The following is a 111367-nucleotide window of genomic DNA, read 5'->3' as shown; positions in this document are numbered from 1 at the left end:
TCCCCTATGCCAAGCGGCTTCTGGCCGCCCTGGACGAGACGATGCTCCTCCTGGCCGACTCGGCCTTCGACGGCAACGAGTTCCTTGATGCCGTCCACCCGAGCGGGGCACGGTTCCTGGTGCGCTCCGGGGCCCGCCGCGTCCCCACCCCCGCCGAGCACCTGGGCGACGGCTCCTACATCGCCTGCATCGGCTACGGCGTCCTGCGGGTGCTACTGCCGGTGCGCGTGATCGAGGCGACCCTCACCGTCACCCTGGCCGATGGCACCGTCCGCACCGAGCAGTGGCGGCTGATCACCAACCTGCTGGACCCCGTCCGCTACCCGGCGGCCGAACTCGTCGATCTCTATCACCGCAGGTGGGAAGCGGAAACCGCGTACTTCTCGATCAAGGCGACCATGCTCGACGGCCGTGTCCTGCGCTCCCGCAGCATCGACGGCCTCGACCAAGAGGTCTACGCCCTGCTCACCACCTACCAGGCCCTGACACGCGCCGGCAGCGACGCTCTCACGGGCCACCCGGAGATCCCCCACCAGCGGATCAGCTTCACCGTCACGCTCACCGCTGCCGCCGATACCGTCACCGCCGCCCGCGGGATCTTCCCCGAGACAGTCGTCGGCCTGGTCGGCGCGATCGGCCGGGCCGCCCTGGACGACCTCCTACCCGCCCACCGCCGTCAACGCGTCAAGGCCCGCACCCGCAAGAACCCCACCAGCAAGTACGGACCCAACGCCGGACAGCACCCCCAGCAAGCCCAGAACTACACCGTCCGCGCCGACATCGGATTCTTCGAGCACGGCCTCAGCAGCCGCTCACGGCGCTAACGCAACGGTGTTGAGCTCTACGCCTCGAAGGCCCGGTCGAGTGCGTTCCCGACGTCTCCTGCAGCAGCCACCCGCGCTCCGCCAGGCGCCTGGCTATGTGCCAAAGCAAATCACTGTGGCGGAGTGAGCCTCCTGCCCCTGGGCTTTCGGTCGGATGAATGCCCGCCGCCCATTGGACGTCTCGGTCCACAGCCTATTCACTGCATTGTTTCTACACGAGCAACCGTTCGACACACACGTGCCCTTCCCCGACTCCCGCCGTCACCCCTCCAGGGCGTGGTCCGTCGGTTACACCCGCCGGAGGGGTGCGGTCGCGCGACCGTACCGGACCAGGGCGGAACACAGCGCACCGAGGCTCAGCACGCAGAGCACCGTCCGGAGGATGTTCACCGGAACCCAGACCGACTTGAAGTCATCGATCACCTCCGGGAGGTCCCTGGCGGTCGCAGGGTCCCCGAGGGCCGCGAGCTCCGCGTTGAGCGGGAGGTTGATCGCAACGGTGATCACCAGAACCGCCGTGTAACAGCAGGCCGCCGCGACCAGCGGCAGGGCCACCGCACGCCACTTCCTCCGGAAGGCCAGTACCGCCGAGGCGACCGTGGAGGCCAGTGACGCGAGGAAGACCAGGCCGAACAGCGCGCTGCCGTCGATCACGGCGTTGAAGCGCTGCATGGCCGCCGCGTACGCGCGGTCGTCCAGCTCCGCCAGGCCCGGCATGACGGAGATGTCGTACGCGAAGAAGAGCCCGGCCATCAGGCCGGTGCAGAGGGCAGACACTCCCAGGAGCGGCCCTGCGGCCCGGTCACGGCCCGGCGGGGGCGCGGGCCGGCGGCCGGGGGGTGCCCACGGGGTCGAGACGTGGGGAGGGTTGTGACTCACGTTGCCGTCCTAACGGTTGGGTGGACTCTCCCGGCTGCCGACGGGCGATACGCGGCCGAGACGCACCATCCGTACTTCTCGAAGGACCATCCCAGCATCCGGCGGGATGTGCGGTCCATGTTCCACACGCTCGCGCACATACGCGGTCGTCACCGGACGGAGGTCGGGACGGTTGCCAGACACTCCTCCAGGAAGGCCAGCGCGCGCAAGTGGTAGAGGGGAGCGGCCAGTCCGAGACTGAGGTTGTGGCCCGCCTCCGGGACGCGTTCGACGACGGGCGGGCGCGTCCGGGTGAAGCAGGCGGCCATGGCGGCCATTTCGTCCCGGTCCAGACGCCACCAGCCCTCGTGCTCCCCGAAGGTGAGCCGCACGGGGCAGCGCACACGGGCCGCGACGGCCGGGAACCGCGCCGGCCAGTGGGCCGTCTCGGCCTCCTCGGCGGCCGGGACATCGCGGAGCAGGGCGCGGCTGGCGTGGAAGGTGCTTCCCGGATAGAGCCGCAGCGGGCCCCAGTTGAGTTGGCCCGCTCCGCCGTTCAAGGTGTCCGGGAAGTGGGCGGCGGCCGGGGAGTAGTGCCAGCCGCAGCCGTTGAGGTCCAGTCCGAGCAGGCGTTCCGCCGGGGTCTCGCCCCACTGCTCACCCGCGAGGTACAGGGCGGTCTTGCCGCCGTCGGAGTGCCCGACGAGGAAGAACCCGGCCCCGACCGGGTGCTGGTCGGCGTAGTCGGCCATGGCCCGGCGCAGCAGGAGGGCCTGATCGGCCAGCGGCAGCCCGAGCGGCAGGGACGAGCGGGAGAGGCCGTAGCCGGGCCGTTCCACCGCCAGGACGGTGTGGCCGAGGGAGGACGCCAGGGCGAGCAGAGAGGTGTGCGGCGCGACCGGCCCGGCGAAGTAGCCGGGGGACATCGCCCGGCCGTGGACGGCGACCAGCACGGCCCGGGGGCTGCCGGTGACGGGAGCGGCCCGCCAGGCACCGAGCCGGTGGCGGCCGCGTCCGAGCACGATCCGCTCCACGCCGTCGGTGGGCACGCTCGACACCGGTGGCGCGCTCACGCGGGTGCTGCTTCCGCCTCGGCGACGGGACCGGTCGGCGGCTCGGCGGCGCGCGCGGTCGCCGGGACCGGAGCGGAGGTGTCTACGCGGCAGGCGTCGAACTCCCGCAGCCATGACTCCACGCTGGGCGCACGCAGGAGCGCCGTACCGACGAGCAGGGCGGCGTAGCCCTCGGCCAGCAGTCCGGCCGCGACGGCCGGACTGCTCACTGCGCTGGCGCTGACCGGGCAGAGGGTGCCCGCGGCCCGAACGGCGGGCAGCAGCGCACGGCTGCGGTCGAGGTCTCCCGCGTCGCGCTCCCCCGTGGTGATGTCCTTGTTGTTGACGGCGATCACGCAGAGGTGCGGGTGGGGAAGCCCGACCGCCTCCTCGGCGCGGGTGATCTCCACGAAGGGGGTGAGCCCGCGCGCGTGGCACTCCCGGGCAAGTCCGTGAAGGGACTCGCGCGGCAGCAGCGCCGCAGTCAGCAGCACCGCCGAGGCGCCCGCCTCGGCGGCGGCGGCTATCTGGTCGTGGCGCGTGACGAAGTCCTTGAGCAGCACCGGGACATCGACCCGGGCGGTGACCTCCCGCAGCATGCCGGCCGATCCGCCGAACCACCGGCCGGTCACGACGGACACGCACGGGGCACCGGCCCGCTCGTAGGCGGCGGCCAGGTCGCCGGGGGCCCTGCCCCGCAGGAGGTCGCCGCCGTGCGCATCGCGGGCTTTCACTTCCATGATCAGGGGGCGCTCCGCGCTGAGGAGTGCGGAGAGGAAGGGCAGCGTCATGTCGGGTTCCCTCGGGGGGTGGGTGCGGACGGGGCGGGAGGGGCGGCCGCCCGGATCGGGGTGTGGGTCGCGCCGTCCCGCCGGGCATGGGGCAGTACGTCCGTCCCGGTCCAGGCACGGTCCAGAGCGGCGACCCGGTGGGCGCAGAGCAGGCCGTCGTCCCCCCGGGCGGCGCTGTCCACGTCCACGCCCCGGAAGCCGGGGTGCGCCCCGAGGGCCGGGCCGCGTACCGCGTCGGCCGCGGTCAGGCCCCCCGCCAGCAGGAAGGGCAGCCTGAGGGCGGGCAGCAGCGGCTCCAGCACCTCGGGCGGGAGGTGCCGGCCGGTGCTGCCGACGCCCCCGTCGCGGGTCGCGGCGTCCACGAGCAACAGGTCGGTGCCCGCCCGCGCGTAGGCGCCGAGGAAAGGGCGTTCGGCGCAGTGCCCGTCGAGGACGTGCACGGCCTTGACGACGACCGCGCCGGGCAGCGCGGAGTGCAGGGCTGCCACGGTCCGGGGCGGCTGGTAGGCGTGGAGCTGGATCCAGCGGATACGGGCGGCCCGGGCCACCCGCGCGACCCGATCGGCGTCGTGCAGGAAAGTGACGAGGACGGGTTCGGCCCGGCCACTGCCGCGGACGGCGTCGGCCAGCTCCGGCAGGGCGGCGGCGGCCAGGTCGTGGGCGCCGCCGTCGACGCCGTACCAGAGGCCGACCAGATCGGCCCGCGCGGCGACGGCGACGGCCTCCCGGGGGTGGGTCGCCCCGCACACCTTCAGCAGCGGCCGGGGCGCGGACGGCGGGGCGCCGCTCATCCCCCCAGCCCAAGGGTCGAGGCCACCCGGTTGTACTGGATGTCGTTGGTGCCCGAGTAGAGGGTGCCGGCGACGGCGGCGCGCAGGTCCTTCTCCAGTCCGACCTCGGTGAGGTAGCCGGCGCCGCCGAACACGCGGATCGCCGAGAGGCTGGTGGACAGCGCGGCCTCGCTGGCGAGGATCTTGGTGATGGCGAGGTCGGCGGTGATGTCCTCGCCCGCGGTGAGCTGCTCGGCGGTGTCGTACAGCCACTTGGCGGCGGTGTCGGTACGGATCTTCATGTCGACCACGCGGTGCGAGACCGCCTGGTAGTCGCCGATGGGGTGGCCGAACGCGCGGCGCTCCCTCGCGTACGCGATCGCGCGGTCCAGCCGGTGGCGCATCTCCCCCAGTCCGACGGAGAACCCGAAGAGGATCTCGCGCTTCATCACGTGGTCGAGGACGAGGAGCCCGCCCCCGACCCGGCCGAGGACGCGGTCGGCCGGCACCCGGCAGCCGTCGAGGTGCAGAGTGGACAACGGTGCGGTACGCAGGCCCATCTTGGCGGTCGGCTCCCCCACGAAGAGGCCGGGCGTGCCGCGTTCGACGAGGAAGGCGGTCGTGCCGAGGGGGCCGCCGTCGGGGTGGGTGCGGGCATAGACGACGAAGACGTCGGCGATCGGGCCGTTGCTGACGAACGCCTTGCCTCCGGTGAGCACGAAGTCCTCGTCGTCACGCTCGGCGCGGGTGGCCATCGCCATCGCGTCCGAGCCGCTGTCGGGTTCGGTGACGGCGTGGGCGCCGATCAGTTCTCCGGAGCAGATGCCCGGCAGGAAGCGCTCCCGCTGGGCGTCGGTGCCGAAGGCGGCGAGCGGCACTCCGGTGCTGGCCATCGAGGTCGTCACGCAGAAGCTGAGGCCGGTCTCACGGCAGGTCTCGCCGAGTGTCTCCAGGACGTGGAGGGTGGTGGTGAGGGACTGTCCGGCGCCGCCCCATCGCTCGGGGAAGGGCAGCCCAAGCACTCCGCTGCGGCACACCTGTTGCCAGCGGGCCGGGTCGAAGGCGGCCTGTGCGTCGGCTTCGATGTGTCCTTCGCTCAGGGCCTTGCCCCACTGGGCCATGCCGGCGCACAGTGCCTGCTGATCTGCGTTGCGGTGTCTCACTGCGGAGCCTTCCGTACGGGCCGTGCGGGTGACCACGGTCGGTTGCGGACGGGTGGGTGTGCCGGTGACCGGCTGCCCGGACCGCTGTCCGGGCCGGTTCTTCCGGACGCGGCCTAGTAGGCCGACGAGACGTGCTCGTCGAGCTGATGAACCTCGTCGCCCCGGAGGGCGGGGGCGAAGACGCAGACCAGGCGCAGGTCCTCATGGGGCGAGGCGACCAGGAAGTGCGGGTCGTGGTTGTCCAGCGCATACAGGACGCCCGGCGTGAGCGGGTGGCTGGTGCCGTCGAGCTCCACCACCTCCCCGGAGCCCTCGATGCAGTAGCAGGTCTCCAGGTGGTTGCGGTATTCCAGCCGGGACTTGGTCCCGGCCCGCACGGTGGTGTCGGTGATGCTGTAGCCCAGCCCGTCGGCGGCCAGGATGAAGCGGCGGCTGAGGCCGTTGCCCCACTCGACGGTCTTGACGTTCTCAAGGTTCCGGATGATCACGTTCTCCTCCTCGGGGACGTGGGACGGCGGTGCAAGGGCGGCCGAGTGCGGCGGTGAAGGAGCGGTAGGCGTTCACCGGGTCTGCCCCGGTTTCGCGGGCCCGCTCCAGGGCCGACACTCCGGCGGAACCGACGATCGCCGCGTCCGCGCCGCTCAGCGCGACGGAGGCGAGATCCTCGGCGGTCGATACCCCGAAGCCGACGGCTATCGGGGAGGCTGTCAGGTCGCGAAGGGCGCCGACGAACGGGGCGAGCCCGGCGTGACCGCCGGGGGGAGTGCCGCCGCCGCTGCGTCCGTAGCGGGCGACCACATAGAGGTAGCCGGTCGCGTGGGCGGCCGCCTCGGCCACGGTGGCCGGGGGGCTCGCCGGGTAGCAGGTGGTGACCTCGGGCAGTCCGGCCTCGCGCAGGGCCTCGTGGTGGGCGGCGCGGGCCCGGGGCGGAAGGCCGTGGACGAGCAGGGCGTCGGCTCCGCTGTCCGCCACGGCGCGCGCGTAGGCGGCGGGCGGCGACGTGCGCAGGCTGTGGCTCCAATCGGCGAGCAGGGCGATGCGCAGCCGCTTCAGGGAGGGTCGCACGGCCTCGACGAAGGCCAGTGTCTCGGCGAGGGCCACCCCTTCGGCCAGTGCCCGGTCGGCGGAGCGCCGTACGACGGGCCCGTCGGTGGGCGAGTCCGGGAAGGGGACGGCCAGTTCCAGGCAGTCCACGCCCGACTCGTCCAGCATGGCGACGCAGTCGGCGAGCACGGGCAGGGGCGGGTCTCCCGCGTTCAGGAAGACGGCGAGTCCCAGTTCGTCGCGGGTGCGGGCCTCGGTGAAGAAGTCAGCCAACGCGGCTCCCTCCTCGCAAGCGGGAAGCGGTGAGACGCTCCAGCAGTCCGAGCGCGGCTCCGTCGTCGAGCGCGGCGCCCGCTTCGCCGACCGCCGTGGCCCAGTCGTCACGGTGGCCGGAGGCGACGGCGAGCGCCGCGGCGTTGAGGCTGAGGGTGGCGCGCAGCGGCGCGCTTGTCCGGCCCGCCAGGACGGCCCGGAAGTGGTCGGCCGCTTCGTCCCGGGACACCGGGGCGAGGTCGCCGAGGGTGCCGTCCGCGGGGACCAACTCACCCGCCGGGAGCGTCCGCGTGTCGCCGCCCGGGAGGTGGACGGTGTTGTCGGTGAAGCTGAGCAGTTCGTCGGCGCCCACCGGGTTGGTGGTCAGCCAGGTCACCGGGCCACCGGGCCGGGCGGCGAGGGTACGGAGCGGGGGCGGGGGCTGTGTCGCGGACACCCCGGTGACCTGCGCGGCCACCGGTACGGCGGCCAGGAAGGGGCCGAGGGTGTTGAGAAAGCGCCCGAAGACCCGCATGGGGGTCGGGACCGCGAGCAGCGCGAGCCGGGCGAGCTGGCCGGGGTAGACGAACGGGCCGGCGAAGGCGATGCCGTGGGTGGCCAAGTGGTCGGCGGTGTGGTCGAGCGAGGACGTGAGGGGGACGCCGAGCCGGTCCAGGAGGTCGATCGAGCCCGTCCGGCCGGTGTGGGCGCGCGAGCCGGACTTGACGACGCGGGCCCCGGTGGCGGCGGCCAGGAGGGCGGACGCCGTGGAGATGTTGACGGTCGAGGGGCCACCCCCGGTGCCCACCACGTTGACGGTGCCCGGCCAGGGCGCGGACGGTGGGGCCGGGCGGCGCCGGTCCAGCGAGTCGACGAGCGCGAGCAGGCTCGGGCCGTCGGGGAGCGCCGCGGTGAGCGAGGCCAGCAGGGCCAGGGCGTCGGCGCGTTCCAGCGCTCTGTCGGCCAGCGCCTGCCACAGGGCGTCCCAGTGGTCCGCGTCGGCAGGGGCCCGCCGGTCGACGAGCGGGACGAGGGCGGGGTGCACGGCTCAGCCGCCTGTCACGGGGGCGCCCTGGCAGCGGGCGACGTAGGCGTCGATGGCGTTGACGCTGCGGAAGTTGTCCGGGTCGAGGTCGGTGTCGCCGACGGCGAGCTGGAAGTGGTGCTCCACCCAGGCGATCAGCTTGAGGACGCCGAGGCTGTCGATGACGCCGTCGCCCAGGAGGTCCTGGTCGGGCGGCAGCTGCGTGGCGGTGAGGTCGGGCAGGAACTCCCGGACGATGTACTCGCTGATCTGTTCGGCGTTGCTCACAGGGCGCTCCTTGACGGTGTGTTCGTGCTGGGGATGGTCGTTGGCGGGGTGTACAGGTGCGGTGGCCGCTGCCCGAGGCGGCGAGGGCTCCCGGCGTGACGGAAGGCCGGCGTGGTGCTCCACGCGGCCGTCAGGACCGCGTACCGGCGGGCGCGGCGGGGCTCACCCCGGCCAGTGCCCGGCGGTCCACCTTTCCGGTGCCGGTACGGGGCAGGGGCTCGCGTACGGGGACGACAGTGCCCGGCACGGAACCGCGCGGGAGCCGGGCGGTGCAGTGCCGCTTGAGGTCGAGGCTGGTGGCGGTGGAGTCGCGCTCCAGCCGGACCACGGCGACCAGGCGGCGGCCCTCGACCGGGTCGGGCTGCGTGGTCACCCCGGCTTCCAGCACGTCGGGGTGGTCGAGCATCACGAGCTCGACCTCGGCGGTGTTCACAGCGACTCCCCGGATCTTCACCTGGTGGTCCAGGCGTCCGACGAGCCGCAGGACGCCGTCGGCGTCGGCCTCGACCAGATCGCCGGTGCGGAACCAGCGCGTCCGTTCGCCGTCGGCGGTGAACTTCTGCTCCGTGCGCCGCCGGTCCGGGTAGCCCGTGCTCTGGAAGGGCGTGGAGACCTCCAGTTCACCCCGCCCGGGGCCGGTGACGATCCGGCCCTCGGAGTCCCGGAGCCGGATGCGTACGCCGGGGAGCGGGCTGCCCAGCGGCACCGGGGAGGGCAGCGGACGCCTCCGGTCGATCTCGTGGATCAGGCTGTCGTTGGTCTCGGTGCAGCCGTAGATGTTGTGGAGCCGCGCGCCGGGGGCGAGAGCCACGAGGTCGGCGAGGGTCTGCTCGGGCATCACGTCCCCGGTGAAGACCGCGTGGCGGATCGTCTCCACCGGGGCGCCGCCATCGGCCAGGGCGGCGGCGGAGACCAGCGCGTAGAAGAGCGGCACCGCTTGGACCACCTCGATCCGATGGGTGCGCAGCAGGCCGAGCAGGCGGGGGCCTCTGACCGCGACCGCCGGGTCCACCAGCACCACCTGGCCTCCGTGGGCGAGGGTGGTCCACACATCGAGCAGGCACAGGTCGAAGTTGAGCGGGGCGTAGTTGAGGACGGGCGTGCCGGGTCCGATGCCGAAGGCGCCGGCGGCCCAGTGGGTGAAGGCGTCCACCCCGTCGTGGGGCAGGGGCACGGCCTTGGGCGTTCCGGTGGAGCCGGAGGTGGTCAGGATGAAGCCGGTGCCCGGCGGGACGGCCTGCCTCCGGTCGTCCCCGGGCTGCGAGGCCAGGGCCGTGACGGTGTCCCCGGCCAGGGTGTACCGGCAGCCCGCTTCCGCGGTCACCGCGGCGAGGTGATCCGGCGGCAGCGAGCGCGAGGGCAGCAGGACGGGGCGGCCCGAGGCGAGGCAGGCCAGAACGGTGGCTACCGTCCGGGGCGACTTGGCGTCGAGGACCGCGAGGGGTGCGCTCGCGGGGACGTGTTCCTCCAGCCGGGCGCGGGCGGCGGCGGTCTCCTCGGCCAACTCGCGGTAGGTGGTGGCGGTGCCGTTCCACCAGAGGGCCGGCGCGTCGGGGGTCTTCTCGGCCCAGCGCAGGACTGCCTGCGCCGTCTCGCCGTGACGGCCGCTCATCGGTACTCCCCCTCTTCGGGTCCCAGGCGGGCCCAGCCGCCCTTGACGGCGGCGGCGCCCTGGGAGCGGACGGTGAACAGGACGGTGTCGCCGGAAGCCGGTGGGGTGAGTTCCAGCACCGTCTCGGTGCCGGGGAGCACCGGGCGGGCGAAGCGGACGCCGAGCGCTCGGATCCGGTCGGCGTGCCCGTCGGCGTACCGGTCGGCGATCTCCTCGACCGCCATGGAGACCAGCGCCATCCCGTGGGCGATGGCGTCGGGGAATCCCGCTGCCCGGGCGGCCGTTGGATCGAGGTGGACGGGGTTGAGGTCCCCGGCAGCCTCGCCGTAGCGGGCGATCCACTCCCGGTCGATCGTGACGGGGCGGCTCACCGGGGTGGCCTGCACATCCTGGCGCGGCGCGGCCGCCGGGGTCAGGGTGCCGTGCGGCTCGCCGGTCCGGATGCCCGCCAGCAGGATGTGGGCCGTCAGGTCGGCGAGCGCGGTCCCGTCCGTCCGGTCGGTGAGGCGGGTACGCAGGGCGAGGCGGGATCCCTTGGGTTCGGTGCGCGCCGCGAGCACCTCGGCGCGGGCGCCGACCTCTGTCCCCGGCCGGAGCGGCGCGTGCAGGACGATCTCCTGCGCGAGGTGGACCAGGGAGTACGGTCCGTGCCCGGCGGCCAGCGCGTCGACGGTGCGTTCGGCCAGCGGGTGGGTGAGGACGAAGGCCGTCAGGGGGCCGGCGTCGGGGCGGGCGGGTGTTCCCCGGCCGAGGGCCTCGCGGGTCACGGTGCGGTAGTGACGGGCCGCCGCGGGGTCGAACGGCGGGGCGGCGGGGGCGAGAAGGGGTCCGGGGAGGGTCATGCGGGGGTCACCACCAGGCTGCTGTTGTGGCCGCCGAATCCGAAGGAGTTGGACAGCACCGGGCCGGGGGTGACGGGCCGCGGGCTTCCGTGGACCACGTCGATCTCCATCTCGGGTTCCGCTCGTGTGTGGTTGGCGGTGGGCGGCACCGTGCCCGCGTTCATCGACAGGACGGAGACCACGAGTTCGACCGCGCCGGCCGCTCCGATGAGGTGGCCGAGGACGCCCTTGCTCGCCGTCACCGGCGGCCCGTACGGCCCGAATACCTTGGCCAGCGCCGCCGCCTCGGCGCGGTCGTTGTGCACGGTGGCCGTGCCGTGGGCATTGACGTGGGCGATGTCGGCGGGCGTCAGCCCAGCGTCGGTCAGGGCGCCGGTCATGGCGTCGGCGGCGATGGCGCCGCCGGGGTTCGGGGCGGACAGGTGGTGGGCGTCGGAGGTGGCTGAGTAACCGGCGACGTGGCCGTGGACACGGGCGCCGCGAGCCCGGGCGTCCTCCGCCCGCTCCAGGACCACGAAGGCCGCTCCCTCCCCCATGACGAAGCCGTCCCGGCTCTCGTCGAAGGGGCGGCACGCGGTCGCGGCGTCGCTGCGGGTGGAGGCGGCGTTGAGGTTGCCGAAACCTGCGAGGGTGATCGGGGTGAGGGTCGCCTCGCAGCCCCCGGCGATCACGAGGTCCGCGCGGTGGTCCCGCAGCATCGCGGCGCCCAGGCCGATGGCGTCGGCCCCGCTGGCGCACGTGGTGCTCACTGTCAGGGCCGGTCCGTGCCAGCCCAGTTGGAGAGCGATCTGCGCGGCGGCGGCGTTCGGCATCGTCATCAGCGGCATCATCGGACGGACGCCCTTTGGGCCGCGGGCCGCGTAGTTGACGGACTCGACGTCGCTGGTGGTGCGCCCGCCGACGGCGTTGCCGACCACGATGGCACAGCGGGCGCCGGGAGCCTGCGGAGCCCCGGCGTCGGCGTGCGCGGCCAGGGCGGCGGCGAGCCCGTACCGGGCGAAAGGGTCGAGCCGCTGGGCGGCCTTGCTCGCCAGCACCTGCTGCCAGGGGTGGTCCCGGGCTCCGTCGGTGAGACCGCGTACCCGGCAGCCGACGCGGATGCGGTGGTGCGCGGTGTCGAAGTGCGTGAGGTCGGCGGCGAGGGAACGGCCGGCCAGGACGGCCGTCCACAGCTCCTCGGTCGTGCAGCCGGCCGGGGTGACGACGCCCATTCCGCTGATGGCCACGGCCGATCGGGCGGGACGTCCCGCCGGAGTACGCATGGTCTGTTCTCTCCTTCCCGCTCCGGCGGCCTCGGGCCGGCCAGAGCAAGCACGGCCTGTTTCCTCGCCGCCCTGCCGGACGAAAGGAACGGAAGACGGGCCTTCTCCCCGAGCCCGGCTTCTCTCCCGGATACGGCGCGGTCGCCCGCCGGGTCCGTCAGGGCTCGTCGGCTCCGGTCAGGCGGTCAGGCGGTCAGGCGGTCAGCAGACCGCACTCCCCGGCGGCCTTGAGGAAGGCCTCGGCCGCGAGGTCGATGTCCGTGTCCGTGTGCCGGGCGGTGACGGCGATGCGCAGCCGCGCCAGGTCGCGGGGAACGGCGGGGGTGACCACTGGCAGGCCGATGACGCCCAGCCGGCGGGCGGCGGTCGCCAGGTCGTAGGCGGCCTCGTCGCCGCCGACGATGAGCGGGACGACCGCGGTCTCGCTGCCGCCGGTGCGCATCCCGCCCGCCGTCACCAGCTCCCGGAAGCGCGCGCCGTGGCGCTGGACGCGGGCAACGAGTTCGGGCTCGGCGCGCAGCACCCGCAGTGCCTCCAGGGCGGCGGCGGCCGACGCGGGGGCGAGCGCGGCGGAGAAGAGGAACGGCCGGGCGGCGTAGCGCAGGTGGCCGATGAGTTCGGTGGACCCGGCGACCCAACCCCCCACGGAGGGGATGGCCTTGGAGAGGGTGCCGAGTTTGACGTCCACCCGCACCTCGTTGCCGAAGTGCTCCTCGATCCCCAGGCCGGTGGGGCCGATCACGCCGAGAGCGTGGGCTTCGTCGGCCATCAGTAGCGCCTCATGGGCATCGCACACCTCGCGCAGCCGGGGCAGCGGGGCGATGTCGCCGTCCATCGAGTAGACGCTGTCGACGATCACCAGCCGGACCCCGCCGGGCGCGGCGGCCTCCAGGCGCCGCGCGAGGTGCTCGGTGTCGTTGTGCCGGAAGCGGACCACCGTGGCGCCGCTGAGCTTGCAGCCGTCCACGATGCTGGCGTGGGCGTACTTGTCGACGAAAACGGTGTCGCCCGGGGCCACGAGGGCGCCGATCGTCCCGACGTTGGCGGCGTAGCCGGAGCCGAAGACGATGGCCCGCTCCCGCCCGGCGATCTCGGCCACCTCGGCCTCCAGCTCCTCGTGGAGCGGGATGGAGCCCGCCAGCGCGCGCACCCCGTGGTTGCCGGTGCCGTAGCGGGCCGCGGCGCGCTGGGCCGCGGACACCACGCGCTCGTCCCCGGAGAGGCCGAGGTAGCTGTAGCCGGACATCATCAGCAGGCGCCGGCCGTCCAGGTCGACGTAGGCCGTGCCGCGCTCGGTCGTGTAGGGGACGAAGCTGTTGCGGCGCTCGGCGTCCCACTCCAGCGCGGCCACGCGCCGCCGGGTCACGTCGAGCTTGTCTGCGAGTCTCCCCCACCCTGCGGAAGCCATCGGCCGTCCTCCCCTTTATGGCGTCCATTGCGCACCGGCGCAGCGGATCTGGCGTGCCTCGAATTCAACTTCCGCCACGCAATCGGGGCGCAACACGGGAGCAAGATCAAGTAGGCGACAGGAGATTGGCGCATAATGGCCCATCCAATTCGCGACGCATTAGCTTTCGCAAATCTAGCTTTGACAGATACTTGTTTCGAATGAGAATGCTGTTTACTCAGACCTGGGGAAGATTTGACAAGCATCCTTCATTCCGACTCGCGCCTCTACGCGCGTCCACAGTCCGCCACTGGGGCGTGCGGGCTCGGCCCAGGACCCTGTACGCACGCACGACACCGCACGCAGCACGCTCAGCAAGTCGGCTTCCGTCGGCCAGCCGGCGAGGAAGTCGTCAACCTCACGGGGGAGTAAAAGCCGTGCTCATCAGACTTGTCGGCCTTGTGTCCATCGAACACGACAGAGAGGCCCCACGGGTTCTCGCCAGCCACCAGGCTCAGATCGCGCTCGCCCGGCTCTGCGTCGAGCGTCCCACCGGCACCTCCCGGGAGCAGCTCGCCGACGCCATCTGGCCGGACGGCCCGCCGAGCACCTGGGCCTCGGCCCTCCGCAGCGTCGTCAGCCGTCTGCGGGCCTTCCTGGCCACGGAGTCGCCCACGTCCGAGCCGCAACTGATCGCCCGCGGGGGGCGCTATCTGCTGCAGCTTCCGGAGGGCGCCCAAGTGGACGTGGAGCGCGGCGAGAGCGCCGCCATCAGCGCGGCGGCGGCGTACCGCGACGGCGACCACAGCACCGCGCAGCGGCTCGCCACCACGTCCGTGTCCCTGCTGCGGGGCCCCTTCCTCGCCTCCCACGAGGGCGAGTGGGTCGACTCGGTCCGCGCCCGCCTGAGGGAGGTGCGCGTCTCCGCACTGGAGACGGCCAGCAGCTCCTCCGCCGCGCTGGGCGACACGCACCACGCCCTGCGCTACGCGGAGGAGGCGGTGCGCCAGGCGCCGTTCCGTGAGAGCGCCTACCGGTGTCAGATGACCGCGCATCGTCTGGCAGGCAACAGGGCCGAAGCGCTGCGGATATACCAGCACTTGCGCACGGTGCTCGCCGAAGAGCTCGGTATCGACCCGAGCCCCGAGAGCGAAGCCGCGTATCTGGGTCTGCTGGCCAGTGCCAGTCCCTGTACTGTGCCCGCCCGATCACCGCACCGGACGGTGTCGTCACATCCACTGAACTGACACCGGGGAGCCGCGGGACTGCGGGCGCCGGTCTCGGCTCCCGCCCGCGGCCCCTGCTCCCCGGCCGCCTGCGGACACACGCACTCCTCCCGGACTCCCCTGCTTCCGGCCCTCTTCCTCCCAGGGCCGGCCACGTGCCCTCCGGCGCCCCACGCGGGCCGACGGTGCCGGCAGGCAATTCGGCAGGTGACACCGCGCGACCGCACCCCTGCGCGGCACCCACGGCGTCCGGGAGGGGCACACCCTCGTGCCCCTCCCGGACTCGTCACCGCGGGCCCGCCTCACATGACGGAGACGCCGCTGTCGATGCTGACCACCTGACCCGTCATGCAGTCCTGGTCGAGGAAGAGCGACACACTGCGGGCGACCTCCTCCACCGTGACGAACCGCGGCACCGGCGCCTTGCTGGCCATGTCCTCCACGACCCGCTCCGGGAGGTCCTGGGTCATACCCGTGATCATGAACCCCGGCGAGAGAGCGTTCACTGTCACCCCGCGTCGCCCGCACTCGGCGGCCAGCGTCCGGGTCATACCGATGACCCCGGCCTTGGACGCGGAGTACGCCGTCTGCCCCGCGGTGGCGATCAGGCCCGAGGGCGAGACGACGTTGACGATCCGGCCCCAGCGCCGGCGCAGCATGTGCGGCAGCGCGACCCGGCAGGTGTGGAACGTGCCCAGCAGGTTGGTCCGGATGACCTCGTGCCAGTCGTCCGGGGACTGCATCGCCATGAGGGCGTCCCGGCGGATCGCCCCGTTGTTGACCACGACGTCGATCGGCCCGAGGGCCTCCTCGACGCGGCCGTACAGCTCCTTGACCTCCTCCCAGGACCCCACGTCCGCGCCGACGACCACGGAGTCGTGCGTCAGCTTCGCGCGCACGGCCTCGGCCTGTGAGGCCGCGCTGCGGTAGTGCACGGCCACTCGGCAGCCCAGCGCGTCCAGCTCCACCGCGAGCGCCTGCCCGAGCCCGCCGGAAGCGCCGGTGACCAACGCCACCGGCGCGGCGGGGCGCTGCCCGGCTCCTTGTACGCTCACGCGGCACCTCCCCAACGCATCAGCACCGAACCCCAGGTCATCCCCGCGCCGAACCCCGCGAACAGCACGAGTTCCCCGGGGCGGATCCGCCCGGCGTCCAGCGCCTCGGCGAGGGCCAGCGGGATGGAGGCCGAGGCGGTGTTGCCGTACCGCTCCAAGTTGGTCACCAGGGCCTCCGGCCGCAATCCGGTGTGCTGGAGTACGGAGTTGATGATGCGGATGTTCGCCTGGTGCGGGACGACGTGGTCCACCTCGGCGGGCGTGACCTTGGCGCTCTCCAGGGTCTCCCGCACCGTGCGGACCGTGAAGCGGACCGCGTTCAAGTAGATCTCGTTGCCCTTGATCTGCGCGTAGTGGAGCCCCTGCGCGACCGTCTCCGGAGTGGTGGGCATCCGGCTGCCGCCGGCCGGCACCTTCAGTGCGTCGGCGCAGGAGCCGTCCGCGCCCAGGTTCCACGCCAGTACCGGGTCCCCCGGTCCCGGCACGAGCACCACCGCGGCCGCTCCGTCCCCCACCAGAATGGACAGATCGCGGTCGGCCGGGTTGGCGGTCAGCGTGTGCGTGTCCGAGCCGATCAGCAGGATCGGCCGGCGGTCCATGCGCAGGATGCCCATGGCCGCGACCAGGCCGTACACGAAGCCCGCGCACTCGGAGTTGACGTCCATGGCCCCGCCGCCGATGCCCAGCTCGTGGTGGACGAAGGCGGAGGTCGCGGGCGAGGGCTGCTCGGGTGTGGCTGTGGCCACGATCAGATGGGCTATGTCGGCACCGGTCAGACCGGCCTTCTCCAGCGCCGCGCGGCCCGCCTCGACAGCCAGCGAGGCGGTGGTCTGGCCGGGGTCGACCGCCCGCCGCTCGCGGATGCCGCAGCGGCTGACGACCCAGTGCTCGTCGACCCCGAAGCGGTCCGCCAGTTCGGCGCTGGTGATGACGCGTTCGGGCACGGCCTTGCCCCACCCCGAAATGTCGAATCCACTCATGTGACGTACTGTCAGCGCTCGGCCGGCTGAGGAACGAGCTCCATCAGCTTCTTGTGCACGTCCTGCATGGTGGTGGTGTCGTCCAGGTCCGCGAAGAGCGACTCGTCGGCGGGGATGTCGGGGTGCTCGTTCTGGAAGTTGTAGAGCCACTCCATCAGGTCCAGCGAGTCCACATCCGCGATGTGCTGGATCGGCGCGTCGGGGGTCACCTCGGTGGCCCCCGAGACTGCGGCGAGCTGCTGCGCGAGTTCCTCGACGGTCGGCAGTGCCATGGTTGTTCCTCTCTGAACGCGACGGACGGTCCTGTCCGCATGGAAGCCGCTCCTCGCAATCCAGCCGCAACAGGGCGGTCACACCGTGGTGTTGCGGTCGGATTGCGCTGATTCGCTTGGCTCACCCCCAGCACGGTTCAGGCGGCCGGACGGCGCGAGAGCGCCTCGACGGCCGAAGCTGCGAAGAGAGGGCGAGGATGGCGACCATTGCCTCCCACACCGGGGAGCCGGAGGTGGACGCGGTCCGCCACCACTACGAGGTGGAAAACGAGTTCTACCGTCTGCTGCTGGGCCCCAGCATGATGTACAGCGGGGGCTACTGGGAGCAGGGCGAGGGCCTGGTCGAGGCTCTGGACGTGGCGCAGGAACGCAAGCTCGACGTGTTCGCCGATCTGGCGCGGGCGGCTGGACGCAACCGCGTGCTCGACATCGGATGCGGCTGGGGCACCCTCGCCCACCGCCTCACCACGAAGCACGGCGTACGGGAGGCCGTGGGCCTCACCCTGAGCCGTACCCAGGCCACCTATGTGGCGGGACTCGGCAACCCGGCCATCACCACCCGGGTCGAGAGCTGGTCGGAGCACCGCGCCCCCGGCGCCTACGACGCCGCGTTCTGCGTCAACGCCCTGGAGCACTTCGTCCCCTCCAGCCTCCCCCCGAAGGAGCGGACCAAGCGCTACCGCTTCTTCTTCCAGCAGGTGCACGAGGCGCTGGTCCCGGACGGCCGGTTCGTCCTGCACACGATGACCGCCGAGGCCCAACCCATCGGGCGGAAGATCCTGGCGGACCTGAAGTTCCTCCAACGCTCCGAGTTCACCGGGATGCACATCCCGCACCTGCACGAGCTGGCGGCGGCGACCGAGGGCCTGTTCGAGGTCGTGGAGCTGGTCAACGAGCGCGAGGCGTTCGCCCGCGCCTGCCGCGCCTGGCTGGCCCGGCTCGCCGAGCGGCGCGACGAGGCGGTCGCGCTGGAGAGCGAGGAGGTGGTCGCCCGCTTCGAGCGCTACCTGGACATCTTCGCGTACACACTGGAGGACCGCTTCTTCAACAACTTCCGGCTCACGCTGGCCCGCAAGGGGTGAGGGGCGTGGCAGAGGCACCCATGGACCCCGCACGCGACTTGCGAGTGGCGGTGATCGGCAGCGGCTTCTCGGGACTCGGGACCGCGATCCGGCTCCAGCGGCAGGGCATCGAGAACTTTCTCGTCTTCGAGCGGGCCGACGAGGTCGGCGGCACCTGGCGGGACAACACCTACCCCGGCTGCGCCTGCGACGTGATGTCGCACCTGTACTCCTTCTCCTTCGCGCCGAACCCCCACTGGAAGAGCACCTTCGGCAAGCAGCGCGAGCTGTTCGACTACCTGCGCGACTGTGCCGACCAGTTCGGCGTGCGCTCCCGCATCCGCTTCCGGCACGAACTCACCGAGGCGCGCTGGGACGACCTGCACAAGCGCTGGCTGCTGACCACGACCGGCGGGAACTACACGGCCCAGGTGCTGGTCACCGGCACCGGCTACCTCAGCGAGCCGGCCATCCCCGACATCCCTGGCCTGGCCGGCTTCGAGGGCGAGGTCTTCCACTCCGCGCGCTGGCGCCACGACCTGGACCTCACCGGCCGCCGGGTCGCCGTGATCGGCACCGGCGCCTCCGCCATCCAGTTCGTGCCCGCCATCCAGCAGGAGGTCGGCCACCTGGACCTCTACCAGCGCACCCCGCCCTGGATCGGGCCCAAGAACGACAAGGTCAACAGCGCCCTGCAGACCCGCCTGCTGACGTCCGTGCCCGGCTATCAGCGCTTCCGGCGGAACTTCAACATGTGGGGCCGGGAGATCCTCGCCTTCGTCATGGCGCGCCCCGCGCTCGCCGCGAAGATGCAGAAGATGGCCTCCGACCACCTCAAGAAGAGCGTGCCGGACGAGCGGCTGCGGGCGGCGCTCACGCCCGACTACATCATGGCCTGCAAGCGCCTGCTCTTCTCCAACACGTACTACCCGGCGATCCAGCAGCCCAACGTGGAACTGGTCACCGACGGCATCGCCAAGGTCACGGCCGACGCCGTGGTCACCGCCGACGGCCGGGAACGGCCGGTGGACACGATCATCCTCGGGACGGGCTTCGAGGCCGTACGGCGCCCGATCGCGGAAAGGCTCTTCGGGCGCGACGGCGTCAGCCTCAAGGAGGCGTGGAGCGAGGGCATGAACGCCCACCGCGGGACCTGCGTGACCGGCTTCCCCAACCTCTTCATGCTGCTCGGGCCCAACACGACCCTGGGACACTCCTCCCAGGTGATCATGATCGAGGCGCAGATCACCTATCTGCTCGACGCCCTGCGGACGATGGACCGCCGCGGGCTGGCCAGCGTGGAAGTGCTCCCCGATGCCCAGCGGACCTACAACGAACAGCTCGAACGACGGCTCAGCGGCACCGTGTGGAACGCGGGCAACTGCCGGAGCTGGTACCTCGACGAGCACGGGCGCAACCCGTCCATCTGGCCCACGTACACCTGGCGCTTCCGCCGGGCCGCCAGGCGCTTCGACCCCGCCGAACACGTTCTGAGCACCACGGAGGACTTGCGCGCCCCCGTGCCCGCCGCGTCCTGACGACCACGTACCCGCGACCGACGAGACACGGAGTTTCCCCGATGAACCTGCACACTCCCTCCCGCAGAGCGGTCCTCGGCACAGTGGGAGCCGCCGCCACTGTGATCGGCTGGAACGCCACCACCGGGAGCTGGGCATGGGCCGCCGACAGCGCCCGCCGTCCCGGCGACCAAGTCGTGCCCGTCCCCGACCTCGACGGCACCCTCACCACCGACACCTCCCAGTTCGACTCCTACGCCCACGACTTCGGCCGCCTCGTGACCGGCACGGTGCCGTGGGCGGTGCTCACCCCCGGATCGGTCCAGGACATCGCCAAGATGATCGGCTACGCCAGGACGAACGGGCTCAAGCTCGCCGTCAACGGCCGCGGTGGCACCGGCGGGGACCTGGAGTCCCACTCCTGCTACGGTCAGGCCGCCGTCTCCGGGGGCATCTCGGTGAACGCCCGGGGCATGGCGCGCATCCTGTCCACCGGCTCCGACTCCGTCACCGTGGAGACGGGCGCGACCTGGGCGGAGATCACCGACCACCTGCTCCCCCGGGGCCGTACGCTGCCCGCCCTGCCCGACTACCTGCGGCTCTCCGTCGGCGGCACCATCAGCGTCGGCGGCATCGGCCTGACCATGGGCACCGAGGGCCTGGTCGCAGACAACGTGCGGTCGATGGTGGTGGTGACCGGCACCGGCGAGGTGGTCACCACCTCGCCGAGCCGTCGGCCCGAGCTGTTCCGCACCGCGCTGGCGGGCGGCGGACAGGTCGGCGTCATCGTCCAGGTGACCCTGCGGACCGTGCGCGCCGCCGAACGGGCCACCGTCTTCAGCCTGTTCTACAACGATGTCGCCTCCTTCATGGAGGACTCCGAGATCCTGCTGGCGGACCACCGCTTCCAGATGCAGGGCGGCGAGATGGTCCGGCGCCCGGACGACTCGGGCTGGCGCTACAAGATCGAGGCGGTCGCCACGTACTCCGGCGGCCAGGTCCCGGACCGCGCCCAGTTGCTGCGGGGACTGCGGGACGTACGCGCCGACGCGCACATCGATGACTTCGCGCTGCGCGACTACCTCTTCCGCGTGGACGGCTTCGAGGCGTACCTGAAGGACGCCGGCCACTGGTACCAGCCCAAGCCCTGGCTGAGCCTTTTCCTGCCGCGTTCCTCGGCCGCGCGCTTCCTGCGCCTGGCGGAGGCCGAGCTGACGCCGGACGGGCTGGGCGCGGGGGCGCTGCTCAGCTACCCCTACCTCACCTCCAACGTCACCGCCCCCATGGCCGTGCAGCCGACGGAGCGGGTGGGCTACCTCTTCGACCTGCTGCGCTTCCCGCACCCCGGAACCGGGGCCGACGACATCTCCCGCATGGTGCAGCAGAACCGCTGGCTGTACGACCGGGCGGTGGAGATGGGCGGCAAGCGGTACCTCGTCGGCGCGGTGCCCGGGCTGACCAACGCCGACTGGCGCCGCCATTTCGGCCCGGCGTACCGGGCGCTGAGCGAGGCGAAGCGGCGCTTCGACCCCGGCAACGTCCTCACCCCCGGCCAGGGTTTCTTCGACTGACCCACCGCGGCCCCGGGCCGCTCCACGAGAACGGCCCGGCCCCGTCGATTCCGTGAGGAGGAGTGCAGTTGAAGACCTATGACCTCGTCGACGAGACGTTGCTCGCCGCCGGCCAGGACACGGTCTGGGAGTCCCTCGTGGGGGAACTCGCAGGCGCCGCCCGGTGGTGGGTGCCGGACAACACGTTCGAGCCGGTGAACGGCGCCCCGGACCGGGTGGGCGCGCTCACCCGGGTCACCGTTCACACCAAGGGCGTGGACAAGGGCGGCAAGAAGATCCGGTTCACCGCGCGCACGACCGCCGTGGAGCCGGGCAGGCGTCTCGCCCTCGAGTACGTGGAGGGGGCCTTCCGCGGCACGGCGGAGTTCACCCTCGCCCCGCTGGACGACGGCGGCACTCGGCTGGCGATGCGTTTCCGGGCCCGGCCGCACGGCGGACTCGCCGTCCTGGCCCGGCTCGTGGACATCGGCGCGCAGCACACCCGCGCCACCCGGGCGGCGTTCGGCCGGCTCGGTCGCCTGCTGCCCGCCGCGCCGATCCCGGCTGCTTCCGCCGCCCCGCTCCCCGAGGTCTCCCGGTGACCGCGCCCGCCCCCGGTGAGACGTACCTCGGTACCGAGGACGGGGCCCGGCTGGCGGTCTCCGTCCTGGACCCGCTCGAGCGGGGCGACGAGGACCGGCCCCCGGTGGTGCTCGCCCACGGCTGGGGCGGTAGCCGCCGGATCTGGAGCCCGGTGACCGACCGGCTGCTGCGGCGCGGCTTCCCGGTGGTCGCCTATGACCTGCGGGGCCACGGCGCCTCCACGGTGGGCGCCCACGGGGTGACCGCAGCCGCGATGAGCGCTGACCTTGCGGCGGTCGTCCGGTACGCGGGAGGCGCGCCGCTCGTCGTCGGCCACTCCGGCGGCGGATTCGCGGCGCTCGCCCTGGCGGCCGCGCCCGAGCCCGATGCCCGCCCGGTGGGTCTGGTCCTGGTCGCCTCGGCGGCGCACGACCAGGACACCCCCGAGAACGAAGCGCGGATGATGGAGGCGCTGCTCTTCTCCTGGGCCCTGCGCCGCCCCACTGTGGGCCGGGCCCTGCTGCGGCAGATGACGGGCGCGGCGCTGGCCCCCCGGCTGCGCGAGGTCAATCGGCAGTTGTTCGCCGCGACCGCGCCGGAGGTGCGGGCGGCTTGCTTCCGCTCCTCCCGGGGCATGGACCTGCGGGCCGCTCTCGCCGACGCGCGGCTGCCCGCCGCGGTCCTGGCGGGCGAGGCCGACCGGGTCATCCGGCCCGAACTGGGCCGGGAGCTGGCGTCGGCCCTCCCGGACGCCGTGTTCACGTCGATCCCGCGTGCCGGGCACGTCCTGCCTCTGGAGCACCCGGAGGCCGTGGCCGAGGCCGTCGCCCGGATCGCCGAACGGGCCGTGGAGCGGGCCCGCACCACCTGGGGCGCCGAGGAGACGGGCACCCTGTGAGCAGGGTCCTCCCCGGCCCGTGCACTGTCCGGGACACCGTCCGGTGCACCGCCGGGGCCGTCCCAGCGCCGGGTGACGAGGAGGGCCCGGTGCGGATCCGTACGGGGGTCGTGGCGCCCCGTACGCCGGGCCTCACCCCCCTTCCCGTACGGGCCGACGCGCCGCTCCGCGAGCGAGGCGTCGTGCCGTTCGCCGTACGGACGGACGTGCCGTGATCGAGCGGCTGGTGCCTGTGGGGGTCGCCTGGGCGGAGGCGTTCGACGACACACTCCTCCGGCCTGCGGACCCCCGGGAACTCGCCCTGGTCCGGGGCCGTCCGGAGCGGGTCGTCCGGCAGTTCGCCGCCGCACGCACCTGTGCCCACCGCTGCCTGGACGCCCTCGGCGCACCGCCCGGCCCGCTGCTGCGCACGGCGGACGGCGCTCCGGCGTGGCCGACGGGGTTCGTCGGCAGCGTCACCCACTGCGCGGGGTACCGGGGCGCGGTGGCGGCGCGCGCCGACGCCTGGGGGGCGCTGGGCGTGGACGCCGAACCCGCCCTCCCGCTGCCGCCCGGTGTCCTGGGGCTGGTCGCCTCGCAGCGCGAGCGGCGGATGGTGGCCCGGCTCACCGGGAAGCATCCCCGTCTGCCCTGGGACCGGCTGCTGTTCAGCGCCAAGGAATCCGTCTACAAGGCGTGGCACCCGGCCACCCGCCGGTGGATCGGCACGGCCGCCATCGAGGTCACGTTTACCGCCGGAGGTCTGCTGACCGCCGAGGTCCACCCCGACCGCACGCCGCCGCCTCCGGTGCGGCGACGGTCGGAGAACGGCCAGGCGACCGGGCCCGGCGCCGGGGCGCCGGGACACGGCGGCGTCGCGGCGCGCTACATGGGCCGCTGGTGCGTGGACAGGGGACTGCTGCTCACCGCCGTGGCGGTGCCCGCCCGGACTCCCCCGACGGTTCCGGCGCGGTGCGCCGGGCCGCAGGTCAGCGTCTGAGGATGACCGTCCGGTCGTCGGAGCCGGTGGCCATGGCCTCGCCGGCCCGCTTGCCCCGGCGGAACTCCTGCGGGCTGACGCCGCGTTCCCGCTTGAACGCGGCGCTCAGGGCGAACGGGCCCGAGTACCCCACCCGCTGGGCGATACCGGCGACGGACAGCTCGGGGTCTCGCAGCAGCTCGGAGGCGAGCGTCAGCCGCCACCCGGTGAGATAGGACATCGGTGGCTCACCGACGAGCTCTGTGAAGTGACGTGCCAGCACCGCCCGGGAGGTCCCGACGGAGGAGGCGAGCGATGCGACCGTCCACGGCTCGCTGGGCCGCTCGTGCAGCAGCCGCAGAGCCCGCCCCACCACCGGGTCGCTCTGGGCCCGGAACCAGAGCGGCGCGCCGGTGCCCGGCTCCATGAGCCAGGAGCGGAGGACGTTGATGAGCAGCAGGTCGAGCAGCCGGTCGAGGACCACCTCCTGGCCGATGTCCTCCTTGTCCACCTCGGCGGCCAGCATGCCGATCAGCGGGGCCCGCGCGGCGGAAGCGGGCTGGACCAGCAGGGCCGGCAGGCCGGCGAGCAGCCTGCGCCCGACCTCGTTGGGCGCCTGATAGGTGCCGCTGAGCATCACGGCCGACCCCGTGCGGTGTGGCTCCCCCCAGGTGCGTACGCCCAGGGACATCGCTTCGGTGACGTCCTCCCCGTCAATGGTGTGGCAGCGCTGCTCGGGGTCGACGGTGATGCCCGGGCGTGTCGCCGGGTCGTCGACGAGCGTGTACGGTTCGGGGCCGCGCAGGACCGCCACGTCCCCCGCCGCCAGCCGCACCGGGTCGCAGCCCTCGCGGAGCACCCACGCCGAGCCGTGCATCATAGTGACCAGCGACAGGGGCGCGCGGTCCTCGATGCGCAGTCCCCACGGGGGGTTGAACACCGATTTCAGGAGGAAGGCACCCCGCGCCTTGGGGCTCCCCAGCAGGCCGCTGAGCGTATCCACAACCGTCACCTCGCACCGTTTCGCTGTCGTTTCTCGCGGCGCGCGCCTCGGCCCCGGCCGTTCCCCTCCCGGGAGGAGGCGCGACCGTGAGTCCGGCCTATCGAGAGGACCGGACCCACGATGGTTCTCGTGTGTCAACGCGCCCGGGTGATCGTCCGCCGCCGGGCCGCGTCTCCCAGCAGGGCGAGGGCGGCCAGGCACGCGACCGTACGGACCGCGTTGGCCCTGCGCCAGGGTCGCTCGTAGGCGGCTCTCGCCGCCGCCAGGTCGGCCGCTGACGTGCCCGAGGCGTCGCGCAGCCTGCGGTTCAGGGGCAGGTTGACGCAGATCGTCACCACGACGCTGAGGCCGTACAGCACCGCGGCCGAACGAGCCTCCCGGGCGGCGGCGCTCCCGTCCGCGCGGTCGAGTCGGCGTGCGGCGACACCGGTGGCCAGGAACACACCCAGGAAGAGTGCCCCGAAGGGGGCGTTGCCGTCCAGGGCTTCATTGGCCCGGCGCATCGCGGCGACGAACCTCTCGTCCCCCCGCCGCGCGAGGGCGGGCATCACACCGACGTCGAACCCGAGGTAGAGGCCAGCCATCAAGCCGGTGCCGATGGTGGCAGCGACAAGGACGGGGTCCGGTGGCGTGGCGGCCGCCGGGATGGCGCGGGAAGGGCGCATGGTGTTCCCCTGGTCGGATCGACGGGCGGCGGACGCGGCACCGCCGGTGCGGCCGCCGGCCACCCGGAGGCCCTGCGGCAGGCCGTTCACCGGGGGTCCAGGATTCCGGTGAGCGAGCGGCGGTAGGCACCTTGCAGCAGGGTGCGTCCCATCAGGCGCACCGGCGCGGGCATCAGCCCGTCCGGCTGCGGGAGTCCGTCAAGCAGCCACGGGGGCAGGACCCGCTTGACGCGGAGGGGCGCCGCCGCGAGAACACGGCGTTCCAGGGCGGCGAACACGTCGGCCGGTACGCGGGCGAAGACCGGGAAGGTCAGCTTCTCCTCCTCGTGCAGGTGCCGGTGGAGGACGGTGTCGAAGGTGTCGACGGGGCAGCCGATCAGCTCGGCGTTTCCTCCCTCCAACGCCCTGGTCACGCGGAGCATCGAGTCGTCGAGGGCCACATGGTCCTGGACCATGCGATGGGACCCGGCCGCGATCTCCGGTACGTGCTCGATCAGACCCGGCCAGAGGATCTGGTCCTCGGTGCGGTGGTGCCAGTCGACGATGGCTCTGAGCTGCCGCCACCATTCCGCGGCCCGGGGAAGACCGGCGGAGGTCAGAAGCGGCGCCGCAGCCACCAGCCGCCGGGAGTCGCGTCTCAGCGCGAGGTGCGTCTGCGCAAATCCGCGAAGATGGCGGGGCAGCGTGTCCACGCCCCTGCCTCCCCACAGCAGCCCGTCCATGGCGTCCCTCTCTTCTCTGAGCTTCCCCCGGCGTCGTCGCCGAGGGCGCATGGCTTGATCGGCCTGTGGCGATACACGGCCAGTGCGGTGATCCGCCGTCCGGGGCGCCCGGTTCAGGCGGATCACCACTGTCGGACACCGGTGATCAGGCGTCCCAGACCCCGGTGGCCGCGGCCTCCTTGGCGTAGTCCGAGAAGTCCTTGGGCTCTCGCCCGAGCGCTTCCCGGACGCCGTGCACCACGCTGGCGTTGCGGCCGTCGACGATGAGGGTGAAGAGGTCCGCGAACTCCTCCGGCTCGCCGAGCTCTCGCAGCGCCGCGCGGTAGTCGTCGGCACTGACCGGCACGTAGGTGATGGTCCGGCCAGTGGCCGCCGACAGCTCCCGGACCACGTCGTGGAAACTCAGCAGCCGCGGACCGGACAGTTCGTAGGTCTTGCCGACGTGACGGGCGTCGGTCAGTGCGGCGACCACGACGTCGGCGATGTCGTCGGCGTCCACGAACGGCTCGACGGCGTCCCCGGTGGGCAGCGCCAGTTCACCCGAGCGGACCGGATCGAGGAAGAAACTCTCGCTGAAGTTCTGGTTGAACCAGTTGGCCCGGACGACGGTCCAGTCGCAGCCGGACGCCTTGAGGGCGTCCTCACTGGCGACGGCGCCCTCCTCGCCCCGGCCGGACAGCAGCACCAGGCGGCGGACACCCCGCGCGACAGCGAAGGCGGCTAACCGCTCCACGGTCTCCTTGGCCCCGGGGAACGCGAGGTCCGGGTAGTAGGTCACGTAGGCGGCGGAGACCCCGTCCAGCGCGGCCTCCCAGGTGCTCTCGTCCTCCCAGACGAAGGGGATCTCGCTGCTGCGGGAGCCGACCCGCGCGGGGCGGCCGAGCGCTTGGAGGCGGTCGACAACCCGTCGTCCGGTCTTGCCGGTGCCGCCTATGACAAGGATGGGTGCGGTGTTCTGCGCTTGAGTGCTCATGACCTTCATTCAAGTCTCCACGCGGCAGACGGTACATAGCCCTCAGACTCAGATGCATACGCGATCGTCTCGATCTGCGGGTGGGACACGTACGTCTGGAACACCCCACGGGGTTCACTGGGCGAGGGCCACGGCCATGAGGACGAAGGCGGCGACGGCGAACAGGGTCCGCACTCCGTGCAGGGTGTTCCACCGCCCCTCGAACGCCCCCCGGGCGGCCCGCTCGTCGCCCCGGTGACGGGAATTCTCCAGCGCGTTGTTCAGGGGGACGTTGCCGCCCGCGGTGATCAGATGACCCACCAGCGCGCAACCGGCGGCAGCCCCCACGAGGGCCGTCTCGCTTCCGTCGCGCGCCTCCGGCACCACGAAGAACGAGGCGGCGGGGAAGGCCAGTGAGCCGAGGAAGAGCAGCAGGAACACCGGCCCGGGAACCCTTCGGTTCACCGTCCGCATGACGAGGGTGAACGAAGCGTCGTCCACCTCTCTCAGGGAGGGCATGACACCCGACTGGAAGGCGAGCATGTATCCGGCGTACAGCCCGGTGCAGACGAGGGCGAGGACCTCAAGATCTTCCGACATGCAGATCATCATCGTCGCTTCTGCCCCGTCTTCGCAGGGCTTGTTCCGGACTTGACGGAGCGGGGCGCCGAGCCCGGAAGGAGGGCCCTCTTCGGCGTCCGGCGGCGGTACGGCGAGGGCCCGACGGGGGTACGGCGCGTCGTTCAAGCGCAGCTCGACCGTGGTCCGTGTCGGTGCGCCGGGCGGCTGACGGCGGAGCGGACGAGCGCGGCGAAGTTCGAGGTGTCTTCCAGGTACCCGACCTCGATCCGCACCAGCAACCGGTCGTAGATCGCGGCCGAATCCTCTTCGCCATCCGAGGGACCGACATCCATGTGCAGTCGCAACGACTTTCCTCAGTCGACCTACGCGTCGACGAACCCTGAGCATGGAGAACGTGGCGTAGGCACGGCGCTCGTCCGCCTCACCGCGTCGTGCCCATAGCGTGCCCTTCAGGGCGGACAACCACGGTCAACAAAGGTGCCACCAGGCCCTCACTCCTGCCGCAGCACAACGAATCCACCCAGGTCAGCAGCCATACCGCCACGCAAGCGCCGTCGCTTCCCAAGCTGAGAGCGCGAGTTCGATTCTCGTCACCCGCTCCACTGCTTAGGCCCAGGTTCAGAGACCTGGGCCTTGTTGTTGTGGGTGATGATCACTCGCCGCGTGCCACATTCGTGCCAAACCGCTGCTGGGCGGCCTCGGCCCGAGCCTTTGCACTGTGGCGTCGAGGCCAGCGGCGACGCGGCCTTCTCGGAGGACTGCCCGGCCCGCACCATCGTGTCCTTCAGGGTGGCACCCGACCGCGTGGAGTGGTGCAGTCGCCGACCGAGCAGGCCAGCGCCGGGCCCGGGGTACAGACTCCGCGACGGGGTGCAAGGTCATCGCGCCGAGCCGCGGTGAGTCCTCGCAGGGATAGCGGTCGATCATGTAGGCCATCCATACTCTCTCCCTGCCGCTGCCGTCGCAGTCGAGGCAGCGTCGCTTCGATGTAGCACGGGTGGGACCGCTTGCTGATCGACCCGGTGCCGGGCCCCGAGGACCGGAGAACTTCACCGGCCTCACCCCCCTCACGCGGGCCGTCTGGAAAGTGCCGGCGAAAGCCCGCCCCATCGCCCCGGCAGGCTCCACGCTTCCCCGACTCGCGGCGAAGCTCCCGCACACGTTCGCGCTGATCGACCCGGGACACGGCGCCGAGGGCGTCACGCGTCAGCTCGAAGAGCAGATCAGCCACTTGGAGCCCGAGTCGATCGACCTCCTGAACGTGGGCGGTGACCTGCTGGCACGAGGCGACGAGCCGACACTGAAGAGCCCGCTCACGGACGCCCTCACACTGGCGGCATGCGGCCATGTGAACGCGTCCATCCGGCTGCTGATCGCGGGACCGGGCCTGGACGGGGAACTGCCAGCCGACGACCTGCGCGGCGTACTCGGCCCACTCGTCCACACCCTCACGGCCAAGGGCGTGGAACCGGTCGGCTCGGTCCTGGAGTGGCACCCCTCCGAGGCCACCGGAATGCTCGCGGCTACGGCCCGCGGAGTACGCGGCACCTGCGAGGTCCGGGACGCGGGGCTTCCCATCCCCTCACCGACGAGGGCCCAGCGATCCACGAAGTCGACCTGGATGAAGCCCTGAGCCGCAGCCAGTTGGCCCGCGCGATCATGACGACGGCCACCCTGGACGAGGTCGAGGCCCTCAGCCGCGAAATATGCGGCTTCTCGGAGATCGACTACGAGCGCAACAAGGCGCTGTGGCTCAGGGAGCAGCCGGCGGCGAAGCTGGACGCCGAGGCAGTACTGTCCCGACTCGAATCCATACCGCCTCCTACCGCAAGAGATCCGGGATGCCAACCTGGCAGATCTCCAGTAGCACGCGCGCCTGACGGTCGACGCAGCGCGAGGCCGAGCCCCGGCACCGCGTGGCGCGGTGGCCGGGGGCGGGCGGACATCGGGCAGGGACACGCCGCACCGCGCCGAACCGGAACCTGACGCACTGGTCACCCGCGCCGACCGACTTGTGCAGAACGTCAAGGTGCGTCCCGCGGGTTTGTACACATACGGCTCATGACGAGGCTTCGGGAGTATCCCTACTCTGACCCATACGTCAGGCGCTCCTGAACTCACGGGCCACTGACGGCAGTTGAGAATCCTCCGGACCGTGAAGACGGGATGTCAGGAAGCTTGCACGGCGGCTGTCCGGCCCCTTACGTCCCACGATCCGACGCCACGACGCAGCACATCGGTCGCGCCTGCCCGCCCGGAATCCACCGGACGCCGGCGGGCAGGCCCCGATCCTCGAAAGGCCCTGCAATGACACTGCAAATGGACGGCACAGCAGTCCTGATCCTTCTGGTCGCGACGGCGGCGGCGGTGGCCGTATACCGCCTCAGGGACCAGGCCGCGACGGGCGGCGGCCCGCATGCACGCGATCTCGTGGGCGCGATCTGCGTCTGGGGGACGGTGGTCGCCGCGTTGGTGGCCCTGTTCGCGTTCTCGCCCCCGGCGTCGACGGACGGCGACTCACGGGCGCCGACACAGACCACGTCCTCCGCCCCGTGAGTTCCGCGGGCCCGCTCGCCGGGCAACCACTGGTTCGTACGCGGCGGTGGCACCCGAGGCGGCCGCTCGTCAACGGGGCCGCTGGTCTCCGGGCTCGCCCCGTTCCGAACGACGGTACGCGTCATGGCCACCCGTGGGCAGCACGGTTTCTTGTGCGCTGATGGCATAGCCGTCTGACCTAAGCAGCGGGCTTCCCGTGGAACCCACGCAGCGGCTCACAGGTGGTCCGCGTCCCCAGTGAGTGTCTGACTGCGTGACAACGCTGGCGAACAGCGGCGGACAAGCGTGGACGTCTGCGGACCGTTGCAGCAGATGAGAGCTACATCAGCCCAAGGCACCGCCCCCACCCAAGTTGCTTCGGGACGAAGAGGTCAAAATTGGAGCTTTTTCGCACGAGCCTTGCAGGCTGCGACGGTCGCGCTTCGAACGCTCGGCGCGGACACGTCATCCCCCGCCGGCCAGGTCAGGCCAGTTTCTTCAGCTGCGCGTCGACGATGTCCTGGGGGATGGTCGGGGGCTGGATGGGGTTGAGGGACAGGAACGTGGCGATGGTGGAGTCCTGTCGGACGACCAGAACGGTGACGGGGATGCTGGGTCCTCCGCTGACGATGACCTGGGTGGCGTCGAAAGCGAGTGTCTCGTCGCCGTGACCGGGAACAGACCGGGGCTGGGAACCGGAGTAGCCCAGTCCAGCACCTGGGTGGGCGGCGGACGGGCGCATCTCGGCGGTGGCGCACTTCGGCAGCGCGGTGCGCAGTTCCCTCATCACCGTGCGGGCGTCGGCAAGGGTGTAGGACGTCAGGCCGACACTCGCGTGCTGTCCGAGATCGTCGGAGGTGGACACGACGTCCTGGCTGACCTTCGCCGTGAAGTCGTGCAAGCTGCCCAACTGTGCGGCCGCGTAGACGGGCCGGCAAGGGGCCGGTGTGACGGCGCGGTAGGTCGTGAGCATGTCGTGGTCCACCGGTCGGCCCTGACCTCTGACGGTTTTGACGGTGTAACCGGAGACGTCCTGGGTGGTCAACGCCAGACGGTCGAGGCTCTTTTGATCGAGTCCGTTCCCGGCCGCGGACACAGTGGACCCGGCAGTCGCAGGCGTTCCACCTCCGCCTGCGTCGTCCCCGCCGTCCGTGCCGCACGCGCCGGTCAGTGCCAGCACTGACACGACACCCGCCGCCGTGACGATGCGTCTTCCGACCGCAGAAGTTTTCATCATTCGCCCGCCCCCCTGGTGCCCCGACTGGAGCAACCGCACCCCAAGCCCCGGCTCAGTGCCGAGGCTGATGTTCACGGGAGCCTAGCCTCGAGCAGCCGCCCTGGCGGCCTTGATTTTGGCGCGCGCGAGCGCTTCGCTCCCCTGGCGGCGCCGCCGGCAGGCCGCTATGGGCTGATTTGCCCATGCTCGAGCCCGTAGTGTGGGGTCCATGACGCGGTTGATCGTCGCAGTAGGAGGAGGGGGCGACGCAGTCGCCGCCGCGATGCTTGACGCCGCCCTGTACGGCGACGGCGACCGCCGGGCGGTGATCCTCACGTACGCATGGGACCGCCTGCTGATCGACCCGGTGCCGGGGCCTCGAGGGCCCGAGAACTTCACCGGCCTCGAACCCCTCACCTCGACCGTCTGGAGGGTGCCGGCGCAGGCCCGGCCGATCGCCCCGGCGAGCTCCACGCTCCCCCGGCTCGCGGCTGAGCTTCCCCACACGTTCGCGCTGATCGACCCGCGGCACGGGGCCGAGGGGATCACGCGTCAACTGGAGGAGCTGGTCCGCCGCTTGGAGCCGGAGGCGGTCGATCTTCTGGACGTGGGCGGCGACGTGCTGGCGCGGGGCGACGAACCGACTCTGCAGAGTCCGCTGGCGGACGCCCTCACTCTCGCAGCGTGCTGCCAGGTGAACGCGCCCTTGCGGTTGCTGGTCGCAGGGCCCGGCCTGGACGGGGAACTGCCTCTGGATGATCTGCGCGGGCTGCTCGGCCCGGTCGTCCACACGTTCACGGCCGAGGATGTGGAGCCGGTCGGCTCGGTCCTGGAGTGGCACCCCTCCGAGGCGGCCGGGATGCTCGCGGCGACGGCCCGCGGCGTGCGCGGCACCTGCGAGGTCCGGGATGCCGGCCCTCCCGTCCCCCTCACCGACGAGGGCCCGGCGGTCCACGAAGTCGACCCGGACGAGGCACTGAGCCGCAACCAGCTGGCCCGCGCCCTCATGACCACGGCCACCTTGGACGAAGTCGAGGCACTGAGCCGTGGGGTGTGCGGCTTCTCGGAGATCGACCGCGAGCGGGACGAGGCGCTGCGGCTGGAGGAGCAGGCGGTGGTGGAGCTGGACGCCGGGGCTTTGCTGCCCCGACTCGACCGGTTCGAGGCCGAGGCACGAAGCCGCGGCATCACCCACACCACGTTCCGCCGGCTCACGGAGGCGCTGAGCTTGAGCGGCACTCAGCGTGAGGCGCTGCGGCACTTGCTGATCAGCAGCAGACCGGAGCAGTACGCCGCTCCCCTGTGGCGCATCCAGCCGTGAGGGTGAGTGACGACTTCCCCAGAGCGGTGGACGTCGCCGACAAGGCCCTGGCGTCGGTCGGCGCCACCCGCCCAGTCCTGCCGAGCGAGCCGGAAAAAGTTTCCGGCTCGCGGCAACCCTTTGCTGAGCCTGTGACCACAAGGGACTGGATCCGGCCAGTCGCGTGGCCCGGATCCGGCTTTCCTCTGGTGAACGGCTCGCAAGGAGAACACCCCCCTCATGAACCACCCCACGAACGGCGGGCGCCGCGGGCGTCATCGTCGTCGCTGGACCGCCACCGGTCTGCTGCTCGGCGTGCCCGCCGTCGTCGTGCCGTACCTCCTGTTCGCGCAGGAGGACTCGCAGGCCGCGACCATCGACGCCCATGCCTACTACCTGCTGGTCTCCGTGCGCAGCGGCAAGGTGCTGGACGTCAACGGCTTCTCCACGGCCGACGGCACCCGTATCCAGCAGTGGACCGACCAGCACACCGCCAACCAGCAGTGGAAGCTGAAGCCCACGGGGGACGGCTACTACGAGCTGGTGAACCGCAACAGCGGCAAAGTGCTGGGCATAGCGGGTGGTTCGACCGCCCGGGGCGCCGCCGCCGAGCAGCAGAGCGACTCCTCCTCCACCGCCCAGGAGTGGCGGATCGACGAGGTGGACGGTTCCGGCGCCGTCACCTTCACCTCCCGCCGGAGCGGTCAGGTCCTGGACGTTTCCGGGGGCTCAAAGGCCGACGGCGCGGCGGTCGTCCAGTATCCGCGCAGCGGCAGCACCGACCAGCAGTGGAAGCTGGTGAAGACGGAGCAAGCGCAGGCCCAGGTGGCCGGGACCGGCGGGGCGCGGACCACGGCCGCGGCCGGACCGTACAGGTGGAAGAACGCCCAGGTGGTGGGCGGCGGTTACGTCACGGGGCTGGTGTTCAACCCGCGGGAGAAGGGCCTGCTGTACGCGCGCACCGACATGGGCGGCGCCTACCGTTGGGACACCGGGGCCGAGCAGTGGATCCCGCTGACCGACTGGATCGGCGAGAAGGACTGGAACCTGCTGGGCATCGACTCGGTGGCCACCGACCCCGTCGACCCCAAGCGGCTCTACCTCGGGGCGGGCACCTACACCAACGAGTGGGCGGGCAACGGCGCGATCCTGCGCTCCACCGACCGGGGCCGCACCTTCCAGCGCACCGATCTGCCCTTCAAGCTGGGCGGCAACGAGGACGGCCGCGGGGCGGGCGAGCGGCTCGTGATCGACCCCGCGCACCACGGCACCCTGCTCCTCGGCACCCGCAAGAACGGCCTGTGGCGCAGCACCGACTACGGCAAGACCTGGCGCCAGGTCTCCTCGTTCCCCGTCAAGGACGGGGCGAGCAGCGGCGCCGGCATCTCCTTCGTGACGTACGGGCCGGCCGGCAGCGAGACGGTCTACGTCGGCGTCGCCGACAGGTCCGCCTCCCTGTACCGCTCCACCGACGGCGGCAGCACCTGGCAGGCCGTCTCCGGGCAGCCCACCGGCCAGCTGCCGCAGCACGGTGTGCTCTCCGGTGACGGCTCGCTGTACCTGACGTACACCGACAACCTCGGGCCCAACGGCGTGACGGCGGGCTCGGTGTGGAAGTACACGCCGGACAGCGGGGCATGGAAGAACATCTCCCCGTCCCAGGGCACCTACGGGTTCTCCGGTCTGGCCGTCGACCCGCGCAAGCCGTCCACGGTGATGGTCACCACGCTCGGCCGCTGGTGGCCCGAGGACGAGATCTACCGGAGCACCGACGGCGGCAAGACCTGGAAGGCCCTGGCCGGCAAGTCCGTGCGCAAAGCCTCCGCCGCTCCTTACGTCGGCACCCACACCGGGCACTGGATGACCGCCCTGGCCATCGATCCCTTCGACTCGGGGCATGTGCTGTACGGCACCGGCAACGGCATCTGGCGCAGCAAGGACGCCAACGCGTCCGACAGCGGCGGCACCAGCCACTGGACCGCGGGCGCCCGAGGGCTGGAGGAGACCGCGCTGATGGACGCGATCGCCCCGCCCGGTGGCGCCACCGTCATCACCGCCATGGGCGACCAGGGCGGCTTCCGGCACGACTCCCTGGCGAAGGTGCCCTCCGGCCGGCTGAAGAACCCGATGATGACCAACAGCAGCGACATCGATTTCGCCCAGGCCAGGCCCTCGATGATGGTCCGCGTCGGCCGTGGCGGCGCGCAGGACGGCGCCTACTCCACCGACGGGGGCAGCAGCTGGACCGGCTTCAAGGCGGAGCCGGTCGGCAGCGCCGACAGCGGTCATGTCGCGCTCGCGGCGGACGGCTCCAGCATCGTCTGGACCGAGGCCGGGCAGGCCCCGTACCGCTCGACCGACAAGGGGGCGAGCTGGTCGAAGGTCAGCGGCCTGGGCACCGGTGCGGTGGTCGTCGCCGACCGCTCCTCGGCCAGGACGTTCTACTCGCTGTCCGGCGGCACCCTCTACGCCAGCACCGACGGCGGCGCGACCTTCACCGCCCGCGCCGGCAACCTGCCCGCCGGCCGGCTGGTGGCCGTGCCCGGCGTCGCCGGGGACCTGTGGATCGCCGGCGACGGCAAGGGGCTGCTGCACTCCACCGACGGCGGCCGCACCTTCACCACGCTCAGGTCGGTGCAGTCCGCCTCCGCCCTCGGCTTCGGCAAGGCCAAGCCGGGCACCTCCTACCAGGCCCTGTACCTGATCGGCACCGTCAAGGACGTCACCGGGGTCTTCCGCTCCACCGACAAGGGCGCCACCTGGCTCCGCGTCAACGACAAGGCCCACCAGTGGGGCGCCATCGGCGGCGTCGGCGTCATCACCGGTGACCCCGACACGTACGGCCGCGTCTACGTCGGCACCAACGGACGCGGCCTGCAGTACGGCGACCCGTCCTGATCCCTCGCCTGAGCGGGGCCGCGGGCGACACGGCCTGCGGCCCCGCCCGTGGGTGGCGGGAACCTCGCGCGTTCCCGCCACCGGGCGCCTACGCCGACGGCCCCCGTCCCCGCCGGACCAGGTCCCAGGCGTGCGCGAACAGTTCGGGCAGCGTGCGGGTGGGGAGCGGGAGCGGGTTCTCCAGCCGGCCGTTGTAGGAGCGTTTCACCCCGAGCAGTTCGGCCTTCCAGGCCTCCATGGGCGGGTAGGGCTTCCTGGCGTCGATCCACTCGCCCGGCAGGAACAGCCGGCGGCCCGCCCGGGCGCGTCTGTCCTGGACGGCCAGGCCTCGCTCGAGCAGTACGGCGGCGGCCTTCTCGTGCCGGGCGGCCGTCCAGCCGTTCCAGGTGCGCACGGCGCGGTCGGACGGCGCGCGCAGGGTCAGCAACTGCAGGTAGAGCGCTGCCGCGTCCTCGTCGACGCCGAGTCCGGTGACGGCCTCGGCCAGCACGCCGGGCGCGGAGAGCACCGGGTTCGTCTCGTACGACCCCGGTGGCAGCGGCGCGTTCTCAATCCGTTCGACGATGCGCGCGCAGGCCGGGCCACGCAGCCACTCGACGAACTCCGGCTCGGGGTCGTAGCGGGAGTCCGCCCGGGCCGCGCGCAGCGTCCGGGAGCGCTCGTCGTCGCCGTAGAACGCCGGGCGGAAGTACAGCTTGGGCGGGAACCGCTCGCCCCGGCGGTCGACGGCGCCGTCCACCACCACGGTCAGACCGTCGTCGAGGGTCGCGGCGTCCAGCGGCTCCGGACCGGTGTAGGGCCGCGCGCCGAACCGGTCGCGCACATCGGCGGCCGTACGCCCCACCGCGCGGCTGAGGTTGCCGGCGTCCAGCAGCAGGCCCGGGTGGTCCAGGCGCTTCAGCAGCGCCCTCACCAGGCCGGGTGCTCCGGCGCGGACCGGGTCACCGGCGGGGAACTCCGTGTAGACGCGGAAGAGGTTCGGGACGACGGTGCGCAGGGTGTCCTCGAAATCGGCCAGGTCCCAGCCGCCGGCGGTCGGGAAGGGGCTGAAGTCGCTGTTCCGGATCCAGGTGTCGAGGTGGGAGCCGACTCCGCGGATCGAGGCGGGATCGGTGAAGACCGCGCAGAAGCGGCCCGCCGACAGCCGGGGCAGCTGCAGGTCCAATGCCGCGTCGAAGGTGCGCTGCGGGACCAGGGTCCACCGGCCGTACCGCTCCCGCCACGCCTGCGCGATCCGCTCCGCCACCGCGCGCATGCCGTGCGGCTCCCACAGCTCGGCGGGGTCGTCGGGCAGTACGTCCGCCACCAGTTCGAGGCGGTCGAGCGAGGTCATCCGGCCGGCCTCGCGGACGCCGTCCTCGATCTCGGCCACCTTGACCCGGTAGAGCTTGCGCTCGGTGTCGTCGAGGCGGGGGAGACGGCTCAGGGTGAGCATGCCCGCCAGCGCGAAGGACGCCGCCGCCCGGCCCAGTCCGGTGCCCTCCCTCAGCACGGCGACCGCGTCGAGGTCCCAGGGCACCGGCCCGCGCTCCCGGACGAGGCCGACCAGCCGGCGCACCTGCTCGGCGCTGCCCCATCCCCGCCGCGGGACGTCCGTCACCTCCTCGATCGCCCCCAGGCTCGGCGGATCGCCCTGCCCCGCCCGCAGGTCGACGAATCTGCGCAGTCCGCCGGCCGTCCAGCCGACCACGACGGCCGCCCCGCGCTCGTCCCGGACGGCCGCGGGGGCGCCTGCGGCGGGCCGCACCAGACCGGTGCGTATCCGGGCCCGCGGGTCGGCGAAGGGGCTGTCCGCCCAGATCTCCAGCAGGGTGAGCAGACGGCGGCGCCGCTCGTCGCGGGTGGGCTGCACGGCGGCGCGCAACGCCACCGCGCCGATACGCCCGATGAACCGTGCCCAGGACCCCTCCCCTGCCTTGCCCGGGCCCTCGTCCGGCGGGGCCGGATCCCATGTCCCGGCCAGATAACGGGCCGTCCGCTCGATGCCGGCCAGCGCGCCCTTGCCGCTCCAGTACCCCGAGCCGTCGACGAGCCCGTCCAGCGCGGCCGCCACCCCGTGATCGTCCGGGGCCGCCACCTCGGCCCGCGCCGTCACCAGCCCACCGGACGTCATCCCGTCTCCCGCCACCTCGTCGGAACGCCGCATGGGGACATGGTGGTCCACGGGTCTGACAGTGAGCGGACGAGAGGTTCGGCTTCTGGGTCAAGCAGGTCGAGCGGCTTCACGGACGCCACGGAGGTGGTCCGGCCGTGGCCTGAGGGGGCAGCGGCGCCGCCGGACGGACAGCGGTGAAGTCCAGGGATTCGTAGCGGCCGGCGGAGAGCAGCAGCAGCCACTCGTCACAGCCCTGCCACGGTGCGAGGTCGCCGGCCCCGCCGCGCACCACCCGTGGTCCGTCCCCGGTGCGGGGGCGTGCGTCCACCGGCGCGTCCCTGTAGTGCGGGATCCACACGTCCGCGCAGAGCTCGTTGGCCGATCCCATCGCCGCCAGCCCGAAGGCGTTCTCGGCCGCGGCAGTGCGCTCCTCGTCGGCGAAGTCGTCGATCACCTGGTCCTCGTCCGGCCGCCCGTCCCCGCGGAAGGTGAGGGTGGTGGTCCCGGCCCGGGCCGCGTACTCCCACTCCGCCTCACTGGGCAGCCGGAAGGGCGACGCCTCCAGCAGGTCGTCCAGGTCGTCCTCCAACCGGGCCGTGTGCGACGGCGAGTCGGCGAAGCTGTCCTCGTACTCGGGCAGCCAGTGCCGTACCTGGGCGACCGTGAGGGGATGCCGCGCGAGCAGGAACGGCTCGACCCGTACCTCTCGCACGGGCCGGGCTTGGCCGGCCGCGGCGAAGAACCCCTCGAGGTCGTCATCGGCGCCGCCGGCCCGCTCGATGGCGCGCACCGCGTCCAGTTCCGCGTCGGACAGGCCCATCCGGAACGTCCCGCCGGGGACGGCCCGGAAGACCACACCGGAGGGGGTGTGCCGCCAACCCGGCCGGCCGGCCACGGTCTCCTGGGCCCACATGGCATCAAAGGCCGGCATGTCGCGCGTCGGCGGAGCACCGCGCTCCTGCCGCGTGCCGCCCGGGCCCGGGGTCATCGGGTGGCCGCCTTGCTCTGGACGTGGGCGACGTAGCGGACGGTGAAGAGCATCGGGAGGGCGAAGCCGGCGATCTGGACCAGCGTGGCCAGGGCCGAGTGGGCGTGCCCGGTGTGGGCGACGAGGACCAGGGCTACGGCGGTCGCCGTGAAGGCGGCGGTCCACACGGCGGTGATGACGGTGTTGGTCCGGATGAAGGGCTTCAGCCCCCAGATCTCGCGGGGGGTGGTGCGCTTGGCGATGCCGAGGGTGAACGGCTTGCCGATGGCCAGTGAGACGCCGGCGATGACCGCCAGGGTGGCCGAGGACAGGGCCGCGGAGTAGTCGTGGACGCCCGAGCCGGGGTCGGCGAAGGCGAGGGCGGCCAGGGCGGCGAAGAACGCGGCGGAGCCGAGCTCGATGATCAGTGCGTCGAATCCGGCACCGGCCTGCCGCTGCTGGACGATCACGGCCACCGCGACCACCAGGGCGGCCAGCGCCGCCCACTGCCAGTGGGACGAGGGCAGCACGGCGAAGATGATCCACGGGAGGAACGTGCGCAGATACGACATCGAGGTCTCCGCTTCCGGTTTCAGTTGTGACATGTCAAAAGTAGAATGTCACTTATGACATGTCAACAGTGGAAGGTACGGTGGAGACATGAGCCTTCGACACGCGCTGCTCGGGCTGCTCTCCGAGCGTCCCGCAAGCGGCTACGACCTGCTGAAACTCTTCGAGACGTCGCTGGCCTCGGCCTGGCCGGCGACCCAGAGCCAGATCTACACCGAGCTGACCAAGCTGGCCGGCTCCGGGCTCGTCACGGTGTCGGCCGAGGGCCCGAGAGGCCGCAAGGAGTACGCCCTCACCGACGAGGGACTCGCCGAGCTGCGGCACTGGCTGACCGAGGTCAAACCGCAGCGCACCACCCGCAGCGACGTCCTTCTGCGGGTGTTCTTCCTCGGGGTGCTGACGCCCGAGCAGGCGCGCGGCTACCTCACCGAGCTCATCGAGCTGTCCGACCAGGGCTACGAGAGCCTGCGCCGGGTGGAGGAGTCCGTCGACTGGGGTGACGACAACCTGTCGGTCTACGGCCGGATCGCCCTCGAGTACGGGCTGCGGTTCAACGCCATGCGCCGCGAGTGGGCGCAGTGGGCGGCCGGCCAGATCACCTGAGGGGCGCGGGTCGGACAGGTGCGGCGCGCGGGGGTCTGCCCCTGCCCGGGATGAAGTCCGGCCGGCGCCGGCGCCGGCCGGCGGGTGAGCCGGGCCGGTTCCGCCGTACGAGGGCTCCCTGCGCGGCGGCCGGACGGCGGAGACCGTTTCGCCGGTGCCGGGGCCCGTGGGCCCGTGGCCTGGGGGCCCGTGTTGCCGGGACGGCGGCGTGGGGGGGCGATGAGCCGGGATGTCGTGCGGGCGTCCGCGGGGCTCGTCCCTGAGGTTCTGGCTGGGGCGGTGGCCGGGCGCGGCGGGGCCGACGAGGCGGCGAGGCCGGGCGCGGCGGGGCCGTCGTGGGGGCGGGGCCGGGCGCGGCGGGGGCCGCGAACCGTCCAGGGTCTGTCTCGCCGGTCAGTGTGGTGGCGAGCCGCCGTTCGCGTGGATGCGCCGCGCGGGCGGGCGCGCAGCTCGCCGTGAGCTACGAGACAGACCCGGGGGCGGTCAGGCTCTGATCAGCCGGGCGACCCGCTGCCCGTACTCGGCGGCCTGCTCGTGCCCCGTCTTCATCGACTCCTCGGCCAGGCCCCGCAGCGATGCCATCTCCGGATTCCAGAACGCGTGGGTCAGCTCCGCCTCGGCGATGTGCAGGTCGAGGCCGAAGACGTCGGCGAGGATCCGGCGCAGGTAGGGCGTGGCGTGGTCCCAGCCCTCCTTCGGGGTGCCGGGCCCGTAGCCACCGCCCCGGCTCAGCACCAGGACCGCCGGCTTGCCCTTGAGCGGCCAGTCACCGTGCACCCCGAGCCGGGGGTGATTGAGGATCAGGTCGAGCCAGGTCTTGACCTGTGCCGGGACGTTCCAGTTGTACAGCGGCACCGCGAACAGGAACGCGTCGGCGTCGAGCAGTTCCGTGCCGAGACGGTCGAGGAGCTCGCGCGCCTCGTCCGGGGCGGGTGCGGTCGGGTCGACGACGGCGCGGGCGAGCGCGGTCCACGCGTCCCCGGGCAACGGCTCGACGCCGAGGTCGCGCCGGGTCACCACGGCGCCGGGGTGCTCGGCGAGCCAGGCCTGCTCGGCGGTGTCGGCGAGGGCGCGGCTCACCGATCCCTCGGTCCGGATGCTCGCGTCGAGACGGAACAGGTTCATGGTCGGTACCTCCCACATAAGTTCTGCTGTGTTGCAGATAGTATGTGCGGCAGAACATCTTCTGACAAGAAGAGTGAGCCGGCTGCCAACCCCCGAACCCAAATCACTATGTCGGCAAGATATTCTGTGAACCAGACTATCTGTCGGGATACCGAGCGGTGCTACGGTGATGCGATGTCCTCCGAACCCCGCGACCAAGAGAGAGACGGCGCCAAGTGCCGCGCCTTGGACAACGACCTGGTGTGGGCCATCCGCATGATTTCGGCGGCGCTGCGGCGCGCTGCGGCCGACGCCGCCGAGACGCTGCCCGGAGGGTCACGCGCCTACTTGGTGCTCATGGCATTGGACGAGACCGAGGACAAGCCCCCCACGCAACTGGAACTGGCCGGCCAGGTCGGTCTCGACCGAACGGTGATGACCTACCTTCTCGACGACCTGGAGGGCCTGGGCCTGCTGTCGAGACGCCCGAATCCGCAGGACCGGCGGTCTCGGCACGTGATCCTGACGGACGACGGCCGAGCGCAGTTGCAGCGCGTGCGCACCGATCTGGCGGCCGCTGAGGAACGGCTGCTCGCGGAGCTGAGCGAAGAAGAGCGAGCCCGGTTCCGAGTCCTCCTGGCCCGGGTCGCGCTCACCGCCCAGCGGAGCACCCTCGGGGGCTGAGGGGGCCGGGTCCTGCCCGGTCCTCCGCGGAGGGGCTGTGCCTGACGTCGTGGCCGGCCGGATCATGTACGTCGAAGTGCTCGACCGGCCGCCCCTGCCCCGCCGCAGCGAGCGGGACTGCACACCCCGGCACGGCGCGGACACTCCGCCCGGTCCATGAGGTGACTCCGCGACGGACGCCGCCCGCAGGTCGCGCCGGTGCGCTGTCCCCGGTTCGGTGTGCGCCGCGTCAACGCATCTAGGCCCTGCCCGAGTTGCCCGCATCACAGCGCACAGGCCCCTGGTGTCACCTGCCGACCGCCGCCCAGACCACCTTGCCGTGGTCCGTCCAGCGCACGCCCCACCGGGTGGTGAGCCGGTGGACGACGTGCAGGCCACGGCCGCTGTCGTCGTAGGGCCCGTTGCGGCCCAGCCGCGGCCTGCCGTTGCCGGTGTCGCCCACCTCGCACAGCAGCCCGTTCCCGGTCCTGATCAGCCGTACCGTGAGGGGCCCGCGGGCGAAGCGGACCGCGTTGGCGACCAGTTCGCCGACCACCTGCAGCACGCTGTCCCGGGTGTCGTCCCTGACGCGCCATTGCCCCAGCGGCCCGGAGACCAGGGCGCGGGCCCGGGCGGCCGCGTCGTAGCGGGCGGGCAGGCGCCAGGTCGCGGTGTCCGACGGGCGGTAGCCGATCATGCGGGCGATCAGCAGGGTCACGTCGTCGCGCCGGCACTCGGGTGCCAGCGCGGCGACCACCCGCCGCGCGGCCTGCTGCAGGGCATCCCACGGGTGCACCTTCGACACGGCGTCGGCGAGCCTGTCGATGCCCTCGTCGATCGATGCGGCGGGGTCCTCCACCAGGCCGTCGGTGTAGAGGGCGAGCAGCGAGCCCGGGGGTGCGGCGAAGGCGTGCACGCCGAACGGCTCCCGCAGCGCGAACTCGACGCCCAGCGCCGGGTGGGGTCGCACGGCGACCGGGCCGGCGGGCCCGTCCGGGGGCATCAGGATCGGGGGGAGGTGGCCGGCGTTGGAGAGCACCACGTGGTGGCTGACCGGGTCGTACACGGCGATGCAGCAGGTCGAACCGAGGGCGCTGTAGCCGGCCGCCAGCCCGGACTCCGCGTCGTCCAGCAGCGCCACGGTCTCGTCCAGGTGCTCCAGCACCTCGTCGGGCTCCAGCCCCGCGGACAGCAGCGCGCGGGCCTCCATGCTCAGCTGCCCCATGGTGGCCGCGGCGCCCAGGCCGTGCCCGACGACATCACCGACCACCAGCGCGGTACGGCCGTCCGGCAGCGGGAAACTGTTCACCCAGTCACCGCCGACGCCCGCGCTGTCGGGGGTGGCGGGCTGGTAGACGCTGGCCGTCTCGATGGTGTCGCCGCTGGCCCGCGGCAGCAGCCGGCGCTGCAACGCCAGCACCTGCGTGTGCTCGCGCTGGTGCTGACGGGCCAGGTCCACGTGATGAGCGGTCCTGGCCACCAGTTCCCGCAGGTCGATCAGCTCGCTGTCGTCGAAGGGGCGGTCCGCCCGCCGCCAGACCTCCGCCACGCCCAGCACGACCGGCGGCGTGCCCTCCAGCACCAGCGGCAGGCACGCCACCGCCGCCGCCCGGTCACCGGGCACCAGGGCACGCACCAGCCGCGGACTGCCGAAGACCCGCTCGACCGCCGCCCGGTCGGGTATGACGATGGCCTGCGCGGCGTCGTCCCGCAGGATCGCCTGCGACAGGAAGCGACTGGTGTCGCCGGGCAGATCGTCGCCCGGCGTCACATAGCCCTCGGGCCACGCCCGGTCCGGCACCAGGGCCGCCCGCCGCAGCCGGATGCGCCCCTGCGGCTGCCCGGTGACCACCTCCCCCGTCCACACGGCGAAGTCGAGATCGACGGCGGCCACGTCTCCCCAGGCCAGCAGGGACTCCGCCAAGGACTGGGCCGTCTCGTCGACGTCGAGCGAGGTGCCGATCGCGGTCTCGGCGGCGTACAGGTGGAGCCGTTTGGCCATGTCGATCAGGGAGACGGTCAGGCCCTCCTGGGGCGCCGCGGCGGCCAGGATGCTCATCGAGACCACTAGCTCCGACCCGTCGCTGCGCCGCAGGCGCTGCACCCGGGCGACGTGCGGCTCACCGGTCTCCAGGACCTGCCGCAACCGCCGGGTGACCGTCGGTACGTCACCCGCGGGCAGAAGGTCGACGAAGGGGCTTCCGAGCGGGGCGTTCAGTCCCGCGAAGACGGGGGCGTCCAGGTTGCAGCGGGTGATGCGCAGGTCCTGGTCCAGGTTGACCGCGCCGAGGATCTGCTCCTGGCGGCCGGCTGCGGCGTGGCCGCGTTCGCGGGCGGTGTGGTCGCCCTGCGCTTCGGCGGAGCCGGCGGCCGCTGCCGCCTTGCCGTGCGGGATGTACTGCCCCAGGGCGCTGCTGACCATGTCGAACGCCGACGAGGACGAGGGGGAGGATGTGGGGTCCATGCGGCTCTCCCAGCTCGCTCGCCACTCCCGGCACAGCGCCGGAACTGCGCCGGAACCCGTGCGGCAGGGTCCCCGAACCCCTGACCGCACACCTCATTCAATACCAGCCGGGGCTGCTTCGCCTATATCAGCGGATCGCGCGGTGCGGCTGGAGGGTTGACGCACCCCCCGACCCGATCTACAACTTCTCCCACACCTTCAAACGTTCGCTACCGGTCGGTTCTGTTCGAAGTGTGGGTTCGCTCGCCGTCCCGAAGGAAGAGGGTCGCCTCGTCATGAGCAGTGCCGGAGCACCACACCAGTCCGCCGTCTCCCGCAGAGGCATGCTCAAGGGCGTGATCCTCACCGCAGGGATGGCGGCGGCGGGCATCACGGCCACGGGGCCCGCCCGGGCGGCGGACGCCTCGGTCCGGGCGACCTCCCCCGACGGCAGGACGTCGGTGACCCTGTCGGTGACCGGCGGCGCGCTCCGGTGGTCCGTCCTGCGGGGCGGCGCCACCGTGATCGCCCCCTCCCCCCTCGGCCTGCGGTTGAGCAACGGGACGACCCTCGGCAGCAGCGTGACGGTGACGCAGAACCAGCACTGGACGTTCAGCAGCACCTGGACCCCGGTCTACGGGCGCAACGCGACCGTCACCGACCACTACCAGGAGCAGCGCTGGAACCTCCAGGACACCGTCTCCGGGGTCCGCTTCAGCGTGCAGGCCCGCGCCTACGACACCGGTGTCGCCCTGCGGTACGTCCTGCTCGGCACCGGCACGGCCACCGTCTCCGACGAGCTGACGACGTTCACCTTCCCGGACGGCACGCTGGTCTACAGCGCCCGCGACGAGAACGAGTACGTCCCGGTCGCCCCGGGCTCGATTCCCGTCACCGGCACCTCCGGCACCGACAACGGGCCCCTGACCGACCTGCCGCTGACCGCCACCCTCGCCGGCGGGCTCATCGCCTGCGTCTGTGAGTCGTCCCGGCTGAACTTCCCCCGGCTGATGCTCGGTTCGGTCCCCGGGCAGCCCGGTGCCCTGTCCGCGTTCCTGATGGAGCACACCGCCCGCGGCAGCGGCCCGGTCGCGACGACCAGCACGGTCACCACCCCGTTCGCCACGCCGTGGCGCGCGGTGGTGATCGGGTCGACCCACGCCGAACTCGTCGACAACGCCGAGCTGGTGCTCAACCTGGCACCGGCCAACGCCCTGGCCGACACCTCCTGGATCAGGCCCGGCAAGGTCTTCCGCTGCGAGCTCACCACCGACGCCGGCCTCCAGGGCGTCGACTTCGCCGTCGCGCGGGGGCTGCAGTACATCGAGTACGACGCCGGCTGGTACGGCCCGGAGTTCACCACCACCGACGCCACCCGGCCCATCGACGCCATCGACCTGCCGTCGGTCATCTCGTACGCCACGAGCAGGGGCATCGGCGTCATCCTCTACGTCAACCGGCTGGCCCTCAGCGACGCGGACTCGCTCTTCGCGCGCTACCAGGGCTGGGGCGTCGCGGGCGTCAAGCTCGGCTTCCTCAACGACGGCACCCAGGCCATGACCAACCAGATCACCGGCTGGGCCAGAACGGCGGCCAGGTACCGGCTGCTGATCGACGTGCACGACGACGTCCGGCCGTTCGGCTACGAGCGCACCTACCCGAACCATGTGAGCCTGGAAGGCGTCCGCGGCAACGAGAACTTCCCCACCGCCACCCACAACGTGACGCTGCCCTTCACCCGCAACATCGGCGGCCCGATGGACTACACCATCTGCTACGGCCAGTCCCGCAACAAGACCACGAACGCCCACCAGATGGCGATGGCCGCGGTGTACTACCAGCCGCTCAACTTCCTCTTCTGGTACGACAAGCCGTCCAAGTACGCCACCCCCGCCAACTGGCCCGGGCTGCCCTGGTTCGACGCCGTCCCCACGACCTGGGACGAGAGCCGGACGCTGGCCGGGTCGATCGGCCGGTTCGTCGCCGTGGCCCGCCGGCGCGGCTCCACCTGGTACCTCGGGGCGATGACCGACGAGTCGGCCCGGACGCTGTCGCTGCCGCTGTCGTTCCTGGACAGCGGCGTCACGTACACCGCCACCGTCTACGCCGACGGCACCCCGGCCACCAGCCCGTACCAGACCCCGGTCGTGGTCGGCACCCGGACCGTCACCTCGGCCACCACGCTGAACGTGGCGATGGCCCCCTGCGGGGGCCAGGCCGTCGTTCTCAGGCCGAGCTGACGTCTCACACGAACGCGCTCTGTCCCGTGATCGACTTGCCGACGATCAGGGTGTTCATCTCGCGGGTGCCCTCGAAGGAGTAGATCGCCTCCGCGTCGGCGAAGAAGCGGGGGATGTCGTGGTCCAGGAGGATGCCGTTGCCGCCGAAGATCTCGCGGCTCCAGGCGACGACCTCCCGCATCCGCGCGGTGACGAACGCCTTGGCCAGGGAGGAGTGTTCGTCGCGGAAGATGCCGGCGTCCTGCAGGCGGGCGAGCTGCACCAGCATGCCCCAGGACGCGGTGATGTTGCCGAGGCTCTTGACCAGCAGGTCCTGCACGAGCTGGAAGCCGCCGATCGGGCGGCCGAACTGCCGCCGCTCGCGGGCGTAGTCGAGGGCCAGTTCGTACGCACCGGTCATGACGCCGAGCGCCTGCCAGGCCACCCCGGCGCGGGTCGCGCGCAGGATCTCGGCGACGTCGCGGAAGGAGCCGATGTGCTGCAGGCGGTTCGCCTCCGGGACCCGCACGTCGGTCAGGGTGATCTCGGCGTTCTCGACGATGCGGAAGGCGAGCTTGTTCTCGATCTTCACCGCCTCGAAGCCGGGCGTGCCCTTCTCGACGACGAAGCCCTTGACGTGGTGGTCGTCGACGTCGCGGGCCCAGACGACGACGTAGTCGGCGAACGTCGCGTTGCCGATCCACTTCTTGGCGCCGTTGAGGACCCAGGTGCCGCCCTCGCGGCGGGCGGTGGTGCGCATGCCGCCCGCGACGTCGGAGCCGCCGAGCGGCTCGGTCATCGCGAACGCGCCGATCTTGTCCATCGCGGCCATGGCGGGCAGCCAGCGGTCGCGCTGCTCCTGGTCGCCGCCGGAGTAGATGGAGTACATCGCCAGGCCGTTGTGGACGCCGAAGAAGGTGGCCACCGAGGCGTCGGTGCGGGTCATCTCCATGGCGAGCATGCCGGTCAGCAGGTTGCTCGCGGCGGGGCGGTGCTCGCCGTAGCCCTCGTAGGGCAGGCCCGCCAGGCCGCTGCGGCGGAACAGGGTGATGAGCTGCTTCGGGAACTCGCCCTTGGCCCAGTGGTCGTTCACCAGCGGCTTGACCTGGTCGCGCATCAGGGCGCGCGCCTTGAGGAGGATCTTTCGCTCCTCGTCCGGGAGCAGCGACTCGTAGTGGTAGAAGTCGGCGGTCAGTTCGTCGGTGAGGGGGCCGGCGGTCGTGGGCTGTGCGGTGGTGGTCATCTCAGTTCTCCTCCTTCGGGGCGGTCGTGCCGGCGGCGCCGGACAGGGCGTCCAGGACCGCCAGTTGCCTGCGGTCGCGCGTCTCGGCGAGTTCTGCGTACGGGGCGGAGCCGTAAGCCTTTTCCACGGCTTCGATGAGCCGTTCCTGCGCGTCGGGGGTCTGCGCGGGGCGTCCGGGGCCGTCCCCCATGTCCTGCATCGAGGCGCCGATGTGCTGGACCAGGTGCCGGTAGCCGCCGGGTCCGCCGCCCAGGTGCGAGCCGAGGAAGGGGCCTACGGTGGCCCAGCGCAGGCCGAGCGAGTTCGTCACGACCGTGTCGAGCTCCTCGGGGGTGACCACGCCCTGCTCGACGAGGTACACCGCCTCACGGCTGAGGGCGTTCTGCAGGCGGTTGCCGACGAAGCCGGGGATCTCCTTGCGCTCGACGACCGGGGTGCGGCCGACGCAGGTGTAGAAGTCGGCGGCGGCCTGTACGGCGTCCTCGCCGGTGCGCTCGCCGGGGACGACCTCGACCAGCGGGAGCAGGTGCGGCGGGTTGAAGGGATGGCCGATCAGGACGCGGGCGGCCGCCGCGTCCGGCAGCTCGCCCGTGAACGCGGTCGACGGGATCGCCGAGGAGGAGCTGAGCAGCAGCGCGTGGGCGGGGGCCTCGCGGGCCAGCGTGGCGAACAACTCCCGCTTGAACGCGATGCGTTCGGGCCCGTTCTCCTGGATGACGTCCGCGTCCCGGACTGCCTCGGTGACGTTCGCCGCGAGGTGCACCCGGCCGGCGAGGCCGGTCACCTCCAGGCCCCGGGCGGCCAGGTGCGGGGCGTACTGCTCCAGGGCCTCGGCGACGGCGTCCGCGAGGTCCTCGCGCGGGTCGCTCACCCGGACGGTCAGGCCGTACGCGGCGAACAGCGCTGTCCAGGACAGTCCGATGGTTCCGGCGCCGATGACGGCGGCCGTACGGAAGGCGGAGGGGGTGCGGGTCATGACGCGGCTCCCTTCAGGTAGTCGTGGACCGGCTCGACACCCGCGAGCGTCAGATCGGTGAGGATGTGGCTCGCGGAGACGACCTCCAGCACCGGCAGGTCGGCCAGCGGGGCCAGCACGTGCTGGAACAGCTGGAGGCGGGCGGGGCCGGTCCAGGCCTCCTTGACGGTGAGGTCGGTGATGCGGGTGCGGACGAGTTCCTGCACGCGGGGCATGCCGTCGTAGCCGGGGATCGTCTTGAGCAGATACGTCGGTACGGCGATCTGCGCCTGGGCCTCGCGCGGGTCCAGCGCGTGGTGCTTGTAGCCCATGGTCGCGGTGGCGACCCGGAGCGTGCCGTGGTCGAGGGTGCCGACGAGCGCGCCGGAGTCGACGTAGAGCGACGGGGAGCCGATGACCTTCGGGTAGGCGGCGACCTCGCGGCCGGAGGCGGTCGCCGCGAAGTTGTCGAGGTACATGGCGTGCAGGTACTCGCCCCGCTCGCCCTCGAAGCTGACCGGGATCGCCTGGCCGGCCTCGGTGTAGGGGCCGTAGCCGCTGACGTCGCCCATCCGCATGACCTCGAAGCGGACCAACGGCTCCTCCATGCGCAGGGGTTCGGGCACGACGGCCCGCAGCGCCTCCGGGTCGGTGCGGTAGACGATGTTGAGGTACTCGCGGTCGGTGAACCGCGGGACCACCGGCGGGTACGCCGGGCCGGTGAGCGGGGTGGTCAGGCGCTGTCGTACGTCTTCGGCCTTCATGTCCTCACCGCCCCGTCCAGCGCGGGGCGCGGCGCTCGGCGAAGGCGGTCATGCCCTCCCGTACGTCGTCCGAGGCCATCAGCGTCTTCATCTGCGCGCGCTGGAAGGCGAAGGCCTCGGCGTCGGGGGCACCGTCGGCGGCGCGGACGACGCGCTTGACGGCCGCGAGCGCCAGCGGGGCGTTGTCCGCGAGGCGTTCGGCCAGGCGCAGGGCCTCCTCGACGGCCCGGCCGGGGGCGGTGACCCGGTTGGCCAGGCCAAGTTCGTGCGCGCGGCGGCCGTCGATTGGCTCGCCGGTCAGCAGCAGCTCCATGGCGAGGTGGTGCGGGATGCGCTTGGGCAGCCGGATCACGCCGCCGCCCGCGGCGATCAGGCCGCGCGTGACCTCGGGCAGGCCGAACCGGGCGTCCTCGGCGGCGACGATCAGGTCGCAGGCCAGGGCCAGTTCGAAGCCGCCGCCCATCGCGAAGCCCTCCACGGCGGCGATCAGGGGCTTGGCGGGCTCGGCCTCGGTCAGGCCGCCGAAGCCGCGGCCCTCGACCTCCGGGGACTCGCCGCGCAGGGCGGCCTTGAGGTCCATGCCGGCGCTGAACGTGCCGCCCTCGCCGGTCAGGACGCCGGCCCGCAGGGTGGGGTCGGCCTCCAGTGCGTCGAGTGCGCCGGCCAGGGCGGTGGCGACCGCGGCGTTCACGGCGTTGCGGGCCTCGGGGCGGGCCAGGGTGATCAGCAGGGTGGTGCCGACGCGTTCGGTGCGGACGACGTCAGGGGCGGGGTTGCTCATGCGGTGCTCCTTCTGTGACGGTCAGCGGGCGGCGGCGTCGAGTTCGGCGAGGACGTCCGCGGTGTCCTGGCCCGCGACCGGCGCCAGACGGCGGATCGAGCCGGGGGTCGCGGAGAACCGCACCGGGATGCCGATGGTGCGCACCGTGCCCTCGGTGGGGTGCTCGACGGTGTCGAGGAGGTGGCCGTCCCGGACGTACGGGTCCTCGTGGGCCCGGTCCAGCTCCAGCACCGGGGCCATCGGGATGCTGTGCTTGGCGCACACCTCCGCCCACTCGTCGGTGGTCAGCGCCGGGGCGCACTCCTCGAGGAGCGCGGCCAGGTCCTCGTGGTCGGCGCTGTCGATGGCGTCGGTGTTCACCCGCGGGTCCTCGGCGAGGTCCGGGCGTCCGGCGGCGGTGAAGAAGTCCCGGTAGTTCTGCGGGTTGTAGGGGATGACGCAGGCCAGGCCGTCCTTGGTGCGGACCGCCTTGTGACCCTTGAGCATCGACAGCGGGAAGCCGGTGGGGCCCGTCTCGGGCACGTGCGTGTGGCCCGCGAGGTGCTCGACCAGGTTGAACGCGATCAGCGTGTCCGTCATCGGGATCTCGACGAGCTGGCCCCGGCCGGTGCTGTTCCGGTGCAGCAGGGCGGCGAGCACGCTGTAGGCGATGGTCAGGGAGGAGACCTTGTCGCCGATGATGGTCGGCAGGTAGACGGGCTCGCCCAGCGCCCGGTCGGCGATGTCGACGAGGCCGGAGGCGGCCTGCACGGTCTCGTCGTACGCGGCGTGGCCGGCCCGGTCGGAGTCGCCGCGGAACCCTTGCGCGTGCGCGTAGACCAGCCCGGGGTTCCGGTCGGCGATGTCGTCGTAGGACAGGCCCAGGCGGTGCAGGGCGCCGGGCCGCATGTTGGTGATCAGCACGTCGGCGGTGTCGATCAGCTTCAGCGCCCGCTCCCGGTCGGTGTCGTCCTTGAGGTCGAGGGCGACGCTGCGCTTGTTGCGGTTGACGTTGAGGTTCAGCGGGGTCATGCCCGGCGTGGTGCGGTAGTGGCCGACGCGGACGGTGTCGGAGGGCGACTCGATCTTGATCACGTCGGCGCCCAGGTCGCCGAGGATCTGGGCGGCGTACGGGCCCATCACCACGGTCGAGAGGTCGATCACCCGCAGGCCGTCCAGAGGGCCGGCGACGGTGTCCGTCAGGTCCGTCATCATTCTTCCCTTCGCTTTCGCTCCACCAGATGCGTGTATCTGGAAATTAAAGCTAGCAAGGGAAATGATGACAACGGAATGATCATGATGCGAAAAGCGGTATGACCGCAGAGGTCATACCGCTTGTTCGATAGCTTTCGAGGGTCAGGCGCTGAGGGGCTCGGCGAAGATCTCCCGTGCCGCGGCGGCGAGTTCTTCCAGGTCGCCGCCATCGGCGCGGTCCTTGCGCCAGAACAGCCCGGTCCCGAGCCGGGGATCGAAATCGGAGAACGGAAGGACAATTATGTTATCCAGGCCGTATTTCCGCAGGGGACTTCTCGGGTCCATCATGGAAAGGGTGAAGGCCAGACCGCAGGAGACTATTTCGGATACTCCGTCGAAGGTGGCGCCGGTCAGGTCGACGCGTTTCTTGACGCCGAGATCGGACAGCTGACGGTCGAGGCGGCGGAAGAACGCGTTGTCCGCGGCGGGGGGCGGAGCGGCGTAGGGCAGGTCGGCGAGTTCCGCCAGGGCCACCGAGGTCCGGCCCGGGAACCGCTCCTCGGGCACGGCCGCGCCGAGCCGCTCCGACATCACCGGCAGCTGCTCCAGCGCCGGGTCGCTGACCGGCAGGTGGGCCAGGGTCAGCGCCAGCCGGCCGTCGCGCACCGCGTCGATCAGGCGGTCGCTGCGGCCCGGCCAGCGCTTGACCTCGAAGCGGTCGCGGACCCGCTCGGTGAGGGCGTCGATCCGGGCCCGCAGGTCCGGGTGGATGCCGCTCGGCACGCCGAGCAGCACGGTCGTCCGGCGGGGCCGGGCCACCTCGTCCAGCCGCCAGCGCAGGGAGTCGACCTGCTCCAGGACGTCCCGGGCGATCGGCAGCAGCGCGGTGCCGGCGGGGGTGAGCGTCACATGGTGGGTGTCGCGGTCGAACAGCCGGTGACCGAGTTCCTTCTCGAGATCCTTGATCCGCCGGCTCAGCGGGGACGCCGCCATGTGCAACTTCCGGGCGGCGGTGGAGAAGTTGAGTTCTTGGGCAACGGCGACGAAATAGCGCAGGTGCAGGAGCTCCACGGCGCCCACCCTAACCGTCGTGATCAGCGGGCCGCCGCGCGCGCAGCGGGATCCGTGGACATGGGAACGCCTCAAAGGGGCATTCGGACAAGCAAGTCGAACGTAGGGAGTGTGCGGCCCGTTCGGTCCGTGCAACCGACAACTGGGAGATTCCAATGGCGAGTTACGGCAGTTCCTCTGCCGCGTCCTCCGGTTCGCGCACCAACGGCCTGGCGATCGCGAGCCTGTGCTGCGGCATCGTCGGGCTGTTCTTCCTGAACATCGTTCTGGGCCCGCTGGCCATCGTCTTCGGTGTCGTCGCCCGCCGCCAGGCCGGGGTGCGCAGCGGCGCCGGCATGGCGAAGGCCGGCATCATCCTCGGCATCGTCGACGTGGTCCTCTGGCTCGTCCTGCTGGCCGTCGCCGCCAACAACGGTGGCTTCAGCTGGTACGTGGGCGGCTGACGGCCGCCAGGACGCACCCGGCACAGGCGGGTGGGCACCGGCCACGGGCCGGCCGCCCACCCGCACCGCTGCCCGGCACCCGGTGGCCTGCTTCGCCCGGCTCGTGAAGGACCCGCTGTCAGTCCCGCCGTGTACGGTCCGGACCACGCTGGGAGAACGGCTCCCGCGAGTGTCCGAGGATCACGCGATGAGCTACGACATCTACTTCGTGAACTGGAGCGACGGGCAGTCCTGGGACGAGCTCCTGGAGGCGATGGAGGAGGCGGCCGAGCAGAGTACGCCGATCCCCGTCCCGCTTCTCCAGGCCTGGGACCGGATCGTGCCGCAGGCGCGCGGCCTGCTGGGCGAGGTGCACCTTGCGGCGAACGAGCAGCAGACGCGGGAGCTGAGCCACCCGGGCACCGGCATCCAACTGTCCGTCCTCGGTGACGAGGTGAGCATCACCGTGCCCTACTGGCATGCGGGGGACGCCGCCGCGGCCGTGCTCGGCAAGGTCTTCGCCCTGTCGGCCGTCGTCGAGAAGGAGACGGGGCTGACCGCCTACGACCCGCAGGTGGAGATGCCGCTGCTCCAGGCGCCTGCGCAGGCCACCATCGGCCTGATGTCCACCACCACCGAGGACCTGCGCAACCGCTACGGCGGCTGACCACCGGACCCGGTGACGCCGCGTCGGCCGCGGCGACGGGGGCACCGGCTCGCCGAGTGCCGACCGGGGAGACGGTGCCGGACCTCAGGTCGGGCGTACGGCCTTCAGCAGGGCGTGGCGGGTGGGGCCCGGGTCCGTGTAACGGGGTTCTCCCGCGGCCAGTTTCTGGGCCCGCTCCGCCAGGCCGGAGTCCACCAGGGCCTCCTGGGGGCCGGCCAGCAGGCAGCCCACGTCGGCCAGGGCGCGCAGGATGTCGGGGTCCTTCCAGCGGGCGGTCTCCAGGGCGATGCGCAGCTGCCAGTCCGGGTCGTCCGCGGTGGGGGTCTCGCCGCGTATCTCGGCGTCGATCTCGGCCAGGCGGTTGCGGTCCCAGGCCGCGAAGCTCTCCCACACCGGGGTGAGGTTCTCCTCGGTGACGGCGTCGAACGACAGGGCCAGCCGTAAGGGGTCGTCGGTCCCCGTCGCGCGTACGACGTCACGCAGGGCGGCGGCGTGCCGCCAGGCGATCGTGATGCCCGTGCCGAACTGCGGGTCGATCGTGCCCCAGGCGTCGCCGACCGCGACCACACCGGTGACCAGCGGCCGGCCGCCGGTGACGAAGCGGCGGCGACGGCTGCCGGTTCCGCCCATGGCGGTCACCCCGGTGATCGGCTCGCCCTCTCCGAAGGGCGCGAACCACGGATACAGCTCCAGGGCCCGGTGCCAGGCGTCCGGGTCCGCCAGGGCGCGCAGCTCCTGGTCGCGGCCCGACGCCACCAGCGACACCCCCCAGGTGCCGTGGTCGCCGGGTACGGACAGCACGCTGAGGCTCTCGTGGTGGCACAGCGGCCACGGCGCCTGCCGGGGAAGGCTGCCGTCGGGTGAGCGGAAGTACCTGGTGTAGTAGCGGAAACCCATCCCCACCTGGTGTTCCTCGGGTTCCGCGCCGATCCCGGCCAGCATCCCGGCCACCGGGGAGGTGCGGCCGCCCGCGTCGACGACGAGGTCCGCCGTCAGCACCTCGCCGCCGTCGGTGAGCACGCCGGTCACGTGGCAGCGGATGCCCGGCTGTGCCGTGCCGGTCAGCAGGGCGGTGACCTGGACACCGTGGCGGACGGTGACGCCGGGTGTCTGCCGTGCCTGGGCCAGCAGGGCCGCGTCCAGCAGCGGCCGGCGGATCGCCGTCGTCTCGAACCGGGCGTCCTCCGGCCGCGCCGGGCCGGTGGCCGCCACACCCCACGCTCCGGCGATCATGTTGTGGTGGGGAACCCCGCCCAGGTCCAGGACGCGGGCCAGGGCTCCGGGCAGCTCGGCGGCCAGCCACCGCATGCCGCCGGGCAGCACACAGTGGCTCTGGCGGAACTGGTGGACCGCCGGACGCCGCCAGTCGCGCCACACGCTCTCCGCGTCACCGTCCGGCGGGCCGGGGTCCCGGTCGAGCACCGTGACGCGCAGGCCCTCGGCGGCCAGCAGCATCGCGGCCACCAGGCCCGTCGGACCGGCCCCCACCACCAACACATCGCTCACTGAACTCTCCTTCTTCTACGGGCTCTTCAACGGGCTCTTCAGCGGGTCCAACGGGTCCTACGGGGAGTTCCGGCGACCGGTTCGACGGGATCGTCAGGTGCGGTCGGCCACCGAGCGCCAGAACGCGCCGAGCACCGCCGCCGCCTGCTTGGGGTCCTGCACCATCCAGAAGTGCCCGACCTCGTCGAGCGCGCGTACCTCCGCCCCGAGGTCCCGGGCGATGCCGCGGGCCGCCTCCGGGTCGTCGAACGGGTCCTCGGCGGGAGTGAGCACCAGCCCCGGCGCGCCCGTCCTGGCGAGGCCGGCGCCCCAGTCGGCGTACGGGTTGGGCAGCGCCGAGCGGTAGAGGCCGAGGATGGCGTCGCCCATGGTCGCGTCGAACGACCGGTGCATCGCGAGGGCGTGGGCCGGGGGCACACCCAGGGAGGTGAGCTGCCGCGCCGTGCTCGCCGGGTCGTCGGGGCCGGCGGTGCGCGCCACCTCGTTGAACGCCTCCCCCTCGCCCGGTGTCTGCCAGATCCGTGCCACGTCGTGCCAGACGTACCGCGGGTGCAGGATGCTCGCGCAGTCGGCGGCCCAGCTGCGCAGCGGAACGTCGTACGCCGTCGCCACGCGGTAGGTCAGCAGGGCGCCCCAGTCGTGGCCCACCAGGTCGACAGGGCCCGGCAGTGCGCGCAGGGCGTCGGCCAGCCAGTCGGCGTAGTCCTCCTTGCGGCCGGCGAACCCCGGCGGCAGCGGCGCGCCGAAGCCGGGCAGCCGCAGGGCGACGCTGTCGGTTTCCAGCTGGTCGCGGAGGTCCTGCCAGATGTCGCTGGTCTCGGGCACCCCGTGGACGAAGACGGCGGTCATGGCGCTTCCTTCAACTCGGACGGACGGGCAGGCGGCGCCTGCCTTGGGGAGGCAGCCTCGCCGTGACGGGCACTCACTTTCCAGACCGCCTCGGGGTCACGCGACGCGGTCAGCGGGCAAGGAGGTCCCGCAGGGCCCCGGTGACCTCGCCGGGCGCCTCCTCGGCCATGAAGTGGCCGCAGGTGACGGTGGTGTGGTGCAGGTCAGGGGCCCAGGCGCGCCACAGCGCGGCGGCGTCGAAGCCGAGGGCGGCGCCCCAGTCCTGCTGGAGCACGGACACCGGCATCCGCAGCCGGTTCCCGGCAAACCGGTCGGCCAGGTCGTGTTCCAGGTCGATGCCGGCCGAGGCGCGGTAGTCGGCCACGATGGAGGGGACCGCGGCGCGGCAGGCCGCCAGGTAGGCGGCGCGCACCTCGGCCGGGATTGCCTTCCCGTCGGTGGTCCACACGTCGAGGAAGTGGCCGAAGAAGGCGTCCGGGGCCGCACCGATCAGACGCTCCGGCAGACCGGGCGGCTGCGCCATCAGATACAGGTGGAAGCCGACGGAGGCGGTGACGCCCCGCATCACCTCCCACATGTCGGCGGTCGGCAGGACGTCCAGACAGGCCAGGTGCGTCACGGCGGCCGGGTGGTCGAGCGCGGCGCGGAAGGCGACCAGGGCGCCGCGGTCGTGCCCGGCCAGCGCGAACCGCTCGTGCCCGAGGGCGCGGGCCAGGGCGATGACGTCGGCGGCCATGGTGCGCTTGGCGTAGACGGTGGCGTCGCGCTCGGCGGGTCTGTCACTGGCGCCGTAACCGCGCAGGTCGGGGCAGATCACGGTGTGGTCGGCGGCCAGGTCGGCGGCCACGTGGCGCCACATGAGGTGGGTCTGCGGGAAGCCGTGCAGCAGCACGACGGGCGGTCCGGAGCCGCCCACCGCGACATGCAGGGACACCCCGTCGGCGACGGGGAGACGGTGGTGGTCGAAACCGGCGATGACAGGGGTCACGGCCCGGGCTCCTTTCGGTACGGCAGCGGCTTCACCGATGCTGGGGGCGGCGAATGAGCGGTGGATGAGCGTGGATGAGCGGTACGGCGGCAGCGCCGGGAGGGGCGGGGAGGCATGCGCGTCCGCTTCGGCGTGCTCGGGCCCGTGACGGCCTGGGACGTGGGCGGGGAGCCGGCGGCGGCCTGCGGTTTCGGCGGCGGCCCGGGGGGTGGTGGACCCGGGGACGAGCCGGGGCGGGCCCTGCCCGGCGACGAGCCGGGGCGGGCCGTCGCGCTGGAGTTGAAGGGGCCCCGGCACCGTTCCGTGCTGGCGCGTCTGATCGTCGCCCAGGGGCGGGTCGTACCCGTGCGGCGGCTGGCCGAGGACCTCTGGGCGGATCCGCCCGCCGACGCGGTGGGCGCCCTGCGCACCTTCGTCGCCGCGCTGCGCCGCGCCCTGGAACCGGACCGCCCCCCGCGCGCCAGGGCCCGGCTGCTCGTCACCGAGGGCCCCGGATACGCGCTGCGCGCCGCGCCGGACGCGGTGGACGCCTGGCGGTTCGAACGGGCGGTCACCGCCTGCGCCGCGCTGCCGCCCGCCGACGCCGCCGCCCGGCTCCAGGAGGCGCTCGGCTGGTGGCGCGGACCGGCCTACGGGGAGTTCGCGGACCAGCCGTGGGCCCGGGCGGAGGGCCACCGCCTGGCCGAACTGCGGCTGCACGCCGTCGAACGGCACGCGGAGGCACTGCTGGCCCTCGGACACGCCGACCGCGTGGCGGCGGACCTGCGGGCGCACACGGCCGGGCACCCCGGGCGGGAGCACGCCTGGCGGCTGCTCGCCCTGGCGCTGTACCGCACGGGCCGGCAGGGCGACGCGCTCGACGTACTGCGCCGGGCACGTGCCGCGCTGGCCGAGGAACAGGGCCTCGAACCGGGTCCGGGACTGCGCGGGCTGGAGGAGGACATCCTGCGCCAGGCCGGTCATCTGCGTCCGGCCCCCGGAGCCGGTGGCGCGGCCGGGCAGGTGTGGGAGCGGGTCGCGAGCGCCTACGACCGGACCGTGGCGGCGGGCGCCCGGACCCGGCTGGAGTCCACCGTGGACCTGCTGCGCGGCCTCGCGGTGAGCGGCGGCAGCGGTCTGCTGGCCGCCCGCGAGCACCGGGTGACGGCCATCGCCGCCGCCGAGGACCTGGGCGACGCGGAGCTGACCGCCCGGCTGATCGGCGCCTACGACGTCCCGGCGGTGTGGACCCGCCTGGACGACCCGGAGCAGGCGGCGCGCGTCGTGCGGGCCGCCGAACGCGCCCTGGCCACGCTGCCCGCCGGCGGCGGGGGCGAGGCCGCCCGGGCCCGGCTGCTGGCGACCGTCGCCGTGGAGTCACGGGGCAGCGCGTCGGCCCGCGGCGCGCAGGCGGCCCGGCAGGCGGAGCGGATCGCCCGCCGGCTCGGCGACCCGGCGCTGCTCGCGTTCGCCCTCAACGCCGTCTTCATGCAGTGCTTCCACCGCGCCGGGCTGGCCGCGCGGCGCGACGAGATCGGGGCGGAGCTGGTCGAGGTCGCTGCCCGGCACGGCCTGGCCACGTTCGAGATCCTCGGTCATCTGGTCCGTATGCAGGCGCGCGGCGCGCTCGGCGACTTCGCCGGGGCCGACCGTGCGGCGGCCGCCGCCGACCGTCTGGCCACCCGCGACGAACGGCCGCTGGTCGCCGTGTTCACCCGCTGGTACGGCGTGCTGCGGCTGGACGCGGCCGGGGCACCGGTGTCCGGCGTGGCGGCGGCCTACCAGGAGGCGGCCGCCCTGCTGGACGGCTGCGGGATGCCCGGGCTCGCCCACGGGCTGCCGCCGCTGGCGCTGCTGTGCCTGCGGCTGCGGCACGGCCTGCCCCTGGAGTTCGACGACGGCACCGACTGGGGGCCGTACGCGCCCTGGGTACGCCCGCTGCTGCTGATCGACCGCGGCCGGCGGGCCGAGGCCGCCGGGGCGCTGCGCGCGGTCCCCGACCCGCCGCGCGACCACCTGCAGGAGGCCCTGTGGTGTCTCACCGGCCGGGCGGCCCTCGCCCTCGGCGACCGGGACACCACGCGCCGCGCCCACACCGCTCTCGCCCCCGCTTCGGGCGAACTGGCCGGCGCGGGCAGCGGCCTGCTCACCCTCGGCCCGGTGTCGCCCCACCTGTCCGACCTCACGGCCGCCCTCACGACCGGGTGACACCCGCACGCGGGCACCCATCGCCGGCGGCCGCGGCGCGCAAGCGCACCCGGCCGCTGGCCGCGAAGCCACCCGGCCGCCGCCGACGGAATCGCCGTCGCCCCACCACCGGCCACAAACCCTCCCGGGCCACCGACGACATCACCGCCCGGGCCGGCAGCGCAGCGGGCGCCCCCTGGTGAGGGCGCCCGCTCCCCCGCCGCCGGGGTTCAGGCCGCCGCCCGGACCGCCGGTTCCTCCACCCGGGCCGGCTCCTGCACCACGCGGCGGCGCCGGGTCGGCAGGCCCGTGGTCGGGTGGGCGACGCCCCAGGCCGCGCCCTTGCAGATCAGTTCCTTGTAGACGGCGGCCATCCGGCCGGTCAGGGCGGCCCGTACGGCGCGGTCGTCGGCGGTGACGTACTGGATGAGGCCGTCCCGGCGGCCCAGCGAGACGCACTGGTTGAAGTAGCGCAGCGGCACCTTCGGGAGCTTGCCGCCGGTCAGGCGGGCCGCGAGGGCGTCGGCGGCCTGCCAGGCGGTGGGGATGCCCGAGGCGCACGACATCCGCAGCGGCTTGTCGCCGGGACCCATGACCAGGGCCGCGTCGCCGATGGCGTACACGTCCGGGTGGGACACCGAACGCATGGTGCCGTCGACGACGATCTGGCCGGTGTCGCCGACCTGCAGGGTGGTGGCCTGGGCGAGGGGGTGGACGGCGAACCCGGCGGTCCACACGGTGACGGCGGCCGGGATCGTAGCGCCGCCGGCGGTGGTGACGTGGTCGGCCGACACGGCGGTGACCTCGGTCTGCTCGTGGACGGTGACGCCCAGCCGGTCGAAGACCGCGCGCAGGTGCCGCCGGCCCTTGGGCGAGAGCCAGTCGCCGAGGCCGCCCGCGGCGACGAGGGCGACGTCCAGGTCCGGGCGGGCCTCGGCGATCTCGCTCGCGGCCTCCACCCCGGTGAGGCCGCCGCCCACCACGACCACGGGCTGCCCGGCGTCCAGGCCGGCCAGGCGCTCGCGCAGCCGCAGCGCGCCCGGGCGGCCGGCGATGTCGTGGGCGTGCTCGGCGACGCCGGGCACGCCGTGGTCGTTCCAGGCGCTGCCGAGGGCGTAGACGAGGGTGTCGTACGGCAGTTCCTCCTCGGTGCCGTCCGCGTCGAGGACCGTGACCGTCCTGCGGTCGGCGTCCACGCCGGTCACCCGGGCGAGCTTCAGCGCCACGCCCGTGCCCGCGAACATCTCGGCCAGGGGCCGGCGCGGAAGGTCCTGGCCGGCCGCGAGCTGGTGCATCCGGACGCGCTCGACGAAGTCGGGCTCGGCGTTGACGAGTGTGATGGAGACGTCTTCGCGGCGCAGCCGCCTGGCGAGGCGCCCGGCGGCGCTGGCTCCGGTGTATCCGGCTCCGAGGACGATGATGCGGTGCTGCATTTCCTCGCTCCTGTCTGCGACGGTCTTCGACGGTTCGCCTCTTGAACCGGGCGGCTCGCCGTTTCCTGACAGGTGTGCGGTGTGAAGCAGCTCACATCGGCTCGGGGTTCAGAAGGCGGCGCGGAGCACGGGCTCGCCGTGGTCCGTGGCCGCCCACTGCCGGGTCGCGCGGTCGAGCTTGTCGGGGTTGGCCTGGCTGCGGAGCGCGACGATGCCGTCCGGGGTGACCTCCAGGCACGTCACCCCGACGACCCGGCCGTCGAGGACCGCCACGAGCGCGGGCTCGCCGTTGGCGGTGGTGGCGTACAGGTCGGGCGAGCCGCCGACCAGCGCGCGCTTGGCCTTGCCGGGCTTGAACAGGCCCCGCAGGAACTTGGCGACCGCGAGGGCGCCCTTGAACGGCGTGGTGCGGGCGGGAACCTTGCCGCCGCCGTCGCCGATGGAGACGGCGTCCTCGGTGAGCAGCCGTACGAGCGGCTCGGTCCGGCCGCTGGTGGCGGCCGCGAGGAACTCCTCGACGATCCGCCGGGCGGCGGCCTCGTCGACCTCGGTACGGGCCTTGCCGGCCGCGACGTGCTTCTTGGCGCGGTGGAAGATCTGCTGGCTGGCGGCCTCGGTGAGGTCGAGGATCTCGGCGATCTCGCGGTGCGGGTAGCCGAAGGCCTCCCGCAGCACGTACACCGCCCGCTCACTGGGCGACAGGCGCTCCAGCAGGGCGAGCACCGCGTACGACAGCGACTCGCGCTGTTCGGCGGTGTCGGCCGGGCCGAGCATCGGGTCCCCGGCGAGCAGCGGTTCGGGCAGCCACTGGCCCACGTAGGTCTCGCGCCGCGCGCGGGCCGAGGTGAGCTGGTTGAGGCACAGGTTGGTGAGCACCTTGGTCAGCCACGCCTCGGGGACCTCGACGCGCTCGACGTCGGCGGCCTGCCAGCGCAGGAACGTCTCCTGCACGGCGTCCTCGGCCTCGCTCGCCGAGCCGAGCAGACGGTAGGCGAGGGCTTCCAGCCGGGGCCTGGAGGCTTCGAACCGCTCGACGTCGCTCATGGTCAGGGCCATGACCGGATCCTAGCCCGCGTGGGCGTGGAACGGCCCTGTCACACCTGTGCCGGCGCCCGGCTTCGCTCCTCCTCACCACGCACCGGGCGACCACGACACAGCCGGGCCTGCCAGGGCCTGGCCGCCGGGCTGTGGCCGGGGGCCCTCACAGGCGAGGCCAGGAGACGGGACACGGCCCCGCCCCTCGGGCGCAGCACCGCCGTCCAACCTCGGGCACAGCCCGACCCCTCAGGGGCCCCCGCTCCCCGGACGCAACCCCGCCCACGGGCGCAGCCCCGCCGCCGGTCACGGTCGGCCAGGCCGGGGCCCTCACGGGCGAGGCCAGGAGACGGGACACGGCCCCGCCCCTCGACGCAGCCCCGCCGTCGACAACAACCCAACCTTGACGCAGCTCAACCCCCGGAGGGAGCCCCCCGCCCCAGGCGCAGTACATCCCCCGGAACACCTCGGCCAGCCCGCCCCCCACGGGCGAAGCCGAGTGACAGGCGCGGCCCCGCCCCCGGGCGCAGCCCCGCCGCCGACAGCAACCCGAACCCGGCGCAGCCCGCCCCCGGAGGCAACCCGCCCGCGGGGTGCAGCCCGACACCCGGAGGGACCCCGGAGGCAACCCGCCCGCGGGGCGCAGCCCGGCCGCCGGAGCACGGGCAGGCGGGCCGACTCACGGGCGAAGCCGGGCGACGGGAGGGCCGTAGGCCTACTCGGTGGCCTGGGAGCCGGTGGCCGCGGAGGTCACCTCCGTCGGCTTCCAGCGCTGGTTCGCACCGGAGTTGGGGAACCACAGCCCCACCGCGGCACCGTCGTTCGTGGACTGCCCGGAGACGTCCAGCAGACGGCCGGTGGCGGCGTTGACGAGGGTCCACGTGCCGTCGCCGGTCGTCGACAGGATCCACTGGGCGGCGCTGTCGGGACGGCCCTCGGCGGGCTCGGCGACCAGCGCGCCGTCCCGGACGGCCAGGCGCTTGCCCGACGCCGCCTCGGCGAAGACGTACCGCTTGCGGTGGTCGGCGCCCCGGCTGGTCCGCTCCACGCGCCACTGCTGCCCGGCCGGGTCGGTCGCGTTCGGGCTCTTGATGACGAGGCCGCTGCCGTCGCCGGCGAGGGACAGGTCCTTGCCGCTCTGGACGCCGGTCAGCCGGTAGGTGTGGCCCTTCTTCAGCTCTGCCGCGTCCTCGGCGACGCCCGAGACGCCCTTGACGAGGAAGGAGGTCACGGACTGGGCGGGCACGGTGACGGTGGCCTGCTCGCCCGTCACCCGGACCGGCTTCTGCCGGGCGAGCTTGCCGTCGGCGCTGGTGACGACCGGGGTGACGGTGGCGCGGGAGGAGACGTGTCCGAACTTCGACAGATCCAGCGTGACCTCGCGGGCCTCGGTGGTGCTGTTGACGTGGACGACGGTCGCCGCGTCACCCCTGCGGGAGACCGCCGCGGTGCTGGAGGTGTCGTTCGTCTTGATCAGCCGGTCGCCGGGCTTGATGAAGTGGGTGAAGTTGCGGGCCGTGTCGAACTTGGTGTTCGTGTAGATCGGGCAGCTCTTCAGGGTGTCCTGCTTGGTGCAGCTGAAGGGAATCTGGATCTCGCCCCAGTTGCCGCCCTTGGCGGACTCCCCGCCGGGCTTCATGTTGTCGTAGTCCTCCACGGGCTGCCAGAACACCCAGGCCCGGGGCTCCAGTTCGCGCAGGTCGTCGACGATGCGCTGGGCCAGGCCCAGGCCCGGCCGCATGTCGGTGAAGCTCTGGCCGTCGCCCCAGTCGCCCTCGACCTCGCTCATCCACAGCGGCTTGTCCGCCGCCTTGGCCAGGTCACGGACGGCCGTACGCTGGCTGGTGCCGTAGGTGTGGACGTTCATCTGGCCGACCAGGTCACGCACGTCCTGCGGGTAGGAGTTCCAGTTCGTCGCGAACGTGCCGGGGTTGGTCTCGTCCATCGCGGAGATCTCCGCGCGGGTACGGGAGTCGTCCAGCTCCCGGGCCAGCGCGCGGATCACCTTCTGCTGGAGTTCGGGGCCCATGTGGGCGCCCTCCTGCCGGCCGCCGACGGGCTCGCCGTCCGGGCCCAGCTTGGTGCCCCAGTAGGTGGTGTTGGGCTCGTTGAAGGGGTCCAGCGTGTCGACCTTGATGTGGTGGGCCTTCTCCAGCCGCTCGGTGGCGCCCACCAGGTACTTGGCGAAGTCCTCGACCGACTCGGGCTTGAGCTGGTCCTTGCCCGCGTCGAAGTTGCCGGAGACGTAGCCGCTGACCGTCATGAACCACGGCGGGGAGTTGCTGAACGCCTCCCAGTGGGTGATGTCCTTCTTGATGCGCTCCACCCACCAGCGCTGCGTGGCGTCGGCGTTCTTGTTCCAGTCGGCCGGGTCGTCGGCGTCCCACCAGTCGACGTCCTCGCGGGTGGTGCCCGCCGGGGCCTTCCACCAGCCCTGCACCGCGCCGCCGGCGCGCAGGTAGTCCTTGACGTCCGGGGCGTTGCCGCCGCCGATGTTGTAGCGGGCGATGTTCAGGTTGAGCCCGTCGTCGCCGAAGAGCAGCCGGTACAGCTTCTCCCGTATCGCGGGCGGGTAGTCGCCGGTGGCGTTGGCGAACCAGACCAGGCTGGTGCCCCAGCCCTCGAACCGGTCGCCCTGGTACGACGGGTCGGGCCGGACCGTGACGGAGGCGACGGCGGCCGCGGGTTCGGCGTGCGCGGCCGGCAGCGAGGTGGTGGCCAGTACGGTGCCGGCCGCGAGGGTGATGCCGATGGCCCCGAGGAGCCTTCTCTTACGGGTGCGGTCTGCCATCTCGAGTACTCCAACTCTTCTCCGTGCCACGCGTCCCGGCGGGACACGGAGATCGGGGCCGGCTGGTGCGGTTCGGTGCGCTTCGGTACCTTCTCGTACGATTTCGGCTGGCAATGTTTACGTAAACATCCGCTGGCGCGATGTCTACACTGAGCCCATCTCGAGGGTCAAGGAGTCGTCCGCGACCGAAAGGTGCTTGAGGGAGGGGAGAGGCAGGATGGGACAACGTGCCGCCCGCCCCCGGCAGGGCGCCTCCATGGCCGACGTGGCCCGCCTGGCCGGTGTCTCCTCACAGACGGTCTCCCGCGTCTCCAACGGCTTCCCCGGCGTCACCGAGGAGACCCGCCGCCAGGTCCTGGACGCCATGCGGGAACTCGGCTACCGCCCCAACAGCGCCGCCCGGGCCCTGCGCCGCGGCGAGTTCCGCACCCTGGGCGTGATCACCTTCTCGTTGTCCACCATGGGCAACATCCGCACCCTGGAGGCGATCGCCACGTCCGCCGCCCAGCACGGCTACGCCGTCACGCTGCTGCCGGTCGCCGTACCCACCCAGGACGAGGTGAACGGGGCCTTCTCCCGGCTGGGGGAACTCGCCGTGGACGCCGTCATCGTCATCATGGAGATCCACCTGCTCGACGCGGCCACCGTCTCCCTGCCGCCCGGCGTCCAGGTGGTGGTGGCCGACTCGGACGCCGGCGACCGCTACACCGTGGTCGACACCGACCAGGCGGGCGGAGCCCGCGACGCCGTACGGCACCTGCTCGACCTCGGACACGAGACGGTGTGGCACCTGGCGGGGCCGGAGGACTCCTTCGCCGCCCAGCGCCGCGCCAACGCCTGGCGCGCCACCCTCACCGAGGCGGGCCGTACGCCCCCTCCCCCGGTGCGCGGCGACTGGTCGGCCGAGTCCGGCTACCGGGCGGGCCTGCGGCTCGCCGACCGCCCGGACTGCACGGCCGTCTTCGCCGCCAACGACCAGATGGCCCTCGGCCTGCTGCGCGCCCTGCACGAACGCGGCCGCGAGGTCCCCGGCGACGTCAGCGTCGTCGGCTTCGACGACATCCCCGAAGCCGGGTCCTTCCTGCCGCCCCTCACCACCATCCACCAGGACTTCGCCGAGGTGGGGCGGCTGTGCGTGGAGGGCGTCATCGGCAAGATGCGCCAACGCGCCCAGGGCGTGACGGAACACGGCACCACGCTGGTGCCCACGCGGTTGGTGGTGCGGGGGAGCACGGGGACGCCGCGGGTGCGCTAGGCAGGCGAGCCAGGGCGTTGAGGGCTGAGGGCGCCCTGGGCCTTTCTTGATCAACTGACGGACTGTGTGATCTCATACAGCCGCCGCCGTGACGTGATCACACCAACGGCGGCTTTCTTATGACCCGGAAAGGGAAACCCATGCGTAACACGCTCCTGCGGAGCACGGCTCGCTCTGCGGCCGCCGTTGCCCTCATGGCCGCTTCCGTCTCTCTCGTGGCGGCCCCCTCGGCTTCCGCAGCTGGGGCGACCTCGTGCCCCAGGGACGGCTACATCACCAAGGGCGACCGCTGCACCACCCTGTCGAACGGCGTGCTCAGTGTCGGCACTGTCTCGGCGGGCAACTGGGTATCGGTGAACTACTACCGGAAGGACGGCGGCAGCCTGTCGGCCAAGCTCGGCTACGAGCGTTCGGGCAGCACCGTCTACTCCAGCTACATCAACATGTCCACTGCGCCCATGCACTACGAGCGCAGCTGGAGCTACAGCGCGAGCTGCGCCGTCGTGTACGGCAAGCTCCTGACCAGCGGCGGCACCCTCTACATCACCCCTGCCGCAGACCCCTGCTGAGCCAGCCTCTTCTCGGCCTCGCCCCGGTACAGCTCGTGCCGGGGCAGGTGCCGCCCCATGCGCCAGCCGGCCATCTCCCGCACCAGGAACTCGCCTTGATCGAAGCCGTCTTCCAGCACCACCTCGCCTTCCTGGCCGCTGCCCTCCTGGTCACCATCGCGGCGGGTGTGGCTGTCTTTCTCCTGTCCCGCCGCCGCACCACCGGACCTCGTTCCGCGTTCAACGGCCTTTGGGCGGCTTCTGCTGTCGGACCGGCGACCCTGACGAGCTGGGCGGGCAGTGGCGTACTCACCTACGAATGCGCTGTCAACACCGATGTCGCGCAGGCTCTGAGCAGCACACAGGGTCAGCTCAACCTCATCCTCTTCGTCCCGTACGGTCTGTTCGCCGCCCTTGCCACCCGTCGGCCGCTGTTTGCCGCCGCCACCGGCGTCCTGTTCACCGCAGGCATCGAGACAGCGCAGGCGACCGTGCCGTTCATCAGCCGCCTGTGCGACAGCGACGACCTGATCACCAACAGCCTCGGTGCTTGCACGGGTGCCGCCCTCGGTGCCCTGATCACTCGCCGCCTGCCCGACGCTGCGGCCACCCGCCTGCCGACCGTGCGCCGCGCCACCGCCTGCCTCGCACCGGTCGTCGTACTGATTGCCGTAGCGTGGCTGGCCGTCATCGACCCTGTCCGCGTGCAGCCGCCCGCCTCCCGGGTTCCCTCTGCCACCGCCGCGCAGACCGCGGTGATCAACGAGGCTGTCGCCAAGGCCTTCGCTTCCGCCTACCGGCCGAGCAACGTGTTCTACGTCGACAACGGCGACGGGACCGCGTCCGTGACCGCCTCCCTGCCCGGCGGCTTCGCTGAGCTTTCGTGGCCCGACCGCGAGCAGTTCACCGCCCACTTCAGCCCCACATCCAACGGCGAAGGCGACCACGCCTACCGCATCCCCGGTATCAGCCACCCGATCACCACTGCCGACCAGGCGAAGAAAATCGCCACCGCGTACGCCAGCCGCTACGCCCCTTGGGCAACCCCCGGTTCCCAGATCACAGTGCGGGCCATCGATGACAAGGTCGACGTCGGCTGGATGGTCGAGTGGCGCCGCTGGAAGAACAACGTCCTCATGCCGATGCGCCTCAACATCGCCATAGAGCCGACCGGGGGCCTGATCGACCTCATCGCACGCAACGTCGCAGACCCCCACCTCCCCCCAGCCACCATCGATGAAGCGAAGGCCTGGGAGGTCTTCGGCAAGCATTATCGGCTCAAGACCGGCCAGGGGGTGCGTCAGCAGCCCATCCATCTCGCCCAGCGTCGAGACGGCCAGTGGCGCATTCACTGGCTGTTGTCCGTCCGCGACGGCAACACGCTGTATTCAGCCACCATCGACGCCACCGACGCCAGCATCCACGACGACACGACCGTCCCGATGCAAGAAGGTGCTTCGGCGCAGTAGACCCGCAACAGCAAGCAGTCGCGGTATCGGGCCGTCGGCCCGAGAGGCGGAAGGCGGGGCCGACTGGCCCGCCCGGGGGAGGTCAGCAGATGGCGCTGCCCAGGTGCCCTGGACGCCGAGGACCTCGGCGCCGCCAGAGCCGTCGCGGGCGACGATCTCACCTCCGGCACCTTGTTCGCCATCGGGCGCAGGGGCGGGCCATGTTTTGCCACGCCAGGCGTGGCCTACCCGCGCTCCCCCACCGCCCCCGGGTTGCCGTAGTACGCGTCCGGCCCGTGCTTGCGCGTGTAGTGGCGGTCGAGCAGGTGCTGCGGGGGCGGGCCCGCCGGGTTGAGGGACAGGGTGTGCAGGGCGATGTCGGCGACGGCCTCGCAGATGATGGCGTGTTCCAGGGACTTGCGGGCCGTCGCCCCCCAGGTGAAGGGGCCGTGCCCGGCGACGAGCGCGGCCGGGACCTGCACGGCCCGCTGGTCGTCGCCGCCGAGCAGGTCCACGATGACCTGGCCGGTGTTGTACTCGTAGTCCTTGGCGCACTGCTCGGCGGTCAGGTCGGGGGTGCAGGGGATGGGCCCGTTGAAGGTGTCGGCGTGGGTGGTGCCGAGGACGGGGATGTCCCGGCGCGCCTGGGCGAAGGCGACCGCGTGGGTGGAGTGGGTGTGGGTGACTCCGCCGACGGAGGGGAAGGCCAGGTAGAGGCAGCGGTGGGTCTCGGTGTCGGTGGAGGGGCGCAGGTCGCCCTCCACCACGGCGCCGTCGGCGAGGCGTACGGTCACCAGGTCCTCCAGGGACAGGGTCTCGTAGGGCACCCCGGACGGCTTGATGACGAACACGCCCGCCTCGCGGTCGACTCCGCTGACGTTGCCCCAGGTCAGGGTCGCGAGTCCGACCTGGGGGATGGCGAGGTTGGCCTCCAGGACCTCCTGGCGCAGGCGTGCCCGGACGGCTGTGGTCATCGGTGCTCTCCTTGTCACAGGGCCTGGGCGAGGCGGTGGTAGGCGGCGTTCCAGCGGATCTCCTTGGCGAGCTGCTCCGGGGTGGTGTGCTCGTCGATGGTGAGCAGTTCCACCCCGGCCATGGCCGCGAAGTCGCTCAGCGTCTCGTGGTCGACGGCCGAGCTGAGGACGGTGTGGTGCGGAGCACCGGCCAGCAGCCAGCTCTCGGCCGACTCGGCCAACGAGGGGCGCGGCTTCCACACGGCCCGGGCGACGGGGAGCTGGGGCAGGGGCTGGCTGGGGGCGACGACGTCCACGGCGTTGGCGGTGAGCCGGAAGCGGTCGCCGAGGTCGGCGAGGCCGACGACCAGGGCGGGGCCGGGGGCCGCGTCGAAGACCAGGCGGACGGGGTCCTCGCGGTTGCCGATGGACAGTGCGTGGATCTCGCAGCGGGGGCGTGCGGCGGCGACGGACGGGCAGACCTCCAGCATGTGGGCGCCGAGGATGCGCGGGGCGCCCGGGCCCAGGTGGTAGGTGTAGTCCTCCATGAAGGTGGTGCCGCCGGGCAGGCCGGCGCCCATGACCTTCATGGTGCGCAGCAGGGCCGCGGTCTTCCAGTCGCCCTCGCCGCCGAACCCGTACCCGTCGGCCATCAGCCGCTGCACGGCGATGCCGGGCAGCTGGCGCAGCCCGCCCAGGTCCTCGAAGTTGGTGGTGAAGGCGGTGAAGCCGCCGTCGGTGAGGAAGGTGCGCAGGCCGAGTTCCAGACGGGCCGCGTACAGCAGGGAGTCGTGGCGGATGCCGCCGGGCCGCAGGGAGGGCACCACGTCGTACGACTCGACGTACTCGGCGGCGAGTTCGGCGGCCTCCTTGTCCTGGACCGCGTCGACGACCTCCACCAGGTCGTTGACGCCGTAGGTGTTGACGGAGTAGCCGAACCGCAGCTGGGCCTCGACCTTGTCGCCCTCGGTGACGGCGACCTCGCGCATGTTGTCGCCGAAGCGGGCCAGGCGCAGGGTGCGGGCGGCCTGGCGGCCGGCGGCGGCCCGGGTCCAGGCCGCGACGCGCCGCACCACCCGCGGGTCGGTGGCGTGCCCGGCGACGATCTTGCGCTGCACGCCGACGCGGGCCTCGATGTGGGCGAACTCCCGGTCGCCGTGGGCGGCCTGGTTGAGGTTCATGAAGTGCATGTCGATGCTCGACCAGGGCAGCGACAGGTTGTACTGGGTGTGCAGGTGCAGCACCGGACGGTCCAGCGCACTCAGCCCGGCGATCCACATCTTGGCCGGGGAGAAGGTGTGCATCCACACGATCACGCCGGCGCAGGAGTCCGAGGCGGTGGCCTCCAGGCACAGCCGGCGGATCGACTCGGCGTCGGTGAGGACCGGCTTCCACACGATCGGCAGGGGGATCTCACCGGCCGCGTCGAGGCGCTGGGCGATCTGCCGCGACTGGTCGGCGACCTGGGTCAGGGTCTCCTCGCCGTACAGGTGCTGGCTGCCGGTGAGGAACCAGATCTCCTGGCCCTCGTAGGGGGACGTCGTCATGGGGGTGTTCCTTTCCAGGGGTGCGGCTCAGGGCCGGGGGTGCGGCTCAGGGCCGGGTAGGGCTCAGGCGGAGGCCTCGGCGCGCAGGCGGCGCAGGCGGTGCATGACGTCGTCGGCGCCCCGGCCGAAGTGGTCGTGCAGCAGCCGGTACTCGGCGTACAGGCGTTCGTAGGCCGCCGCGCGCCGCGGGTCGGGCCGGTAGACCCCGCGGCGCACCTTGCCCATGGCGTGGGCGGCGGCGCGGATGTCGGGGTACGCCCCGGCGGCGACGGCCGCGTGCATGGCCGCGCCGAGGGCCGGGCCCTGGGTGGAGCCGATGACGCCGAGCGGGCGGCGGGTGACGTCGGCGTAGATCTGCATCAGCAGCGCGTTCTTCGTCAGCCCGCCCGCGATGATCAGCTCGTCGACCGGGACCCCCGCGGTCTCGAAGGACTCGATGATGGTGCGGGTGCCGAAGGCGGTGGCCTCCAGCAGGGCGCGGTAGACGTCCTCGGGCCGGGTGGACAGCGTCAGGCCGACCAGGAGGCCGCTGAGGTCGTGGTCGACCAGGACGGAACGGTTGCCGCTGTGCCAGTCCAGCGCGATCAGCCCGTGCTCGCCCACCTCCTGCTCGGCGGCCAGGGCGGTCAGGTACTCGTGCGGGCTCTGGCCGGCCGCCGCGGCCCGCTCGGCGTACGAGGCCGGGAACCCGGTCCGTACCCACCAGGCGAAGATGTCGCCCACCCCGCTCTGCCCGGCCTCGTAGCCCCACAGCCCGGGCAGGATGCCGCCGTCGACGACCCCGCACATGCCGGGCACGCTGCCGAGCTGGTCGGAGCTCATCACATGGCAGGTGGAGGTGCCCATGATGGCGACCATCTGCCCCGGCTCGACGGCCACCGCCGCGGGGGCCGTCACATGGGCGTCGACGTTCCCGACGCACACCGTGATGCCCTCCGGCAGCCCGGTCCAGGCGGCCGCCTCGGCGGTCAGCGTGCCCGCGGGCGAGCCCAGCCGGCCGATGGGGTGGTCCAGCTTGCCGGTGACGAAATCCGCGAAGTCCGGGTTCAGCGCCGCCAGGTACGCGCGCGACGGATACGCCCCGTCCTGGTACTGGCCCTTGTAGCCGGCCGTGCAGGCGTTGCGCACGTACGTCCCGCACAGCCGCCACACGATCCAGTCGGCCGCCTCCACCCACCGCTCGGTGCGGTGGTAGATCTCCGGGTCCTCCTCCAGCATCTGCAGTGCCTTGGCGAACTCCCACTCCGAGGAGATCTTCCCGCCGTACCGCTCGAGCCACGGCTCCTCGCGCTCGGCGGCCAGCGCGTTGATCCGGTCGGCCTGCCCCTGCGCGGCGTGGTGCCGCCACAGCTTGACGTAGGCGTGCGGGCGGGAGGCGTACTCGGGCAGGTCGCACAGCGGCGTGCCGTCGGCGAGGACCGGCAGCACGGTGCAGGCGGTGAAGTCGGTGCCGATGCCGATGACCTGCTCGGGCCGCACCCCGGCCCGCTCCAGCGCCTCCGGTACGGCGTGGCGCAGCACGTCGAGGTAGTCCGAGGGCACCTGCAGCGCCCAGTCGGGGGGCAGCCGGGTGCCGTCGGGCAGGGTCCGGTCCAGGACGGCGTGCGCGTAGGCGTGCTCCGCCGAGGCCAGTTCGGCGCCGTCGTGGACACGGACGACGACGGCACGGCCGGAGAGGGTGCCGAAGTCGACCCCTACGACGCATGATGCGGGCTCCTCGGCCATGGCGGCCCTCCTTCACAACAAGGGATAGATTGAAAAAGGTTCGAAATACCGGGCAATGTTCGAGTCAACGGATGGCAAAGCACCCGTTCCGGCAGGAAGGGGACCGGGGCCCGGCCCGTGACCGGGCCCCGGGGGCGGGTCAGTTGACCCGGACGATCTGCCACAGCTGGTCGGCGGCCGAGGTGTCCGTCGACTGCACGATCAGCGCGCCGTTGGCGGTGGAGGCCGAGGCGACGTCCGCCACCAGGCCGCTGTTGGCGTTGACGAGCTTGTAGTAGCCGCCGCCCGCGTCCGTGAGGGTCCACTTCTGCGAGGCGGCGGTCGAGGCCGTGTTCTGCACGACGCCCGCGCCGGACGAGGTGGAGCCGTTGCTGACGTCGAGGGCGAGCCCGCTGTTGACGTTCTTCACGGTCCACGCCCCGCCGCTTTGCGCCGTGAAGGTCCACAGCTGGCAGTTGTTGGCGGTGTTCACCCACTGGCCGGCCTGCTTGCCGACCGTGGTGGAGGCGCCGGGGATCTCCAGGAACTTGCCGCTGTTCTTGTTGACCAGGCGGTACTGCCCGGTCGCCAGGTTCGGCAGCGCGGTCTGGGTGAGGTTCCAGCGCTGGCAGGCGCAGCCGGTGGCGGCCCACTGCCCGGCGACCGTGCCCACTGTGGTGGAGGCACTGGGGATCTCCAGGTACTTGCCGCTGAGCCGGTTGATCGCGGTGAAGCCGCCCGCCGGATCGGGCGCCACGGCCCACTCGTGGTCGAGGGTGCCGTTGTCGTCCCACTGCAGGATCTTGGCGCCGTTGGCGGTGGAGCCGTTCTCCACGCCGAGCACCTTCCCGCTCGCCACGTTGAAGATCTTGAAGTAGCCGGACGTCTGCTGCACGAACCGCCACTTCTGGTCGCTCGCGTTGTCGGCGTTCTGCTGGGTCGCGTAGGTGCCGTTGGTGGTGGAGCCGCCCGCGATGGTCAGCATCAGGTGGCTGTTGGCGTTGGAGGCGGTGTAGGTGGCGCCGTCGGAGATGCCGCCGCCCAGGTCGATCGTGCCGTAGGTGACCGGGTTCAGGCCGGTGCTGGTGAGGTGACCGCCACTGAAGATCATCAGGCTGTGGCCGTCGGCCAGCGGGAGCAGGCCGCGGCTGTACCCGCCGGGCACGGTGGAGGCGATGCGCGTCCAGGTGTTCGCGGCGCCGTTCTGCGTGTTGAGGAACAGGTCGTCGCTGCTGTTGGCGCTCACCACGAGGGTGCCGTTGGCGCCGCCGGTGGGCAGCCAGGTGATGTACGGGGAGCTCTTGGGCTGGGTGCCGTCCGTCGCCTTCAGGGCGATGCCGGTGGCGGAGCCGAACGCCTCCGGGTTGGAGGAGATCTTGTAGTAGACGGCGAAGCCGCCCTCCGGCGCGCCCCAGAACTCGTACGTCATCACGTAGTTGCCGTTGGGCAGCTTGGCGATCACGGGCATGCCCGGGCGGTCGCTGTAGGTCGAGGTGGCGACGTCGTTCACCACGGAGCCCCAGTTCACGCCGTCCGTGGAGACCTGGTGGACGATCTTCTGGCCGTAGTTGGGGTCACGCTGGTCGGAGTAGTACACGATCAGCTTCGAGCCGGACACCATCAGGAACGGCTCCCACACCGGGGTCTTGCCGTTGGTGGGGTCGGCCTCGCCGCCCTGCGCGATGGTGCTCACGTACGACCAGCTGACGCCGTGGTCGGTGCTGGCGTACAGGTCCAGTTCGGTGGAGGACAGGTCGCTGGGGATGGAGTTGCCGGCGGCGAGGATCGTGCCGGCCGGGAAGGTGCCGATCTGGGTGGGCAGTTCGTACAGGAACGGCTGGTAGCGGTTGCCGAAGCCGTTGTGGGTGTCGCTGATGCTGGAGATCTGCGTCCAGCTGTTGCCGTTGTCCGTGCTGCGGTAGATCGGGAACACGGGGGTGCCCGAGCTGTACTGCTCGAACGTGGCCAGCAGGGTGCCGTTGGACGATCCGCTGTACTGCAGGCGCACGGCGCGCGGGTAGAGCGAGCCGGGCGACGGGGCGGTCGAGGGCGGGGTGTACATCGTCTGGGACGCGCGCGAGATCGCGTGCGCCTGCCCGGAGGCGGGCAGGACGAGGGCGACGGCGGCTGCCAGCAGGGCCAGCAGCAGGGTGATCGCCTGGGGACGGGGTGCGGCGCGGTGTCTGGCGCCTTCCCGGGTGGTGGACATGGGCGGCTCCCGAAGACTGTCCGGAAAGGGGGGTGGAGCAAGAGGCCCGCCGCCCCCGGGGGGGATGAGGGGGCTGGGAGCGGCGGGTGTCCGAGGGGTGGGTGTCAGCCGGCGCGGCGCAGCCGGACGACGTTCCAGGAGACGGGCGGCAGGCTCGCGGTGAGACGGCCGCCGGAGACGGAACCGGTGTCGGCGGCGTACGGGCGGACCCGGTCGGGGTCGTCCTGGGTGTTGGCGGCGCGGACGTCGGGGTCGCTCAGCACCGCGTGCTCCACCGGCGCGTAACCGGGGAACGCCCGCAGGTCCAGGGCGAGTGCGACGTTCTCGCTCTGGTGCCGGTTGACGGCGAAGACGGTGAGCTCGTCGGCGCCGTCCGCATCCGCGATGTGCGTGGCCACGGCATCGACGACGGGCACCTCACCGAACCGCTTCGTCTCGTACACCGGCGACACCGGCTCCACCCGCAGCACCGTGCCGCGGGCGTGCCGGGCGGCCTGGGCGAAGGGGTGGAAGGTGGTCTGCCGCCAGCTCGGGCCGCCCGGCTCGCTGCGGATGGGCGCGATGACGTTGACGAGCTGGGCGAGACAGGCGGCGGTGACCCGGTCGCTGTTGCGCAGCAGGCTGATCAGCAGTCCGCCGACCACCACGGCGTCGGCGACGTTGTACTCGTCCTCGATGACCCGGGGCGCCACCGCCCAGTCGGACGGCTTGTCCTGGGACTCGAAGCGGGACAGGTACCAGACGTTCCACTCGTCGAAGGAGAGGTTGATCCGCTTCTTCTGCCGCAGCTTGGCCCGCACATGGTCGGCGGTGGCGACCACCGACTCCACGAACCGGTCCATGTCGACGCCGGAGGCGAGGAAACTGCCCAGGTCGCCGTCGAGTTCCTCGTAGTAGGCGTGGCAGGAGATGTAGTCGACCTGCTCGTAGGCGTGTTCCAGGACGGTCGCCTCCCAGGCGCCGAACGTCGGCATCGAGGAGCTGGAGCTGCCGCACGCCACGAGTTCCAGCGCCGGGTCGATCATGCGCATGGCCCGGGCGGTCTCGGCGGCCAGCCGGCCGTACTCGGCGGCCGTCTTGTGGCCGGTCTGCCAGGGGCCGTCCATCTCGTTGCCCAGGCACCACATACGGATCCCGAAGGGCTCCTTGGTGCCGTGCGCGCGGCGCAGGTCGGACAGTGTGGTGCCCTCGGGGTGGTTGCAGTACTCCAGCAGGTCCAGGGCCTCGGCCACGCCGCGGGTGCCGAGGTTGACGGCCATCATCGGCTCGACCCCGGCCTTTCGCGCCCAGCGGTGGAACTCGTGCAGGCCGAAGGCGTTGGTCTCGGTGCTGTGCCAGGCCAGGTCCAGGCGCACCGGCCGCTGCTCGCGCGGGCCGACGGTGTCCTCCCAGCGGTAGCCGGAGACGAAGTTGCCGCCGGGGTAGCGCACGGCGGTCACGCCCAGTTCGCGGACCAGGCCGAGGACGTCCTGGCGCAGACCGTCCTCGTCGGCGGCGGGATGGCCGGGCTCGTAGATGCCGGTGTAGACGCAGCGGCCCATGTGCTCCACGAACGAGCCGAAGGTACGGGGACTGACGTCGGCGACGCGGAACGCGGGATCGACGGTCAGGGAGGCGTGCAGCATGAAGGGGACTCCCGGAGTACTGGAGAGAAGACGAGGGGAAGGGCGCGGCTCACTTGAGGCTTCCGACGGTCAGACCGCCGCGCCAGTACCGCTGCAGCAGCAGGAACGCGACGATCAGCGGCAGCACCGCGACCAGGGACCCCGCGATGACGAGGGTGAACAGCGCGTTGGCGCCGGACTGGATGAGTGCCCCCTGGTACCAGGACTGCAGGCCCACGGTGAGCGGGAAGAGCTTGTCGTTGTTGAGCATCACCAGCGGCAGGAAGAAGTTGTTCCAGGTGCCGACCATGGAGAACAGCAGCACCGTCACCAGCGCCGGCCGCAGGGTCGGCAGCGCCACGGACCACAGCACCCGCAGCTCGCCCGCCCCGTCGACGCGGGCGGCCTCCAGCAGCTCGTCCGGCAGCGACTCCTGGACGTACACCCGCACCAGGTAGACGCCGAAGGGGTTGAGCAGCGAGGGCAGGATGACGGCCCACATGGTGTTGGTCAGCGCGACCTTGCTCAGCAGCAGGTAGGTCGGGATGGCCAGCGCGGTGGCCGGGACCATGATGGCGCCGAGCAGGCTGGAGAAGAGCAGGTTGCGGCCGGGGAAGCGGTACTTGGCGAAGGCGTACCCGGCGAGGGTGGCCACGGCGGTGGCGCCGACGCCGCTGACGCCCGCGTAGATCGCGGTGTTGCCCATCCAGCGCAGGTACTCGCCGCCGTTGTAGGTGAACAGCTGCTGGAGGTTGGTGACGAAGGCGCCCGGCGAGTGGAACCACAGGGCGGCGGTGGAGAACAGGGCGTCGTTGTCCTTGGTGGCGGCCACGACCAGCCACCAGAACGGCAGCAGGAAGTACAGGATCATCGCCACCATCACCGCGTTGACGGTGACGCGCGAGCGGACGGCGGCCGGGCGGCGGCGCGCGGCCCGGGCGGGGGCGGCGGGGACGGCGGGGGCTGCGGCGGCGGTCACTTCAGTCCACTCCTCTTACGCGTGGCGAACAGGAAGAGGTAGGAGCCGAGGAAGACCACCGCTCCGAGGGAGAAGGAGATGGCGGCGGAGTAGTTGAACTCCGAGTACTGGAAGGCCAGGTTGTAGGCGTACAGGTTCGGCGTGTAGTCCGGGGTGATCACCGAGGAGGCGGTCGGCTCCAGCACCCGCGGCTCGGTGAAGAACTGCAGCGTGCCGATGATGGTGAACATCAGGGTGAGGACGATCGCCGAGGAGATCATCGGGATCTTGATGCGCAGGGCCGTCTGGAGCTGCCCGGCGCCGTCCAGCTTGGCCGCCTCGTACACCTCGCGGGGCAGGCCCTGCAGGGCGGCGTACAGGACGATCATGTTGTAGCCGGTCCACTGCCAGGTCACGATGTTGCCGAGCGAGGTCAGCATCAGGCCGTGGCCCAGCAGGTTCACCGGCCCCGTGCCCAGGGCGTGGCTGATCGCGTTCACCGGACCGAAGGTGGGGCTGTACAGGAAGCCCCACATCAGCGCGCCGATCACCGCGGGCACGGCGTACGGCATGAACAGCGTCATGCGGAACACCTTGGCGAGCTTGCTGGTGACCTCGTCGATGATCAGGGCGCCGAGCAGGGCCAGCCCCAGCATGACCGGGATCTGCACCAGTCCGAAGACCGCCACGCGCCGCACACCGGCCAGGAAGTGCGGGTCGGTGAAGGTCTGCTGGTAGTTGGTGAACCAGCTGAAGTGGTCCCCGCCCACCAGGGTGGAGGTCCTCAGACTCAGCCAGAACGCGTACGCCAGCGGCGCCACCAGGAACGCCGCGAAGAGCAGGCCGAACGGGGTGACCAGCAGCAGGCCCATGGCCTTGTGCCGGGTGCGGCCGCTCAGCCGTCCGGTGCGCCGGCAGGCCGTGCGGCCCGCGGCGTGGGCGCCGCCGCCCCGCGCGGTGGGCAGGGGCACGGCCGCCGCGGGTTCCTGCTGTCGGAGCAGGCTCATCACATCTCCTTGCGCGTGGTGCGGGCCCCCGCCGGCGGCGGGCGTGCGTGGCGCGGACGCCGACGGCGGGGGCGGGGGGAGGGGGCTCGAGGCCGGTTACCGGCTGACCTTGAAGCCCTGCTTGGACGCGTAGGAGGTCACCTGCTGCTGGACGTTGCCGGGCACGGACGACCAGGGGGTCTGGCCCTGGAGGGCCTTGCCCACCTCGCTGGTCTCGGTGTTGTAGGCGAAGTCCTGGAACGGGCTCCAGTCGAAGCTGCCGATGCCGTTCGCGGCGGGCACGAACACCTTGTTGATCTGCTGGCCGCCGAAGAAGTCGTACTTCTTGTTCCTGAAGTACGCCCCGTTGAGGATCGGGTTGGACAGCGGGAACAGGTAGGCCTGGTCGATGCCGATCTTCCAGGCGGCCTCGGAGGTGCCGAACAGCTCCCGGGCGACCTCGGTGGCCTCCTTGGGGTGCTTGGTCTGCGTGGTCACGGCGAAGGTGGAACCGCCCCAGTCGCCCTGCGCGTTGTCGCCCTTGTTCCACTGCGGCAGCGGGGCGACGCGCCACTTGCCGGCCGTCTTCTTGGCGACGCTGGACAGGTAGCCCGGACCCCAGCCGGCCGCGATGTAGGTGGCGTACTTGCCGCTGCTGAGGCCGTTGTAGAAGTCGGTGGTGGCGTACGACTGGGTGTCGACCAGCTTGTTCTTGACCAGGTCGCCCCAGTACTCGTACACCTTCCTGGCGTTGTCGTCGTCGAGCTTGACGCCGAGGTCGGGCAGCTTGCTCGCCGCGTAGGTGTAGGGGCGGGACCCGGCCTGCCAGGTCAGGCCCTGGCGCCAGCCGGCGGCGGTCTGGTCGCTGCCGAAGTCGGTGAGGTAGACGTTCGGGTCGGCCTTGTGCAGCTTGGCCGCCTCCTGCTTGAACTCCGCCCAGGTGGTGGGGACCTTGAGCTGGTACTTCTTGAAGAGGTCCGCCCGGTACATCATCGCCATCGGACCGCCGTCGACCGGGATGGCGTAGACGTGGTCGCCGTCGGAGACCTGCTTCCAGGCCCAGTCGACGTACTTGCCCTTGTCCTCGTTCGCCCCGTACTTGCCCATGTCCAGCAGGCCCTTGCTCAGCTGGATGGTCGGCAGCTCCTGGAACTCGAGCATGACGACGTCCGGGGCGCCCTGGCCCGCCTTCAGCGCGGTCTTGAGCTTGGTGTACTCGTCCTGGCCGACCCCGGCCTGGACCCAGTCGACCTGGACGTCCTTGTGGGTCTTGTTGAACTCGTCCACGACCTGCTTGAACTGCGGGTACCAGGCCCACACCTTGATGTGCACCGGGCCGCCGCCCGCGGCGCCGCTGCCGCCGGTGCCGCCACCGCCGGAGCCGCAGGCCGCGAGGAGGACACCGGCGAGGGCGGCGGAGCCCGCCGCGACCGCGGTCCGCCGGAACGAACGGGCCGTGCGGCGCCGGCCGCCGGTCGGGTGCTGTCTGCTGGACGACATGAGCGATCTCCTGAGTGAGGTACGAGGACGTACGGAGGTACGGGTGCGAGAAGGTGGGGGTGCGCGGGCACGGAAAGGCAGGCGGGGACCTGCGAAGGGGAGGGGAACGGCCGGGCCGCCGCGGCGTACGGGCGGGCCGTCCGGTGAGGGGCACCGACGAACCGACGCGGAGGTGGGCGTACGGCGACGTCGGTGGACTCGGAGAGCACGTGCGGGTCGGGGCCCGTCAGCGGGAACGGGCCGCCCTCCGAACAACGTTCGAAATTCCGATCATGGATGGCGTCTGAAGGCACGGGGGCAGAAGGCCGCCTGATCCGCGGTCAGCGCGCCGGCACTGTGTTCAGACGACGGCGAGTAAAGAGTGATGGCCTGCCAGGACGGGCGCGCGGCCCGGTCCGTGAGAGGTCGTGGTTCCCACTGCGGCTCCTACTGGTCGTCCCCGTGTATGGTCCCGGGGATCCGGTCCGCGGTGCGGCACACCACGGCCCCCGCTGCCTCGCGCAGAATCGGTACCCGATCGCCCCGACCGGGCCTCCTCTGCTACGCTCTGCAGCGCTGCAAAAGTGTTAACCCAGAAATTGCCGCGCTGCAAGAGGTCTCTCAGCACTTGGTGGAAACATGGCAAAGGGCGTCACACTCCGCGACGTAGCGGCGCTCGCCGGCGTCTCCAGCCGGACCGTCTCCAACGTGGTCAACGGCTACGCGCCGGTCTCCGAGGCCACCCGGGCCCGGGTCCAGCGGGCGGTGGACGAACTGGGCTACCGCCCCAACGTGCTGGCCCGCAACCTGGCCGCCGGCCGCTCGGGCCAGATCGCCGTGGTGGTGCCGTACCTGGACACGCCCTACTTCGCCGAGCTGCTGCAGGGCATCATCCGCGCGGCCCGGGTGCAGGGCTACAACGTCCTGATCGACCAGACGGACGGCGACGCGGAACACGAGAAGCTGTTCCTCACCCGGGGTTCGCAGTCCCTGCTGTTCGACGGCGTCATCTTCAGCCCGCTGGGCCTGTCCCAGTCGGACCTGTCCGAACGCGATCCGAGCCTTCCGCTGGTGGTGCTCGGCGAGCGGGTCAGCGACGGCACCTTCGACCATGTCGGCATCGACGACGTGACCGCCTCCCTGGAGGCCACCGAGCACCTGCTCGGCCTCGGCCGGCGCCGCGTCGCCGCGATCGGCGACCAGCCGTACCGCACCGGCGAGGCGGCACAGCTGCGCACCCGGGGCTACCGGCTGGCCCACGAGCGGGCGGGCGTACCCGTGCGCGAGGAACTGGTCATCTCCACCCCCCGCTTCAACCGCGCCGACGGCGCCCGGGCCATGGCGCACCTGCTCGACCTCGAGGAACCGCCCGACGCGGTGTTCTGCTACAGCGACCTGGTGGCCCTCGGCGCGCTGCACACGCTCGCCGAGCGGGGGCTGCGGGTCCCCGAGGACGTGGCGGTCGTCGGCTACGACGACATCGAGGACGGCCGCTACGCCAACCCGCCCGTCACGACGATCTCCCCGGACAAGAGGATGATCGCCGAGACGGCGGTGGAACGCCTCCTGAAGCGGATCGGCAGCTCCACGGCCGTCCCCGGCATGGAGATCCGCGCCCCGCACCGGCTGATCACCCGGGCCAGCACGATGGGGCGAGGGCCGGCGTAGCGGTCACGCGCGGCCCACGGCCTCGCCCCGGGGCAGCGGGCCGATGCCGGGCCGCCGGCCGGGGCGCAGCGCCGCGTGCCGTTCGCCGGGCCCGGCGCGGCCGGCCAAGGCGTCGGCGACGAACCCGGTGGCGAAGGCGTACACCGCCTTGTGCAGCAGGTCGACGGCGAGTTCCGGGCGGGGCCAGGTCTGCGGCGGGGCGCCGACGCCGGTGGCGTTCTCCAGGATCTGGTCGTTGGTGAGCCGGACGACGGCGAACTGGGCGGAGGCCCACGGGCCGCGCAGCCCGGCGTGCGCCATCACCGAGCGCAGCACGCCCAGCAGCGCGCCCTGTCCGAGGTGCATGGCGAGGTTCACCGGCCGCGGCTGCCGCCCGGGCCGCTCGGGCAGACCGGTCAGCCGCTCCAGCACCCGTGCCGGGACGTGCGAGTCGGGCCGCCCGGTGAGCCGCTGCTCGGCCTTCTCCCCCAGGGTCATCACCGCCACCCCGGCGGTACCGGCGACCACCCCCTGCCACACCGCGCGCCTCAGCATGCACCCCGGGTACCCACGGCCCGGGGAGATGACCCGCCAGAAGAGTGGTACGGCCGTGCCGTGGGGGTACCCGGGGTGCGCACTCGGGGATCTGCCCTTCACCTCGGAGGTGACAGGAATGGCAACCACTCCCCACTCGTCCATCGAGACCCATCCGGACATCCTCGACATGCGCGCCCGCCACGAGATGGCCGAGCGGGCGGCGACCACCCCCCGGGCCCAGGCCGTGGAGACCCTGGCCTTCCTCACAGGGCTGTACCTGGCAGCCTCGCCGTGGATCGTGGGGTTCGACAACCTCCGGCCGCTGGCCGTCAACAACCTGATCGTCGGCATCGCCTACGCGCTGCTGATGAGCGGCGGTTTCGGCCGTGCCTACGAGCGCACCCACAGCATGGCGTGGGCGGCCTGTGCCCTGGGCGCGTGGACGATCGTCGCCCCGTGGGTCATCGCGGGTGACATGAGTACGACGCGGAGCGTCACCAACAACATCATCGTCGGTGCCCTCGCCCTGCTGCTGGGGCTGGTGGCCAGCGCCGCCGCCCGCCGCACCGACTCCGCCGGGTCGCGGCGGCCGTCCCGCGCCGGTGGGATGGCGGGCGGAACCCCGGGCGGCGACCGCGGCATGCCGGCTCCCTGACCGGGGGCCGATCGGCCGAGCAAGCGATCCGGGGTGACGATGCCGCCGACGCGGCCCGCTGCGGGCGACGCCGGCGGCATTTCCGCGCGTCCGGTCCTTCTTCCCCCTGGTGGCCTGCCCTGGCCGAGTGAGTGACAACGCCGCCGGCGCCGACACGGCGAGCGCCCTGTCCAGGCGGTGGGCCGGCGCCGGCAGCCGCCCCCCGTACGCCCCCGCCGGAGGCGTCAGCGCCGGTGGTCCTGGCCGCCCCGCCTGTGGCGGCAGTTCTCGTACAGGTCTCGCGGCGAGCGGGAGCGCGCCCCGCGGCGGCCGACGGTGCTTGCCCAGGCCGATGCCGAGGAGCTCCAGGTCACCGGCCCAGCACACACACCAGTCCGGTCACGCCGCCCGCGCAGGCCAGCAGGGTGCAGGCGCCGGCGGCATGGCGGCGGAGCAGCGTGTGGCGCAGAGCGGCGTAGCGGGCCTCGTACTCCTGGCGGAGTTCGTCCGCCCGGCGGGCCGTCTGCAGGAGCATCCCGCGGGTGAGCTCCATGCGCCGGCACACGTAGTGCCGGGTGAGGTCCTCGGCCTGGGCCGCCGTCAGCCACGGCAGCCGGCCGCACAGGTCCTCCGCCTCGCGGCGGGCGTCGTCGTGGTGGAGACGGGCGAGGAGGTAGCCCTCGACCTCTACGGCCAGGGTGCTCTCCCCGTCCCGCGGCGGCTCCGGCGCGCGCTCCCTCACGACCCCTCACCGGAAGCGCCGGGCTCGACGACGTCCCGCCGCCTGCCGACGTTCTCCAGCTCGTCCCACTCGGCCACGTCGGGGTGGTGCAGGTCGAACGCGGGGGACTCGGAGCGGATCTTCGGCAGGGTCAGGAAGTTGTGGCGGGGCGGCGGGCAGGAGGTGGCCCACTCCAGCGAGCGCCCGTAGCCCCAGGGGTCGTCGACCTCGACCCGCTCGCCCCGCTGGGCGGTCTTCCACACGTTGTACAGGAACGGCAAGGTGGACAGGCCCAGCAGGAACGCGCCGATGGAGGAGACGGTGTTGAGCCAGGTGAAGCCGTCGGCCGCGAGGTAGTCGGCGTACCGGCGGGGCATGCCCTCGGCGCCCAGCCAGTGCTGGACCAGGAACGTGGTGTGGAAGCCGACGAACAGCGTCCAGAAGTGGATCTTCTCCAGGCGCTCGTCGAGCATGGTGCCGGTCATCTTCGGCCACCAGAAGCTGAACCCGCCGAACATCGCGAACACGATGGTGCCGAAGAGCACGTAGTGGAAGTGGGCGACGACGAAGTACGAGTCGGTGACGTGCCAGTCCAGCGGCGGCGAGCCGAGGATGACGCCGGTCACCCCGCCGAACAGGAAGGTGACGAGGAAGCCGATCGCCCACAGCATCGGCGGCTCGAAGGACAGCGACGCCCGCCACATGGTGCCGATCCAGTTGAAGAACTTCACCCCGGTGGGCACGGCGATCAGGTACGTCAGGAAGGCGAAGAAGGGCAGCAGCACGGCCTGGGTCGCGAACATGTGGTGCGCCCACACGGTCGCGGACAGCCCTGCGATGGCGATGGTGGCGCCGACCAGGCCCGTGTAACCGAAGATCGGCTTGCGGGCGAAGACCGGGATGATCTCGGTGATCACCCCGAAGAACGGCAGCGCGAGGATGTAGACCTCGGGGTGGCCGAAGAACCAGAACAGGTGCTGCCACAGGATCGCCCCGCCGTTCTGCGGTTCGAACACCTGCGCGCCGAAGCGGCGGTCGGCCTCCAGCACCAGCAGCGCGGCCGCCAGCACCGGGAACGCCAGCAGCACCAGCACCGAGGTGAGCAGCACGTTCCAGGTGAAGATCGGCATGCGGAAGATCGTCATGCCGGGGGCGCGCATGCAGATGATGGTGGTGATGAAGTTGACGGCGCCGAGGATGGTGCCGAACCCGGACAGCGCCAGCCCCATGATCCACATGTCGCCGCCGACGTAACCGCTGCGGATGGGGCCGCTGAGCGGGGTGTACGCCGTCCAGCCGAAGTCGGCGGCGCCCTGCGGGGTGAGGAAGCTGCCGAGCACGATCAGCCCGCCGAACAGGAACAGCCAGTACGACAGCATGTTCAGCCGGGGGAAGGCCACGTCCGGGGAGCCGATCTGCAACGGCATGACCGCGTTGGCGAACCCGGCGAAGGTCGGTGTCGCGAACAGCAGCAGCATGATCGTGCCGTGCATGGTGAAGGCCTGGTTGTACTGCTCGTTGGAGAGCAGTTGCAGGCCCGGCCGGGCCAGCTCGGCCCGGATCGCCATGGCCAGCGCCCCGCCGATCAGGAAGAACACGAACGACGTGATCAGGTACAGGTGCCCGATCTTCTTGTGGTCCGTCGTCGTGATCCACGAGACGATCACCTGCCCCCGGCTGCGGCGCTCCGCCGCCGGCACGGGGGCAACGGGTTCGGTGTGTGACGCCATCGAGTCCCTCAATCCGCAGCGATCGGTGCGTGGCAGGGCAGCGGTGCGTGGACGGGCAGCGCGCCACCAGCCCCGGGGAACGTAGTCCGGCCGTTCCCGTTCGTCCGCCTCGAAGCGGCCCGCGTTACGCCGGACGACCGACGGATCCATCCGTCCGGGTGAGTCACCGCAACCGCCTCGAGGTCCGGCGCCGGCGGCCGCCGGCCGGGGTGCGCAGCCAGGCGGTGATCCAGCCCGTCTGCATCGCGGCGTCCAGGAGGTAGGTGGGCCGGATCCGCCCCTTGGGCACGTAGACGAGATCCACGGCCAGCAGGGTCAGGGCCGTGCCGAGGCCGACCCGGCGGGCGTGCGCCGGGCCCTGCGGGTCGGGGGCGGCCGCGAGCTGGGCGAGCCCGGCGGACAGCAGCAGCCCGCCGGTGGTCCGCTGCAGCCACACGTCCCGCTTCGGCCCGAAGACCCACTCGAAGCTGCGCAGGTGCAGCAGCGGCCACAGCCCGCCGGCCACGTTGAACGCGCCCTGTGCCACGGCGACGGCGGTCGCGCCGTCCGCCCGCGCCGGCCCTCTCGCTCCGCCCATGGGCCCGCTCCTTCGGCTCCGGTGGCGGGCCGCCGGGTACCCGGGGCCGCGCGGCGGGAAACGGGAGCTCACCGTCCGGCGCGTTCGACCGTCGTGGTGACCCGTACCAGGGCGGGGGTGCGGGGCACCGAGCCGAAGCCGAAACGCACCGGGGGCAGCACGGCCGCCAGGACGCCGAGGTCCCGGTCCTCCAGGGTCGCCGACACGGAGCGCACCGGGCGCAGGCCGCGGACGCCGTACCACTCGCGGCGGCCCGCGCCGGCGCTGCCGCGGGTGCGTACGGTGCCCGGCAGCAGGCGGGCGGGCGGGTCCGTCAGCGCGCTGAACGCCGGGCGGGCGGCGAGCGGGCCGGGCACGGCCCGCAGCAGCAGCCCGAGAGGCCCGGGCCGGCCGGTGGTGAAGCGCAGGGTGAGCGGCCCCGCGGTGACCGTCCAGGTGCCGCCCGCCACCCGCACGTCCACCGGCACGACCCGCACCGCGTCGAAGGTGTACGTGCCGCCCACGAAAGAGGCGACCGGGCCCGAGGGGGCCAGCAGCAGCCGCTGCCCGCCGGGCTGCTCGATCATCACGTCGCTGAACGGGCCGAACGGCGACAGCGGCCAGTGCCCCAGCACGATCCGGGTGCCGGAGGTGGTGCCCAGGCCCGCGATCCAGCCGTCGAAGCGCAGCCGCGCGGGCCGCGCCCGGTCAGGACGCCGCCGGCCGCGGGGCACAGGGCCGCGACGCGCCGAGCCGTACATGCCGGACTCCGTCGGAGAAGTGCGCCAGGGGCTCGGAGGCGGGCGCGGGCAGGCCCGCCGCACCGGTCAGCGTCTCCTGCAGCACCTCCAGGGTCGCCTGCCGCAGCGGCCAGGGCTCGTGCTCGACGGGCGTCTCCCACAGCAGGCCGAGCCGCCGGGTGTACGCCCGCCAGCGCGAGGTCAGCCACACGTCCCGCTCGCAGGCCACGAGTGGATCGCCGGGGCGGGCGACCAGCCGGTAGGAGGCTGCGCCGCCCCGGCGGGAGCCGGAGTAGGAGACGGTGTCGCCGGGGGCCGAGATCCGCAGCGTGCCCTGGTGGTACGGGGCGCCGATCGCGCGGGCCGCCAGCATCAGCGGGCAGCCCACCTCCAGGGACAGGAACCACAACCCGTCCCGGCCGTCGCGGTGCCGGACGTAGGTGCGCAGGTTGGTCTCCGGGAAGGACGGAAGCCCGGGCACGGCTGCGGGCACCGCCCCCGGGCGCACGTCCGCCATGACGAACGGGGTCAGGCCCACCCAGGCCGCCCCCTGGTACGTGTCCACCACCAGGTCCCCGGGCAGCAGGGCCTGGACCTCCTCGGGCCGGTACGCCCAGTGGACGAACGTCTGCCGCAGCCACCCGGCCCGCAGCGCGGGCAGCCGCACCCGGTGTTCCGCTCCGTACGCGACCACGCACCGCGAGTCCCCCCGCGGCGACCGGCGAAAACGCACGGGCGCGCGACCCGGCCGCGGGGGGCGGGACCAAGATGGTGTCATGCCCGCTGAGAAGTCGCCCGCCGCCGGCCACCTCGACGACGACCACTACCCCGCCTACACCATGGGGCGGGCCGCCGACATCCTCGGCGCCACCCCCGCGTTCCTGCGGGCCGTGGGCGAGGCCGGACTGGTCACGCCGCTGCGCTCGGAAGGCGGCCACCGCCGTTACTCCCGTCACCAGCTGCGCCTGGCCGCCCGGGCCCGCGAACTCGTCGACCAGGGCACCCCCATCGAGGCGGCCTGCCGCATCATCTCCCTGGAGGACCAGCTGGAAGAGGCCCGCCGCGTCAACGAGGAACTGCGCCGGCAGCGGGACGAGCTGCGCGATACCTCCTGCGGCCGGTGCAGAAATTCCGGCGGGGCCCCATGAGGTTTTCCCGTCCGGCGTACGAAAATCCGGAAAAACCTGGGCATGGAATCCTGGGCTGTGCTACCGTGATAACAGTTGCAGTTTTGGTTACCAGAGACTTGTTTTTTCCGGAACTTGTTTCCGAAGCGTTCCGGATTTTTCCGGAGGGGTGATCATCGCGGCGACTCCGGATCCGCAAGGTGCGGTTTCCGGGCACTGCCCCGAAGGAGATTAGTATGGCATCTGGCACCGTGAAGTGGTTCAACGCGGAAAAGGGTTTTGGCTTCATCGAGCAGGACGGTGGCGGCGCCGACGTGTTCGCCCACTACTCGAACATCGCCACCTCCGGCTTCCGTGAGCTTCATGAAGGCCAGAAGGTGACCTTCGACGTGACGCAGGGCCAGAAGGGCCCGCAGGCCGAGAACATCGTTCCCGCCTGACGCGACGCGTCCGACACGACCAGGGCCCGCACTCCTCGGGGTGCGGGCCCCGGCTCTTTTCGCGTTTTGACACGGTTCGCTTTCCGCACCGTTTCCTCTCGTTTTCGCGCGCCCCACGCGCCGTCGCCTCGGCTCATTCTTGCGATTCCCCGGTACGCCGCTCACCGGCTGCGGGTTTTCCCCGACTCGTGCCGTATCGAGGAAGGTTCCGCATGAACCCCGCAGCCCGCACGACCGACCGCTCCACCCGCTCCCGCCGGCAGGAACCGGCCCGCCGGGGCGCTCCGTCCCGTGCGGCCCAGGCCGCGCGAGGGAAGAAACCCGCCCGGACCGCCGCCTCCGGCGCCGAGTTCGCGCTGCCGGCCACCGTCACCCCGGCCCTGCCGGCCGTCGAGGCGTTCGCCGACCTCGACCTGCCCGAACGCCTGCTGAGCGCGCTGGGCGCCGAGGGCGTGACCGTGCCGTTCCCCATCCAGGGCGCCACGCTGCCGAACACGCTGGCCGGCCGGGACGTCCTCGGCCGCGGCCGCACCGGCTCGGGCAAGACCCTCGCCTTCGGCCTGGCCCTGCTGGCCCGCACCGCCGGGCAGCGCGCCGAGCCCCGGCAGCCGCTGGCCCTGGTGCTCGTGCCCACCCGGGAACTGGCCCAGCAGGTGACCGAGGCGCTCACCCCGTACGCCCGCGCGCTGCGGCTGCGGCTGACCACCGTCGTCGGCGGCCTGTCCATCGGCCGGCAGGCGAACGCGCTGCGCGCCGGCGCGGAGGTCGTCGTCGCGACGCCCGGCCGGCTCAAGGACCTCATCGACCGGGGCGACTGCACGCTGGGCAAGGTCGCCGTCACCGTGCTCGACGAGGCCGACCAGATGTCCGACCTGGGGTTCATGCCCCAGGTGACCGCCCTGCTCGACCAGGTGCGGCCCGACGGGCAGCGGATGCTGTTCTCGGCCACCCTGGACCGCGACATCGACCGCCTCGTCAGGCGCTACCTGCACGACCCCGTGGTCCACTCGGTCGACCCGTCCGCCGCGGCCGTCAGCACCATGGAGCACCACGTGCTGCACGTCGACGACGCCGACAAGCACGACGCCACCACGCACATCGCCGCCCGCGACGGACGCGTGATCATGTTCATCGACACCAAGCGCGCCGCGGACCGGCTCGCCAAGCGGCTGCGGGCCGTCGGCGTGCGCGCCGCCGCGCTGCACGGCGGCAGGTCCCAGCCGCAGCGCACCCGGACCCTCACCCAGTTCAAGGACGGCGACGTCACCGTCCTGGTCGCCACCAACGTCGCCGCCCGCGGCATCCACGTCGAGGGCCTCGACCTCGTCGTCAACATCGACCCGCCCGGTGACCACAAGGACTACCTGCACCGCGGCGGCCGTACCGCCCGCGCCGGCGAGTCCGGCACCGTCGTCACCCTGGTCCTGCCCCACCAGCGGCGCGCCATGGACCGGCTGATGACCGACGCCGGCATCACCCCGCGCACCACCCGGGTCCGCTCCGGCGAGGCCGAACTCAGCCGTATCACCGGCGCCCAGGCGCCCTCCGGGGTGCCCGTCACCGTCGACGCCCCGGTCGCCGAGCAGCCCGCGTCAAGCCGGCCCGCGCGCCGCGGCCGCGGCGGGCGCTCCGCCGCCCGGACCCGCCGCTCCTCGCGCACCCCGAACTCCTGACCCCACGAAGCGGAGAAGCCTTTGACCCGTACACCGGTAGAGCAGGTGCCGGACCACGGCACCGGCCTGACGGCCCGTGACGCCATGGACGCCCCCGGACCCCAGGTCGACGACCACATGACGGTCGACGTGGCGCTGTCCGTCCTCATCGGCGCCCGCGTCACCCACCTGCTGCTGCGGGACGACGACGGCCGGTGCGCCGGCCTGGTCACCCGGGCCCAGCTCGACGCCCACCGGGGCGGCTCCTGGTACAGCGACCGGACCCGGCTGGCGGACATCCCGCTCGACCGCGGCCCGTTCACCCCGTCCGCCGCGGTCCTCGACGACGCCGAGGCCGTCATGCGGGTGCGCACCCTGCAGCTGTCCCCCGTGGTCGACGAGCACGGCTACACCCTGGGCGTTCTCACCCTCGCCCCCTGACCCCGCGCCCAGGCCGGCGCAGGCCGGCGTCCTTCCCGCGACAACCCTGTGAGGCACCATGCGCTGCGTCATCGCCCGTTTCCCGTTCGACCTGATCAAGAGCGAGGTCGAGGAGTCGATGAAGGGCGTCAAGCCCGAGGCCGTCACGGGCGTGTCCGTGACCATCGGCCGCCGTACCTACCCCGTCAAGCAGGTCGGGGAAGTGATCACCGGCCAGGACCGCCGCGACTTCACCGCCGGTGAGGTGCGCAGGGCCCTGACCCGGCTCGGCTTCGTCTGCCACGACGCCCCCACGGCCGTACCGGCGGACGCCCCCGCCCCCCTCCTCCCCTGGGAAGCGCCCCCGCTCGGCTAGGCTCCACGCCCATGGCGCACCCAGACGAACTGCTCGCCGGCATCGCCGCGTTGGTGGAGGCGGAACACAGCAGCCGGATGTCCCTGACCGTGGTGGTCCCCGGAGCCGTCATCACGGGCCGGCTGGCCCCCGAGGCCCTGTGGCGGCAGCGCGTCGCCGAGGTGCTGCGGGACTCCGCGGACCTCGGCGGCTTCGCCCCCCTGTTCTCCGCACCCCCGGCCGGTGGTGACAAGACACCGACGCACCTGCACTTCCACCTCGCCCGCATCCTCCAGGGCAGCTACGGCATCCCCGACACGGGCGGCATGTACCGGGTGGCGCTGGCGGACGTCAGCGCCTGGACGGTCGGGGACATCGGCTACTCCGACCAGTGAGCCGCCCGGCATGGGTCTAGGGATCGTGCTGTTCGGGCTGTTCTTCCTGGCCGGGTGGGCGGTGGCACTCGCCGCGCTGGTGCGCGCCGTCGTCACGCTGGTGCGGATCCGGTCCCTGGACTGGGTACGGGACCGCGGGCACCCTGCGGTACGGCTGCTGCTGCCGACCCCCGCGTACCTGCGCCTGGACAGGGCGCTCGCCGTGTCGGCACTGGCGGCCGACCTGTGGCTCGTCTCGGCGGTCGTCGTGTTCGGGGCGGACGGCGTCTTCACCGAGGACTGGATGGGCTCGTCCGGGATGATGGACCCCACCGGGCAGGCCTACCAGGCCGCAGCGGTGAGCGTGCTGCGCACGGTGGGGTGGTGGACCTTCGCGGTCGCGGCCCTGTGCCGGTGCTGGGTGACCGCCGGGGTGCAGCTGGGCGTCCTGCCGTTGGCGGCCTGGTGGATCGGGTCGTTCGACACCTACTACACCTGAACCAGGTTCGGGTCTTCGGCTTCCCTTCATCACGTGACCGCTTTTCTCACGACGGAGGCGGGATCATCTCGCCGCCCGGCATGTGCAGGCAGGTGGCGCGGGGGAGCGCGGTCAGGAACGCGTCGCCTGCGAGCGCGCGGGAGCGACGGCGCGCGTCCCCGGGCCCGGTGTGCCGGAGTCCGGGGACGCGCGGCCGGTCAGCGGGTGTTGATCAGGTCGTGCGGCGGGACCTGCACCGTGCGGGCGCCGGGCGTACCGCCCAGGATCACCTTGCGGAGCGCGACGTTGTTGCTCAGGTCGGTCTCCTGGAGCCGCTTCTCCGGGTTGGCGATCACCTGGATGTAGTACGTGCCGTTCGGCAGGCCGGTGATGTCGAAGGACTGGCCGGGGCGGTACTGGGTGTACGTGTCGCCCGAGCCGACGTCGAGCACCTCACGGACGGACAGCGAGTTCTGCTGCCCGCAGGCGGTCGACAGGTCCGTGTTCTCCGGGTGCCAGTTGGCGTTCTTCACCGTGTAGTCGATCGCGTCGGTGTTGGCCAGGCAGAACGCCTCCTTGCCGCTGCGCACCTGCTTGGTCTTGTCCTCGCTCAGCAGCCGGTAGCTGGCGAAGTCGGTGAAGTGCCAGTGCTCGTGGCCCTCGCGCGGGTCCCACTCCATGGTGCCGGTGGGGGCGTAGCCGACCTGCTTGCCCTTCGCGTCGTAGAAGTACTGGTACGCGTCCATCAGGTCCTTGCCGGGAGCGCGGAAGCCGTCCACGACCAGGGGGGCCGGGCCCGCGTTCCAGACGTTGGCGCTGAAGGCGAGGTAGTCCTTGCCGGGCGCGTCGCCGTCCTCGCCGTCGGTGATGGCGATGTCCCAGGCGGGCAGCGACCGCAGGTCCGGCTTGGGCACGTTCGCCGGGGCGCCCGCCTTGCCGGTGGGCCGCTTGGCGGCGGGCTTCAGCGCGGGGGCGATCCGCGAGCCGTCGGTGTGGCCGGGGCCGTCGCCCAGGTGGTGGGCCGTGCCGCGGTCCTCCAGCGCGTGCGACAGGGCCGGCGGGGTGGGCGCGTCGGCGCCGCGGGGGCCGAAGTGGTGGCCGGCGGCGGGGGCCTGGTGCCCGGCGGCGTGGTGGGCGCCGTGGTGGGCCCCGTGGACGGAGGACCGGGCGGCGACGCCCTCGCCGCCCTCGTCCTTGACCTCCCGTACGGTCAGCTTCACGGTCGGCCGGGCGTCGGGGAGGGAGAACAGGTCGCGGTACTTCTTGGCGACCGAGATCCGGGCCGTGTACTCGCCGGCCGGCAGGTCCACCGGCCGGTCGTAGTCGATGGCGGTGGTGTTGGCCGCCCAGCCCTTCTCGACGCCCCACACCGAGCCCAGCGTGAACGGGTTGGTGGGGCAGCTCTGCGGATACTTCGAGGTGGCGGGGGCGTCGGGCCGCAGCCGCCCGGAGGCGTTGTTCGGGCAGAAGGTGCTCGTGGTCTTCGACACCTCCTTGCCGGCCGCGTCGGTGATCGACACCTCGAGGAAGCCGGTGAGACCGGAGAAGTCCTTCACGAGCCCGGAGGGCAGCGTCCGGGTCTTGGTGCTCTTGCCGTTGCGGATGATCTGCTGGGCGACCACGGGGTCCTTGTACGACTTCCGGGTCACCTTGAACTCCAGTGGGCCGCCGTCGACGGTGACGTAGGTGCCCAGGTCCAGGTAGACGCCGGGTACGCCCTCCCAGCGGTCCAGGGTCACGGACTTCGACGCGGCGACGAGCCTGAGCTTCGGCGTGCCGGGCACGGCGGCCTCGGCCGTCCCCGCGCCGGGCGCGGCCCCGGCCCCCGTGGCGACGACGGTGAGCGCGGCGGCGGCGGTTAACGCCGAGCGCTTCAGGCGGCGGGTGGGGTGGTGCTGTCTGGTCATCGGTGTTCCTCGTCTACGAGGTATCTGTGAGCACCCTGTGAGAGCGGGAAAACCGGTGCGGGGGTTGCCTGTTGGGGACGGATTCGTCGAGAACCGCGGGGTGATCGCTTCGGGGCGGACCGGCACGGACACGGAGGCGGAATACCCCTGGGGGGTATATGGTTGACCTCCGTGAGCCCGGGAACGGGTCACTTCGACGGGAATGGGGATGAAGGTCATGGACCACAGCGCTCATCACACCGGCCACGCCGTGGCGACCTGGGGGACGGCGGCCAGGGCGACCCTGCACTGCCTGGTCGGCTGCGCCCTCGGCGAGATCCTCGGCATGGTGATCGGCACCGCGCTGCTGTGGGGCAACGTGCCCACCATGGTGCTGGCGATCGGCCTGGCGTTCCTCTTCGGCTACTCGTTCACGCTGTTCGCGGTCCGCCGGGCCGGCCTCGACCTCAAGTCCGCGATCAAGGTCGCGCTGGCCGCCGACACCGTCTCCATCGCGGTGATGGAACTCGTCGACAACGCGATCATCGCCCTCACGCCGGGCGCGATGGACGCCCATCTGTCGGACGGGCTGTTCTGGTCGGCCCTGCTGGGCGGTTTCGCCGTCGCCTTCGCGATCACCACGCCGGTCAACAAGTGGATGATCGGCCGCGGCAAGGGCCACGCGGTGGTGCACGCCCACCACTGACCAGCCGGCGGACGACCCGGGCGGCATCGCCGCAGGGGGGTGGCCGTACGGGCTGCGAGACCTAGGGGCTCGCGCCCCGTACGCATGCTCGGCTCCCTCCTGGAACCACCGCCTGCGACGGACCGCGTGGGGCCGACGGCCCTGACGCGCGTCACCGTACGGCCGGACCGCCGCACAGCCCATCGCCGAGGCGGCGAGCGCCCGGGGGCGTGGCCGCAGGGTGACGCTCATCCTCGGCGGCCGCGACGCTGCCGCCTGCGGCGGACCCTGGTCGCGTCACCGCACGGCCGGACCAGCCTCCCCAGCCCGCCACCGCGGGCGCACACGCACGGCGAGCGCCCACGCTCGGAACCGCGGGTGCCCGTACCGCCGCCTGCGCCGGGTCGTGCGTACCGACCGCCGGACCGCCGGACCGCCTGCCGCCGAGGCGGCGAGCGCCCGTGGGGGTGGCCGCCGGGTGACGCGCATCCTCGACGGCCGCGACGTTGCCGCCTGCGGCGGACCCCGGTCGCGTCACCTCACAGCCGGACCAGCCTCCCCAGCCCGCCACCGCGGGCGCACACACGGCGAGCGCCCACCCTCTGGACCGTGGGTGCCCGTATCGCCGCCTGCGGCGGGTCGTGCGTACCGACCGCCGGACCGCCGCACAGCCGGACCAGCCTCCCCAGCCCGCCACCGTACGGGCGTCACCCGCGGGCGGTGAGCACGGCGCGGGGTGACGGGTGACCCCAGTACGCGCAGAGAATCTGCGCAGCAGCATCACACAGGAGTCACACGGTCTTTCGAAAGCCTCGCTAGCGTGGCTGGCCACTCGCTTCCCATGCGAACACCCGTCGGACACGTGTGTCCCGGTCCGGTGGGTCGTCGGCATGGCGACTCAGGAAGACCGCAGATGGACTACTGCTCCACGTGCCGCCGGCACCTCAACGGCGCTCTGGTGTGCCCCGGGTGCGGCGCCTACGCCCCTGACATCGCGCCCGGCCTCGTCGACGGCCGCCCTGTCCCGGGCCCGGCGACGGGCGCGGCGCCGGGCGGTGCCGTGCCGCCGTCCTGGGAGGTCGCCGCGCCGGAGGTGTCGTACGAGACACCGGGTGACGGCCACCCCGAGCCCTGCGACGGCGGCGAGGACACCGTGGCCCCGGTGCCCCTGCCGCGGGGCCGGGCGGCGCGGCGGCGTCAGATGGCCCGGTGGAAGAAGAACCAGCGGCGGGCCGTGGTCGCGACGGCAGTCGCGCTGGTCGGGGGCGGCCTGACGTTCGCCTCGATGGACCGCTCCACCGGCGACCGCGCACAGGCGGCCACGGCCCCGGACCCCAGGAGCATGGGCGTCGCGGAGGAACCGGCGCAGGACTACACCCCGCCGGCCCCGGACCAGCCCACCCCGCGCGCCGCCGCACCCGACCGTTCCGACCGGTCGCGTACGGCCGACACCCCGGGCCGGGCCGCCGCCCCGGCCGCTCCCGCCCCGGCCTCCACCCCGTCGAGCCCCCGGCAGGACTCCGTCACCGCCCCGCAGCAGCGCCAGGTGACCGAGCCCCGGCAGCAGCCGCGGACCAGCACCCCGCAGGGCTCCGTTCCCACGGCCCCGGACAGCACCGACACGGCGCAGCCCGAGCAGGCCGCCCCGGCACCGACCGCCCCGGCGGCGTCCGGCGACGGCACCTCCCAGCAGGGCTCACAGCCGAGCACCACCACCCCCGGCTCGACGACCCCGCAGCAGGACCAGCTCTGCCTGCTCGTGGTCTGCCTGGGCTGACCGGCCCGTCGCCGCGGCCACCGCGTCCCGCAGCAGGCCGGCCAGGCGTGCGTCGGCGTCCGGCGCGGTGAGCAGCACGCGCAGGGCGTGTTCGAGGTGGTGGTGGCCGGGGCCGCGCCACCACAGCAGGTCGGCGAGGCGGGCCCCTCGCCCGGGCGTACCGGCGCGGGCCAGGCGCGCGGCCCGGGCGTGGTCGGCCGTACTGTGCCGCCGCAGCCGCCGGGAGCCGGGCCGGACCCGGCGGGCGGCGTCCACGACCGTGCCGACCAGCAGCGGCCCGTAGGCGCGGTCGGCGGGGCGGGCGTCGGCGAGGTCGGCGGCCAGGGGCCACAGGGCGCGGCGGGTGGTGTCGCCGACGGCGTCGTTGACGGCGCGGGCCAGCCCGGCGAGCACCGGGTGCGTGCCGGGCGGGCTGTCGGTGAGGCGGCCGGTGGCCAGCAGGGCGGCGGCCTCCATCAGGCAGGCGCCGTCGTCGGGGTGCAGATGCGAGAAGCGCCCCGGCTCGGGCAGCCCGTCGGGACTCCGGGGGGCGGATGGCACAGGCATGGTGGCCTCCGGCTGGGGTTCACAGGCCGGTGACGGCGTGCAGGATCAGGTAGAGGGCGGCGGCGGGCAGCCCGGCTCCGGGGAACGTGAGGAACCACGCCGTGACGATGGAGCGGGCCACCTGCCAGCGCACCGCCGAGACGCGCCGGGTCGCCCCGGCGCCCAGGATGGCCGCGGTGATGGTCTGGGTGGTGGAGATCGGGGCCTTGACGACGAACGCGGTGGTGTAGAGCACGGCCGCTGCGGCGCTCTCGGCGGCGAAGCCGCGCGGCGGGTCGAGGTGGACGATGCGCCGGCCGAGCGTGGTGATGATGCGCCGCCCGCCGGTGTACGTCCCGGCGGCCATCGCCGCGGCCACCACCGCCACCACCCACACGGGCACCGAGAAGTCGTCCTGCCAGCCGGCCGTGACCAGCGCGAGCACGATCACGCCCATCGTCTTCTGCGCGTCCTGCAGCCCGTGGCCCAGGCCCATCGCGGCGGCGGAGACGGTCTGCGCCATCCGGAAACCCTGGGTGGTGGGGCGGGGCCTGGCCCGCCGGAACACCCACAGGATGATCGTGTGCAGCAGGTAGCCGAGCGCCACCCCGATCAGCGGGGACGCCAGCATCGGCAGGACGACCTTGTCCAGGATGCCGTCCCAGTGCACGGTCGCCGACGCGGCCAGCGCGGCACCGACCAGCCCGCCGATCAGAGCGTGCGAGGAGGACGTCGGCAGCCCCTTCCACCAGGTGAAGACGTTCCAGGCGATGGCGCCGAGCAGCGCGCACATCACCAGCAGCAGCCCGGACAGGTCCTCGGGCGCGCCGATGATGCCGCTGCCGACGGTCTTGGCGACCTCGGTGCCCAGGAACGCGCCGAGGAAGTTCATCACCGCCGCCATCGCCAGGGCGATCCGCGGGGTCAGGGCCCGGGTGGAGATGGAGGTGGCGATCGCGTTGGCGGCGTCGTGGAAGCCGTTGGTGAAGTCGAACGCCAGCCCCACGACGATGATCAGCAGCACCAGAGTGAGCTCCATGGCCGGATCACCTTTCACCCGCGCACGCCGCCGCTGTCCCACCCCGTTCCCATCTTGCCGTGCAGGCCCCGCACGGGCCCGGCGGCCGCGCCCGCCGGCCCGGCCCGGACTCGGGCCGGGCCTCGCGTCACTTCCGCCACAAGAGGTGGTGCGTCACGCCGCTCGGGCTGGGCACGACCTCCAGGTGGAACCGGTCCAGCAGCTCGTCGGGGGACTCCCACAGCCGCAGTCCGTCCCCGAGCCGCACCGGCGAGACCGCCACGTGCAGGGTGTCGACGAGGCCGGCATCGAGGAACTGCCGGATGGTGGTGACCCCGCCGCCGAGTCGGACGTCCTTGCCCCGCGCCGCTTCCCGCGCCTGTTCCAGGACCGCCGCCGGGTCGCCGCCGACGAAGTGGAACGTGGTGTCGGACAGCGTGAACGACGGACGCTCGTGGTGGGTCATGACGAACACCGGGGTGTGGAACGGGGGCTCCTCACCCCACCAGCCGCGCCACTCGTGGTCCTGCCAGGGCCCGCGCTGGGGCCCGAACTTGTTGCGGCCCATGATCTCCGCACCGATGTCGCGTGCGAAGTCCCGGGTGAAGTAGTCGTCAAGGCCCCGGCTGCCCCCGCCGTCCGTGCGCAGGGGCCAGCTCGCCGTGGCCCCGGCCCAGGCGAACAGCCTCTCGGGACGGTCGAGGCCGAACGGGCGCTCGAGACTCTGGTGCTCACCGGCACCGATTCCGTCACTCGAGACGTTGAAGTTCATCACTCTCAGCAGTTGGCCCACGGGTCACCTCGTCAGATCCGGTCGCGTCACGGTGCGGCGAGGTGCCGCACACCAGGGCGTCGAACGGGGCGTGGCCGGATCGACAAGCGGCCCGCGACTTTTTCCGGCCCGGCCCGCGGGCGGCGGGCCGGGGACGCTCAGTGCAGGGACAGCACCGTCGTCAGGACGTGCCGCAGCGTGGCTTCGGTCTCCTCCGGCGGGACGGGCTCGGTGGCGCGCCAGGCGACGAAGCCGTCGGGGCGGACCAGGACCGCGCCGCCGGGCGGTGTGCCGTGCCGGGCCGCCCAGTTGGTGTCGCCCTCGCAGACCAGGTCGGCGCCGGGCGAGGTGCCCACCCGGTACGACGTCAGCGGCACGGACAGCTGTTCGGTCAGGCGGGTGGCGGCCTCGTGCCAGGTGGCGTCACCGTCGGCGTCGCTGAGCAGCACGGGCGTACGTTCGTACAGGTCGAGGGTGGAGACGCGGTCGCCGGCGCGCCGCACCCACAGGTGGGGCGCCCTGCTGCCGGGCTCGCCGGTCAGGGTCAGGGTGTCCGGGACGACCGGGGTGGCGGGGTCGGCGCCGAGGACCGCGCCCTGCGGGTAGCGGTAGCCGAGGGCCACGTTGAGGATGCCGCTGCGGGGGCCGCCGCCCATGCCGGGCGGCGGGGCGAAGCCCGGGTGGCTGTGCTCGACGGAGCGGGCGGCGGCCCGGGCGCTGGTCGCCTCAGCCACCGGGCGGCGCTCGGCGTCGTAGGTGTCCAGCAGCTCGTCCCCCGCCCAGCCGCCGAGCACCGCGGCCAGCTTCCAGGCCAGGTTGTGCGCGTCCTGGATGCCGGTGTTGGAGCCGAACGCCCCGGTGGGCGACATCTCGTGCGCCGAGTCCCCGGCCAGGAACACCCGCCCGGCCCGGTACTGGCGGGCCACGCGCTGGGCGGCGTGCCAGGGGGCCCGGCCGGTGATCTCCACGTCCAGGTCCGGCACGCCGACCGCCCGGCGGATGTGGTCCACGCACCGCTCGTCGGTGAACTCCTCCAGCGTCTCGCCGCGCTCCGGGTGCCAGGGGGCGTGGAAGACCCACTGCTCGCGGTTGTCCACCGGCAGCAGCGCGCCGTCGGCGCCCGGGCTGGTCAGGTAGCAGACGATGAACCGCCGCTCGCCCACCACACCGGCCAGGCCCCGGGAGCGGAAGGTGACGCTGATGTTCGAGAACAGCTCGCCGGGACCGCTCTGGCCGATGCCGAGCTGCTCCCGGACGGGACTGCGCGGGCCGTCGGCCGCGACGAGGTAGTCGGCGCGGATGGTGGTGTGCTCGCCCGTCTCACGGCTCTTGGCGATCGCCGTGACACCGCCGGTGTCGGTCTCGAACGACATCAGCTCGGTGGAGAACCGCAGATCGCCGCCCAGCTGCACGGCGTGGTCGAGCAGGACCGGTTCCAGGTCGTTCTGGCTGCACAGGCACCAGGAGGCCGGGCTGAAGCGGGCCAGTCCGCCGCCCGGGTCGATCTCCCTGAACAGCCACTCGCCCGCGTCGCCCACCAGGGTGGGGGTCTGCAGGATGCCGTGGTTGCCGGCCAGGGTGGCCGCGGCCTGCCGGATCCCCGGCTCGACCCCGGCCACCCGGTACAGCTCCATCGTGCGGACGTTGTTGCCGCGCCCCCGCGGGTGGCGGGAGGTGCCCGAGTGCCGCTCCAGCAAGGTGTGCGGGACGCCGAGCCGGCCGAGGAACACGGACGTCGACAGGCCCACCAGCGAGCCTCCGACGACGAGGACCGGGACCCGGTGGACGGTGCCGTCCTTCTGATCGGCTCGTGCGTTCATCTCTCTCCTCCAGCGCGTCGTCTCCGCCGTCCGGGCCGGTGCCGGACGGGCCGTCGGGGCCGGTACCGGCCGGGGTCATGCATGCCCCGCCCGAGACCGGCGCGCCGCCGGGCGGCGCACACTTCACCCGCTTAACCCGCTGCGTTCGCGCACCGCCGCACCACACCCGACGATCGTGCTCACGGGCCGACGTGCCCCGTCACCCGACGCGACGCTCGCTTCGCCGTCGTTCCCCGAGGAAGAGGTGTGCCGCATGACGGTCTCCCCCGCCGAGTCGACTGAGTCGGCTGTCCCGCACCACGACCCCACGGTCGAGTCGACGGTCCCGCACCGCGACCCCGCGGTCTCGCTCACCGCGTTCGACGGGTCCCGGCTGCGGGTCGTGCTGATGCTGGACATCCGCGACGGCACCCAGCAGGAGTTCCTGGAGGCCTACGAGCGGATGCGCGACCGGGTCGCCTCCGTCCCCGGGCACATCAGCGACCAGCTGTGCCAGTCGCTGGAGAACCCCACCCAGTGGCTCATCACCAGTGAGTGGGAGAGCGCCCTGCCGTTCCTCTCCTGGGTCAACAGCGAGGAGCACCTGGAGACGGTCAAGCCGATGGAGGACTGCGTCCGCGACACCCGCTCGATGCGGTACTCCGTGATGCGGGAGACCTTCAGCCGCCGCACCCCGGCGGCCGGGGACGGACCGCAGCCGGCGCCCCGGGTCGGCGGCAACGTGGTCCGGCACGCCATCACCTTCACCGTCCGGCCCGGCAGCGAGCCCGAGGTCGCGCGGATCCTGTCCGACTACGCCTCCCCCGAAGCGCGCGTGGACGCCACCACCCGGCTGCTGCGCACCTCGCTGTTCCTGCACGGCAACCGGGTCGTGCGGGCCGTCGAGGTGCACGGCGACCTGCAGGCCGCGCTGCGGCACGTCGCCCGGCAGCCCGAGGTGCGTGCCGTGGAGGAGGCCATCAACCCCTATCTGGAGCAGGACCGGGACCTGACCAACCCGCAGTCGGCCCGGCTGTTCTTCACCCGGGCCGCACTGCCCGCCGTCCACCACGTCACAGCGGGTCAGGACGCTGCCGGGGTCCAGCGGCTGGCGCTGTTCTACCCGGCCCGCCCCGGCTCCGGCCAGGCGCTCGCCCGGCTGCTGGCCGGGCAGGACCAGGCCGCCGCCGGCGTCCCCGGCAGCCCCCTGGTGGCCTGCACCGTCTTCCACCGGGACGACCTCGTGGTACGGCTCGTCGACACCACCGCCGATCCGGAGCTCGCGCCCGGCCCCGTCCTGGCCCTGCCCACCCCAGAGGCCCTGGCCGAGGCCGGACGGCTGCTGGACACCGCGGCCCTCGGCCTCGACGGGCCCCCGGCGGGCGACCGGGACCTGCCGCGGCTCCTCGCGCGGGCCCGGATGCGGCCCCTCACCGACCGCCGGGCGCCGGCCTCCTGACGCCCCGCCCCATCCCCCCACCTCAGGGAGTGACCGACATGGCAGAACAGCAGGCACGCATCGTCGACTTCGACGACATCGCGCCCAACCGACGGCGCGGCGGTGACGTCCGGGCCCTGCTCACGCCCACGACCGCGGGATCGACCAGTGGGTTCATGGGACTGGCCGTCGTCCGGCCCGGGGAGCGCATCGGCGAGCACTACCACCCGTACTCCGAGGAGTTCGTGCTCGTCACCGAGGGCGTCTTCGAGGTGGACCTGGACGGCGAGCCGCATCCGCTGCGTCCCGGGCAGGGCCTGTTCATCCCGAAGAACGTCCGGCACCGCTTCCGCAACACCGGTGACGCCGAGGCCCGCCTCGTCTTCCATCTGGGGCCGCTGGCGCCCCGGCCGGAACTCGGGCACGTCGACACCGAGGAGACCGGCGACGCGCGGGAGACCGCATCGGCCAGGGCGGTGTCATGACCCGGCGGGTCGTCGTCAGCGGCATAGGCGTGGTCGCCCCTGGCGGCATCGGCACAGCGGCGTTCTGGGACCTGCTGGCCGCCGGCCGCACGGCCACCCGCCGGATCTCCCTCTTCGACCCGGCGGGCCTGCGCTCCCAGATCGCCGCGGAGTGCGACTTCGACCCGGCCGCGCACGGCCTGGCCCCCGAGACCGTCGCACGCTGCGACCGGTACGTGCAGTTCGCCCTGGTCGCCGCCGCCGAGGCGGTCCGCGACGCGGGCCTGGACACGGCCGCCGAGAACCCCTGGCGGATGGGGGCCGTGCTCGGCACCGCGGTCGGCGGCACGACCCGCCTGGAACACGACTACGTCCTGGTCAGCGAGCGCGGCTCGCGGTGGGACGTGGACGACAGGCGGGCCGGCCCGCACCTGCACCGCGCCTTCACCCCGGCGACGCTGTCCTCCGCCGTGGCGGAGGAGTTCGGGGCGCGCGGCCCGGTGCAGACCGTCTCCACCGGCTGCACCTCCGGGCTGGACGCGGTGGGTTACGCCTACCACGCCATAGCCGAGGGCCGCGCCGACGTCGTCCTCGCGGGGGCCTCCGACTCGCCGATCTCCCCGATCACCATGGCGTGCTTCGACGCCATCAAGGCGACCTCCCCGAACAACGACGACCCGGCGCACGCCTCCCGCCCCTTCGACGCGCACCGCGACGGCTTCGTGATGGGCGAGGGCGGCGCGGTGCTGGTCCTGGAGGACGCGGAGCACGCCCGGGCCCGCGGCGCGGACGTCTACTGCGAGATAGGCGGCTACGCCACCTTCGGCAACGCCCACCACATGACCGGACTCACCCGGGAGGGCGTGGAGATGGCCCGGGCCATCGACACCGCCCTGGACATGGCCCGCCTGGACCCCACGGCCGTCGACTATGTCAACGCCCACGGCTCGGGCACCCAGCAGAACGACCGGCACGAGACGGCGGCGGTGAAGCGGTCGCTGGGCGACCACGCGTACCGCACCCCGATGAGCTCGATCAAGTCGATGGTGGGTCACTCGCTCGGCGCGATCGGCTCCATCGAGGTCGTCGCGTGCGTCCTCGCCCTGGCGCACCAGGTGGTGCCGCCCACCGCCAACTACGAGACACCGGACCCCGAGTGCGACCTGGACTACGTGCCGCGCGTGGCCCGCGAGCGGGAGCTGCGCAGTGTGCTGTCGGTGGGCAGCGGCTTCGGCGGCTTCCAGTCCGCGGTCGTCCTGACGGGGCCGGGAAGGAGGCTGCGATGAGCGAGCCGAGACGCGCGGTGGTCACCGGCCTCGGTGTGGTGGCACCGCACGGCACCGAGGCGGAGACCTTCTGGAAGCGGACCGCGGACGGCACCAGCAGCCTCGCCCCGATCGACCGGGAGGGCTGCGACCATCTCCCGCTGAAGGTCGCGGGCCAGGTGCGCGGCTTCGACGCGGACGGCCTGATCGAGCAGACGTACCTCGTCCAGACCGACCGCTTCACGCACTTCGCGCTGGCGGCGGCCCAACGGGCCCTGGACGACGCCCGGCTGGCGCGCGCCGACATCGACTCGCCGTTCTCGGTGGGCGTGGTGACGGCGGCCGGGTCGGGCGGCGGCGAGTTCGGCCAGCGCGAGCTGCAGAAGCTGTGGGGGCAGGGCTCGAAGTACGTCGGCCCCTACCAGTCGATCGCCTGGTTCTACGCGGCGAGCACCGGCCAGATCTCCATCCGGGGCGGTTTCAAGGGCCCCTGCGGGGTGGTGACCGCCGACGAGGCGGGCGGCCTGGACGCCCTGGCGCATGCCGCCGGGTGCGTACGCCGGGGTACGGACGCGGTCGTGACCGGCGCGACGGAGGCCCCGCTGGCGCCGTACTCGATGGTCTGCCAGCTGGGCTACCCGGAGCTGAGCCCGAGCGGCGACCCGGAGCGCGCCTACCGGCCCTTCACCTCCGCCGCCTGCGGGTTCGTGCCCGCCGAGGGCGGGGTGATGTTCGTGCTGGAGGAGGAGCGCTCGGCCCGGGAGCGCGGCGCCGACGCCCGGGCGACGATCGCCGGCCACGCGGCCACCTTCACGGGCGCCTCCCGCTGGGAGGAGTCCCGGGAGGGCCTGGCCCACGCGATCCGCGGCGCGCTCGACCAGGCCGGCTGCCGGCCCGAGGAGATCGACGTCGTCTTCGCCGACGCCCTGGGCGTCCCGGAGGCCGACCGGGCCGAAGCCCTGGCCCTGGCCGACGCCCTCGGCCCGCACGCCCGGCGGGTTCCCGTCACCGCGCCCAAGACGGGCCTCGGCCGCGCGTTCTGCGCGGCCGCCGTCCTGGACGTGGCGACGGCCGTGCTCGCCATGGAACACGACCTCGTTCCGCCGACCCCCAACGTCCTCGACGTCTGCCACGACCTGGACCTGGTCGTCGGCCGGGCCCGCCCCGCCGAGCCCCGCACGGCCCTGGTCCTCAGCCGCGGCCTGATGGGGTCCAACGCGGCGCTGGTGCTGCGCAAGGGCGCGGCGCCGACCCCGTGAGCACCTGTGAACACCTCTGCGCAGAAGGAGTACCGCACATGACCGACATGACCGAACGCGTGACCCACCAGGTGACCTACGAGGACCTGGCCGCCCTGATGAAGCGCACCGCCGGCGTCCACGTCGAGCCGGCCGACCTGGAGGCGAGGGCCGCCGAGGGCTTCGACTCCTTCGGTCTGGACTCCCTGGGCCTGCTCGGCATCGTCGCCGAACTGGAGAAGCGGTACGGTGCGGGCCTGCCCGAGCAGGTGGAGCGCTGCAAGACCCCAGAGGCGTTCCTGGCCATGGTCAACGACGCGCTCGCGACGGGGGTGTGACGGGCATGGCCGGACACACCGAGAACGAGATCACCATCGCCGCCCCCTTCGACCTGGTCTGGGAGATGACCAACGACGTCGAGAACTGGCCGCGGCTGTTCAGCGAGTACGCCTCCGCCGAGATCCTGGAGCGGGACGGCGACCGCGTCACCTTCCGGCTCACCATGCACCCCGACGCGGAGGGCCGGGTGTGGAGCTGGGTCTCCGAGCGCACCGCCGACCGCGCGGCCCGCACGGTCGAGGCCCACCGCGTGGAGACCGGCCCCTTCCAGTACATGAACATCCACTGGTCGTACGACGAGACGCCCGAGGGGGTGCGGATGCGCTGGGTGCAGGACTTCGCGATGAAGCCCGACGCCCCCGTCGACGACGCCGGCATGACCGACCTCATCAACCGCAACTCCCGCACCCAGCTGGCCCTCATCCGGGACCGCATCGAGCAGGCGGCGGGCGAACACCGCACGGCCGCGGTGCTGGCCGACTGAGCCGACGAGACGACCCCGACCCGAAGAAGGGCACCGCCATGCACCACACGCTGATCGTCGCCCGGATGCAGCCCGGGGCGGCCCCGGACATCGCGAAGGTGTTCGCCGAGTCCGACCGCGGCGAACTTCCCCACCTCGTGGGCGTCACCCGCCGCCGCCTGTTCGAGTTCGGCGACGTGTACCTCCACCTCATCGAGAGCGAGCAGGACCCGTCCCCCGCCATCGCCCGCCTGACGGACCACCCGGAGTTCCGCGACGTCAGCGAACGCCTCTCGGCGTACGTCTCGGCGTACGACCCGCAGACCTGGCGGAGCCCGAAGGACGCGATGGCGCACTGCTTCTACCAGTGGGACCGGGACACGGCGCGCTGACCGCGGACGGAACACCCCCGGGCCGCCGGCCCGGGGGTTCCGCATGCCCGCTCGTCCGAGGTGCCGCTTACGACGTGCGCGCCGGCGCGTCGCCCCTAGCCGTCGATGTCCAACGCCGTCCCGTACAGCCGCTCCGCCCTCAGCCGGATGACGAGTCGGCGCTCGGCGACCAGCTGCTCGAGGAACGCGTCTTCGTCCTCCGGCTGCGCGGCCGCCGGGATCATCGCGAGCAGTTCCCGCCCGACCGCGTCACCGGGAACCGTCGTGACCTCGGAAGCCTCCGCCGGGCCCTCGGCGACGGCGAACGACCAGACGTCGTCACCCCGCACGTGCAATGCCGCGCGCGGGTTGCGCTGCAGGTGCCTGACCTTGATGCGGTCGGCCGTGGTGGACAGTCTCACGACGCGGGCCTCGGGGTCCCAGCTGTAGAGCATGGTGGTCAGGTGCGGATGGCCGCTTCGCTTGACCGTGGCGAGGGTCCCGAACTGCTGCCTGGCGAGCAGATCGGAGAGGGCTTCGTCGGACAGGGAGCGGGGCGCTGGTCCTTGAGTCATGCTGTGATCAACTCCCGTGCCCTTCCCGGCATTCCACCCGGCGTTCGCCGGCGGGGTGCGGGACCTCACTGGCCGCCCCCTCACGAGTCTGGAGTGCGTCACGTCCGCCGAGCAGCCCGAGCAGCATCCCTACCGCCGTCTGACCTGGGACGAAGCCGATCCGGACCGCCATCCCTTCCTCTGGGACGCGGACGAGGCGGCGCAGGTCACCTCCGTCATCGAGCAGTGGGTGCCCGGCCCGGCGGACGACGACGACCCCTGGTGGCCGCGGTGGCGGTTCACCAAGCAGGTGACCGCCTTCTACGTCGAGCGGTACGGACGGTGGGCCCAGGACTGGGACTGGAGCGCCGGGGAGGGCGGTGCCGGGGGCGGTGTGGTCGGCAGCTGGTGCTGCCCCTCGCACTCGGTGACCACACCCGACGAGACCGCCGCCCGGGCCGTGGCGGCCCTGCTGGAGTGGCGGGGCTGGCTGGAGGAACTCGCCGAGAAGTTCCAGCGGTTGGCGCCTGATCGCGATGCGGCTCCCGACGAGCGCAGCTGGCATCTGGAGCGGGCCGCGGTGCGGCTGGTGACCCTGGTGGTGGACCGTACGGGCGCGGAGTCCGGCTGGTACGGGCTGTGCACGTTGGTGCTGGAGTGGTTCCTCACCTCGCACGGGCTGGACAGCGCTGCCGCCCGGGCCGCGGTGGCCGACGCCGTCGGCGGGCGGTTCGCCAGCTGGACCCGGCCCGGACAGAGGCTGGTCGACTCGGTCGGCGAGGACCTGGCCACCGGGGTGACCGGGTGTCCGCCGTACCGGGAACCTCCCGAGGAGCACACCGCTTTCGAGGAGTGGCATGAGCGCCGCCGGTGAGAGCGACGCGCTGGCCGTGTGGTGCGGGGTGCGGCGGCGGGTGGACTGGGCGGGCCTCGGCGCGGCGGACCTCGGCTCTCCCGTCGTACCGGCGGTGGACGGCTTCACGGCGTGGTGCGAGGGGCCGGTCCGGCGGCGGGACCCCGTGCGGGCCGAGCGGCTGCTGTCCGCCTACGCGCGGGCCCGGGCGGATGCCGCCCGGGGCGTGCCGCTGACGTACGCCGTGCTCGCCGGGTGGCAGCGGGCGGTGCTCGGGGCCGGCCGGGTGGCGTTCCGCAGGGGGGACGCGTACGCGAAGGGCGGGCGGGAGCGGTACGGGCTGACGCCGCGCACCGAGGCCGACTTCGCCCGCTGTCTGGCCGACAGCGCGCAGGCCGGGGTGCCGCTCGCCGCCCGGGCCGCCCGGACGTACCTGGACGTCGCCTTCTTCCACCCCTTCGACGACGGCAACGCCCGCGCCGCCCTGCTCGCCCTCACCTTCGTCCTGGCCCGCGAGGGTGTCGCCCTGGACGAGGTCGGCCCGCTGCAGACCACCCGTTACGCGGACGACCCGGAGGGGGCCGCCGACCTCGCCGTCCTGGTGGCGGTGCTGGCCCGGGCGGCCCGTCGCCGGGCCTGAGCCGGGCGGGAACGGCGACTGCCCGCACCCGGTGACCGGGTGCGGGCAGCGATGTGCTGATGACCCGTCAGTCGCCCGTCTCCGTACGGGACTTCATGCGGCGCGCGACCAGGACAGCTGCCAGGCCCGCCACCGTGAGGGCCGCCGCACCGGTCGTCAGCGGGCCCGTCCCGGCCGCTCCGGTGGAGGCGAGGCTGCCGCCGCCGAGCTGGGTCGAGGTGCCGCCGCCCGTGCCGCCGCCCGCCGTGCCGCCGGCCGTGCCGGTGCTCGGCGAGGGGATCGGCTCGACCGAGGAGGTCGGCTTCGGCCCGGGAGAGCCGCCGTCCGGCTCCGACGTCACCGTGAGGAAGAGCAGCTCCCAGTCGTCACCGGCGGAGGCGTAGACCACGTACTCGCCCTCGGCCTCGCCGGCGATCAGCTCGGGCGCCGTCGCCGTGCCCTCGGCGTCGGTCTCCACGCGCACGGTCTTCTCACCGCCCTCGAAACGCGGGCCGCCGCCGTTGAGGTCGAGCAGCTCGAAGGTGACGGGGGTGCCCACCGCGGGCACGTCCGGGTGGGTCACCTGCACCGTCAGCCGGTCCGGGAAGGACTGGCCCGGGGCCACCACCTGCCCGTCGCCCTCGACGATGGTCACGTCGTACAGCGCCTCGCCCACCTCGGCGGTGAAGGTCGTCGACGCGTCCCCGACGGACGCCCGGACCGTGAAGGTGCCGTCCTTCGCCCCCGCCACGCGCGGGGAGACGGCGCGGCCCTGCGCGTCGGTCGTCACGACCGCCGTGCGCTGCGCGCGGTCGCCGAAGTGCACGCCGAGAGCGTCCGGGTCGTCGATGGTGTAGGTCACGGAGGCGTGCGCGACCGGCTTGCCGTCCTTGTCGCGGGCCTGGATCCCGAACGGCACGAGCTCGTCGTAGGAGGGGGCGACCTGGCCGGCGCCGGAGACCTGGGTCAGTTCGGCGACCGCCGGGGTGTCCCACTGCAGCACGATCCGGCCCGGGCCGCCGGGGGCGCCGGCGCCGCCCGCCGCCACGCCCGAGCGGGCCTGGTCACCGGGGGCCCAGAACGGGTCCGTCTTCTCCGGGGGCTTGGCACCGGTGCCGGCGACGAGCCGGGCGCCGGTGACCCGGTCCGGGTCGGCGTAGCTGGAGCCGCCGCCCCCGCCGCCGGTGGTGCCCTGGTCGGCGCCGGGACCGGAAACGGCGCCCGCGCTGCCGGTCGGGCCCTTGCCGGTGTCCACGGCGGAACCGGTGCCGCCGCTGCCCGTGGTGCCCTTGCCGGTGGTGGCCGGGGCCGAACCGGCGCCTCCGCCGCCGCCCGCGTAGCCGGCCCCACCGCCGCCGCCACCGTCCCGGCCCGTACCGCCGTCGCCGCCCGCGCCGCCGGCGGTGTGGTCGGCGCCCGCGGCGCCGTTGCCGGTGCCCGCGCCGCCCTTCGCGCCCGTCGCGCCCTTGCCGCCGCGGTCCGGCTCCGAGCCGTCCTGGCCGTCGGTGCCGCCGGCGGCGCCGCCCTGGCCGTGGCCGGCCCGGTCGCCGCCCGCGCCGCCACCGCCACCGGCGATGACCAGGGGCGTGCCGGTGCCGGTGCGCACGCCGCTGCTGTTGCCGCCGCGCGCGGCGGTGCCGGTGCCGCCCTTGCCGCCGCGGGCGTCACCAAAGTCCGGGCCGCCGACGGTGACCGTCAGCTTCTCCCCCGCGGTGACGCCGAGGGTGCCGGCGACGAACCCGCCCGCACCGCCGGAGGCCGTCCTGGTGCCGGTGCCGCCCTCGCCCCAGGCCCGTACGTCCAGTTTCGTGACGCCGGACGGCACCTCGAAGTGCTGCGCGCCGCTCGCCGGATCGAACAGCCGGCAGCCCTCGAAACCCTTGGCCGGCGTGCACGCCGTCCCGTCGGGCGCGGGCGCCGCGCCGGCCGCGCCCGTCGCGGCCGGAGCCGCCGCCAGCAGACCACCGCCGCCCAGCGCGACGAGGGTCAGCGCGGCGGCACCGCGCCGGAACCGGCCGCGGCGCGGCATGGCAGAACCCTGATGCATCAGTCGAAACCCCCCACCCCGGCAGCTCCCCCTCAGGAGCCACTGATCATGCCCGCGTCAGCTTACTGACACATCCTCACCTAGGTGAGTCATTTGTTCGAGAAAGGGCTCTCTGGTGGGCACGCGCCGAGACGGAAAGGCCGGCCCGGACTCCCGAGCGGCACACGGGGGGACGCGACGGCCCGGCCCGGCCTTCCCTCTGGCCGCACTCTCGCACGGCGGACGGCCGGCCGCCGCCGCTGCGCCCCCGAACGGGCGACTCCCCCCGTGACAGCGGGCCCGCGACGGCTGGGTGATGATGTGCGCATGTCTGCCGTCGCCACGCTCGCGGTGCTGGCCCTCGCCGCGCTGCACGCCTACATCCTGGTCCTGGAGATGTTCCTGTGGACCACCCCCCGGGCCCGTGCCGCGTTCGGCACTACCGCCGAGTTCGCGGCCGGAACCCGGACGCTGGCCGCCAACCAGGGCCTCTACAACGGCTTCCTGGCCGCCGGGCTGGTGTGGGGCGCGGTGGCCGCCGACCCGGTCGGGTTCCAGGTGTCGGTGTTCTTCCTGGTGTGCGTGGCGGTGGCCGGGGTCTACGGCGCCGCCACCTCCAGCCGGAAGATCCTCTTCGTGCAGACCGTCCCGGCCCTTTCCGCCCTCGCCCTGGTGCTGCTCGCGCACTGACCCGGCGGCCGGCCAGGTGCCGCCGGGCGGGCGCTACGTCCCCTGCCCCACGGCCCCTTCCATGAGCCGCCCGGCCTCCGCCTGCGTCGCGCCCGGCGGCACCACCAGCAGGTCCCAGCGGCCGCAGCCCGGCGCGAGCAGGCACACGGTGGGGGGCGCCTTCGGCGAGGGAGTGCGCCGTACCCGCACCGGCTGACCGGCGACGACCATGCGCTCCGGGCACGCGGGCCAGCCGTCCCCGTTGATCCGGACGCTGCTGATCCGCCCCCAGGCGCGCGGCAGCACGCCCAGTAAGCCGGGCAGTTCGGCGGCCAGGTCGTACGACCGGGGCCACCACGCCCCGTCGATACGGCGGGCCGTGCGGCCGCCGTGCGGCGGCACGGCGAGGAGCAGCCGGACTGCGGACGGGGCGGACGGCTGAGGGCGCGGGGGTGTCGGGGCGGACGTCATCGGGGCTCCTGGGCAGGGAAGAAGGGGCCGAGAAGGTGGCGGAGCCGCGAGCCCGGTGTGCGTGGGGGTGTCCTGGTGCGCGGAGGGGTCCGCACGAGGGCGAGACCGGTTCGGCCACCGGTTGCGGCATACCCGCGCCCGGGCCCCCGCACCCCTGCCCGGCCGGGGCACAACGGCTGACGCGCCGCCTCCACGGATCTCCGCCGGGCCGGGCAGGTTACCCGGGCAAACAAGGAGCTTCTTCGCATTCCTGGGGCGATAATCGGACCATGAGTACGGCAATGCATCTGCTGGCCGCGTCTTCCGATCACGCGCTCGCCGTGACCATGGCCTTCATCGGCGGGCTGGTCATCGCCGGCGCGCTGATCTGGGCCGTACGCGTCGGCATGCGCGTCATGGACACGGACACGCACCACCCGGCTCCCGAGGAACAGCCGCACCTCCCGGAGGGCGGCCCGGTCTTCGAGATCCAGGAGATGCGGGAGCCCGACGAGGTGCCGGTCGCCGCGAGCGACAACGAACGGCTCCTGCCCCACGAACTCCACCGCGCCTGGACGAAGACCGGCCAGGACCAGCACCGGCGCCGCTGGTCGCCCGGATCCAGCGGCTCCTTCGGCAGCGGGGGCCTCGGCCACGTGTGAGCCGGCGGGGGCCGGGGGCGGTGGCAGTCGCCGCTGCCCGGCCGCCCCAGGCCCGGGGCGCGGCAGGAGGGCCCCGCCTTCAGCCCGCCGCGCGGTCCCCGGACCCCGACTGCGGCGGCCCGGTGACCTCGACCTGGGCCGGGCGCAGCAGCCGGTCGCCCAGCCGGTAGCCGGGGCGCAGGACCGCCGTGCACAGCAGCCGGTCGGCGTCCGGGGAGACGTGGTGGGTGAGCGCCTCGTGGCAGGTGGGGTCGAAGGCGTCGCCCTCCTCCCCGAACGACCGCACGCCCAGCGAGCCCAGCTGGGTGGCCAGCGTGTCGGCGATGTCCTTCAGCCCCGGCGTCAGCGGCTCGTGCGCGCAGGCACGGTCCACCGCGTCCAGGACCGGCAGCAGCGCCGTGACCACGTTGGCCACCGCGATCTCCCGCACGGCCAGCCGGTCCCGCCGCACCCGCTTGCGGTAGTTGTCGTACTCGGCCTTCACCCGCTGCAGGTCGGCGGTGCGCTCCTCCAGCAGCTCGCTGGGCTCCGGGTGCTGGCGTTCCATCAGCCGGCCTCCGACTTGTCGTCGTCGACGATCTCGGCGTCCACCACGCCCTCGTCGTCGGACCCGGCCTTGGCGGAGGCGCCGGGCTCCGAGGCGGACGCGGACGGCTGGGCCTGCTCGTACATCGACTGGCCCATCTTCTGGCTGACCGTGGCGAGTTTCTCGACGGCCGCGCGCAGTTCGGCGGTGTCGGCCTGCCGCTCCAGCTGCTGCTTCAGCTCGCCGACGGCCGACTCGACCTCCGCCTTCACCTCCGACGGGATCCGCTCGCCGTTCTCCCGGAGGAACTTCTCGGTCTGGTAGACGAGCTGCTCGCCCTGGTTGCGGGTCTCGGCGGCCTCCCGGCGCCTGCGGTCCTCCTCGGCGTGCTGCTCGGCCTCGCGGACCATGCGGTCGATGGCGTCCTTGGGCAGCGCGGAGCCGCCGGTGACGGTCATCTTCTGCTCGCGGCCGGTGGCGAGGTCCTTCGCGGAGACGTGCATGATGCCGTTGGCGTCGATGTCGAACGCCACCTCGATCTGCGGCACCCCGCGCGGCGCCGGGGGCAGGCCGGTCAGCTCGAACATGCCGAGCTTCTTGTTGTACGCGGCGATCTCCCGTTCGCCCTGGTAGACCTGGATCTGCACCGACGGCTGGTTGTCCTCCGCCGTGGTGAAGATCTCCGAGCGGCGGGTCGGGATCGTGGTGTTGCGCTCGATGAGCCTGGTCATGATGCCGCCCTTGGTCTCGATGCCGAGGGACAGCGGGGTGACGTCCAGCAGCAGGACGTCCTTGACCTCGCCGCGCAGCACACCCGCCTGGAGGGCGGCGCCGACGGCCACGACCTCGTCGGGGTTTACGCCCTTGTGCGGGTCCTTGCCGGTGAGGTCGCGGACCAGCTCGGTGACCGCGGGCATCCGGGTCGAGCCGCCGACCAGCACCACGTGGTCGATGTCGGACACCTTGATGCCGGCGTCCTTGACCGCCTGGTGGAAGGGCCCCTTGCAGCGCTCCAGCAGGTCGCTCGTCAGCTGCTGGAACTGGGCGCGGGTGAGCTTCTCGTCCAGGTGCAGCGGCCCCTCGGCGGAAGCCGTGATGTACGGCAGGTTGATCGACGTCTCGGTCGAGGACGACAGCTCGATCTTGGCCTTCTCGGCGGCCTCCCGCAGCCGCTGCACGGCCATCTTGTCCTTGCCGAGGTCGACGCCGTAGGTGTT

At 72.7% G+C, this 111367-nt stretch carries 106 protein-coding genes and 3 pseudogenes (1 of these 109 cut by a window edge); 44 read left to right on the top strand and 65 right to left on the bottom strand.

What is annotated here, in order from left to right:
• Positions 1–824, top strand: the 3' portion of a protein-coding gene (locus AB0K80_RS11120; RefSeq protein WP_365668563.1) for an IS4 family transposase. It extends 535 nt beyond the left edge of the window; only the last 824 of its 1359 coding nucleotides appear in the window; the start codon falls outside the window, past its left edge; the stop codon is at positions 822–824.
• A 288-nt stretch (positions 825–1112) separates the two neighbouring features.
• On the opposite strand, the gene AB0K80_RS11115 is transcribed toward AB0K80_RS11120, so the two are convergent.
• The 13 genes from AB0K80_RS11115 to AB0K80_RS11055 all read right to left on the bottom strand — a co-directional run bounded on the left by AB0K80_RS11115 (position 1113) and on the right by AB0K80_RS11055 (position 13190).
• A complete protein-coding gene (locus tag AB0K80_RS11115) occupies positions 1113–1601 on the bottom strand; it encodes a DUF1772 domain-containing protein (RefSeq protein ID WP_365668141.1) in 489 nt (162 codons plus the stop codon).
• 251 nt (positions 1602–1852) lie between these two features.
• Positions 1853–2755, bottom strand: a complete 903-nt coding sequence (locus AB0K80_RS11110) for an alpha/beta fold hydrolase (RefSeq protein ID WP_365668138.1) — start codon at positions 2753–2755, stop codon at positions 1853–1855.
• Complete coding sequence (locus tag AB0K80_RS11105) at positions 2752–3525, bottom strand: indole-3-glycerol-phosphate synthase (RefSeq protein ID WP_365668136.1); 774 nt, start codon at positions 3523–3525, stop codon at positions 2752–2754. Before AB0K80_RS11105 ends, AB0K80_RS11110 begins: the two co-directional genes overlap by 4 nt.
• Complete coding sequence (locus AB0K80_RS11100; protein ID WP_365668134.1) at positions 3522–4316, bottom strand: N-(5'-phosphoribosyl)anthranilate isomerase; 795 nt, start codon at positions 4314–4316, stop codon at positions 3522–3524. The genes AB0K80_RS11105 and AB0K80_RS11100 overlap by 4 nt, the downstream gene beginning before the upstream one ends.
• Entirely contained in the window at positions 4313–5458 is a 1146-nt protein-coding gene (locus AB0K80_RS11095; protein WP_365668133.1) for an acyl-CoA dehydrogenase family protein, read from the bottom strand. The genes AB0K80_RS11100 and AB0K80_RS11095 overlap by 4 nt, the downstream gene beginning before the upstream one ends.
• A 113-nt stretch (positions 5459–5571) precedes the next feature.
• The gene (locus AB0K80_RS11090) at positions 5572–5946 is read right to left on the bottom strand and encodes an ectoine synthase (RefSeq protein WP_200262060.1); all 375 of its coding nucleotides are present in this window, start codon (positions 5944–5946) and stop codon (positions 5572–5574) included.
• Positions 5927–6775, bottom strand: a complete 849-nt coding sequence (trpA, locus tag AB0K80_RS11085) for a tryptophan synthase subunit alpha (protein WP_365668130.1) — start codon at positions 6773–6775, stop codon at positions 5927–5929. Before trpA ends, AB0K80_RS11090 begins: the two co-directional genes overlap by 20 nt.
• Positions 6768–7799: a hypothetical protein gene (locus AB0K80_RS11080; protein ID WP_365668128.1), complete on the bottom strand. Its 1032-nt coding sequence runs from the start codon at positions 7797–7799 to the stop codon at positions 6768–6770. The genes trpA and AB0K80_RS11080 overlap by 8 nt, the downstream gene beginning before the upstream one ends.
• 3 nt (positions 7800–7802) lie before the next feature.
• On the bottom strand, positions 7803–8066 hold the full coding sequence (locus AB0K80_RS11075; RefSeq protein ID WP_365668126.1) for a phosphopantetheine-binding protein: 264 nt from the start codon (positions 8064–8066) through the stop codon (positions 7803–7805).
• Between the two features lie 130 nt (positions 8067–8196).
• Complete coding sequence (locus tag AB0K80_RS11070) at positions 8197–9678, bottom strand: AMP-binding protein (protein WP_365668124.1); 1482 nt, start codon at positions 9676–9678, stop codon at positions 8197–8199.
• A complete protein-coding gene (locus tag AB0K80_RS11065; protein WP_365668122.1) occupies positions 9675–10520 on the bottom strand; it encodes a MaoC/PaaZ C-terminal domain-containing protein in 846 nt (281 codons plus the stop codon). Before AB0K80_RS11065 ends, AB0K80_RS11070 begins: the two co-directional genes overlap by 4 nt.
• Positions 10517–11782 carry a beta-ketoacyl-[acyl-carrier-protein] synthase family protein gene (locus AB0K80_RS11060; RefSeq protein WP_365668120.1) on the bottom strand — a complete coding sequence of 422 codons (1266 nt, stop codon included), beginning with the start codon at positions 11780–11782 and terminating at the stop codon, positions 10517–10519. The genes AB0K80_RS11065 and AB0K80_RS11060 overlap by 4 nt, the downstream gene beginning before the upstream one ends.
• Positions 11783–11975: 193 nt before the next feature.
• The gene (locus AB0K80_RS11055) at positions 11976–13190 is read right to left on the bottom strand and encodes an aminotransferase class I/II-fold pyridoxal phosphate-dependent enzyme (RefSeq protein WP_365668118.1); all 1215 of its coding nucleotides are present in this window, start codon (positions 13188–13190) and stop codon (positions 11976–11978) included.
• A 416-nt stretch (positions 13191–13606) separates the two neighbouring features.
• On the opposite strand from AB0K80_RS11055, the gene AB0K80_RS11050 reads away from it, so the two are divergent.
• Positions 13607–14416 (top strand): BTAD domain-containing putative transcriptional regulator, encoded by an 810-nt coding sequence (locus AB0K80_RS11050; RefSeq protein ID WP_365668116.1) that lies wholly within the window; start codon positions 13607–13609, stop codon positions 14414–14416.
• A gap of 281 nt (positions 14417–14697) precedes the next feature.
• Here the strand turns inward: AB0K80_RS11050 and AB0K80_RS11045 are convergent, their stop codons facing one another.
• From AB0K80_RS11045 to AB0K80_RS11035, 3 genes are read right to left on the bottom strand one after another with little or no spacing between them, the layout of a single operon-like run.
• A complete protein-coding gene (locus AB0K80_RS11045) occupies positions 14698–15450 on the bottom strand; it encodes an SDR family NAD(P)-dependent oxidoreductase (RefSeq protein ID WP_365668114.1) in 753 nt (250 codons plus the stop codon).
• The gene (locus tag AB0K80_RS11040; protein ID WP_365668112.1) at positions 15447–16430 is read right to left on the bottom strand and encodes a ketoacyl-ACP synthase III; all 984 of its coding nucleotides are present in this window, start codon (positions 16428–16430) and stop codon (positions 15447–15449) included. Before AB0K80_RS11040 ends, AB0K80_RS11045 begins: the two co-directional genes overlap by 4 nt.
• An 11-nt stretch (positions 16431–16441) precedes the next feature.
• Positions 16442–16702, bottom strand: coding sequence for a hypothetical protein (locus AB0K80_RS11035; protein ID WP_200262049.1), 261 nt, complete (start codon positions 16700–16702; stop codon positions 16442–16444).
• 197 nt (positions 16703–16899) lie between these two features.
• On the opposite strand from AB0K80_RS11035, the gene AB0K80_RS11030 reads away from it, so the two are divergent.
• The 7 genes from AB0K80_RS11030 to AB0K80_RS11000 all read left to right on the top strand — a co-directional run bounded on the left by AB0K80_RS11030 (position 16900) and on the right by AB0K80_RS11000 (position 23289).
• A complete protein-coding gene (locus AB0K80_RS11030) occupies positions 16900–17784 on the top strand; it encodes a class I SAM-dependent methyltransferase (RefSeq protein WP_365668110.1) in 885 nt (294 codons plus the stop codon).
• 20 nt (positions 17785–17804) lie between these two features.
• Positions 17805–19301, top strand: coding sequence for an NAD(P)/FAD-dependent oxidoreductase (locus AB0K80_RS11025; RefSeq protein ID WP_365668561.1), 1497 nt, complete (start codon positions 17805–17807; stop codon positions 19299–19301).
• 41 nt (positions 19302–19342) lie between these two features.
• On the top strand, positions 19343–20851 hold the full coding sequence (locus AB0K80_RS11020) for an FAD-binding protein (RefSeq protein ID WP_365668108.1): 1509 nt from the start codon (positions 19343–19345) through the stop codon (positions 20849–20851).
• 68 nt (positions 20852–20919) lie between these two features.
• Positions 20920–21432, top strand: coding sequence for an SRPBCC family protein (locus tag AB0K80_RS11015; protein ID WP_365668106.1), 513 nt, complete (start codon positions 20920–20922; stop codon positions 21430–21432).
• On the top strand, positions 21429–22310 hold the full coding sequence (locus tag AB0K80_RS11010) for an alpha/beta hydrolase (protein WP_365668105.1): 882 nt from the start codon (positions 21429–21431) through the stop codon (positions 22308–22310). The genes AB0K80_RS11015 and AB0K80_RS11010 overlap by 4 nt, the downstream gene beginning before the upstream one ends.
• Before the next feature lie 89 nt (positions 22311–22399).
• Positions 22400–22525: a hypothetical protein gene (locus AB0K80_RS11005; protein ID WP_365668102.1), complete on the top strand. Its 126-nt coding sequence runs from the start codon at positions 22400–22402 to the stop codon at positions 22523–22525.
• Entirely contained in the window at positions 22522–23289 is a 768-nt protein-coding gene (locus AB0K80_RS11000) for a 4'-phosphopantetheinyl transferase superfamily protein (protein ID WP_365668100.1), read from the top strand. Before AB0K80_RS11005 ends, AB0K80_RS11000 begins: the two co-directional genes overlap by 4 nt.
• Here AB0K80_RS11000 and AB0K80_RS10995 read toward each other — a convergent pair.
• The 7 genes and pseudogenes from AB0K80_RS10995 to AB0K80_RS10965 form a co-directional block, all read right to left on the bottom strand.
• Positions 23279–24271, bottom strand: a complete 993-nt coding sequence (locus tag AB0K80_RS10995) for an AraC family transcriptional regulator (RefSeq protein ID WP_365668098.1) — start codon at positions 24269–24271, stop codon at positions 23279–23281. The two genes, AB0K80_RS11000 and AB0K80_RS10995, sit on opposite strands and share 11 nt — an antisense overlap.
• A gap of 134 nt (positions 24272–24405) precedes the next feature.
• Positions 24406–24855, bottom strand: coding sequence for a DUF1772 domain-containing protein (locus AB0K80_RS10990; protein ID WP_365668096.1), 450 nt, complete (start codon positions 24853–24855; stop codon positions 24406–24408).
• A gap of 167 nt (positions 24856–25022) precedes the next feature.
• Complete coding sequence (locus tag AB0K80_RS10985) at positions 25023–25658, bottom strand: hemerythrin domain-containing protein (protein WP_365668094.1); 636 nt, start codon at positions 25656–25658, stop codon at positions 25023–25025.
• Positions 25659–25803: 145 nt separating this feature from the next.
• Complete coding sequence (locus AB0K80_RS10980; RefSeq protein ID WP_365668092.1) at positions 25804–26631, bottom strand: NmrA family NAD(P)-binding protein; 828 nt, start codon at positions 26629–26631, stop codon at positions 25804–25806.
• A gap of 114 nt (positions 26632–26745) precedes the next feature.
• On the bottom strand, positions 26746–27210 hold the full coding sequence (locus AB0K80_RS10975) for a DUF1772 domain-containing protein (protein WP_365668559.1): 465 nt from the start codon (positions 27208–27210) through the stop codon (positions 26746–26748).
• Positions 27211–27360: 150 nt separating this feature from the next.
• Positions 27361–27503, bottom strand: a pseudogene (locus tag AB0K80_RS10970) (ATPase); the annotation flags it as partial.
• A 523-nt stretch (positions 27504–28026) separates the two neighbouring features.
• A pseudogene (locus AB0K80_RS10965) lies at positions 28027–28128 on the bottom strand (ATP-binding protein); the annotation flags it as partial.
• 50 nt (positions 28129–28178) lie between these two features.
• On the opposite strand from AB0K80_RS10965, the pseudogene AB0K80_RS10960 reads away from it, so the two are divergent.
• Together AB0K80_RS10960 and AB0K80_RS10955 are read left to right on the top strand one after the other, a co-directional pair.
• Positions 28179–29001: pseudogene (locus AB0K80_RS10960) on the top strand (DUF1152 domain-containing protein); the annotation flags it as partial.
• Positions 29002–29511: 510 nt separating this feature from the next.
• On the top strand, positions 29512–29748 hold the full coding sequence (locus AB0K80_RS10955) for a hypothetical protein (RefSeq protein ID WP_057608702.1): 237 nt from the start codon (positions 29512–29514) through the stop codon (positions 29746–29748).
• A 463-nt stretch (positions 29749–30211) separates the two neighbouring features.
• On the opposite strand, the gene AB0K80_RS10950 is transcribed toward AB0K80_RS10955, so the two are convergent.
• A complete protein-coding gene (locus AB0K80_RS10950; RefSeq protein ID WP_365668090.1) occupies positions 30212–30772 on the bottom strand; it encodes a hypothetical protein in 561 nt (186 codons plus the stop codon).
• Positions 30773–31172: 400 nt separating this feature from the next.
• On the opposite strand from AB0K80_RS10950, the gene AB0K80_RS10945 reads away from it, so the two are divergent.
• Positions 31173–32264 (top strand): DUF1152 domain-containing protein, encoded by a 1092-nt coding sequence (locus tag AB0K80_RS10945; protein ID WP_365668088.1) that lies wholly within the window; start codon positions 31173–31175, stop codon positions 32262–32264.
• A 219-nt stretch (positions 32265–32483) separates the two neighbouring features.
• Positions 32484–35141: an RICIN domain-containing protein gene (locus AB0K80_RS10940; RefSeq protein WP_365668086.1), complete on the top strand. Its 2658-nt coding sequence runs from the start codon at positions 32484–32486 to the stop codon at positions 35139–35141.
• A gap of 88 nt (positions 35142–35229) precedes the next feature.
• Here the strand turns inward: AB0K80_RS10940 and AB0K80_RS10935 are convergent, their stop codons facing one another.
• The 3 genes from AB0K80_RS10935 to AB0K80_RS10925 all read right to left on the bottom strand — a co-directional run bounded on the left by AB0K80_RS10935 (position 35230) and on the right by AB0K80_RS10925 (position 38808).
• Positions 35230–37287 (bottom strand): hypothetical protein, encoded by a 2058-nt coding sequence (locus AB0K80_RS10935; protein WP_365668084.1) that lies wholly within the window; start codon positions 37285–37287, stop codon positions 35230–35232.
• A 76-nt stretch (positions 37288–37363) separates the two neighbouring features.
• Positions 37364–38224 carry an SUMF1/EgtB/PvdO family nonheme iron enzyme gene (locus AB0K80_RS10930; RefSeq protein WP_365668083.1) on the bottom strand — a complete coding sequence of 287 codons (861 nt, stop codon included), beginning with the start codon at positions 38222–38224 and terminating at the stop codon, positions 37364–37366.
• A complete protein-coding gene (locus AB0K80_RS10925) occupies positions 38221–38808 on the bottom strand; it encodes a hypothetical protein (protein WP_365668081.1) in 588 nt (195 codons plus the stop codon). The genes AB0K80_RS10930 and AB0K80_RS10925 overlap by 4 nt, the downstream gene beginning before the upstream one ends.
• Before the next feature lie 55 nt (positions 38809–38863).
• Between AB0K80_RS10925 and AB0K80_RS10920 the strand changes: the two genes are divergently transcribed.
• Positions 38864–39376 (top strand): PadR family transcriptional regulator, encoded by a 513-nt coding sequence (locus tag AB0K80_RS10920; protein ID WP_365668079.1) that lies wholly within the window; start codon positions 38864–38866, stop codon positions 39374–39376.
• Positions 39377–39859: 483 nt separating this feature from the next.
• Here the strand turns inward: AB0K80_RS10920 and AB0K80_RS10915 are convergent, their stop codons facing one another.
• Positions 39860–40501, bottom strand: a complete 642-nt coding sequence (locus AB0K80_RS10915) for an NAD(P)H-dependent oxidoreductase (protein ID WP_365668077.1) — start codon at positions 40499–40501, stop codon at positions 39860–39862.
• Positions 40502–40675: 174 nt separating this feature from the next.
• On the opposite strand from AB0K80_RS10915, the gene AB0K80_RS10910 reads away from it, so the two are divergent.
• The gene (locus AB0K80_RS10910) at positions 40676–41164 is read left to right on the top strand and encodes a MarR family transcriptional regulator (protein WP_365668075.1); all 489 of its coding nucleotides are present in this window, start codon (positions 40676–40678) and stop codon (positions 41162–41164) included.
• A gap of 286 nt (positions 41165–41450) precedes the next feature.
• Here AB0K80_RS10910 and AB0K80_RS10905 read toward each other — a convergent pair whose 3' ends face one another.
• Positions 41451–43607, bottom strand: a complete 2157-nt coding sequence (locus tag AB0K80_RS10905) for a SpoIIE family protein phosphatase (RefSeq protein WP_365668073.1) — start codon at positions 43605–43607, stop codon at positions 41451–41453.
• A gap of 275 nt (positions 43608–43882) precedes the next feature.
• Here AB0K80_RS10905 and AB0K80_RS10900 point away from each other — a divergent pair, with 275 nt between their 5' ends.
• Positions 43883–45826 carry a glycoside hydrolase family 97 catalytic domain-containing protein gene (locus tag AB0K80_RS10900; RefSeq protein WP_365668071.1) on the top strand — a complete coding sequence of 648 codons (1944 nt, stop codon included), beginning with the start codon at positions 43883–43885 and terminating at the stop codon, positions 45824–45826.
• A 4-nt stretch (positions 45827–45830) separates the two neighbouring features.
• Here the strand turns inward: AB0K80_RS10900 and AB0K80_RS10895 are convergent, their stop codons facing one another.
• The 6 genes from AB0K80_RS10895 to AB0K80_RS10870 all read right to left on the bottom strand — a co-directional run bounded on the left by AB0K80_RS10895 (position 45831) and on the right by AB0K80_RS10870 (position 51792).
• Entirely contained in the window at positions 45831–47048 is a 1218-nt protein-coding gene (locus AB0K80_RS10895; protein ID WP_365668069.1) for an acyl-CoA dehydrogenase family protein, read from the bottom strand.
• A gap of 1 nt (position 47049) precedes the next feature.
• Entirely contained in the window at positions 47050–48024 is a 975-nt protein-coding gene (locus tag AB0K80_RS10890; protein ID WP_365668066.1) for a 3-hydroxyacyl-CoA dehydrogenase NAD-binding domain-containing protein, read from the bottom strand.
• A complete protein-coding gene (locus tag AB0K80_RS10885; RefSeq protein ID WP_365668064.1) occupies positions 48021–48767 on the bottom strand; it encodes an acetoacetate decarboxylase in 747 nt (248 codons plus the stop codon). Before AB0K80_RS10885 ends, AB0K80_RS10890 begins: the two co-directional genes overlap by 4 nt.
• A 4-nt stretch (positions 48768–48771) precedes the next feature.
• Positions 48772–49548: a crotonase/enoyl-CoA hydratase family protein gene (locus tag AB0K80_RS10880; RefSeq protein ID WP_365668062.1), complete on the bottom strand. Its 777-nt coding sequence runs from the start codon at positions 49546–49548 to the stop codon at positions 48772–48774.
• Positions 49549–49569: 21 nt separating this feature from the next.
• The gene (locus AB0K80_RS10875; protein ID WP_365668060.1) at positions 49570–50739 is read right to left on the bottom strand and encodes a CoA transferase; all 1170 of its coding nucleotides are present in this window, start codon (positions 50737–50739) and stop codon (positions 49570–49572) included.
• 144 nt (positions 50740–50883) lie between these two features.
• A complete protein-coding gene (locus AB0K80_RS10870; protein ID WP_365668058.1) occupies positions 50884–51792 on the bottom strand; it encodes a LysR family transcriptional regulator in 909 nt (302 codons plus the stop codon).
• A gap of 155 nt (positions 51793–51947) precedes the next feature.
• On the opposite strand from AB0K80_RS10870, the gene AB0K80_RS10865 reads away from it, so the two are divergent.
• Both AB0K80_RS10865 and AB0K80_RS10860 read left to right on the top strand, forming a co-directional pair.
• The gene (locus AB0K80_RS10865) at positions 51948–52235 is read left to right on the top strand and encodes a DUF4190 domain-containing protein (protein ID WP_365668056.1); all 288 of its coding nucleotides are present in this window, start codon (positions 51948–51950) and stop codon (positions 52233–52235) included.
• 187 nt (positions 52236–52422) lie between these two features.
• Positions 52423–52881, top strand: a complete 459-nt coding sequence (locus tag AB0K80_RS10860; RefSeq protein WP_365668054.1) for a hypothetical protein — start codon at positions 52423–52425, stop codon at positions 52879–52881.
• An 84-nt stretch (positions 52882–52965) separates the two neighbouring features.
• Here the strand turns inward: AB0K80_RS10860 and AB0K80_RS10855 are convergent, their stop codons facing one another.
• The 3 genes from AB0K80_RS10855 to AB0K80_RS10845 all read right to left on the bottom strand — a co-directional run bounded on the left by AB0K80_RS10855 (position 52966) and on the right by AB0K80_RS10845 (position 56224).
• A complete protein-coding gene (locus AB0K80_RS10855; protein WP_365668052.1) occupies positions 52966–54387 on the bottom strand; it encodes an FAD-dependent oxidoreductase in 1422 nt (473 codons plus the stop codon).
• Between the two features lie 93 nt (positions 54388–54480).
• Complete coding sequence (locus AB0K80_RS10850; protein ID WP_365668050.1) at positions 54481–55236, bottom strand: alpha/beta hydrolase; 756 nt, start codon at positions 55234–55236, stop codon at positions 54481–54483.
• Between the two features lie 109 nt (positions 55237–55345).
• Complete coding sequence (locus tag AB0K80_RS10845) at positions 55346–56224, bottom strand: alpha/beta hydrolase (protein WP_365668048.1); 879 nt, start codon at positions 56222–56224, stop codon at positions 55346–55348.
• Positions 56225–56338: 114 nt separating this feature from the next.
• On the opposite strand from AB0K80_RS10845, the gene AB0K80_RS10840 reads away from it, so the two are divergent.
• On the top strand, positions 56339–58411 hold the full coding sequence (locus AB0K80_RS10840) for an AfsR/SARP family transcriptional regulator (protein WP_365668046.1): 2073 nt from the start codon (positions 56339–56341) through the stop codon (positions 58409–58411).
• Positions 58412–58620: 209 nt separating this feature from the next.
• Here the strand turns inward: AB0K80_RS10840 and AB0K80_RS10835 are convergent, their stop codons facing one another.
• The 3 genes from AB0K80_RS10835 to AB0K80_RS10825 form a co-directional block, all read right to left on the bottom strand.
• Positions 58621–59823, bottom strand: a complete 1203-nt coding sequence (locus AB0K80_RS10835; protein WP_365668044.1) for an FAD-dependent oxidoreductase — start codon at positions 59821–59823, stop codon at positions 58621–58623.
• Positions 59824–59931: 108 nt separating this feature from the next.
• Positions 59932–60879: an RNA polymerase sigma-70 factor gene (locus AB0K80_RS10830; protein ID WP_365668042.1), complete on the bottom strand. Its 948-nt coding sequence runs from the start codon at positions 60877–60879 to the stop codon at positions 59932–59934.
• 694 nt (positions 60880–61573) lie between these two features.
• Positions 61574–63649 carry an RICIN domain-containing protein gene (locus tag AB0K80_RS10825; protein WP_365668040.1) on the bottom strand — a complete coding sequence of 692 codons (2076 nt, stop codon included), beginning with the start codon at positions 63647–63649 and terminating at the stop codon, positions 61574–61576.
• Positions 63650–63905: 256 nt separating this feature from the next.
• Between AB0K80_RS10825 and AB0K80_RS10820 the strand changes: the two genes are divergently transcribed.
• From AB0K80_RS10820 to AB0K80_RS10810, 3 genes are all read left to right on the top strand, one after another.
• Positions 63906–64904: a LacI family DNA-binding transcriptional regulator gene (locus AB0K80_RS10820; RefSeq protein ID WP_365668558.1), complete on the top strand. Its 999-nt coding sequence runs from the start codon at positions 63906–63908 to the stop codon at positions 64902–64904.
• Between the two features lie 194 nt (positions 64905–65098).
• Positions 65099–65473 (top strand): hypothetical protein, encoded by a 375-nt coding sequence (locus tag AB0K80_RS10815; RefSeq protein WP_365668038.1) that lies wholly within the window; start codon positions 65099–65101, stop codon positions 65471–65473.
• 95 nt (positions 65474–65568) lie between these two features.
• On the top strand, positions 65569–66921 hold the full coding sequence (locus tag AB0K80_RS10810; RefSeq protein WP_365668036.1) for a VanZ family protein: 1353 nt from the start codon (positions 65569–65571) through the stop codon (positions 66919–66921).
• Positions 66922–67145: 224 nt separating this feature from the next.
• On the opposite strand, the gene araD is transcribed toward AB0K80_RS10810, so the two are convergent.
• From araD to AB0K80_RS10770, 8 genes are all read right to left on the bottom strand, one after another.
• The gene (gene araD, locus AB0K80_RS10805; protein ID WP_365668034.1) at positions 67146–67874 is read right to left on the bottom strand and encodes an L-ribulose-5-phosphate 4-epimerase AraD; all 729 of its coding nucleotides are present in this window, start codon (positions 67872–67874) and stop codon (positions 67146–67148) included.
• A 14-nt stretch (positions 67875–67888) separates the two neighbouring features.
• Entirely contained in the window at positions 67889–69400 is a 1512-nt protein-coding gene (gene araA, locus AB0K80_RS10800) for an L-arabinose isomerase (RefSeq protein ID WP_365668032.1), read from the bottom strand.
• Between the two features lie 63 nt (positions 69401–69463).
• Positions 69464–71125, bottom strand: a complete 1662-nt coding sequence (gene araB, locus AB0K80_RS10795; RefSeq protein WP_365668030.1) for a ribulokinase — start codon at positions 71123–71125, stop codon at positions 69464–69466.
• Positions 71126–71264: 139 nt separating this feature from the next.
• Positions 71265–73313 (bottom strand): RICIN domain-containing protein, encoded by a 2049-nt coding sequence (locus tag AB0K80_RS10790; RefSeq protein WP_365668029.1) that lies wholly within the window; start codon positions 73311–73313, stop codon positions 71265–71267.
• 104 nt (positions 73314–73417) lie between these two features.
• On the bottom strand, positions 73418–74938 hold the full coding sequence (locus AB0K80_RS10785; protein ID WP_365668027.1) for an alpha-N-arabinofuranosidase: 1521 nt from the start codon (positions 74936–74938) through the stop codon (positions 73418–73420).
• A gap of 49 nt (positions 74939–74987) precedes the next feature.
• Positions 74988–75896, bottom strand: coding sequence for a carbohydrate ABC transporter permease (locus AB0K80_RS10780; protein ID WP_365668026.1), 909 nt, complete (start codon positions 75894–75896; stop codon positions 74988–74990).
• Positions 75893–76882, bottom strand: coding sequence for a sugar ABC transporter permease (locus AB0K80_RS10775; protein ID WP_365668024.1), 990 nt, complete (start codon positions 76880–76882; stop codon positions 75893–75895). Before AB0K80_RS10775 ends, AB0K80_RS10780 begins: the two co-directional genes overlap by 4 nt.
• Before the next feature lie 96 nt (positions 76883–76978).
• Complete coding sequence (locus tag AB0K80_RS10770) at positions 76979–78361, bottom strand: extracellular solute-binding protein (RefSeq protein ID WP_365668022.1); 1383 nt, start codon at positions 78359–78361, stop codon at positions 76979–76981.
• 618 nt (positions 78362–78979) lie between these two features.
• On the opposite strand from AB0K80_RS10770, the gene AB0K80_RS10765 reads away from it, so the two are divergent.
• A complete protein-coding gene (locus AB0K80_RS10765; protein WP_365668020.1) occupies positions 78980–80008 on the top strand; it encodes a LacI family DNA-binding transcriptional regulator in 1029 nt (342 codons plus the stop codon).
• A 3-nt stretch (positions 80009–80011) separates the two neighbouring features.
• Here AB0K80_RS10765 and AB0K80_RS10760 read toward each other — a convergent pair whose 3' ends face one another.
• Positions 80012–80542, bottom strand: coding sequence for a hypothetical protein (locus AB0K80_RS10760; RefSeq protein ID WP_365668018.1), 531 nt, complete (start codon positions 80540–80542; stop codon positions 80012–80014).
• Positions 80543–80660: 118 nt separating this feature from the next.
• On the opposite strand from AB0K80_RS10760, the gene AB0K80_RS10755 reads away from it, so the two are divergent.
• Positions 80661–81179: an SPW repeat protein gene (locus AB0K80_RS10755; RefSeq protein WP_365668016.1), complete on the top strand. Its 519-nt coding sequence runs from the start codon at positions 80661–80663 to the stop codon at positions 81177–81179.
• A 349-nt stretch (positions 81180–81528) separates the two neighbouring features.
• Here AB0K80_RS10755 and AB0K80_RS10750 read toward each other — a convergent pair whose 3' ends face one another.
• The 5 genes from AB0K80_RS10750 to AB0K80_RS10730 all read right to left on the bottom strand — a co-directional run bounded on the left by AB0K80_RS10750 (position 81529) and on the right by AB0K80_RS10730 (position 85599).
• On the bottom strand, positions 81529–81900 hold the full coding sequence (locus AB0K80_RS10750) for a hypothetical protein (protein WP_365668014.1): 372 nt from the start codon (positions 81898–81900) through the stop codon (positions 81529–81531).
• Entirely contained in the window at positions 81897–83609 is a 1713-nt protein-coding gene (gene ctaD, locus AB0K80_RS10745; protein WP_365668012.1) for a cytochrome c oxidase subunit I, read from the bottom strand. The genes AB0K80_RS10750 and ctaD overlap by 4 nt, the downstream gene beginning before the upstream one ends.
• Positions 83610–83772: 163 nt before the next feature.
• Positions 83773–84186: a hypothetical protein gene (locus AB0K80_RS10740; protein WP_365668010.1), complete on the bottom strand. Its 414-nt coding sequence runs from the start codon at positions 84184–84186 to the stop codon at positions 83773–83775.
• A 68-nt stretch (positions 84187–84254) separates the two neighbouring features.
• Entirely contained in the window at positions 84255–84926 is a 672-nt protein-coding gene (locus AB0K80_RS10735) for a hypothetical protein (RefSeq protein WP_365668009.1), read from the bottom strand.
• Positions 84874–85599, bottom strand: coding sequence for a DUF2071 domain-containing protein (locus tag AB0K80_RS10730; RefSeq protein WP_365668007.1), 726 nt, complete (start codon positions 85597–85599; stop codon positions 84874–84876). The genes AB0K80_RS10735 and AB0K80_RS10730 overlap by 53 nt, the downstream gene beginning before the upstream one ends.
• 82 nt (positions 85600–85681) lie before the next feature.
• Here AB0K80_RS10730 and AB0K80_RS10725 point away from each other — a divergent pair, with 82 nt between their 5' ends.
• The 7 genes from AB0K80_RS10725 (at position 85682) to AB0K80_RS10695 (ending at position 89772) form a co-directional block, all read left to right on the top strand.
• Entirely contained in the window at positions 85682–86053 is a 372-nt protein-coding gene (locus tag AB0K80_RS10725) for a MerR family transcriptional regulator (RefSeq protein WP_365668005.1), read from the top strand.
• Positions 86054–86268: 215 nt separating this feature from the next.
• Positions 86269–86472, top strand: a complete 204-nt coding sequence (locus AB0K80_RS10720; RefSeq protein WP_365668003.1) for a cold-shock protein — start codon at positions 86269–86271, stop codon at positions 86470–86472.
• 212 nt (positions 86473–86684) lie between these two features.
• Positions 86685–88145 carry a DEAD/DEAH box helicase gene (locus AB0K80_RS10715; RefSeq protein ID WP_365668001.1) on the top strand — a complete coding sequence of 487 codons (1461 nt, stop codon included), beginning with the start codon at positions 86685–86687 and terminating at the stop codon, positions 88143–88145.
• An 84-nt stretch (positions 88146–88229) separates the two neighbouring features.
• Positions 88230–88565 carry a CBS domain-containing protein gene (locus AB0K80_RS10710; RefSeq protein WP_365668557.1) on the top strand — a complete coding sequence of 112 codons (336 nt, stop codon included), beginning with the start codon at positions 88230–88232 and terminating at the stop codon, positions 88563–88565.
• Between the two features lie 58 nt (positions 88566–88623).
• Entirely contained in the window at positions 88624–88920 is a 297-nt protein-coding gene (locus tag AB0K80_RS10705; protein WP_365667999.1) for an SCO5918 family protein, read from the top strand.
• An 11-nt stretch (positions 88921–88931) separates the two neighbouring features.
• Positions 88932–89294, top strand: coding sequence for a hypothetical protein (locus tag AB0K80_RS10700; protein ID WP_365667998.1), 363 nt, complete (start codon positions 88932–88934; stop codon positions 89292–89294).
• A gap of 10 nt (positions 89295–89304) precedes the next feature.
• Complete coding sequence (locus AB0K80_RS10695; protein WP_365667996.1) at positions 89305–89772, top strand: hypothetical protein; 468 nt, start codon at positions 89305–89307, stop codon at positions 89770–89772.
• A gap of 197 nt (positions 89773–89969) precedes the next feature.
• Here the strand turns inward: AB0K80_RS10695 and AB0K80_RS10690 are convergent, their stop codons facing one another.
• Entirely contained in the window at positions 89970–91658 is a 1689-nt protein-coding gene (locus AB0K80_RS10690) for a lysyl oxidase family protein (protein WP_365667994.1), read from the bottom strand.
• A gap of 208 nt (positions 91659–91866) precedes the next feature.
• Between AB0K80_RS10690 and AB0K80_RS10685 the strand changes: the two genes are divergently transcribed.
• Positions 91867–92343, top strand: coding sequence for a DUF4396 domain-containing protein (locus AB0K80_RS10685; RefSeq protein ID WP_365667992.1), 477 nt, complete (start codon positions 91867–91869; stop codon positions 92341–92343).
• 892 nt (positions 92344–93235) lie between these two features.
• Positions 93236–94099, top strand: coding sequence for a hypothetical protein (locus AB0K80_RS10680; RefSeq protein ID WP_365667989.1), 864 nt, complete (start codon positions 93236–93238; stop codon positions 94097–94099).
• Here AB0K80_RS10680 and AB0K80_RS10675 read toward each other — a convergent pair.
• From AB0K80_RS10675 to AB0K80_RS10660, 4 genes are all read right to left on the bottom strand, one after another.
• Positions 94019–94645: a hypothetical protein gene (locus AB0K80_RS10675; protein ID WP_365667987.1), complete on the bottom strand. Its 627-nt coding sequence runs from the start codon at positions 94643–94645 to the stop codon at positions 94019–94021. The two genes, AB0K80_RS10680 and AB0K80_RS10675, sit on opposite strands and share 81 nt — an antisense overlap.
• 19 nt (positions 94646–94664) lie before the next feature.
• A complete protein-coding gene (locus AB0K80_RS10670; RefSeq protein WP_365667985.1) occupies positions 94665–95663 on the bottom strand; it encodes an inorganic phosphate transporter in 999 nt (332 codons plus the stop codon).
• 127 nt (positions 95664–95790) lie between these two features.
• Positions 95791–96435 (bottom strand): dihydrofolate reductase family protein, encoded by a 645-nt coding sequence (locus AB0K80_RS10665; protein WP_365667983.1) that lies wholly within the window; start codon positions 96433–96435, stop codon positions 95791–95793.
• Between the two features lie 137 nt (positions 96436–96572).
• A complete protein-coding gene (locus AB0K80_RS10660) occupies positions 96573–98234 on the bottom strand; it encodes an FAD-dependent monooxygenase (protein ID WP_365667981.1) in 1662 nt (553 codons plus the stop codon).
• Between the two features lie 253 nt (positions 98235–98487).
• Between AB0K80_RS10660 and AB0K80_RS10655 the strand changes: the two genes are divergently transcribed.
• Genes AB0K80_RS10655 through AB0K80_RS10625 form a run of 7 tightly spaced genes read left to right on the top strand, consistent with a single transcriptional unit; the run spans position 98488 to position 103812 of the window.
• Positions 98488–99672, top strand: coding sequence for a SchA/CurD-like domain-containing protein (locus AB0K80_RS10655; protein WP_365667979.1), 1185 nt, complete (start codon positions 98488–98490; stop codon positions 99670–99672).
• Positions 99673–99710: 38 nt separating this feature from the next.
• The gene (locus AB0K80_RS10650) at positions 99711–100136 is read left to right on the top strand and encodes a cupin domain-containing protein (protein ID WP_365667977.1); all 426 of its coding nucleotides are present in this window, start codon (positions 99711–99713) and stop codon (positions 100134–100136) included.
• Complete coding sequence (locus AB0K80_RS10645; RefSeq protein WP_365667975.1) at positions 100133–101401, top strand: beta-ketoacyl-[acyl-carrier-protein] synthase family protein; 1269 nt, start codon at positions 100133–100135, stop codon at positions 101399–101401. Before AB0K80_RS10650 ends, AB0K80_RS10645 begins: the two co-directional genes overlap by 4 nt.
• Positions 101398–102639, top strand: a complete 1242-nt coding sequence (locus AB0K80_RS10640) for a ketosynthase chain-length factor (RefSeq protein WP_365667973.1) — start codon at positions 101398–101400, stop codon at positions 102637–102639. Before AB0K80_RS10645 ends, AB0K80_RS10640 begins: the two co-directional genes overlap by 4 nt.
• 38 nt (positions 102640–102677) lie before the next feature.
• Complete coding sequence (locus AB0K80_RS10635; protein WP_365667971.1) at positions 102678–102956, top strand: acyl carrier protein; 279 nt, start codon at positions 102678–102680, stop codon at positions 102954–102956.
• 5 nt (positions 102957–102961) lie between these two features.
• Positions 102962–103441: an SRPBCC family protein gene (locus AB0K80_RS10630; protein ID WP_365667969.1), complete on the top strand. Its 480-nt coding sequence runs from the start codon at positions 102962–102964 to the stop codon at positions 103439–103441.
• Between the two features lie 38 nt (positions 103442–103479).
• Complete coding sequence (locus AB0K80_RS10625; RefSeq protein WP_365667967.1) at positions 103480–103812, top strand: TcmI family type II polyketide cyclase; 333 nt, start codon at positions 103480–103482, stop codon at positions 103810–103812.
• 95 nt (positions 103813–103907) lie between these two features.
• Here the strand turns inward: AB0K80_RS10625 and AB0K80_RS10620 are convergent, their stop codons facing one another.
• Positions 103908–104366: a TIGR03618 family F420-dependent PPOX class oxidoreductase gene (locus tag AB0K80_RS10620; RefSeq protein WP_365667965.1), complete on the bottom strand. Its 459-nt coding sequence runs from the start codon at positions 104364–104366 to the stop codon at positions 103908–103910.
• Between the two features lie 16 nt (positions 104367–104382).
• Here AB0K80_RS10620 and AB0K80_RS10615 point away from each other — a divergent pair, with 16 nt between their 5' ends.
• Positions 104383–105219 (top strand): hypothetical protein, encoded by an 837-nt coding sequence (locus AB0K80_RS10615; RefSeq protein WP_365667963.1) that lies wholly within the window; start codon positions 104383–104385, stop codon positions 105217–105219.
• Positions 105203–105838, top strand: coding sequence for a Fic family protein (locus AB0K80_RS10610; protein WP_365667962.1), 636 nt, complete (start codon positions 105203–105205; stop codon positions 105836–105838). Before AB0K80_RS10615 ends, AB0K80_RS10610 begins: the two co-directional genes overlap by 17 nt.
• Before the next feature lie 67 nt (positions 105839–105905).
• Here AB0K80_RS10610 and AB0K80_RS10605 read toward each other — a convergent pair whose 3' ends face one another.
• Positions 105906–107846 (bottom strand): hypothetical protein, encoded by a 1941-nt coding sequence (locus AB0K80_RS10605; RefSeq protein ID WP_365667961.1) that lies wholly within the window; start codon positions 107844–107846, stop codon positions 105906–105908.
• Positions 107847–108170: 324 nt separating this feature from the next.
• Between AB0K80_RS10605 and AB0K80_RS10600 the strand changes: the two genes are divergently transcribed.
• A complete protein-coding gene (locus AB0K80_RS10600) occupies positions 108171–108533 on the top strand; it encodes a DUF1304 domain-containing protein (RefSeq protein WP_365667960.1) in 363 nt (120 codons plus the stop codon).
• A gap of 33 nt (positions 108534–108566) precedes the next feature.
• Here the strand turns inward: AB0K80_RS10600 and AB0K80_RS10595 are convergent, their stop codons facing one another.
• The gene (locus AB0K80_RS10595; protein WP_365667958.1) at positions 108567–108983 is read right to left on the bottom strand and encodes a DUF5994 family protein; all 417 of its coding nucleotides are present in this window, start codon (positions 108981–108983) and stop codon (positions 108567–108569) included.
• Between the two features lie 269 nt (positions 108984–109252).
• Between AB0K80_RS10595 and AB0K80_RS10590 the strand changes: the two genes are divergently transcribed.
• The gene (locus tag AB0K80_RS10590; protein ID WP_365667956.1) at positions 109253–109624 is read left to right on the top strand and encodes a DUF6479 family protein; all 372 of its coding nucleotides are present in this window, start codon (positions 109253–109255) and stop codon (positions 109622–109624) included.
• A 79-nt stretch (positions 109625–109703) separates the two neighbouring features.
• Here AB0K80_RS10590 and grpE read toward each other — a convergent pair whose 3' ends face one another.
• On the bottom strand, positions 109704–110171 hold the full coding sequence (grpE, locus tag AB0K80_RS10585) for a nucleotide exchange factor GrpE (RefSeq protein WP_365667954.1): 468 nt from the start codon (positions 110169–110171) through the stop codon (positions 109704–109706).
• Positions 110171–111367: Hsp70 family protein (locus AB0K80_RS10580; protein WP_365667952.1), on the bottom strand; the 1197-nt coding region annotated here is incomplete at its 5' end. The genes grpE and AB0K80_RS10580, both read right to left, overlap by 1 nt.

The sequence above is a fragment of the Streptomyces sp. NPDC052682 genome (assembly GCF_040678435.1).
GTDB lineage: Bacteria > Actinomycetota > Actinomycetes > Streptomycetales > Streptomycetaceae > Streptomyces.
The sequence above is the reverse complement of the archived record's forward strand: the minus strand, read 5'-3'. Positions and strand labels throughout refer to the sequence as shown.

Excerpts from the sequence above, each read along its gene's own strand:
- AB0K80_RS11105 (WP_365668136.1), bottom strand. The coding sequence starts at position 3,525 with ATGACGCTGCCCTTCCTCTCCGCACTCCTCAGCGCGGAGCGCCCCCTG.
- AB0K80_RS11100 (WP_365668134.1), bottom strand. The coding sequence starts at position 4,316 with ATGAGCGGCGCCCCGCCGTCCGCGCCCCGGCCGCTGCTGAAGGTGTGC.
- AB0K80_RS11070 (WP_365668124.1), bottom strand. The coding sequence starts at position 9,678 with ATGAGCGGCCGTCACGGCGAGACGGCGCAGGCAGTCCTGCGCTGGGCC.
- AB0K80_RS11065 (WP_365668122.1), bottom strand. The coding sequence starts at position 10,520 with ATGACCCTCCCCGGACCCCTTCTCGCCCCCGCCGCCCCGCCGTTCGAC.
- AB0K80_RS11060 (WP_365668120.1), bottom strand. The coding sequence starts at position 11,782 with ATGCGTACTCCGGCGGGACGTCCCGCCCGATCGGCCGTGGCCATCAGC.
- AB0K80_RS11055 (WP_365668118.1), bottom strand. The coding sequence starts at position 13,190 with ATGGCTTCCGCAGGGTGGGGGAGACTCGCAGACAAGCTCGACGTGACC.
- AB0K80_RS11040 (WP_365668112.1), bottom strand. The coding sequence starts at position 16,430 with ATGAGTGGATTCGACATTTCGGGGTGGGGCAAGGCCGTGCCCGAACGC.
- AB0K80_RS11035 (WP_200262049.1), bottom strand. The coding sequence starts at position 16,702 with ATGGCACTGCCGACCGTCGAGGAACTCGCGCAGCAGCTCGCCGCAGTC.
- AB0K80_RS11030 (WP_365668110.1), top strand. The coding sequence starts at position 16,900 with ATGGCGACCATTGCCTCCCACACCGGGGAGCCGGAGGTGGACGCGGTC.
- AB0K80_RS11025 (WP_365668561.1), top strand. The coding sequence starts at position 17,805 with ATGGACCCCGCACGCGACTTGCGAGTGGCGGTGATCGGCAGCGGCTTC.
- AB0K80_RS11020 (WP_365668108.1), top strand. The coding sequence starts at position 19,343 with ATGAACCTGCACACTCCCTCCCGCAGAGCGGTCCTCGGCACAGTGGGA.
- AB0K80_RS10990 (WP_365668096.1), bottom strand. The coding sequence starts at position 24,855 with ATGGCTGGCCTCTACCTCGGGTTCGACGTCGGTGTGATGCCCGCCCTC.
- AB0K80_RS10985 (WP_365668094.1), bottom strand. The coding sequence starts at position 25,658 with ATGGACGGGCTGCTGTGGGGAGGCAGGGGCGTGGACACGCTGCCCCGC.
- AB0K80_RS10980 (WP_365668092.1), bottom strand. The coding sequence starts at position 26,631 with ATGAGCACTCAAGCGCAGAACACCGCACCCATCCTTGTCATAGGCGGC.
- AB0K80_RS10975 (WP_365668559.1), bottom strand. The coding sequence starts at position 27,210 with ATGTCGGAAGATCTTGAGGTCCTCGCCCTCGTCTGCACCGGGCTGTAC.
- AB0K80_RS10955 (WP_057608702.1), top strand. The coding sequence starts at position 29,512 with ATGGACGGCACAGCAGTCCTGATCCTTCTGGTCGCGACGGCGGCGGCG.
- AB0K80_RS10945 (WP_365668088.1), top strand. The coding sequence starts at position 31,173 with ATGACGCGGTTGATCGTCGCAGTAGGAGGAGGGGGCGACGCAGTCGCC.
- AB0K80_RS10940 (WP_365668086.1), top strand. The coding sequence starts at position 32,484 with ATGAACCACCCCACGAACGGCGGGCGCCGCGGGCGTCATCGTCGTCGC.
- AB0K80_RS10935 (WP_365668084.1), bottom strand. The coding sequence starts at position 37,287 with ATGCGGCGTTCCGACGAGGTGGCGGGAGACGGGATGACGTCCGGTGGG.
- AB0K80_RS10930 (WP_365668083.1), bottom strand. The coding sequence starts at position 38,224 with ATGACCCCGGGCCCGGGCGGCACGCGGCAGGAGCGCGGTGCTCCGCCG.
- AB0K80_RS10925 (WP_365668081.1), bottom strand. The coding sequence starts at position 38,808 with ATGTCACAACTGAAACCGGAAGCGGAGACCTCGATGTCGTATCTGCGC.
- AB0K80_RS10920 (WP_365668079.1), top strand. The coding sequence starts at position 38,864 with ATGAGCCTTCGACACGCGCTGCTCGGGCTGCTCTCCGAGCGTCCCGCA.
- AB0K80_RS10915 (WP_365668077.1), bottom strand. The coding sequence starts at position 40,501 with ATGAACCTGTTCCGTCTCGACGCGAGCATCCGGACCGAGGGATCGGTG.
- AB0K80_RS10910 (WP_365668075.1), top strand. The coding sequence starts at position 40,676 with ATGTCCTCCGAACCCCGCGACCAAGAGAGAGACGGCGCCAAGTGCCGC.
- AB0K80_RS10905 (WP_365668073.1), bottom strand. The coding sequence starts at position 43,607 with ATGGACCCCACATCCTCCCCCTCGTCCTCGTCGGCGTTCGACATGGTC.
- AB0K80_RS10900 (WP_365668071.1), top strand. The coding sequence starts at position 43,883 with ATGAGCAGTGCCGGAGCACCACACCAGTCCGCCGTCTCCCGCAGAGGC.
- AB0K80_RS10895 (WP_365668069.1), bottom strand. The coding sequence starts at position 47,048 with ATGACCACCACCGCACAGCCCACGACCGCCGGCCCCCTCACCGACGAA.
- AB0K80_RS10890 (WP_365668066.1), bottom strand. The coding sequence starts at position 48,024 with ATGACCCGCACCCCCTCCGCCTTCCGTACGGCCGCCGTCATCGGCGCC.
- AB0K80_RS10885 (WP_365668064.1), bottom strand. The coding sequence starts at position 48,767 with ATGAAGGCCGAAGACGTACGACAGCGCCTGACCACCCCGCTCACCGGC.
- AB0K80_RS10880 (WP_365668062.1), bottom strand. The coding sequence starts at position 49,548 with ATGAGCAACCCCGCCCCTGACGTCGTCCGCACCGAACGCGTCGGCACC.
- AB0K80_RS10875 (WP_365668060.1), bottom strand. The coding sequence starts at position 50,739 with ATGACGGACCTGACGGACACCGTCGCCGGCCCTCTGGACGGCCTGCGG.
- AB0K80_RS10865 (WP_365668056.1), top strand. The coding sequence starts at position 51,948 with ATGGCGAGTTACGGCAGTTCCTCTGCCGCGTCCTCCGGTTCGCGCACC.
- AB0K80_RS10860 (WP_365668054.1), top strand. The coding sequence starts at position 52,423 with ATGAGCTACGACATCTACTTCGTGAACTGGAGCGACGGGCAGTCCTGG.
- AB0K80_RS10850 (WP_365668050.1), bottom strand. The coding sequence starts at position 55,236 with ATGACCGCCGTCTTCGTCCACGGGGTGCCCGAGACCAGCGACATCTGG.
- AB0K80_RS10840 (WP_365668046.1), top strand. The coding sequence starts at position 56,339 with ATGCGCGTCCGCTTCGGCGTGCTCGGGCCCGTGACGGCCTGGGACGTG.
- AB0K80_RS10835 (WP_365668044.1), bottom strand. The coding sequence starts at position 59,823 with ATGCAGCACCGCATCATCGTCCTCGGAGCCGGATACACCGGAGCCAGC.
- AB0K80_RS10830 (WP_365668042.1), bottom strand. The coding sequence starts at position 60,879 with ATGGCCCTGACCATGAGCGACGTCGAGCGGTTCGAAGCCTCCAGGCCC.
- AB0K80_RS10825 (WP_365668040.1), bottom strand. The coding sequence starts at position 63,649 with ATGGCAGACCGCACCCGTAAGAGAAGGCTCCTCGGGGCCATCGGCATC.
- AB0K80_RS10820 (WP_365668558.1), top strand. The coding sequence starts at position 63,906 with ATGGCCGACGTGGCCCGCCTGGCCGGTGTCTCCTCACAGACGGTCTCC.
- AB0K80_RS10815 (WP_365668038.1), top strand. The coding sequence starts at position 65,099 with ATGGCCGCTTCCGTCTCTCTCGTGGCGGCCCCCTCGGCTTCCGCAGCT.
- araD (WP_365668034.1), bottom strand. The coding sequence starts at position 67,874 with ATGACCACAGCCGTCCGGGCACGCCTGCGCCAGGAGGTCCTGGAGGCC.
- araA (WP_365668032.1), bottom strand. The coding sequence starts at position 69,400 with ATGACGACGTCCCCCTACGAGGGCCAGGAGATCTGGTTCCTCACCGGC.
- araB (WP_365668030.1), bottom strand. The coding sequence starts at position 71,125 with ATGGCCGAGGAGCCCGCATCATGCGTCGTAGGGGTCGACTTCGGCACC.
- AB0K80_RS10790 (WP_365668029.1), bottom strand. The coding sequence starts at position 73,313 with ATGTCCACCACCCGGGAAGGCGCCAGACACCGCGCCGCACCCCGTCCC.
- AB0K80_RS10785 (WP_365668027.1), bottom strand. The coding sequence starts at position 74,938 with ATGCTGCACGCCTCCCTGACCGTCGATCCCGCGTTCCGCGTCGCCGAC.
- AB0K80_RS10775 (WP_365668024.1), bottom strand. The coding sequence starts at position 76,882 with ATGAGCCTGCTCCGACAGCAGGAACCCGCGGCGGCCGTGCCCCTGCCC.
- AB0K80_RS10770 (WP_365668022.1), bottom strand. The coding sequence starts at position 78,361 with ATGTCGTCCAGCAGACAGCACCCGACCGGCGGCCGGCGCCGCACGGCC.
- AB0K80_RS10765 (WP_365668020.1), top strand. The coding sequence starts at position 78,980 with ATGGCAAAGGGCGTCACACTCCGCGACGTAGCGGCGCTCGCCGGCGTC.
- AB0K80_RS10760 (WP_365668018.1), bottom strand. The coding sequence starts at position 80,542 with ATGCTGAGGCGCGCGGTGTGGCAGGGGGTGGTCGCCGGTACCGCCGGG.
- AB0K80_RS10755 (WP_365668016.1), top strand. The coding sequence starts at position 80,661 with ATGGCAACCACTCCCCACTCGTCCATCGAGACCCATCCGGACATCCTC.
- ctaD (WP_365668012.1), bottom strand. The coding sequence starts at position 83,609 with ATGGCGTCACACACCGAACCCGTTGCCCCCGTGCCGGCGGCGGAGCGC.
- AB0K80_RS10740 (WP_365668010.1), bottom strand. The coding sequence starts at position 84,186 with ATGGGCGGAGCGAGAGGGCCGGCGCGGGCGGACGGCGCGACCGCCGTC.
- AB0K80_RS10735 (WP_365668009.1), bottom strand. The coding sequence starts at position 84,926 with ATGTACGGCTCGGCGCGTCGCGGCCCTGTGCCCCGCGGCCGGCGGCGT.
- AB0K80_RS10725 (WP_365668005.1), top strand. The coding sequence starts at position 85,682 with ATGCCCGCTGAGAAGTCGCCCGCCGCCGGCCACCTCGACGACGACCAC.
- AB0K80_RS10720 (WP_365668003.1), top strand. The coding sequence starts at position 86,269 with ATGGCATCTGGCACCGTGAAGTGGTTCAACGCGGAAAAGGGTTTTGGC.
- AB0K80_RS10715 (WP_365668001.1), top strand. The coding sequence starts at position 86,685 with ATGAACCCCGCAGCCCGCACGACCGACCGCTCCACCCGCTCCCGCCGG.
- AB0K80_RS10710 (WP_365668557.1), top strand. The coding sequence starts at position 88,230 with ATGGACGCCCCCGGACCCCAGGTCGACGACCACATGACGGTCGACGTG.
- AB0K80_RS10705 (WP_365667999.1), top strand. The coding sequence starts at position 88,624 with ATGCGCTGCGTCATCGCCCGTTTCCCGTTCGACCTGATCAAGAGCGAG.
- AB0K80_RS10700 (WP_365667998.1), top strand. The coding sequence starts at position 88,932 with ATGGCGCACCCAGACGAACTGCTCGCCGGCATCGCCGCGTTGGTGGAG.
- AB0K80_RS10695 (WP_365667996.1), top strand. The coding sequence starts at position 89,305 with ATGGGTCTAGGGATCGTGCTGTTCGGGCTGTTCTTCCTGGCCGGGTGG.
- AB0K80_RS10690 (WP_365667994.1), bottom strand. The coding sequence starts at position 91,658 with ATGACCAGACAGCACCACCCCACCCGCCGCCTGAAGCGCTCGGCGTTA.
- AB0K80_RS10685 (WP_365667992.1), top strand. The coding sequence starts at position 91,867 with ATGAAGGTCATGGACCACAGCGCTCATCACACCGGCCACGCCGTGGCG.
- AB0K80_RS10680 (WP_365667989.1), top strand. The coding sequence starts at position 93,236 with ATGGACTACTGCTCCACGTGCCGCCGGCACCTCAACGGCGCTCTGGTG.
- AB0K80_RS10675 (WP_365667987.1), bottom strand. The coding sequence starts at position 94,645 with ATGCCTGTGCCATCCGCCCCCCGGAGTCCCGACGGGCTGCCCGAGCCG.
- AB0K80_RS10670 (WP_365667985.1), bottom strand. The coding sequence starts at position 95,663 with ATGGAGCTCACTCTGGTGCTGCTGATCATCGTCGTGGGGCTGGCGTTC.
- AB0K80_RS10660 (WP_365667981.1), bottom strand. The coding sequence starts at position 98,234 with ATGAACGCACGAGCCGATCAGAAGGACGGCACCGTCCACCGGGTCCCG.
- AB0K80_RS10655 (WP_365667979.1), top strand. The coding sequence starts at position 98,488 with ATGACGGTCTCCCCCGCCGAGTCGACTGAGTCGGCTGTCCCGCACCAC.
- AB0K80_RS10650 (WP_365667977.1), top strand. The coding sequence starts at position 99,711 with ATGGCAGAACAGCAGGCACGCATCGTCGACTTCGACGACATCGCGCCC.
- AB0K80_RS10645 (WP_365667975.1), top strand. The coding sequence starts at position 100,133 with ATGACCCGGCGGGTCGTCGTCAGCGGCATAGGCGTGGTCGCCCCTGGC.
- AB0K80_RS10640 (WP_365667973.1), top strand. The coding sequence starts at position 101,398 with ATGAGCGAGCCGAGACGCGCGGTGGTCACCGGCCTCGGTGTGGTGGCA.
- AB0K80_RS10635 (WP_365667971.1), top strand. The coding sequence starts at position 102,678 with ATGACCGACATGACCGAACGCGTGACCCACCAGGTGACCTACGAGGAC.
- AB0K80_RS10630 (WP_365667969.1), top strand. The coding sequence starts at position 102,962 with ATGGCCGGACACACCGAGAACGAGATCACCATCGCCGCCCCCTTCGAC.
- AB0K80_RS10625 (WP_365667967.1), top strand. The coding sequence starts at position 103,480 with ATGCACCACACGCTGATCGTCGCCCGGATGCAGCCCGGGGCGGCCCCG.
- AB0K80_RS10620 (WP_365667965.1), bottom strand. The coding sequence starts at position 104,366 with ATGACTCAAGGACCAGCGCCCCGCTCCCTGTCCGACGAAGCCCTCTCC.
- AB0K80_RS10610 (WP_365667962.1), top strand. The coding sequence starts at position 105,203 with ATGAGCGCCGCCGGTGAGAGCGACGCGCTGGCCGTGTGGTGCGGGGTG.
- AB0K80_RS10605 (WP_365667961.1), bottom strand. The coding sequence starts at position 107,846 with ATGCCGCGCCGCGGCCGGTTCCGGCGCGGTGCCGCCGCGCTGACCCTC.
- AB0K80_RS10600 (WP_365667960.1), top strand. The coding sequence starts at position 108,171 with ATGTCTGCCGTCGCCACGCTCGCGGTGCTGGCCCTCGCCGCGCTGCAC.
- AB0K80_RS10595 (WP_365667958.1), bottom strand. The coding sequence starts at position 108,983 with ATGACGTCCGCCCCGACACCCCCGCGCCCTCAGCCGTCCGCCCCGTCC.
- AB0K80_RS10590 (WP_365667956.1), top strand. The coding sequence starts at position 109,253 with ATGAGTACGGCAATGCATCTGCTGGCCGCGTCTTCCGATCACGCGCTC.
- grpE (WP_365667954.1), bottom strand. The coding sequence starts at position 110,171 with ATGGAACGCCAGCACCCGGAGCCCAGCGAGCTGCTGGAGGAGCGCACC.